Source organism: Streptosporangium vulgare (assembly GCF_042428775.1).
Taxonomy (GTDB): Bacteria; Actinomycetota; Actinomycetes; order Streptosporangiales; family Streptosporangiaceae; genus Streptosporangium; species Streptosporangium vulgare.
Genome location: NZ_JBHMBS010000001.1, coordinates 817,716 through 933,058, shown reverse-complemented (window position 1 = coordinate 933,058; position 115,343 = coordinate 817,716). Strand labels below are relative to the sequence as shown.

The following is a 115,343-nucleotide window of genomic DNA, read 5'->3' as shown; positions in this document are numbered from 1 at the left end:
TATTGAGATAGACCTCATGCGTCACCCCCACTACGAACGCATCAGGTTGGCGCCTTTCTCCTTGCAGAGTGTCGTGAAGATAATATCCGAGTCCATGGGGGACGCCGCGGCGGTCAAACTGGGGCCGGCGTTCCACAAGGTCAGCGGAGGTAACCCCCTGCTGGTCAAGGCATTGGTGGAGGATGCCGCGAACAGCGGCGGCGCCCTGGGGGAACTCGTCGTCTCCGACGTTTTCTCACGGTCCGTCCGCGCTCTTCTGCACCGCAGCGACCCCACCATGCTGATGGTCGCCCGCGGCCTCGCGATCCTCGGAGAATACGCTCTGCCGACTCTTCTGGCCGAGCTGCTCGACCTCACGACGACGATAGTGAACCAGGCGCTGAATTGCCTCGGGGTCATCGGCATCCTCGACTCCCTGCGTTTTCGACACGCCAGGGCCCGCGAGGCCGTGCTCGACGACCTGGACCCGCACAGGCGTGAGGAAATGCACCGGCGCGCCGCGCAGCTCCTGCACGCCGAGGGGGCCGCCGCCACGGTGGTCGCCGAGCACCTGATCGGCGCGTCCCACTTCTTCCAGGAGCCCTGGGCGCTGGGCGAGCTCCGCGAGGCCGCCGAGCAGGCGCTCACGAACGACCGGCACGAGTTCGCGGTGCGGTGCCTGAAGCTCGCCCTCGAACTGTGCGACGACGACCGGCAGCGCACGCTGACGACGACGATGCTCGCGCGCGCCGAGTGGCGCCTCAACCCCGCCTCCGCCAACCGGCACGTCAACCGGCTCATTGCGACCGCCCGCCAGAAGGGACTGGACTTCCAGGAGCTGGACGCGCTGCTGAGGTACCTGCTCTGGAACGGGCGGCACGACGAGGCGGTGGAGGTCCTCGAACAGATGGATGTGCTCGCCACCGAACCGGACGCCGACGAGGAGGCGGCGTGGCTCGACGTCCTCCAGCACCGCCTGTCCTGTTCCCACCCTCTGGTCCTCTCCCGCACCCGCGCCGTCACGGGCGCGGGCATGGGCGCCGTCACGAGCGTCGTCCCCCCGGCGAGGACGGCGTGGACGGCCACCGGGAGCGGCCCGCACGCGCAGGCCGCGTCGCTGCTGGCGTCGGTCCTGCGCGACGGCCCCGACGACAGGACGCTCGGGATCGCCGAACGTGTCCTGCACTCCACCTCCCTGGACGACGCGAACCTGGAGACCGTCGAGTCCGCGCTCTTCGCCCTGATCTACTCCGACCGCCCGGACCTGGCGGCGCCCTGGTGCGACGTCATGTACTCGGAGGCGGTGATGCACCGCGCGCCCACCTGGCGCGCGATGCTCGCCTCCCTGCGGGCGAGCATCGCCATCCGCCAGGGGGACCTGGTCCTCGCCGAGGAGTACGCGCGCCTGGCCCTGGACATCGTGCCGCCCCGGAGCCTGGGGGTCCTCGTCGGGCTGCCGCTCGCGGTGCTGATCCGCGCCAACACCGAGATGGGCAAGTACGACGTGGCCGCGCACCACCTCAGGCGGCCCGTACCCGACGCGATCTTCCAGACCCGGTTCGGGCTCTACTACCTGCAGGCCCGCGCCCACTACTATCTGGCGACCAACCACTCGCACGCCGCGCTCGACGACTTCTCCACCTGCGGGCGGCTGATGCGCGCGTGGGGGCTGGACACGCCCACCCTGGTGCCGTGGCGTCACGGCGCCGCGGCCGCCCTGCTCCAGACGGACCAGCGCGAACAGGCCAGGGCCCTCCTGCACGAACCCTACGACCTGCCCAGCGGCGACTCGCTCCGGGCGAGGGGCATCTCACAGCGCCTCCTCGCGGCGGCCAGCGACCTCAGGCAGCGTCCGTCCATGCTCCGGGAGGCGATCGACATGCTCCAGGCCGCGGGCGACCGCCTGGAGATGGCCTACGCCTTGGTCGACCTCACCCACACCCTCACCGAGCTCGGCGAGCCCAACAAGGCGCGGATGGTCGGCCACCGGGCCGTCAGCGTGGCCGGCGAGTGCCAGGCCGAGCCGCTGCGGCAGGCCGTGCGGCACAACACCGACGGTTACGACAGCGCCGGAGGGCTGGAGGGGATGAACGTGCTCAGCGACGCCGAGCAGCGTGTCGCCTCCCTCGCCGCGCTGGGCTACACCAACCGCGAGATATCCAGGAAGATCTACATCACCGTCAGCACGGTCGAGCAGCACCTGACCCGCATCTACCGCAAGCTCAACGTGAAGGGGCGCAGAGACCTGCCCGCGCAGTTCTCCTGACCCGCTCACGCCAGGGCGCGGTTCTCCCGGATCCCGGGGAACCGCGCTTTTCCGATTGATCCGCCGTCCCCTCGGCCCGTCCCCCGACGTTCCCCGATCGAACCTGCCCGCCGCCCGCGCGCCGGTGGGGGCAGCCGGGGGCGCGGGCGGCGGGCGGTTCACTCGGTATGGCTGTCCACCTGTACCGAGCGGAGAAAGATCGTGGCGAGGATCGCCGTCAGTGCCATGATGACGGCGCCCAGGATGGCGGCCACCTGCATGCCGCTGGTGAAGGCCGAGCGGGCGACGTCGAGCAGAGCCGCCGCGGCGTGTTCGGGCAGCCGCGCGGCCACCCCGAGCGCGCCGCCGAGGGTCTCGTGCGCCGCCAGGGCGTCCTCCCCGACCAGCCCCGCGGGATTCGCCTCGGCGAACTCCTCGCTGTAGACGGCGAGGCCGATGCTGCCCAGGATCGCGATGCCGAGCGCGCCCCCCAGCTCGGTGGAGGCCTCCATGACCGCCGACGCCGAGCCCGCGCGTTCCGGCGGGGCCACCGCGACGATCATGTCGGAGGCCAGCGCCTGCACCGCTCCGACCCCGGACCCCAGCAGGAGCAGGCCGGTGATGAGGAGCCACCGCTCGGAGTCGACCTCGATCCAGCTCATCACCAGGAAGCCCGCGGCGGCGAACATCATGCCGGCGCCGATGATGTATCCGGGGCGCACCCACCGCGCGACCACGGCGGCCATCATCGAGCCGACGAGGGCGGTGCCCGCGGCGGGCAGGGTGAGCAGTCCCGCGACGAACGGCCGCAGGCCGAGCACCATCTGCAGATACTGCGCGATGAAGTAGAACAGTCCCACGAGGGCGAAGATGGAGAGCGTGCTCGTGATCAGGGACATGCTGAAGCCCCTGCTGGAGAAGAGCCTCAGGTCGAGCATGGGGTCGGGCAGGGACCGCTGCCTGCGCAGGAACACCACACCGAACGCCAGCCCGACGATGACGCTGAGCAGCGCCTGGGGGCTGAAGTCGTCGGCGGCGAACTGTTTGATCCCGTAGACCGTCGGCAGCACGGCCGCGAGCGACAGCACCGCGCTGATCAGGTCGAACCGCCCTGGATTCGGATCGCGGTACTCGGGCAGCAGCATCGGCCCCAGGACCAGCAGCAGGGTCATGACCGGAACATTGATCATGAACACCGAGCCCCACCAGAAGCGCTCCAGCAGCCAGCCGCCCACGATCGGCCCCAGCACGCTGCCCCCGGCGAAGCTGGCGGCCCAGATGGCGACGGCCATCCGGCGCTGCTGCGGGTCGTGGAACATGTTGCGGATCAGCGCGAGGGTGGGCGGCATCAGGCTCGCCGCCGCCGCGCCCTGCAGGGCGCGGGCCACGATGAGCAACTCGGCGTTGGGAGCGTACGTCGCGACGACCGACGTGATGCCGAACGCGGTGGCGCCGAGCAGCAGGAGCTTGCGCCGGCCGATCCTGTCACCCAGGGTGCCCATCGGGATCAGCAGGCCCGCCAGCAGGAAGGCGTAGATGTCGACGATCCACAACAGCTGGGAGCCGGTCGGCGTGAGGTCGGCGCTGAGGAAGGGCAGCGCGAAGTACAGCACGGTGACGGTGATGGAGATGAGCAAGACGGGCAGGACCAGCACCGCCAGACCGAGCCACTCCCTCCGCCCGGCCGTGGCTACGCCCTGTGTCATGAGCACAACTCCTCAGGTACATCGTACGTTGTTGGGTGCATACATCGTACGCACAATTCTTGGGCCCATGCAACGATTCACAGGGAACTGTGATCATAAGCAATAATTGGCAGTTGAAAGACCGATTGGACGGGCAGAACAGCATCGGGGAAACACACTTCCACCGTTGAATATCGTCACACGGAGGCATTCATTACGTCACAAAAAACATGTGTTAAGATTTCGTCACACAACTGGTTAGGCCGGAATCGGACGAGGACCACATGTTGACGTGCGCACAGTGCGGCAAGCCTTTGAACGCCGCGCCACGGGGGCGGCGCCCGCGATACTGCTCCCGTGCCTGTCAAGCGCGGGCCTACCGGGTTCGCACCGCCGAGCGGGCCGCCCCGCCCGCTCCTTCCACCACCGCGACCGCTCCGTCCGGCAACGGCTCCGGGGGTCGCGCCGTCTCCGGCCAGGCCGGGAGCGCCGGGGGGCTCGCGGAGCATTACGTACCTCCGAGCGGTCTGAGCACGGAACGCATCGTGCGCACCGCCGTTCACATCGCCGACACCGAGGGGCTCGACGCGCTGTCGATGCGCCGCGTCGCGGCCGAGCTGGGCGCGGGCACGATGTCGCTGTACCGCTACGTGTCGGGCAAGGACGCGCTCGTCGAGCTGATGGTCGAGTCCGTCTTCGGCGAGAGCTCGTATCCCTCTCCCGTCCCCGGAGGCTGGCGCACCAGGCTGGAGGTCGCCGCCAGGCGGGAGTGGGGAATGTACTCCAAGCACCCCTGGGCGCTGCGGGTCATCGCCACGCCCCAGCCGCCGATCGGCCCCAACGTGCTGGCCGACGTCGAGTGGGCGATGCGCGCGATGGACGGCCTCGGCCTCGACCCGACGACCATGCACTGGGTGGCCATCATGGTGAGCGCCCAGGTGCAGGGCGCGGCCCTGCTGCTGGTGAACGAGGTGGAGGCCGAACGCCGCACCGGCGTCACGACGAGGCAGTGGCGCGCCTCCAAGACACCGATGCTGCTGGAGATCCTGGAGTCCGGGCAGTTCCCGATGCTGTCCAGGCTCTACGCGGAGCAGGGCGACGCGATCGACATCGACAAGTGGTTCGAGTTCAGCCTGCGACGGCTTCTCGACGGTCTCGCCGTCCTGATCGAGGATCGCGACAAGGGGTCGGCGTACGGCGTGCAGCAGGGGTCGATGCGCGACCTGGCGAGGTAGGGGCGGCCCGGCGGGGTTCCGGGGCGCGAGCCGCTCCGGACCGTCCGGGGGCGCCTTCGGCGGAAGGCGGCCCCACCGGGGGTCGGCACCGGGCCGGGTCGGCGTCTCGGCTACTCGGCGATTTTCGTGCGGGTCGTCCACCGGAAAACCAGCGCGTCGTCTTCGGAGATCGCGTCGCCGGAGGCCGGCGGCGTGAGGGGGCGCTCGAAGTGCTCGTAGCCGTTCTTCCTGGGGATCTTTATCTTCCCGTACGCGAACACCGCCGCGTCGACCCGGAGGGTCCTCGGGATGTCCACGGGGCCGCCTTCGAGGACGACCTCCACATACGCCGGGTCGAGCGGTGGCGGAACGGCTCCGGGAAGGGCGCGCTCCCGCACCGCGCCCTCCTGGCCGCCCTGGTCGATGGAACCGATGGAACCGATGGAAACGCTCATCTGGAATACCTCCGGTCGGTGTGTTCAGCCGATGTGGCCCGCCGGGGCCTGCGACCGGCCGGGGCCGCTCCCGTGCCGCCCGTCCGCGGGACCGCTCAGCGGAACTCCGCGGCGACGGCGCGCACGTAGCGGCCGTAGCTGGAGGTGGAGAGCAGTGCCCCCAGCCGGTCGCAGGCCTCGGCGTCGATGAAGCCCATGCGCAGCGCGATCTCCTCGACGCAGGCGATCCGCACCCCCTGCCGGTTCTCCAGCACCTGTACGTACTGGCTGGCCTGGAGGATCGAGTCGGGCGTACCGGCGTCCATCCACGCGAACCCCCGGCCCAGGTCGCGCAGGCGCGCCTTGCCCTGTTCGAGGTAGGTGAGGTTGACGTCGGTGATCTCCAGCTCGCCGCGGGCGGAGGGCCGGAGGTTCTTGGCGATGTCGATCACGTTGTTGTCGTAGAGGTACAGGCCGACGATCGCCCGGTTGGAGCGGGGGTTGGCCGGCTTCTCCTCGATCGAGACGAGCACGCCGTTCTCGTCGGTCTCCCCGACGCCGTAGCGCTCGGGGTCGCTGACCGGGTAGCCGAACAGCACGCAGCCGTCCACGTCGGCGACGCTCTCCTGGAGGAGGTCGTAGAAGGAGTTGCCGTGGAAGATGTTGTCGCCCAGTGCCAGGGCCACCGTGTCGCCGCCGATGTGGTCGGCGCCGATGATGAAGGCGTCGGCCAGCCCCTTCGGCTCGTCCTGCTGGGCGTAGGTGATGTCGAGGCCCAGGTGCGAGCCGTCCCGCAGCAGGCGGGCGATCTGCGGCAGGTCGGTCGGCGTGGAGATGATCAGAATCTCCCTGATACCCGCGAGCATGAGCGCCGACAGCGGATAGTAGATCATCGGCTTGTCGTTCACGGGCAGGAGCTGTTTGGAGACCGCGAGCGTCAGCGGATATAGCCTCGTACCGTGACCACCTGCGAGAATGATACCTTTCACGGAAAAGCCCTTCATGACGAAGCCGGCGTGTGAGGGTCAATCGGGCGGCAAGCCGGCAGGTAACGGAAAGACTCGCAGGGGGCATAAAGGCCATCAACCCCCTATCGCCGCCCCTGTCCCCCTACTTGTCGCCAAATATTTGACCGGCTCAATCAGGGTTTCTCGCATCGGATCCCGCCCCTACAGTCGGAGCCGCGGGCCGGAATTCCGCCATGACGAATCGCGGCCGAAAACCGGGCCACGGTGCGCGTACCGGAATACGGCGCGCGTGCGGAATTCCATGGCCCGCGCATTCACGGAAGGGCGCCGCCCCTGCGACGCCCCCGGCCACAGGGCCGGATCTCCCCCGCCCAGCGACCACAGCGAGGTGAATCTCAGATGAGGATTCTCGTCACGGGAGGTGCCGGTTTCATCGGCTCCCACTACGTACGCACCCTGCTCGGCCCTGACGGTCCCGGCGGCCTCGACACGGTCACCGTCCTGGACAAGCTCACCTACGCGGGCAACCCGGCCAACCTCGACGGGGTCCGCGACGACGCCCGCTTCGAGTTCGTCCACGGCGACATCCGCGACGCGGAACTCGTCGGCAAGCTCGTCGCCGAGCACGACCAGGTGGTGCACTTCGCCGCGGAGTCCCACGTCGACAGGTCGATCCTCGGTGCCGCCGAGTTCGTGCTGACCAACGTGGTGGGCACCCAGACGCTCCTGGACGCGGCGCTCCACAGCGGGCCGACGACCTTCGTGTACGTCTCCACCGACGAGGTCTACGGCTCGATCGCCGAGGGTTCCTGGCCGGAGACCGACCCGCTGAGCCCCAACTCCCCCTACGCCGCCTCCAAGGCCGCCGGCGACCTGCTGGCGCTCTCCTACCACCGCACCCACGGCCTGGACGTGCGGGTGACCCGCTGCTCCAACAACTACGGGACCCACCACTTCCCCGAGAAGGTCATCCCGCTGTTCATCACCAACCTGCTCGACGGGCTGAAGGTCCCCCTGTACGGCGACGGCCTCAACGTCCGCGACTGGCTGCACGTCGACGACCACGTCAGGGGCATCGAGCTGGTCCGCGCGGGGGGCCGCTCTGGCGAGGTCTACAACATCGGCGGCGGCACCGAGCTGAACAACCGGGAGCTCACCGGCCTCCTCCTGGAAGCCTTCGGCGCCGACGAGAGCAGCATCGCCTACGTGGAGGACCGCAAGGGTCACGACCGCCGCTACTCGGTCGACTGGACCAAGATCAAGGAAGAGCTGGGATACCACCCGCGCAAGGACTTCGCGACGGGCCTGGCCGAGACCGTGGCCTGGTACCGCGACAACCGCGCCTGGTGGGAACCCCTCAAGGCGGGCGCGCGCGTCGGCTGAACCCCGCCCTCGCGGTCCTCGCGATCCTCTGGGTCCTCGCGATCCTCTGGGTCCTCGCGATCCTCTGGGTCCTCGCGATCCTCTGGGTCCTCGCGCGAGATCCCCCGGCCCGGGGCGGGGGATCTCGCGGGACGGGCCGTGCCGGCGCTCAGGCGCGGAGCTTGGCGTAGAAGCCGAGGCACTCCTCGTACGTGGGGAGCATGCCCGCGCGCCGCGCCTGCGCGAGGGTCGGCGCCGCCGCGTCCTTCTCCGACAGCAGGGGTTCCACCCCGGCGGGCCACTCGATCCCCAGCTCGGGGTCGAGCGGGTTGATCCCGTGCTCGCGGCCGGGCGCGTACCCCTCGGAGCAGAGATAGACCACGGTCGCGTCGTCGGTGAGGGCCATGAAGGCGTGGCCGAGCCCCTCGGAGATGTAGACGGCGCGGTGCCGCTCGTCGTCCAGGAGGACCGACTCCCACTGCCCGAAGGTGGGCGATCCGATGCGGATGTCGACGATCACGTCGAAGACCGCTCCCCTGACGCACTTGAGATACTTCGCCTGGCTGGGCGGGACGTCGGCGAAGTGCACGCCCCGCAGCGTCCCCCTGCGGGAGACCGAGTGGTTCGCCTGCAGGAGGGCCAGGCCCTGGCCGGTGGTCTCGCGGAAGTCGTCGCCGTGGAACCACTCGTGGAAGCTGCCGCGGCTGTCGGGGAACACCTTCGGCTCGAACACCCACGCGCCGTCGATGCCAAGCGGGCGCATACTCATCGCTGTCTCCTTCCTGGGGGGTCACGCCCCCGTCCCGCCGACGGGCGGGTGGCGTGCGACGGTGAGGCCGTGGGCGCCGCGGGCCTCCTCCCAGCGGAGTCTTCATTTTCGCGCGCACCTTGGGAACCCCTCATCTGCGGACGCGAACAGGGGTGTCACGCGCCCGCGTGACACCCCCGCGCCGGTCGGGGCGGCGTTACCGCCGGTTCCACCCCGGCCCGCACGGCCCGGAAACCGGGACCCGTCCGCCCCGGAAAACCGGGACCTTCGTCCCGGCCGACGGGGCGGGGCGGGCTGCTAGGGTGCCGGTCCGCGATTCCGCCCGGCACGCCCGGGCAGCCGTGCGAGACCGAGGGCGCGTAACATCGGCGTTCTGCGACATTCATCGGATTCCTGCTCAGGACCCACCCGGACCCACCCGGACTCACACGGACACAGAGGATCATGAACGACTCCTTCATCCCCGCCGCCCGCGCGGCGGCAGGCAAGGCCGGGCCCGGCACCGCCTCGCGCGCATCGGTGGAGGCGTCATGACGGACCTCCTGCGCAACCCCGTGAAGAACTACGACTGGGGTTCGCGCACGGCCCTCGCCACGCTGGCCGGGCGCCCCTCCCCCGCGGAGCTGCCCGAGGCGGAGATGTGGTTCGGCACCCATCCGTCCGGCTCCTCGTCGGTGCTGCGCCAGGGGACGTGGCACTCCCTCGCGGAGACGGTGGCCGCCGACCCGGTGGGCGAGCTGGGGAAGGAGACCGTCGAGCGGTTCGGCTCGCGGCTGCCGTACCTGCTGAAGCTGATCGCCGTGGACCTGCCGCTCTCGCTCCAGGTCCACCCATCGCAGGAGCAGGCGCGGGAGGGGTTCGCCCGGGGCACCTACGTCGACCCGTTCCCCAAGCCCGAGCTGATCTGCGCGCTGACCCCGTTCACCGCGCTGGCCGGATTCCGTCCTCCCCGGGAGGCGGCGGCCCTCATCGGCGGGCTGGGCGTCGCGGAGCTGGAGCCCGTCGTCGCGCCGCTGGCCGCCGGGGACGCCTCCGCCGCGCTCCGCGCGCTGGTGGAGTGGCCGAAGGACGACAGGGCGGACCTCGTGGCCGCCATCACGCGGGCCGCCTCGGCCGCCGGTGGCCCCGACAACGAGCTGGTCGTACGCCTGGCGGGGATCCACCCGGAGGACCCCGCCTGCCTGGCCCCGCTGTTCCTGCGGCGCCACGAGCTGCGGCCCGGCGAGGCGCTCTTCCTGGGCGCCGGGGTCCTGCACTGCTACCTGAGCGGGTTCGGTGTGGAGATCATGGGCGGCTCCGACAACGTGCTGCGCGCCGGGCTGACCGGCAAGCCGATGGACGTGGAGGAGCTGCTGCGGGTCACCGACCCCTCGGTACCGGCTCTGCGGGTCGAGCCGGTCGGCAACCTCTACCGGACCCCGGTCCCCGAGTTCCGCCTCGGTACGGCCGTCCCCGGTTCCGGCCTCACCCTGGAGGGCGGGGTGCCGCGCATCCTGCTGTGCACCGAGGGCGAGATCGAGACCGGCGGGCACACCCTGCGTCCCGGCGAGTCCGCGTTCGTCCCCGCCTCCCACGGGCCCGTCGAGGTGCGCGGCTCCGGAACGGTCTTCTGGGCCGAGCCCGGGATCGGCTGACCTCCTCCCCGGCCGTCCCCGAGGCGCCGGGGCCGGAGGGCCGGACCGCGCGGGACGCGGCGCGGGGCCCTCGTGTTCATACCGGCCTGGTATGGCGGATACACCCCCGAGGCAGGCGGGGCGTCCCCACCAGCGAGGCTGGAGGTATTCGATGACACCGTCCGACGACCTCGCGGACCCGGACCTCCATCTGGAGCTGATCCTGGTCGAGGTACTGCACCACGAAGCCGAGCACCTCGCGACCGGCTGAGCGCCCCGGTCCCGGCTCCAACGGGGGGAGCCGGGAACGGGTGCGGGGATGGACGGGCGCCTCCCGCGCCTTCGGTGGTTCCGGTGGTTCCGGTGGTTCCGGCACCTTCGGTGATTACGGCACCTTCGGTGACTCCGGTGGCTCCGGGATCGATCGGCAGGCACTCCCCACGCCTCCCCCAAAACACCATCAGAGGGGTAATCACAATTCCGCGGGTCGCCGCAACCGATATGAGCAGGCGATATACCGCCCACCGAAACGCAACGCGTTGACGTGAACACGAGGTGTTATGAGGGAAGGCCTCATGAAACCCTCACCAGGTGGAGTTCACCGTGGAACCCGCGTTGCTCATCCTCGCCGCGTTCGTCATATGGGTCATCTCCGATTGGATCCGCAACTACCTATCGAAATGCCGCAAGTGCCGAGGATCCGGCACGCTGAAAGCCACCTTCTTCCCACGCCAGTACCGCCCCTGCCCGCGCTGCACCAAGGGCGAGGTCAGGCACGGATTCGCCCCCAAGAAGTGACCGGTGAAAAACCAGGAGGCAGGACGTGAGGAATCTCCCGGTGTTCCCGTCCACTTCCCACGGGAAGACGGCACGTTGCCCGGCATCTCACGCGTGTGCGGAAATTTCGCGAAAGGCACCCGTGCCGCCGGAACGCACGGCCCCTTTCCAGCACCGTCCGAACCGTTCCCAGGGGATTGACGTTTCAGTGTCGTGAGGCTTCTCCACGGTGTCCGCGTCGCCCTGGCCGTGACGGCGGCGTGCGCGGCGGTCGCCCTGATCTCACAGGCGGTGCGCGTGCCCTCGCCCGTGCCGGTGTCGTGCCCGGAGCGCTGGGGCGGCGACCGGCCCGGCGGCTGGGTGCCCGCCGCCGCCGACCTCGACGGGGTCGAGGAGTCGCTCGTCCCCGGAGAGCCGGTCACGGCGATGATCTGCGCCTACCCCGGCGACAGCACGCGCCCGGGAGGCGAGCGGCTCGCCGGGTCCCGGCTCCTGACCGGCGGTGCCGGGGCCATGGCCCGCGACCTGGGCTACCTCCCGGTGACCGCGTCCGAACCCGGCGGCCCGTGCACGCGGAAGGGCGGGGCGATGACGAACTATCTCATCCGGTTCGCCTATCCCCGGGGGAAGGCCCTGTGGGTGGGCAGCGCCGAGGAGGCCGGCTCCTGCGTGACGACGACGAACGGCACCGTCGGCAGCCGCTCGTACATCGGCCCGGACATCACCGCCGCCTACCGGACCGGGACATGGAATCCCGTACGCCCCGAAGACCCCTGCCTCGGGTTCCCCGGCCGCCGGGGCCAGCACGAGCGGATGGTGCCCGGCGAGCCCGTCTCGGTCCTGGTCTGCGGGCAGGCCTCCTACGACGGGCCGGCTCCGCGCCTGGAGCACGGAGGGGAGACGGCCGGGGCGCTGGCGGCGGCACTCAACTCCCTGGACACCCTGCCGAGCGAGAACACGTGCCGCGGGACCGAGGGCGTACGGGGCCGCACCCTCCGGCTCCTGTTCGGATACCCGGACGGGCCGCCCGCGGCCGTCCGGATCCTGACGGCCTGCGAACCCGGTGTCGACAACGGGCTGCTCCAGGCGAACCTCGACGAGAACACCCGCGACCAGGTGACACGGCTCGCACCACCGGCCTAGACACACGGCCGCCGACCGCCACGGGTCCTAAACGGGTCCTACGGCGAGGCCGGCCCCGGGCCGCGGGACCCCGGGCCGCGGGACCCCGGGCCGCGGGACCCCGGCCCGGCGCGTGGCCGGGACCGGGAATCAGCGGAGACCGGCCGGATCAGGCGGATCGGCCCGATCAGGCGAGCCCGCCGGGCAGGCCCGCCTGGATGGCGGCCAGCACCGCCTCGTGCACCTCCTCGCCGGTGTGACCGGCCAGCGGGGCGGGACTGCCGGTCAGGGTGTACCACTCCTCCGCGTCGAGATACCGCACCGCGACGTGTGCCTGGTCGTCGCGGACCTCGGTGCGTACGGCGAGATCGCCGGTGATGACCCCCACCTCGTCGGTCATCACCCCGCCCGGCCCGGCGAGCACCTGGTTGTCGTAGTGTTCGCGGCCGGTCACCTCGCTCACTTGTCGCCCTCATTGGACGGCCGGGGACGGCAGGTGTCGAGCATCTCGGCGAGGGCGGCCTTCTCCTCGGCGGTGACGGTGAGGCGGTAGTGGTACTTCACGTCCGCCCAGGCGCGGGCGTACATGCAGCGGGAGGCGGCGAGCGGCGGCTTCCACGCCTCGGGCCCCCGGTCGTCCCTGCTCCTGTTCGACGCGGCGGAGACGGCGAGCAGCTGTGGCCGTTCCAGGTCGTTGGCGAAATTCTCGCGTTCGGCGTCGGTCCAGGCGTCGGCGCCGGAGCGCCAGGCGTTGGCGGGCGGCACGATGTGGCTGATGTCGACGTCGTCGGCCGAGCTGAGGGTGCGCCCGTCGTACGGCGAGTACCAGGAGCCCGACACCGCCCGGCAGGCGGCGTCGCGCTGCACGTTCTGGCCGTCGCGCGCCAGCACGGTCTCGCGGGCGTCACAGGTCGGGGTGCGCAGGCTCCAGTACGGGAAGCGGTCCCGGCTGTAGCCGTCCATCGACCGTGGCTTCGCGACGGTCAGCAGGTTCAGTTCGGCGCGGGCGATCGGCGGGACTGACGGCTCGGGCAGCTTGACCGCGGCGGCCGCCGGCCCGGCGAGGGTGACGAGGAGGGCGGGTAGGGCTGTGAGAGCGGCGACCGTGTGGCGCCATTGTCTTGTCAGCATGTGCCACCACTACCAGCAGCGATCGCTTGGAGTGACGAGAAACGCCGTCACCGCCACGGAACGTAGCGGATATGGGGGAGAACATCCCGCACCCGCGCGAACGTCCGGACGACCGGCCCGTATCCGCCCGGCCGGGCGCCGCGGCGCCCGCGCTTCCCGAATCCCGGCGCTGACGGGCAAGCGCCTGACGCTTACCGACAATCGCGTGCGACCGGTTCGTGCGAACATTCTTCCCAGCACCCTCACGCGCGAATGAATCGCGCGGCAAAGGGGGGCAATACCTGGTACGTCGATTCACGAACCATCCTGACGATTCACAGGCCGACCTCGACGAGAAAAGACGGAAAAGCAGTGGAATCCGCCCGGGAGAGCGGCGCTTCCGCCGATCTCGTCGCGGCCCCGGCCCGGTGCCGCGAATCGCCTTCCGGCGAGCCGACCACGAGGGGAAACATTCGATGAGAACGGCGAAGCGCGGAATCACGAACATCACCCCGGCCGCCGGCGGGTTCTCCGACCGGCCAGGACGGGGACGGCCGTGGTGCCTCACAAAGCGTCCGTGAATCCCGATCAACCGCAGACAGCGAAGCGAAAGGTATGACCTGATGAATCGAACGGCGAAACTCTCCGGCGGGCTCGCGTCACTGGGCATGGCCGCCGGGCTGCTCTTCACTCCGGCCGCGGCGTCGGCGGACGCCGAGACGGCCCTGACGCCCCCCGTGGTCCTCAAGTTCGAGAACACCGCCTACTCCAGGGACACCCCAGGGACCGTGAGTTTCACTCCCCCCAAGCCGGCCGTCTCGGTGAGCGCGGGAAGCTGGTCGGGGTACGTCCAGTTCAGCGACGGTTCCGTCGTCACCTTCTGCCCCTCGGAGACCGTCAACCTGAATTCCAGGCCGGCCAAGAAACTGTTCGTGTCGGCCTCGACGGGGTCGTGCCCGTAACGGCCTCGTTCGGACCCACCGTGACGGCGGGCCACTGTCCGCGGCCCTGAGAGCGGGCACACCGCCCTGGGCCCGCATCGTGTTCGGCGGGCCGTCCGCCATCGCGTGAGAGGCCCGCCGGGGGAGCCGTTCCGGCAGCGCGACTCCCACCGGCACCGCTCACACGATTCCCACCGCACCGCTCACGTGACTCCCGCCAGAACAGCCTGGTGACACCCGTCGGGGCCGCCCAGCGGCGCGGCCCGTCGGGTGTCACCGGCGCGTCCGGGCGGCCTCGCGGTGACCCCCGGCCCCTGGGGCTCACCGCGACCGGGAGCCCAGGATCCCGGGAGCACGTGAGCGGCGGCGAGGAGACTTCCGGTAACCGGTAAGGGGCGGAGATTTATCGATCAAGCTCGGTGTGGGACCGGGTGATCGGCGGGAGCGGTGGCCTAGAAGAGCGTTGGGGCCGTGGCGGTCACGGCCCGCAGGGCCCAGGAGGAACCCGTGCGACGCTTCTTCACCAGGATCGGCTGTCTGGCTGCCGTGGCGATGCTCGCCACCATGGTGGCCGCCCCCGCCCAGGCCGCGCCCACAGCGCGCGCCTGCGCGACGCCCCCTTCCGTCCAGGCGGGCTCCGTCGAGACCGGCGCGTCCTCACCGGCCGACGCGACCGAGCCGGTCTACTTCACGATGACGACCGCCGGCTCCCGCGAGCCGTTCGTCATCAAGCTCACCGACCCCGCGAAGATCGAGCACGCCCGGCGGATCCTCAGCGGCGAGGAGACCTCGAGGACGCACGTGATGGGCCGGATCATCAAGAGGCCGGCCCCGTACAACCCCGCCTACAGCTTCCACTTCGACCCGAACACGATCGACTTCTTCGAGATGGCCATCGAGGTCTGCGACGCGACGCTCTCCTATGTCGAGGATCACCTCGACGAGGCGTGCGGCGCCTTCCTGCCCGGCTGCTTGTTCTGCCCCTGGAGTTCCAAGCTCGTCGCCGAGGTTCCGGCCTCCTGACCCTCGCCCATCGGGTTCACGGTCGGCCGTCGCCCCCTCAGGACCGGTGGCCGCCCGGGTGAGGCCGGTGATCGTCGGCGCGCTCTCGCCGTACGGCCGCGCCCGGCGATGCCTCACGGGCTCTCACCGCCACGGTTGCCACACCCCCGCGACGCCAGGTGCCACGGGGTGTGGCCGCCGGTTCTCACCGGTCGTCGCGCGTACGTCCCGTCGAGAAGCTCGGCAAGGGGAACGGCGAGGCACAGAGAAGGCCCGGAGAGGGCACGGCGAGGGGTCGTCACTTCTCCCGGTCGCGCGAGGTGACGGGGACCAGCACCTTCTTCGCCCTCGCCATCAGCGTGAGCGCCACCACCGCGAAGGCGAGCGCGAGCAGGGTGAAGACGGTGAGCGAGAGCTCGTCCGTCAAGCCCAGCAGCCGAGGCGACGCCGTGGAAACGGCGAAGAGCGCGAAGAACAGCATCGACCACGCGTACGGCCTCACCTGCAGGATCCGGCCCGGTCCGGAGACCACGCGCGGAGCTCGTCCCGTCACCAGCACGTGAACACCGTGCGCGGCCAGCACGCACCCGATCGCCAAAAGGGCCCAGCTGAACGCGACTGACAGCGTGTGCACGCTCATCGGGATCGCACCTCCCTCGCCGCCGGCGGTGAGCGGAAACGACATTTCCGATCTCCGGCCGCCTGCCCGGCGAGAGGTAGGGCAAACCATCCGCCCGTACGGCGGCGCGCGGCCCCGGCCTCGTGTCGGCGGTCAGGTTCGAAAAACGGCGTCAGGCGCCGATCGTCCATGCCGATCTTTCCGGGATCACCTCGGCGAGCCGGGCGGGAGGGTTACCGCCGGACGAGGGGTCAGCTCGGTTCCGGGCCGTGTGTGCCCCATCCGGAGACGACGAGGTCACCATCGAAGATCAGCACTTCGCTGGACGCCTGCCCCTTCTGGTTCCGGTAGTTGATGACGACGGAGTCGATACCGGCGTAGACCCCGAGGACCTGGAAACGCAGATCGGGGTTGAGCCGCAGGCCCTCGGTCCAGTACGCCCGCAGCGCCTCCTTGCCGCGCACCGTCCCGTCGGAACCCTCGAGCAGCCGGGCCGCGAGCGGAGAGCGGAACACCACGTCGTCGGCGTAGTGCCTCATGATGCGATCGACGTCCCGGGAGTTCCAGCCGGTCACCCACTCGTCGGCGAACGCCTGCGCGCGATCAAGATCCATGGCCTCATTCAAACACGGGGCACGCCTTCGCGGGGCTTCGGCATCGAACCCCGCCGCGGGCTCACGGGAGAGCCTCCGAGATCATCTCGGCGCATGTGCGCCGTCCCGCATCTCGCCTCCCCGCTGCGCTCGTCTCCCCGCTTCGAGCCGCGGCGACGGGAATTCCCCTGGGCGAAGGTCGAGACCCGGCAGGACATCCTGCCCGCGCGCGGCACCGTCGCCGGACCCGGAAAGCGACCGCGGGACCGCGACGAATCCGTTCTTCGCGGCCCGTTGTTCCTGACGCCCGCCCGCGCGGATTTCCGGCCGAAGTCAGCGCGACGGCCCTAATGCTCGACAGTAATCACGACATTTCCTATTTTCTGACCTGTTTCGACGTACCGGTACGCCTCGACGATCTCATCCAGCGGATATCGCCTGTCGATGACCGGCGTGAATTCCCCGGACTCGATGAGTCCCTTGAAATGCCGGGCCACCTCCGGGTCGCCCTGCTTCGGGATGGGAAACACGACCTTCCTGCCGCGGAACAGCGGGGTGACGAGGGCGAGGATCAGATTCTGCGACAGGGTGCCCAGGTCCGACGCGAGATAGACCCCGCGCGGTCTCAGCACCCGCCTGCACCGGCCGAACGAGCTCTTGCCGACCGCGTCGATGACGATGTCGTACTCCCGCCCGTCCTTCGTGAAGTCCTCGGCCGTGTAGTCGATGACCCGGTCGGCCCCCAGCCCCCTGACCAGATCGACGTTCCTCGTGTCGCAGACCGCGGTCACGCCGGCGCCGAGCCCTTTCAAAAGCTGGACCGCCGCCGAGCCGATGGCCCCGGTCGCGCCGTAGACGAGGACGTCCTGCCCGCTCCGGACCCTCGCCGCCCTGATGATCGTGAGGGCGTAGTGCGAACCCTCGGTGCTGGGAGCGGCCTCCTCGTAGGTCAGGCCCTCCGGGATGGTCGCGATCGCGCCGTCCTGGGGGATCGACATGTACTGGGCGTGGGCCCCGAACGCGCCCTCGTTGTATCCGAACACCCGGTCGCCGACCTTGAAGGAGGTGACGCCGCCACCCACCGCCTCGACCTCTCCCGCGAACTCGTTTCCGAGAATTCTCACCTTCGGCCTGACAAGCCCGGTGAAAAGTCTCCAGATGAAGGGCTTCGCCGCCCTCAACGCGCAGTCCGTGCGATTGACCGTCGTCGCGTGGACCTTGACGAGAAGCTCGCCGTCCTTGGGCGCCGGTTTCTCGGCCTCCGCGAGACGAACCACTTCCGGTGGTCCATATCTGGTACGTACCGCGGCCTTCATGACTGAATTATAGCGATCATCTGAAAATACGGCCGAAATCCCACACTTCGCCATCCCGCACTTCGCCATCCGGCCTCGCCGTCCAACCACCGGACGCGACCGCGGCGGCCCGGCGACACGGTGACACGGCGGTCCGGCGGTCCGGCGACCGAGCTCGACCGGCCGGACCTCCAGGTGATGAGCGAGTACGTCGCCGGTCCCTCGCGGCGGGAAACGGGGGCGCGACGGCGCGGCCCGCTACGGGACGGCGACCTCGACCGGCTCGCGGTCGGCGTCGCCCACCGGCGCCGACGTCGCCACCGGTGCCGGGACATGGGTCTCAGACCACGCGGAAGGCTCCGTGAGGAGTGGCCGTGAGCGGTGGCTGTGAGGGGTGACCGTGAGGGGTGGCGGGCGCGCGGAGGGGCGTACCCGGGGGCGGATCGCGGCCCGATGTCTCCCCTCATAGGACAACGTTGTCAAGTACCGACCGCGTAACCTTCCGGAAACAGACCGTTTCCCCGGGCCGCCCGGCGGGGTCGCGCGAACCAGGCGACGTCGCGGCCGACGTGCGCGGTCGCCGCCCGTCCGGCGCTCGGCGGCGGTCCTCTCGGCGCTGACCAGGGGGGCGCTTCGGACAACGTTGTCACCATGTGAGATGGCGTGTCGGTATGGTTCCTGGCATGACCAGCGACGGCGGCCGTACGAGGCGGCCCACCATGGTGGACGTGGCGACCCGGGCCGGCGTGAGCCTGAAGACCGTCTCGCGGGTCGTGAACAACGCGCCGCACGTCCAGCCCGAGCTGGTCGAGCGGGTGCTCGCCGCCGTGGCCGAGCTGGGCTTCCGCCGCAACCACCTGGCCAGCTCGCTTCGCTCGGGACAGGCGACCGCCACGATCGGGCTGCTGATCGAGGAGATCGCCAACCCGTTCTACGCGACGATCGCGGGCACCGCCGCCGAGGTCGCCCGGCAGCACGGCACGATGCTCATCATCGCCAGCTCCGAGGAGGACCCGGCGCGCGAGCGGCAACTGCTGCGGGACATGTGCGCCCGCCGCGTCGACGGGCTGCTCGTGGTGCCGGCCGGCGACGACCACTCGTTCATGCGCGCCGAGGTCGAGCTCGGCACCCCCGTGGTCTTCCTCGACCGGCCGGCCGGCGGGCTGCTCGCCGACACGGTGCTGCTCGACAACCGCGGGGGCGCGCGGGCCGGGGTGCGCAGGCTCGTCGAGGCGGGCCACCGCAGGATCGGCATCCTGCTCGACTCGATCGGCGTCTACACGATGCGCGAGCGGCTCGACGGCGCGCAGGACGCGCTCGCCCCGGCCGGGGCGCCCTACGACACCCGGCTGGTCCGCGAGGGCGTCCGCGATCCGGCGGCGGCCGCCCGGGTCGTCTCCGAGCTGCTCGACCGGCCCGATCCGCCGACCGCCTTCTTCAGCCTGAACAACCGGATCACCCTCGGGGCGGTCGAGGAGCTGCACCGGCGCGGCAGCGACGCCGCGCTGCTCGGGTTCGACGACTTCGACATGGCCAGCCTGGTGCCGTACCCGCTCACGGTGATCGCCTACGACACCCGCGAGCTGGCCAGGACCGCCGCCGAGCTGCTGTTCCGGCGGATCGAGGGCGACCGGTCGTGGCCGCGCACCGTGGTGCTTCCCACCAAGCTGGTCGATCGGGGCATCCCGCCGCGCTGAGCCGCCCGAGCCCCACCGAACCGCCTGAACCCCGCCGAACCGGGCTGGGCCACATCAAGCCAAGCCGCACCTCACCGCACCGGGCCACGCCGAACCGGCTTGGACCGCACCTGGTCACGACGAGCCAAATCGAACGGCACTGAGCCCTGCCGAACCTGCCTTGATCGCGCCGAGCCGGGCGACCGCGAGGAGCGGCCGGGCCGGCACAACCGTCGCCGGGACCCGGCACGCGTGCCCCGCCCCCGGAACAAGAACGGGGATCGGGACCGGGACTGGCCAAAGGATCTTGTGTCGTAAATCTCACCGGGCGTCACGATACGTTACAAAATGGCCACATTGGGAGGGGTCCAATTGACACGCCCGTAACGCGGGTGGAGTCTCTACCCGCTGCCTGTTGACAACGATGTCAGGGCCGATCGGAGGGAACCGGAATCGTTATGATCACTGACTCCCGTCCTCCCTCGGCCTCACGTCCGGCCGGAAACCACACCCGGGCGCGGACACGCCCACCCGCGAGTGCCACGACGACCGGGCGTCGTCACAGGCCAGCACGACGAGACGGCCGGGCCCGCCCTTCGACGGCGGCCGGGCGCGGCGCGTGACCGCGCACGACGAGGCGGCACACGTACGACCGAGGCGGCGGCACCCGTCAACCCCACAGGCGAATCGCGCGAAGAATGAATTAATTTAGATTTTGTGGAAAGTCCTTTCCTTCCACACGTGGTTCAGGCCACAACGAGGCGAACGAACTGATGACGAACCTCCCGGAGGCAACCATGTCGCTGGTGACCTGGCGCGGTCCCCTGCAGCCGGACGCGCGTGGCTCCCGCTGCCGGCCCAGAGACGGCGACGACGGCGGCAGCCGCGGCGACACCACCGTCCCGAGGCCGTATCCGGCACGGTCCCTGGACCGGGCGGGCCGCTCATGAGCGACGCGCCCGTCCTGCTGGAGATGCGTTCGATCACCAAGGAGTTCCCCGGGGTCAAGGCGCTCTCCGACGTCAACCTGGTGGTGCGGGCCGGCGAGATCCACGCGATCGCCGGGGAGAACGGCGCCGGCAAGTCCACCCTGATGAAGGTGCTCAGCGGGGTCCACCCGTACGGCACCTACTCCGGCGAGATCCTCTACCAGGGCACCGAGAGCCGGTTCTCCGACATCCGGGCCAGCGAGAACTCCGGCATCGTGATCATCCACCAGGAGCTCGCCCTGGTGCCCGGCATGTCCATCACCGAGAACATCTTCCTCGGCAACGAACCGCGCCGCGGCGGCGTGATCAACTGGAAGGTCGCCAACCGCCGGGCACTGGAGCTGATGGCCCAGGTCGGCCTGGAGGAGGACCCGGACACGCTGATCAAGGACATCGGCGTGGGCAAGCAGCAGCTCGTGGAGATCGCGAAGGCGTTCGCCAAGGACGTGAAGCTCCTCATCCTCGACGAGCCCACCGCCGCCCTGAACGAGGCCGACTCCCAGCACCTGCTGGATCTCCTGCGCGACTTCAAGCGGCGGGGCATCACCTCGATCATCATCTCCCACAAGCTCAACGAGATCGAGCAGGTCGCCGACACCATCACCATCCTGCGGGACGGCCGGACGATCGAGACCCTCGACATCAAGGCGGACGGCGTCGACGAGGACCGGATCGTCCGGGGCATGGTCGGCCGGGAGCTGCACAGCCGCTTCCCCGACCACACTCCCGAGATCGGGGAGGTCTTCTTCGAGGTGCGCGACTGGACGGTCCGGCACCCGATCTCCGCCGAACGCCTGGTGGTCAAGAACTCCAGCTTCACCGTGCGCCGCGGCGAGATCGTCGGCTTCGCCGGCCTGATGGGCGCCGGGCGCACCGAGCTGGCGATGAGCGTCTTCGGCCGGTCGTACGGCACCTACGTCTCCGGGAAGATCTTCAAGGACGGCCGGGAGATCGTGCTGAGGTCGGTGTCCGACGCCATCGCGCACGGCCTGGCGTACGTCAGCGAGGACCGCAAGTCGATCGGCCTGAACCTGCTCGACGACATCAAGACCTCGATGGTGTCCGCGAAGCTGTCCAAGGTCTCCACCCGCGGCGTGGTCGACCCGGTACGGGAGCATCGGGCGGCCGAGGGCTACCGGACGAGCCTGCGGGTCAAGGCCCCCACCGTCGACGAGGGGGTCACCAAGCTCTCCGGCGGCAACCAGCAGAAGGTGGTGCTGGCGAAGTGGATGTTCACCGACCCCGACCTGCTCATCCTCGACGAGCCGACCCGGGGCATCGACGTGGGCGCCAAGTACGAGATCTACGGCATCATCCAGCGGCTCGCCGACCAGGGCAAGGGCGTCATCGTCATCTCCTCGGAGCTGCCCGAGCTGATCGGCCTGTGTGACCGGATCTACACGGTGTTCGAGGGGGCCATCACCGGCGACATCGACCGGCGAGACGCCAACCCGGAACTCCTGATGAAGCAGATGACCTCAGCGAAGAAGGCACGCCGACCATGAGCCGTGTGAAAGAACTCCAGAAGTCCCTGTTCGGAGGGACGACCTCCAACGCCCGGCAGTTCGGGATGATCTTCACACTGGTGGCGATCGTCCTGCTGTTCCAGGTCCTGACCGACGGCCTGACCCTGAACTCCGGCAACCTCATCTCGCTGGTGAGCCAGTACTCCTACATCCTGATCCTGGCCATCGGGATGCTGATGGTCATCGTCGCCGGGCACATCGACCTCTCCGTCGGCTCGATCGCCGCGTTCGTCGGCATCGTGGTCGCGAAGGTGATGCAGGACTACTCGGTGCCGTGGTTCCTCGCCATCCTGATCGGCCTGGCGGTCGGCGTCCTCATCGGCACCTGGCAGGGCTTCTGGGTGGCGTACGTCGGGGTCCCGGCCTTCATCGTCACCCTGGCCAGCATGATGTTGTTCCGGGGCGGCAACCAGTACATCGGCAACGCCGACACCATCCCGGTGCCCGAGGGGTTCAGGGTCATCGGCGCCGGCTTCCTGCCGGAGGTCGGCCCGGACACCGGGTACAACAACCTCACGCTCCTGCTCGGCCTGGTGGTCTGCGTCGCGGTGGTGGTCCGGGAGTGGAAGGCCCGCAAGACCCGGCGGGAGATGGAGGCCGACGTCGCCCCGATGTGGATCTCGGCGATCCGGGTCGCCGTCCCGGTCGTCGTGGTGGTGTTCGCGACCCTGCAGTTCGCCGGCGGGCGGATCGGCACCAGCTTCCCGATCTCCGGGATCATCCTCGGCGTCCTGGTCGTGATCTACTCGTTCGTCACCCGCAACACGGCCGGCGGCCGGCACATCTACGCGGTCGGCGGCAACGCCAGGGCCGCCGAGCTGTCCGGCGTCAAGCTCAGGCGGGTCAACTTCCTGGTGATGATGAACATGTCGGTCCTGGCGGCCCTCGCCGGCATGATCTTCGTCGCCCGGTCGGCCGCCTCCGGGCCGCAGGACGGCATCGGCTGGGAGCTGGACGCCATCGCCGCCGTCTTCATCGGCGGCGCGGCGGTCTCCGGCGGCCTGGGCACGATCAGCGGGTCCATCGTCGGCGGCCTCGTCATGGCCGTGCTCAACAACGGCCTGCAGCTGATGGGCGTGGGCTCCGACCGGGTGCAGATCATCAAGGGCCTGGTCCTGCTGCTCGCCGTCGCGCTCGACGTCTACAACAAGAAGCAGGGGCGCTTCTCGGTCATCGGATCGCTGACGCGCCCGTTCCGCCGGGAGACACCGAGCGGCCCCGCGTCCGGCACGGAACCGGACCAGGAACGCGGCAAGAGTCCGGTGGCCGGTTAACCGGCCACCACCGGCGGGGCGGGAGACCTCCGCCCCGTCCCACTTTGAAGAAGGGCACCTCTGAAAATGCGCAATATCCTCCTCAAGGGCGTGGCGGCCGGGGCCATCGCGCTTCTGTCGCTCACCGCCTGCGCCTCCGAGCGTTCGCAGACCCCCGCGGGCGACACGGGCGCCTCCGCCGGCGCCACCGGGGCCGCGAAGGGCTTCCCCGCCGACTCGCTGATCGGCGTCGCGCTGCCGTCGAAGACCTCGGAGAACTGGGTCCTGGCCGGTGGCCTGTTCACCGACGGCCTGAAGGAGGCCGGCTTCAAGTCCGACGTGCAGTACGCCGGCTCCTCCACCACCGTCGCCGACCAGCAGGCGCAGATCTCGGCGATGGTCACCAAGGGCGCCAAGGTGATCGTCATCGGCGCGACCGACGCCGCGCAGCTGAGCACCCAGGTGGAGGCCGCCAAGGCGGCCGGCGCGACCGTCATCGCCTACGACCGGCTCATCAAGAACACCGACGCGGTCGACTACTACATCGCGTACGACAACTTCAAGGTCGGCCAGCTCCAGGGCCAGGCCCTGCTGGACGGCATGAAGGCGAAGAAGGCCGACGGCCCGTACACCATCGAGCTGTTCTCCGGCTCGTCGGACGACAACAACTCGGCGGTCTTCTTCGACGGCGCGATGGACGTGCTGAAGCCGAAGATCGACGACGGCAGCGTGGTGGTCGGCTCCGGCCAGACCGACGTCAAGCAGACCGCCACCGACGGATGGAAGGCCGAGAACGCCCAGCGTCGCATGGACTCGCTGCTGACCTCCACCTACAGCAGCAAGACCCTCGACGGGGTGCTCTCCCCCAACGACACGCTGGCCCGCGCCATCATCACCTCGGTCAAGGGTGCCGGCAAGGACCTGCCCGTGGTGACCGGACAGGACTCCGAGGTGGAGTCGGTCAAGTCGATCGTGGCCGGTGAGCAGTACTCGACGATCAACAAGGACACCCGCGAGCTGGTCAAGCAGACCATCCAGATGGCCAAGGACCTGCAGGCCGGCAAGGCGCCCCAGGTCAACGACACCAAGTCGTACGACAACGGGGTGAAGGTCGTCCCGTCGTACCTGCTGGAGCCGCTGATCGTGACCAAGGAGAACGTCGTCGAGGCGTACGCCAACGACCCCAAGCTGGCCCCGCTCACCAAGTAGCGACGCTCGGCCGAAGCCGGCTCGACCGGAGTCGGCCTCAGCCGGAGTCAGTTCAGCCCAAGTCGGCGCGGCCGAAGTCGGCTCGGCCGGTCGGCCTGGCTGAAAGTCGGTCACACCCGTGGGTCCCCGGAAGCTTCACGACCGGGGACCCACACTCGTCTCCGGCTTTCCCGGCTCCCGACGGCCGCTTCTGCCGCCGCGGCCCGGGGGACGGCGAACCGGTCGCCGGTCAGGCCGGGGCGTGGAGCAGGGCGTCGGCGTGGCGCAGCGCGGCCCGCGTGGTGTCCGGGCGGGCCGGCAGGAGCGGCAGCCGGACCTCGGCGGTGGGAATGACGCCGAGGGCGTGCAGGACCGCCTTGACCACGGTGGGGTTGGGCTCGGCGAACAGCGCTCCCGACAGGGCCGCGAGGCGGTGCCCGAGGGATCGTGCCCGGACCGCGTCGCCGGCGCGCCACGCCTCGACCAGCTCCGCGAACCGCGCGGTGGCCACGTGCGCCGAGGCCAGGATCGCGCCGTGCGCGCCGAGCGCGAGCAGCGGCGAGACGAACACGTCGTCGCCCCCCAGCACCGCGAAGCCGTCCGGGAGGTCGGCCATGAGCGCGACGGTGTCGTCGTCGATCCCGCCGACCGCGTACTTGACGCCCACCACACCGGGCAGCGCGGCCAGCCGTCGCACCGCGTCCGCCGACAGGGACTGCCCGGTCCGGTACGGGACGTGGTAGACCACGAGCGGTACGGGGCCTGTGGCGAGACGGCGGAAGTGGGCCAGCACCCCGGCCTCGCCCGGCCGTGTGAAGGGCGGTACCAGGCTCAGCGCCGCCGTCACCTCGGGCCGGTCCCGCAGCGCCTCCAGCTCCGGCGGGGTGGTGGCGCCCACCAGGAGTCTCGCGGCGCGTTCCCCGCAGACCCGGGCGGCGACGTCCACCACCGCCCGCCGCTCCGGGCCGCTGAGCGCGGCGGGCTCCGCGGTGGTGCCCAGCGCGACCAGGCCGGTCGCCCCGGCGTCCAGGATTCGGTGCGCGAGAGCTTCCAGCGCGTCGAGAGCCACGGCTCCGGCGTCGTCGAACGGGGTGATCAAGGGCACGTACAGGCCGGTGAGCGTCATGGGTCCAGGGTGCTCCGCCCCGATCGGCAAGGTCCAGTTCAGGTTTGTACGCGGACCCGTAAGCTGAACTTATGCTCGACGTCCGGCGGCTGCGCCTGCTGCGCGACCTGGCGCGGCTGGGCACGATCGCCGCCGTGGCCAGGTCGCACACGTACACACCCTCGGCCGTCTCCCAGCAGCTGGCCGTGCTGGAACGCGAGGCGGGCGTGCCGCTGCTGGAACGGACCGGGCGCCGGGTCGTCCTCACCCCTGCCGGTGTCGTCCTCGTGCGGCACGCCGAGACCGTGCTGGCCGCCCTCGAGGACGCCGGCGCCGCGCTGGCCACGGCCCGCGAGGAGCCGGTCGGCCCGCTGCGCATCGGCGCCTTCCCCACCGCCGTGCGCACCCTCCTGCCGGGCGCGCTGGTCGCGCTGGGTCTCGATCATCCCGGCCTCGAACTGATGGTGACCGAGCTCGACCCGGTCGCCATGCCCGAGGCGCTGCGCGAGCGGCGGCTGGACGTGGCCCTGGTGAACGACTACGACGTCATGCCGGTCGAGCCCGACCCCGCGCTCGACGCGGTGCCGTTGCTGGACGAGACGGTGTTCCTCGCCGTGCCCGCCACCGGCGCGGCCCCCGGCGCCGACCCGGTCGGCGACGCCCGGCACGCCGCCTGGATCGTGGGCAGCCCCGGCACCGCCTGTCACGCCGTCACGCTGCGGGTCTGCCGCACGGCCGGCTTCAGCCCGCTGGTACGGCACCACGCCGACGACTTCGCCGCGGTGCTCGCGCTGGTGGCGGCCGGCCAGGGCGTCTCGCTCGTGCCGCGGCTCGCCGCGGCACGGCCACCGGCCGGGGTGCGCCTCGTCCCGCTCGCCACCCGCCGGCGAACCCGCGTCACCTACCGGCGGGGCGCGGCCACCCATCCGGCCGTGGCCGCGTGCGTCACCGCCGTCCGCGCCTCCACCAGGGCCTACCTCGACCGGTGAGCGCCTCGCCCCTCAGCTGACCGTCACGCCCGGGGCCGGCCGGGCGCGTCCGGAGGGGCCGCGTGCCGCGCCGTCCATCCGGCGGTCGTCGACCTGGCGGGCCGGCCCCGCTCAGTCGCGCGGCCTGCGCCAGATGATGCTGTAGCGCAACAACAGGTGGCGGCGGTATCTGGAGCCGGGCAGGATCTCGGCGGCCAGCGCCCGCATCTGCGGGTAGGTCACCGGCGGCGGCCACACCGTGGGGGACGGATGCTCCCAGTGGCCCTTCACGGCACGGTGGAGGGTGCCGACCACGACACCGGCCAGGTCGCGCGGCAGGTCGCCGGGCATGACGCTGCGGGCGAGACCGACGACGGCCAGGACGCCGCCGGGGCGCAGCAGGTCGCGCATGCGGGCCAGTCCGGTGGCGGCGTCCACGTGGTGCAGGGTGGCCACGGACGCGACGACGTCGAACGAGGCGGGCTCGAAGGGGTGGGTGAGGAAGTCGCCGAGGACGTAGTCGACGTCGTCCGGGCGCTCGCGGGCCTGGTCGATGCTGGGCGCGTCGAGGTCGATGCCGGTGACGTGCGGTACGGCCCGCCGCAGTTCGCGGGCGAGCATGCCCTCGCCGCAGCCGACGTCAAGGGCACGCCGGGCGCCGTCGGGGATCACGCGGAGGATGCGGGGGTGGTAATGGATGTTGTGGTTCCATCGCCTGTCGTCCTTCACTGTCATGTGATCATCCTGCCGCCGCCCCTTGCCGGCAGGTTCGGGAAAGCGCCGAACGCCTCCGCCGCGCACCCGCACGCGGCCACAGCGACATCGGACCTCCCCGTGCCGGTCAGCCACGGGGAGGACGGCCGAACCGTGCGCTCAGGCCGGTGGCGAGCGCCCGGTTGCGCTGATCGACGATCATCACCCATATGCGCGGGCTCGCCGTCGCGATCGACCTCGACGGCCGGCGCGTCCTCACCGCCCCCGCCCCCGCCTTCGGGACGGCGGGACGGCGGGACGGATCCCGGACGGGGCACCTCATCGGCCCGGCGGGACGGCGACACGGATCCGGACGGGGCACCTCATCGGCCGGACGGGTGGGCCCCGTTCACGAACGGCGGGCACGCCGGCGCGCGAACGCGCGCAGCGTGAGCAGCGCGACGATGACCACGACCTGCCCGCCCACGATGAGCTTGTCGTAGTCGATCGCGGGTTGCCAGCTGACCTGGCCGTCCTTGACGACGAAGACCCCCACCGCGGTCGCGCTCACGCCGAACCCCCCACCGGAGCCCTCGCCCGGTTTCTCTCCGCCCTCCTGCTTGCCGCCACCGCCACCCCCGCCCGCGCCGACGCGGGCCACGGGGATGACGGTCACCCCGCCCTGCGTGATCGGCTCGCCGAAGACGCGCTTGACGGTGGCGGCGTCGCGAACCTTGTCGATCATTCCGATGACGTCCATGTCTTTCCCTTCAACGTGGTGACGGCCGCGGCCGTCGTCCATCCGGCCACGACGACCGGATCGGCTCATGGTCAGGCCGGACCACCGGGTCGGGCCTACCGGGTCGAGAAGTGTGCGTAGCGCGTGAGGGGGCCGAGCGGGAGCAGGTCGCCGACGGTGTCCGGCGGCCGCGGCATGGTATCGCCGATGACGAACACGTCGGAGACGAAGGACAGGGGTAGGAAGGTACCCGGCGCGATCACATCCCATGCGTTCCCGGCCCGACGCCGGTGACGCCGGTATCGGGTGCCCCGGTGGCCGCGTGGCCTTCCTCTCGCTTCTCCTCTCCGATCCGGCGGCCGGCCGGTCGCGCGGACCATGGTCAGCCGCGGCCCTGTCGGTAAACTTGGGATTCGTGTCGGTTCTTCGGCAGGATGGGCACCTATGGACGATCGCCTGACCGTCGTGATCGGGTATCCACAGTCAGAGCTGCTGGACATCGCCTCGGTGACCACGCCGCTCCACATGGCCAACCATCTGGGGGCGGCTCCCCCCTACCGGATACGCCTCGCCACCTCGGGCGGCGGCTCGCTGCCCTGCGACTCGGGCCTGACGCTGGAAGGCCAGGCGGCCCTCGAACGCATCACCGGGCCGCTCGACACCCTGGTCGTCTCCGGTGGGATCGGTCACGAGGCCGCCGCGGGCAACCCAGTGCTCCTGGCGCACATACGCCGGCTGGCCGCGGTCAGCAGGCGGGTGGCCTCGGTGTGCACGGGCGCGACCCTGCTGGCCGCCGCCGGGCTGCTGGACGGGCGGCGCGCCACCACGCACTGGAGGTACGCGGGAACGCTCGCCGCCCACCACCCCAACGTCATCGTCGACCCGTGCCCGCTCTACATCCGCGAGGGACGGGTGTCGACCGCGGCCGGCGTCACCAGTGCCCTGGATCTGACGCTCGCCTTCATCGAGGAGGACCACGGCCCTCGCCTGGCGCGTATCGTGGCGCGTTCCCTGGTGGCCTACCTGCAGCGGCCGGGCGACCAGGCGCAGATCAGCATGTTCGTGAGCGCGCCGCCGCCGGAGCACCCGCTGATCCGGCAGGTGGTCGACCACGTCGTCAGCAACCTCGACGGGGACCTGAGCCCCGCGACGCTGGCCGCCCTGCTGAACGTGAGCGAGCGCCACCTGACCCGGCTCAGCCTGGAGCACCTGGGCAAGACACCCGGTCGTTTCGTCAGGCACGCGCGCACACGGGCGGCCGAGCAGCTCCTCGTCTCGTCGTCGCTCTCCGTGGCGGACATCGCGGCCCGCTGCGGGTTCGGCTCCACCGAGAGCCTCCGGCAGTCGTTCGTCACCGAGTTCGGCGTCTCCCCCACCCGCTACCGCCAGGCCAGGACCCAGGCCCCCGGCTGAGGGATCCCGAGGCGCCCCCGGCCGGACGGGGACTCCGACGTCCCGCACGACATCACCCTCACCCCGCGGCCCGGTAAGGTCACCGCCCCGGCCGGAGTTCGGGGGGCGTCCGCGGACAGGCCACCGCTCAGACGGCGATGGGCGAGTACGCGCCGGCGTCGCCCTTGCGGACCACGCTGGTGTCGCCGTTGACGCCGATCGGGACGTCGCCGGCCAGCGTGATGCGGTGCAGAAGCCGGGGCAGGTCGTCGTAGTCCGCGACGGCGTAGTGCTGGGTGGCCCGGTTGTCCCAGATGGCGATGTCGCCGGCGCGCCAGTCCCAGCGCACCGTGTTCTCCAGGCGGGTGACGTGCCGCTGCAGCAGGGCGAACAGATCGTGGAAATCGGCGCTGCTCAGGCCCGTGAACGACGTGACGAAGTGGCCGAGCAGCAGGGACGGCTCGCCGGTCTCCGGGTGGACGCGGACGACGGGGTGCTCGGTCTCGAACACGCTGCTCCGGAACTGCTCGCGATACTCCCGCTCCCTCACGTCGATCCCGCCGATCTGCGGGCGCTGCGCGGCGTAGTCGTACAGGTTCGAGTGCACCGCGCGCAGCCGGCCCACCAGCGCCCGCAGGCCGGGGTGCAGGCGCCGGTACGCCTCCACCGTGTTGGCCCACACCGTGGTCCCGCCGTAGGGCGGCAGCGTGACGGCGCGCAGCACGCTGAACGCCGGGATCCGGTCGACGAAGGTCACGTCCGTGTGCCAGCTGTTGGCCTTGCCCTGCTCGGAGTCGATCGGGAGCACGACCTCACCGTCTCCGGCCACCGTCGGGTGCGGCCTGGTGGGGGTGCCGAGCAGCCTGGCGAACGCGTGCTGGTCGGCGTCGGTGGCGTGCCGCTGGTCGCGCAGGAAGACCACGCGGTGGCGCAGCAGCGCGGCACGCAGTTCGGCGACCGCCGCCGTGTCGACGTCACCGCCCACCCGGATGCCGCCGACGACCGCGCCGATCACGCCGCCGACCCGCGTGACGTCGATGTGCCGGTAGGAGTCGTCGGCGACGACAGGCGTCCCGTGGTCATGGAGCTGGGTCATTCCCTGACACCTTTCGATGGGTGATGCGCCGGTGGGCCGTACCACAGCGTGTGCCGGGAGAGGGGCAATGTCAACTATCCCTGTAGGTTTACTAGGGAATTTTCCCGCATTCGCGCCGGTCGCCGCCCGGCTCGCCGCGTGCCCCTCCCGGGAAAGCGGCGCCCCGCCCTGGGGAGGCCACGTCCTGCCGCCCGGGAAGCCGCGTCCCACCGCCGGGAAGCCGCCCCCGGCCACCGGCAAGCCGCCCCCGCCGCCGGGAAAACCGTTCGCCTCCCCCGCCCGCGCTGCGTCAACATGGCCATGACCGTGGATGTCAAGAAGGGGGACGACCGTGCCGGGATCACCTGACTCCCCCGAGGACAGACCGTCCGCCCGGAGGTCGGCCGTCCTGCTCGCGCTGCGCTACTACAACGGGGAGCTGCTGAACCAGTGGCGGGTCGCCGTGCCCGCGCTCGCCCTGCCCGCGCTGGGGAACACCTGCCTGTTCTACCTGGCGCCGCTCGCGGTGGGCGCGCTCGTGGGGCGCCTGGCCGACGGCGGCGACGCCACCGTCCCCGTGCTCGTGCCGTACGTGCTCGCCTTCGGCGGGCTGCTGCTCACGGGCGAGATCCTGTGGCGGGTGGGCCTGCACTTCCTGAACCGTACGGACGCCCGGGGCATCGAGCGGCTCGGCGTGACGGGCATGGACAGGTTGCTGGCCAAGGACGCCGCGTTCTTCCACGACAACTTCGCCGGCTCGCTGACCAAGCGGGTGCTGAGCTTCGCCGGCGGGTTCGAGAGCTTCGTGGACACGCTCACGTTCTCGATCATCGCCAAGGTGGTGCCGCTGACGTTCGCCTCGGTGGTGCTGTGGCGGTACCACCCGTTGCTCGTCCTCGTGCTCGTGGGCCTCATCGCCGTCACCGCCCTCCTCGTCGCCCCGCTCATCCGCCGTCGCCAGAAGCTGGTGGACCAGCGCGAGGCCGCCAAGGTGCGGGTGTCCGGCCACGTCGCCGACGTGCTGGCCAACATGGAGACGGTCCGCGCGTTCGCCGCCGAGGACCGCGAGGCCGCCCAGCACCGGGCCCGGGTCGCCGAGCAGCGCAGGCTGACGATCCGCTCCTGGGACTACGGCAACCTCCGCGTGGACACCGTCATCGCACCGCTGACGGTCCTCACCAGCACCGTCGGCCTGCTGCTCGCCGTCGCCCTCCGCGGCGGGCTGGGCGTGGAGGCGATCGTGGTGACGTTCAGCTACTACACGACCTCGATCGGCATCATGTTCGAGTTCAACCAGATCTACCGGCGCCTGGAGAGCGTGCTCACCGAGTCCGCCCAGTTCACCGAGCTCCTCCTCACGCCGCCCGGGGTGGTCGACCCGGACGACCCGCAACCGCTGCGCCCCGCCGACGCGGGCATCCGCTTCGAGCGGGTGACGTTCGCGCACGCCGGCCATCCGCCCCTGTTCCACGGCCTGGACCTGCACATCCCCGCCGGCACCAAGATGGGCCTGGTCGGCCGGTCGGGCGGCGGCAAGAGCACCCTCACCCGGCTGCTGCTCCGCCTCATGGACATCGACGGCGGCCGGATCCTGATCGGCGGCCAGGACATCGCCCGGCTCCGCCAGGCCGACCTGCGCGGCCTGATCGCCTACGTCCCCCAGGAGCCCGCCCTGTTCCACCGGTCGTTGCGCGACAACATCGCCTTCGCCCGGCCGGGCGCCACCGACGCCGAGATCCACCGGGTCGCGCGGGCGGCGCACGTCACGGAGTTCGCCGAGGCCCTGCCGGACGGCTTCGACACGCTGGTCGGGGAGCGCGGCGTCAAGCTCTCCGGCGGCCAGCGGCAGCGCGTCGCCCTCGCCCGCGCCATGCTGCGCGACGCGCCGATCCTGCTGCTGGACGAGGCCACGAGCGCCCTCGACTCCGAAAGCGAGACCCTCGTCCAGGAAGCCCTCTGGGGTCTGATGCGTGACCGCACCGCCCTGGTGGTCGCGCACCGGCTGAGCACCGTCGTCCGCATGGACAACCTGGTGGTGCTCGACCAGGGCCGCGTCGTGGAGCAGGGCGACCACCACACGCTCCTCCAGGCCCAGGGGCCGTACGCCCGCCTGTGGCACCACCAGTCCGGCGGCTTCCTGCTCGAAGAGGACACCCCGGACGCCGTTCACCACTGACACGCGGGTGCCCCCGTCCGCCCCGCCCCCTCCAGGGAAGGGACTCGCGCCGGGTGGCCTCGTCCCCGGCGGCGAGCCGATCCGCGAGAGGAGAGGGCCGAAGGCCCGGCCCGCCGCCGGGGACGCCCGGACCGTCCCGCCGCTCCCGTCACCGGGAGACCGCGGCATCCGCCGATCCACAACTTTCGCTGTTTGAGTGAAAGTTTCACCGGCGGGGCGCCGTACTCCCAGATCGTCAGGACGGGCCGATCGCGGTGTTTGAGGTTGCCCGGCCCGCGTGCCTACGGTGCTGGCATCCGCATGTGATCCGGTCGAGGAGTCCCGAGGAGTCCATCATGCGCGCCCGCGCCGTCCCGGCCCTGATTCTGGCTCTGCTCGCGTTGCTCGTCACCGCTCCCGAGGCCCGCGCCCAGGTGGTGGGCGGCTTCGACTTCTCCCGGGCGCAGGTCTCCGTCACGGGACTTCAGGTCCCCTGGGGCCTGGCGTTCCTGCCGGACGGCAGCGCGCTGGTGTCCGAACGCAACACCGGGCGCATCCTTCAGGTGCGGCCGGGCCAGACGCCCACGGCGGTCGCCACCGTCAGCGGGGTGAGCGCCTCGGGTGAGAGCGGCCTGCTCGGCATCGCCGTGTCGCCCACCTACGCCCAGGACGGCTGGGTGTACGCGTACTTCACCAGCACCGCCGGGGACAACCGCCTGGTCAGGCTGCAACTGACCGCGCCCCAGACACAGCCGGTCATCTTCTCCGGGGTGCCGAGCAACACCTTCCACGACGGCGGCCGCATCGCCTTCGGCCCGGACGGCATGCTCTACGTGGCGACCGGCGACGCCGGCAACACCGCGAACGCGCAGAACGTCGGCAGCCCCGCCGGGAAGATCCTGCGGATGACGCCCACCGGCGGTGTGCCCGCGGACAATCCGATCGCGGGCTCCCGCGTCTGGACCTACGGCCACCGCAACGTCCAGGGCCTGACCTGGGACTCCCAGGGCAGGATGTACGCCGCCGAACTCGGGCAGAACACCCGGGACGAGATCAACCAGATCGTCGCGGGCTCCAACTACGGCTGGCCGACGTGCGAGGGCACCTGCACCAACCCCTCCTTCCGCAACCCGATCGTCACGTGGACGACCGCCGAGGCGTCGCCGAGCGGGCTGGCCTGGGCCAACAACACGCTCTTCGTCGCCGCGCTGCGCGGCCAGCGGCTCTGGACGGTGCCGCTGACCGGCGCCGGTACGCCCGGCACCCCGCTGGCCGAGTTCCAGTCCACCTACGGGCGGCTCCGCACGGTCGCCGTCGGGCCGGACGGCTGGCTCTGGGTGACGACCAGCAACCGGGACGGCCGCGGCACCCCGGTGGCGCAGGACGACCGCGTCGTCCGCGTCCCTCCGGCCACCACCGGGGGCGACAGCACCCCGCCGTCCGCGCCGGCCGGCCTCGCCGCGTCGGGAACGACCTCCACCGGCACCACCCTGACCTGGACCGCCTCCACCGACGACGTGGGCGTGACCGGCTATGACGTCCTGCGCGCGCCGGGCGCCTCCGGCGGCACCTTCACTCAGGCGGGGACCTCGGCCACCACCTCGTTCGCCGAGACCGGGCTCACCGCGAACACCACGTACCGCTACCAGGTCCGGGCCCGCGACGCGGCGGGCAACCTCTCGCCGGTGTCGAACACGGCGACGGTCACCACCCCGCCGGGCGGCGGGGACACCGGCGGATGCTCGGTGACGGCGACCGTCCAGACGCAGTGGGGGAACGGGTACGTGATCCAGCCGGTCACGGTCACCAACACCGGCACGTCCACGATCAACGGCTGGACGGTGACCTTCACGCTGCCGAGCGGACACGCCGTCACCGGCTCGTGGAACGCCACGCCGGCCGTCAGCGGGCAGACCGTCACGGCACGGAGCTCCGGGCACAACGGCACGCTCGGCCCCGGCCAGAGCACCACCTTCGGCTTCCAGGCGAGCCGCCCGAACGGCAACACCCAGACGCCGTCCGGCTACCGGTGCACGAGCCCCTGAGTCCCGCGCCGCCCGCCTCCCGCGGCGCGCTCGCGGCGCGGCAGCAGTAACGGGGTGGCCAGGAGGAGGACCCCGGCGGTCGCGATCGCGGCGCGGGGGCTGGTGACCGCGGCCAGCAGGCCCCACAGCGCGGTCAGGGCCGCGATGGCGAGGCTGCCGCTGACCGACCACGCGGACAGGGTGCGGGCGACCCCGCCGGGGTCGGTGTGGTCGAGCCGGTAGGTGGCCAGCACCGGGTTGAACAGGCCGCAGCAGGTCACCAGGCCGAACTGGACGACGATGACGAGCACGATCCCGGGGACGCCGGGCTGGACGAACGCCAGCCCGACGGGCCAGCACGCGCGCAGCGCCCCGGCGGTGAGCATCACCCCGTGCTGCCCGAACCGCGCCACGAGCCCGCGTGCCAGCCGCGCCCCGACGAGGCCGCCGACACAGGGAAGCGCGAACACGAGGCCGTACTGCCAGGGCGCGAACCCGAGACGGCCGAGCAGGAGGACGGCGAGCAGCGGCTCGGTCGCCATGATCAGGCCGTTGACCAGGATCGTGTTGAGGAACAGCCGACGCAGCGTCCGATGGGCCAGGATACGGCGCCACCCTTCGAACAGGTCACCGGCACGCGCGGGGCGCCCGGCGCGCGGCCGGAACACGCCGGCACCGACGGTCCGCCCGGCACGCGGCCGGGGCGGCGCACCGGAATCCCGCCGAGGCGCGTCGGCACCCTGTCGAGGCGCGTCGGCATCCCGCCGGGGCGCGTCGGCACGCGCGGGGCGCGGCTCGCCCGCGCCGATCGCGCGGACGCACAGTGCCGACAGCAGGTAGCTGACCGCGTCGGCCGTCACCGTCGCCACCGGCCCGAACATCCCGATCGCGGCCCCGCCGAGCGGTGGTCCGACCACGGTCGCCGACCAGGTCGTGGACTCGAACCGGCTGTTCGCGACGAGCAGGTCCTCCGGCGGCAGGAGCGACTTCAGGTACGCGCCGCCGGCCGCGCCGAAGGCGATCTTGGCCGCGGTGACGACGACGGAGACGACGAGGAGTTGTGCGAAGCCGAGCCGGCCGAGCGCGAACGCGACGGGGATGCTCAGCAACGCCACGAACCGGGTCAGGTCCATCGCCATCATCACCGGCCGCTTGCGGCGGAACTCCATCCACGGCCCGAGCGGGACCGCGAGCACGGCCCCCACCGCCGGCCCCACGGCGGACAACGCCGACACCTGGGCCGGTCCGGAGTGCAGCACGAGGACCGCGATCAGGGGAAACGCCCCGAACCCGAAGCTCGTGCCGTACGAGCTGACCACGTACGCCGCCCACAACCACCCGAACCGCCGCCCCAGCGTCCGCCCGCCCGCCATGCCCGCCCCACCCCCCGCCGACCCGTACAACCAGATGTTGACCACTGGCATCCAAGCGGCGAGCAGGCAGCGAGATCAAACAACCGGCCCGCCGACGGGACACAACCGGATGTTGTGCGGCTACCCTTGCCCGCGTGGATCTCGACGCCGTACGCACCTTCGTGGCCGCCGCGGACGCGGGGCGGTTCCAGGACGCCGCCGACGAGCTGGCGATCACCCAGCAGGCCGTCTCCAAGCGCATCGCCACGCTGGAGAGGAACCTCGGTGTGCGGCTGTTCACGCGAACCGCGCGCGCGACGCGGCTCACCATCGACGGGCAGGCGTTCCTGCCCCACGCCCGCGACCTCCTGCGGGCCGAGGAGCGGGCGGCCGCCTCCGTTCGCCCCGGCCGCCGCGCGCTGCGCGTCGACGTGATCGGCCGGCGGCTCGCCCCGGCCGCCCTGCTGGGCGAGTTCCACCGCGCGCGCCCCGAGGTGGAACTCGACGTCGTGACCCTCTTCGACGCGGACGCGGCCATCGCCGCCGTCCGGTCCGGCACGATCGACGCGTCCTTCCGCGCCGTCACCATGCCCGGCCGGCGGCTTCCCGACGACATCGGGGCCGCCCGGGTCCTCGACGAACCCATCCAGCTTCTCACCGGACCGGCCCACAGGCTCGCCGGCGCCCGCGCGGTCACGCCCGCCGAGCTCGCCGGGCACCGGATCTGGATGCCCGGCATCGTTCCCGGAACCGAGTGGGCCGCCTTCTACGACGACCTCGCCGCCGCGTTCGGGCTCACCATCGAGATCACCGGCCCCGACTTCGGCACCGAGCCCCTGCTGGACACCATCGCCGACTCCCGGTCACTGGCGACCTTCGTCGGCGCGGGAACCCGCCTCGCCTGGCCCGCCGACCACGGCCTGCGGCGCGTCGCCGTACGTGACCCGGCACCGGTTTACCCGCACTCGCTCACCTGGCACCGCGACAACCCGCACCCCGCGCTCGCCGCGCTCCGCGACCACCTCGGCTCCAGGCCGCTCGACCACTCCGGCGGCGAGGTCTGGACACCGGCATGGGCTCAGCGGTAGACGGAGCCGGCGCAAGGCCGGCCGCGTCGTCCGGCGGCCCAGGCTCGTGGCACCTCCTGGAACCCGCCGCCCGGGTCGGGAGCGGGCCCGCCCCTCCGTGATGATCGGGCCGGTTGCGTGGTGATCGGGCGGCCGCCTTACCATCGACACGCCCCCTGACGGACCGCCGGGGTGCTCGAACAAGGGAGTACCGCCATGGACGCGGACGTCATCATCGTGGGCGCGGGCCTGTCCGGGCTGGTCGCGGCCCAGCAGCTGACCGGCCAGGGCCGGAAGGTGGCGCTGGTGGACCAGGAGAACGCCGCCAACCTGGGAGGACAGGCGTACTGGTCGTTCGGCGGGCTGTTCCTCGTGAACTCTCCCGAGCAGCGCCGCCTCAGGGTGAGGGACTCCTTCGAGCTGGCGTGGAGCGACTGGCAGGCGAGCGCGCGGTTCGACCGCCTGGAGGACGAGGACGTCTGGGCGGCGCGCTGGGCCCGCGCGTACGTCGACTTCGCCGCGGGTGAGAAGCGGTCCTGGATAGACGCGCACGGCATCAAGCTGACGCCGGTCGTGGGCTGGGCGGAGCGCGGTGGCCTGCGCGCCGACGGTCACGGCAACTCCGTGCCCCGGTTCCACGTGGCCTGGGGGACGGGAACGGGCGTGGTGGGCCCGTTCGTGCGCGACGCCGAGCAGGCGGCCGAAGCGGGACTGCTCACGTTCCACCACCGCCACCGGGTCGACGAACTCGTCGTCCAGGACGGCGCCGTCACCGGGGTGCGCGGGAGTGTCCTGAGGGACGACCCCTCACCGCGGGGGGTGGCCTCCAGCCGCGAGGTGACCGGCTCCTTCGAGCTCACGGCGCAGGCGGTCATCGTCACCAGCGGCGGGATCGGCGCCGACCACGACCTGGTGCGCCGCCACTGGCCCCGGCGGCTGGGCACCGCCCCGAAGCACATGATCACGGGTGTGCCGGCCCACGTGGACGGGCGGATGCTGGCCATCAGCGCCACGGCGGGGGCCCGGATCGTGAACCAGGACCGGATGTGGCACTACACCGAGGGCGTGCGCAACTGGGACCCCGTCTGGCCCGGTCACGCGATCCGGATCCTGCCCGGACCGTCGTCGATGTGGTTCGACGCGCTCGGCCGCCGCCTGCCGGCCCCGTACCTGCCCGGCTACGACACCCTCGGCACCCTCCAGTACCTGCGCACCACCCCCGACATCGCCGGATACGACCACTCGTGGTTCGTCCTCACGCAGAGGATCCTGGAGAAGGAGTTCGCGCTGTCGGGCTCGGAGCAGAACCCCGACATCACCAGCGGGGACCGCAGGGCGGTGCTGCGCAACCGGATCTTCGGCAAGGGCGCGCCCGCTCCGGTGGACGCCTTCAAACGGCGCGGCGCGGACTTCGTCGTCGCCGCCACGCTGGAGGAGCTGGTGGCGAAGATGAACGGCCTGACCGACGAGCCGCTGCTCGACGCCGGCGAGTTGCGCCGCCAGATCGTGGCCCGGGACCTGCAGATCGGCAACCCCTACGGCAAGGACGCCCAGGTGCAGGGCATCCACAACTCACGGCGCTTCCTCGGGGACCGCCTCAGCCGCACCGCCGTCCCGCACCGCATCCTGGACCCGCAGGCCGGCCCGCTGATCGGGGTGAAGCTCCACGTCCTGACGCGCAAGAGCCTCGGCGGCATCCAGACCGACCTCGACTCCCGCGTCCTCGGCGCGGACGGCACCCCGATCAGCGGCCTGTACGCGGCCGGAGAGGCGGCCGGGTTCGGCGGCGGCGGCGTCCACGGCTACAACGCCCTGGAGGGCACCTTCCTCGGCGGCTGCCTGTTCTCCGGCCTGCAGGCCGGCCGCGCCGCCGCGCGGGCGGTCGCCTAGGACGACCGGGCCGTCGTCCAGGACGACCAGGTCGTCGCCCGTCCGGCACCCTGAGCGACCGGCCCGGACGCGCGGAACACACGACGCCCCGGCGAGATCCGGCGGCCGGATCTCGCCGGGGCGTCGTCCTGCCCGGTGAGGCATCCCGCAGGCCGCGCCCGCGAGAGCACGCCCGCGGGGACGCACCTGCGGGGCGGGGACCACGCCCGCGGGGACGCGCCGGTGCCGGCGCGTCCCCGCGTATGCGCTCACCGGGAGGATCGGTCGCCGTAGAGGACGCCGCGGCCGTAGCCGCTGAAGTACACCCGGCCGTATACGGCCGGGTCGCCGGTGAGCGTTTCGGGAGTGCCGCCGAACTGGTGCCGGTCGTCGTTGATGCGTACCCAGCTCGCGCCGGCGTTGTCGGAGCGGAAGATACCGCGCTGCCCGCCGATCAGCGCGCCGGTGTACAGCGCCGGGTAGGCCCGGCCGGGTGCCGCCTTGCCGAAGCCGATGTTGTCGGCCTGCTCCACGCCGGACACCCTGGTGAACGTCGCCCCGGAGTCGGTCGAGTGCCACAGCCCGTAGGTGGTCCAGGTGGCGCCGCCGGCCACCCAGACGTCGCCCTCGCGCCCGGGTACCGCCTTGACGCGCAGGTTCCAGTTGGAGGCCGGCAGGCCGGTGGCGGCGGTGGCGGTGAAGCTGGCCCCGCCGTCGGTGCTGACGTGGAAGGTGCCGTTGGAGAAGGCGTAGAACTTCAGGGGATTGACCCGGTCCGACGTGATGATCGCGTTGGCGGGGACTCCGGTGGAGGGGGTCCAGGACGTGCCGTAGCCGACCGAGTGGACCACCGGCTGGCCCGAGTCGCCCGGCGCCCAGACGAACCGGCCGCCGTCGGCCGCGGCGGCGATGCTGCCGCCGGAGTTCACGCCGCCGGGCTCGGTGCCCTGGAACCAGGTGGCGCCGCCGTCGGTGGAGAACGCCGCGTGGCTGTCGCCGGGCCGGTCGGCGTCGTTGAAGTCACCGGCCCGCACGATGACCTTCGGGTTGCGCTCGGCGAAGTCGATGCTCCTGGTGGTGGTGAAGACGGGCGAGGTGAAGATCGTCTTCGGTGCCGCGTCCAGGTCGTCGTGGCGGAAGCCGCTCACGTCGCCCATGGCGCTGAGCAACGGGCCGCCCGGAGGCTTGACCAGGCCCTGGACCGCGCCCTCCTCCAGGCCCTCGACCTCGGGGGTGATGGCGACGGTGCCGCCGGTGTCCCAGTCGGTGAGGTTCTTCGTGCCGGCGATGCCCGGTCCGCCGTTGAACAGCATGTGGCCGGAGTCGAACGGGTCGATCTCCATCGACGAGATCGCCTGGCCGATCTTGGGCACCAGGATCGGCGGGTTGGACTGCTCGCCCATGGTGGCCCACGGTGTGTCGGCGATGTCGAAGTCGTACCGCAGCCTGCGGTTGGGCCAGGCGTCCCAGTCCCAGATGCGGCTCCAGGTGGCCCCGGAGTCGGTGCTGCGCCAGATGATGCCGTCCGGCCACCAGGACACCTGGGTACCGACCATGATCGTGCCGGGGTTCCGGCGGTCGACGGTCAGGCCGGAGTAGCCGAAGTAGTCGTCGTCGCTGGTGGAGGGGACGGGGCTGATCCGCGTCCACGCGCCGGTGACGGCGTGGTACTTCCACACGTCGCCCTTGCCGCCGCTGAACGGGCCGGTGGTGTCGCTGGTGGCGATGTAGAGCAGGTGGTTGACCGGGTCCACCACCCCCTTGTGCGGCAGGTACCCGGTCGGCGCGCCGGCCAGCGGAGCCCAGGTCGCGCCGCCGTCGGTGCTGCGGTACACCGGATTGTCCTTGTCCGCGACGCCCACGTAGATGGTCTTGGTCCTGGTGCCCGCGTGGCCGGTGCTCTTGTCGAACGCCACCCAGACGAGGCCCGCGTCCTCCGCGCCGCCGGGCGTCTGCGGGTCGTCGCCGGAGTTGGGGAAGGCGGTCACCCGCGCCCATCCCGCCCCGCCGTCGGTGCTGCGCCACAGGCCGTTCCCGCTGGGCGCGGCCAGGTACAGGACGTTGTCGTTGTTCGGGTCCACCGCCAGTCGCTCGCCCATGGTGCGGCCCGACATGTTGCCGCCCAGGTGGAACGGCAGGACCGTGGTCTTCCAGGTGTCACCCTTGTCGTACGAGCGCAGGATGGCGCCGTTGTTGGGGTCCACGCCGTTGGTGTACATGCCGACGGCGGCCCATACCTTGTTCGCGCTGGTAGGGCTCGCGGCGACGCTCGCCACGCCCATGTACCCCCAGTTGTCCCAGCCCACCCAGTCCAGCAGGGGGGTCCATGTCTCGGTGGTGCCGTTCCAGCGGTACATGCCGCCGACGTCGGTGCGTGTGTAGGCCAGACCCTTCTGCGCCTGGCTGAAGACGATGCCGGTCACGAAGCCGGTGCCGCCGATCTTCACGTTCTTGAACCTGTAGCGATCCGACGGGGGCGCGGACGACGGGGAGGACTGAGACGACAGGGATGACGGGGACGACAGGGACGACAGGGACGACAGGGACGGCGAGGACGCGTCCGCGGCGACCGGCGACGCGGGCGACGTGACCGCCAAGGAGACACACAGCATCGCCGTCACCAGGCAGGCGACGGTCCTGACGACCCCCCGCCGGCCCGATCCACTGCTTGTCATTCCGCTCCTTCGGGTTGATCGGGAAATCGTGGGGCCGCGCGGATCGCCGGGGACGCGCCCCTCGGCCCGGCGGCCGGACGAGGCCGGACGAGGCCGGCCGTCAGCGAGCCGGAGGCGCGGACGATCCGCGTGGATCGTCCGCGGCGCGTCCCGGAAACGAATCCTGTTAGCGCTCACTTCTTCGACGCATGACGGTCATCCGCCGAGTTTCTCTCTGGCGCGACGATGACGCTGTGGAGCAAATCCGATACATCCGAACTCGTCAAGGACACTTAAGTCGTATCCATCTGACCCGTGCGGACCCACCACTGTCTTACTGCTGCGGCGTCTTCTCGTCCGGAAGACGCCGTGCTGAAAATTTCATCTCCAGGTACCGGTGCCGTCGCGCGTCGTGCCCCGGCGGTGAAGGCCGATGCCCCTCGGTACGGCACCCGCCTCCGGCGGACCGTGGATCCGTGACACCGGCCATGGCCGTGCGCCTGCGGAGTCCCGGCGGCTCAGTCACACGACTGCGCGGCGGCCCGATGACACGACGGCGCGGTCGCGCGAGGGCTCGGCGGCTCGGCGGTGAAACAAAGACGTAACACGAAATGGCTCACGGTCGATCGCGCCGGTCTTCCCGAGATTGCTCCATAAACCACTTCTCCGCCCGTTCGAACCATTTCGCCGGACATCAGTGAGGGTCCGCGCTTCAGTGGACAGCAATCTCTCACCATCGGGGAACGGCTGTTTCTGCGATCTCGCTGACGGTGACGCCTCCCTGGTCGGAAAGGTGGAAATACCCGTCACCGCCGCGCGGAGGGCCGATTGATATTCGACCTCCACGCTTTCCCGCCATTCGCCGACAATGCCATCGCATGGACGAGGTCACCGGCCGCGCCTATGGTGATGATCGTCACCGAATACGGCCTGCCCCGGCGGGCGAGAATGGGAGTGCAGATGGCGACCGACGGACCGCTCCGCCTCGATCTGGACGCGCTCGACGTGATGACGGTCGAGCTCCCCGGCGAGGATCTCGTGAAGGCCCTGGGCATGGGGCTCGGCAACACCGAAGTGGGAGCCTCGGGTCTCAAGACCACGAGCTGGCTCATCTGAACCTCCCCGGCATGGTCTCGACGCGTCGTGGCCCGCCGGGACGCGCCGAGACCGACGCGGCTCGCCGCACGGTGGACGCGACCGTGGTCGCCAGGGTCGCCGCGCTGCCGGTGGCGGCGCTCGCGGAGCTGAGATGTGCGGCCACGTGGCGGACCGTCCAGGAGATCCTGGCGGCCCGCGGCCGGCTCGCCGTCGAGGGCCGGCGGCTCGCGGACGAGCTGGAGCCGGTGATCGGAGCGGCCGGGCCGGGCCCGGCGCGCCCCGCGCTGGTGGCGTTGCGGCGGGCGCTCTACAACGCGCGGCGACCGGCGGGCCGCGCCTGGCCGGTGGAGCTCGGTCCCGGCCTCGGTCCCGGCCTCGCTCCGCGCGTCACGGCCTGGCTCGCGGACCTCGATCGGCATGACGCGCTCGTCCGGCAGCTGCCGGACCTGCTCGACCAGGAGTCCCGGGGCACCCACGAGGCGCTGCGCCGATGGGTCGCCACCGACGCCTTCGGCTACGGCGTGCTCCAGGCGGGACCGGCGATGTCCGCCGCGCTGCGCCGGTGGCTGGCCGCACCGCCCGGCAGCCTCCCGCCGCGCCAGGTCGCGCTCCGGCTCACCAGGTACCTGGCCCGCGTCGTGGCGAAGACCAGCCCGCACGCGACCTTCATGATGACGGCTCTCGGGCGGTGGGACGACGACGGCGAGCCGGTCCGCTGGGACGGGCCGTGGGCGTGGCGCAGCGCGGTCGAGCCGAACGTGCCCCTGCTGCTCCGGCTGCTCACCGACCTGGCCCGCGACGACGACGAGCTCGCGGCCCTCTTCGAGGTCGTGCCCAACCCGAGCCTCCACGAGGACGACGGCCGCCTGTGGTACGTGACCGGCGCGGAGGACGCCTACCACGGCGTCGCCGCGTCCGAACCGCTGCGGCGGCTGCTGCGCCCGCCGTACGACGACCTGCGTACCCGGGCCGGCGGGGCGCTCGGCCGGCTGGTCGGCCTGGGAGTGCTGGAACTCCGTCCCCCGGTCGCCGACCAGGCCGCCGCGCACCTCGCCGACCTGACCGATCGGCTCCGCACGCATCCGGCGGGCAAGGCGCTGGCCGCCGCGTGGGAGGCGCTCGCCCGTTACCCGCGGGCGGTCCACGTGTCCGAACGTGAGGCGCTGCAACGGAAGGTGCGGTCCGCGTTCACCGAGCTGGCCGGAGAGGGCGCCGACCGCCTGCCGGACCGCAACCTCTTCTACGAGAACGCCGTGCTCACCACCCCCGGCCCGCGGCTGGGCCTGGCCGCCTGGCGTCCCGCCCTGGACGACCTGCACACGATCGCCGACTTCGCGGCGGTCTTCGACGGTGACGGCCTCGCCCGGCTGCTCGCCGCCGACCTGTTCGCGGAGTGCTTCGGCGCCGGCGCGCAGGTGCCGCTCGGCCGGTTCCACCGCACGCTCGCCGAGCGGACCCACCGGGCCGCGCCCGGCACCCCGGCCGGTGAGCTGCACGCGCTCATGTACCCCTGGCAGAAGCGGCACCCGCCCGGACGGACACCCGCCGTGCCCCGGCTCGACGAGCTCCGAGACGCCCGGGAGGCGGCGCTGGCCGCGGTGCGCGGGCTGCTGCCCGAGGCCCCGGCCCCGGAGGCGCTGACCATCGACCCGGCGGTGCTGGCCGGTCTCGCCGCCGACCGTCCCGCGTTCGTCCGCCCGGTGGGGTCGCTGTCCTGCTTCGTGCAGACGATCGGCCCGCCGGACGGCACGCCGGTGCGGCTGGTGCTCAACGGTCTCGGCCCGGGGTACGGCGCGATGCGCAGCCGCGTGCACCGCCTGCTGCGGGTCGCCGGAGTCCCCGCCGGTGACAACCGCCCGCTCGGGACGGAACACGGCGTGCCGGTGGAGATCACCGGGCTGTTCGGCAACAACGTCAACCTGCGTTCGCCGGTGGCGGCCCGGGAGATCGGCTACCCGGGCGTGGTCCCGGCCGACCCCGCCGCGTTCGGCCTGCGGGACCTCGCCGTCCGGCACGAGCCCGGCACCGGCCTCGTCCTGGTGCACGCCGGGCGCGGCACCCGGCTCCGGCCGGTGTACACCGGGATGGTCGCGCCCCTGCTGCTGCCGCGCACGGCACGCCTCCTGCTCCAGCTCTTCGGCGACATGCCCGGCGCGGTGACGGACCTGGCGTCGGTCTTCTCCCGGCCACCGGAGTCGGTGCCGGACCGCGTCGAGCGTACGGCCCGGGTGTCGGTCGGGCGGGTCACCGTGGCCCGTGCCGCCTGGCACGTCCCGGTGCGCGAGATCCCGCGCCGGGGCAGGGGCGACTCCGCGGCGTCGCACCTGCTCGCGCTCGCGGCCTGGTTCGCCGAGCACGCCCTTCCTGAACGGTGTTTCGTCTCCTCATCCGATCCCGGGGCGCCGATCCGCGAGAGGCCGCGCATGATGCGGTTCACCAAACCGACCTATCTCGATCTGGCCGACCCCGCACTGGTCACCCTGTTCGACCGGGGGCTGGACGGCGGCGGATCGGTGATCGTCTTTCACGAGCCGCTCCCGGACTTCGAGGCGGCGGTCGATCTCGGAGGAGAGGCGGCGGTCGCCCCCGGAGGAGAGAACGGCGCCCCCGGCCACCGAGAGGGAGGCGACCCCGGCCACCACCGCCATGTGACCGAGTACGTGGTCGAGGTGGGCCGTGCCTGACCGCTGGATCTCGCTGCACGCCTTCCACCGGGCCGGCACCGACCTGTTGCTCGGCACCGCCGTGGACGGCCTGGTGCGGGAGCTGGACGGACGGCTCGACCGGTTCTTCTTCCTGCGCTACTGGGAGGGCGGCCCGCATCTGCGGCTCCGCCTGCTGCCGCGCGTCCCCGGCGACGCGCCGATGATCGAGAGACGTGCCACGGCCGTCCTGGAAGAACACCTCGCGGCGCATCCGACGACGGTCCCGTGGGACCGCGCGCGCTACGCGCTGCTCGCCCGGGAGCTCGCCCGGCAGGAGGGCCTGGCCGCGTACGACCACCGGCTGCGGCCCGACGACCGCGTGGAGGCCATCGCCTACCGGCCCGAGTACGCGACGTTCGGCGGGCCGGAGGCGGTCACCGCCGTCGAGCGGCACTTCACCGACTCCAGCCGGATCGCGCTCGCGATCCTGCGCGGCGAACCCGACCACCGGCGGCGGCTGGGCCACGCCCTCGCCGCGATGATGCTCACCCTGATGGCCTGGGAACCCGACCCCCGCCACCCGGGCCTTTCGCCGGCCGGGGAACGTGACCGCTGGGACCCGGCACCGGCCCGCTCCCGGCAGATGGAGAGCTTCGCGAGACAGCGCGAGGCCCTCGCCGCACAGGCCGAACGGTGCCGGCGCGTCGCCGCCCGCGCCACCCCGTCCGGCAGCCACTCCCCCACCACCTCGTCCGACAGCCACTCCCCCACCGGCCGCTCCGCCGGTGGGACGCCCCCGGGCGGTCCGCCCGGCGCGGGCGACGCTCACGACTCGCTCGGCACGTGGTGGCGCTCCATCGACACCCTGCGCCGGCGCCTTGTCGCGTTGCAGCGGGCCGGACACTTCTCTCCGGCGCGCGGGCAGGAGACGTCTCGCCCCCTCGGCGGCCCCGGCACCCCGGCCGGCCCTCGCGGCCCCGGCTCCCCGGGCGCCGCCGAGGACGGCACCCCGGCGGACGGCACCCCGGCGGACGTGGAACGCCACGACGTCCTGGTCGTGCTGAACCGGTGCGTCCACCTGTTCTGCAACCGGCTCGGCCTGTCGATCGCCGAAGAAGCGCATCTGCGCTACCTGACCGCCGTCACCCTGGACGGGCCGGCGCGGAGAGAGGAAACCTCGTGAGCGACCTCCCCTGGCGCAGCATCCAGATCCGCTACTACGACCGGGACAAGGACGGGCTGATCCTGGACTGCGTCCGCCCGCTGCTGGAGCGCCTGGACGGCCTCGTCCAGCAGCCGTACCTTGTCCGCCACTGGCGCCAGGGACCGCACCTGCGGCTCAACTTCCGCGCCGCGCCACAGGACTGGGAACGCGAGATCCTTCCCGTCGCGACCGAGACGATCACCGCTTACCTGCGCGAGCACCCCTCCACCACCCGCCTCGACGAGCACGAGCACCTCGCCGCGCACCGCCTGCTGAGCGTGCGGGAGCAAGAGACCGGGCCGCTGCGGCCCTGGTACCCGGACAACTCCCTGCAGACCGAGCCCTACGACGACCGGCTGCGCGTCTTCGGCGACCGGCCGCTGGCCGACCTGGTCGACGCGGCCGCCGCGGACAGCACCCGGCTCGCCCTCGGCACGCTGGACCGGGTCCGCCGGGGCGAGCTCGCGCTGTTCGCGGTCGTCATCGACCTCATGGTCGCCGTGGCGCACGTGAGCGTCCCGCCGATCGGCCGCGGCTACATGTCCTACCGCTCGCACGTCGCGGCGGCCACCGCGTCCTGCGAGAACCGGGACGCGGTCACGGCCGCGTTCGAGGCCAGGTACCGCCAGAACGCCCGGGAGCTGCGCGCGACGGTGGTCGGCCTGGTGGCGTCGATCGACGCCGGCGACCCGGCGCCGCACGTGCGCGACTGGATCGCCTTCACCCGCCGCCAGAAGGAGATCGCCCTGCCGCTGCTGGCCCGCAAGGAGATCGACCTGGACGCCTCCGACCAGCCGGTGGAGCGCCGCCACCCGGTCGACTACTTCGACGTGCTCACCTCCACCGACCGGCACCGCACCGAGATCCTCGAATCCGACTGGTTCCTCGCCCACCGCCTCGTGGTCAACATGCTCTACGCGCACCTGGCCCGGCTCGGCATCACCCCGATCCAGCGGCACCTGTTCTGCCACCTGATCGCCTCCGCGGTGGAGGAGGAGTACGGCGTCTCCCCGCTGGAGAAGGCCCGCGACTACCTGCTCAGCGGCTGAGCCACCGGCCGTCGAGCGGGCGGGCCGGGCCGACGGGGCGGGGCAGGGCGGAGAGCGACAGGGGCGGAGAGCGACAAGGGCGGGGAGCGACGGGGGCGACGCCCTCGGCGGATGCCCGGACCTGCGGGGGCCACTGACCGCCGACCGCCGAGAGGGCGCCGGGCGTCCGCCGATGACCGGCGAAGGGGGCCCCGCGGGAGCACGCGATCGTGGCCAGCCGGCCCGGCCCCGCTCGCCCGTGAACACCGCGGCGGGTTTCCCGATTGTTTCGGGGATCTTACAGAAGGACTCTTGTCTGAAATGTCTAGCCAATTTACAGTCTCACACGAAGGTTCGTAAAAAATCTTGCGAAACCCACTGTCATCCCTCTGACGACGACCTCGACAGACGCCGCCCGGCCTCCCGCCCCCCGAAGAGGTTCTCCGTATCGTGATCCAGATCCCAGGCGTGTACCCCGCCCGCATTTGTTAGCGCTAACACATCGCGCCGCCGCACCTCGTCGCAGTTTCGGTCCCGCCGCCACCCGGCGGAACCGACCGGAAAGCGGCGGGCTCACCCACCATCGCCGCGCCGCCCAGCGGGTCACCGTCGAGCACCTCGCGCGGCAGCGCGATCGGCGGTGGTACGCCTGACGGTGTTAGCGCTAACAATCGACCCCATCCCGATCGCCGGGGCGCGCTCCCGGCGGGCATGTCAATGATCACTTCTGGGCGCTCGTGGCGCCTTCGCGTCTGGAGTTCGCGATGTCCGTGTCCCCCCGCTCCCGCACCGCTCACTCACGACTCCCGTCCAGTCGTTCACGACTCCCGTCCAGGCCGACCGTCGCCGTATCCCGCCTCCCGACCGCCGTTCTCCGCTCTCTCGGAGCCGCGGCCTCCAGCATCCCCTCTCTTGGAGCCGCGATTGGAGCCGCGGTCTCCGGTGCCGCCGGCCGGCTGCGGAGGTTCGCGATCGGGCTCGTCGCCGCGCTCGCCTGTGTCGGCCTGATATCCACGGGCGGCGCGAACGCCGCCGACTCCTGGTCGCCCGCGCCGTCCCACACCTCCACCGACAGGGGCGACGGCACCTACTCCGTGCCGCTTCTGCGCTCCGACGTGCCCGACATCAGCGTGGAACGCGTCCCGGCCGCCGAGAACGACGAGGGCCGCGATCTCTACTACATGATCAGCACGACGATGCACCTCAGCCCGGGTGCGCCGATCATGAAGTCCTACGACCTGGTGAACTGGGAGATCGTCAACTACGTGTTCGACCGGGCGAGCATCGGGGACTCCTTCTCGCTGCGCAACGGCCAGAACTCCTACGGCCAGGGCCAGTGGGCGTCCTCCCTGCGCTACCACGACGGCACGTTCTACGTCGCCTTCAACACCAACAACCTCGGGGGCGCGTACCTCTACCGGACCGACGACATCGACGACGGGAAGTGGGAGCGCACGGCCCTCGGCCGGGGCCTGCACGACCCGTCGCTCTTCTTCGACGTCGACGGCACGGCCTACATCTTCTACGGCTCGGGCGGGACGAGCGCCGTACGTCTCAACTCCGACCTGACGGCCATCGCGCAGGACTACCCGAACATCTTCACGGCCGGCGACTTCGCCGGCAGGCCGTTCATCGGCGGCCTGTTCGAGGGCGCCCAGTTCTACCACATCGACGGCTACTACTACGCGGTCATCATCACCTGGCCGTCCGGGCAGGGCCGCCAGGTCGTCATGTTCCGCTCCAGGGAACTGCTCGGGCGCTACAGCTCCGCCGACGGCGCCAACACCTACGAGGCGCGCGGCGTGCTCAACTCCAACGGCTTCGCCCAGGGCAGCCTCGTGCCCATCTCCCGCGAGGGCGGCCGGACCGACTGGTACGGCATGTTCTTCCGCGACACCTTCCCCGTCGGGCGCATCCCCGCGCTGATCCCCGCCACCTGGCAGGACGGCTGGCCGACCTTCGGCGACAACGGGGTCGTGCCGGTCGAGGGCGTGTTCGACAAGCCGATCAGGCTCGGCCCGGCCCGGGAGGCCCTGGAGCGGCAGAAGAGCGTCGTCGCCTCGGACGACTTCGCCAACGACGCGCCCCACAGGGCGTACATGGACGAGGAGTGGACGATTCCGGAGCCGCCCGGCGTCGACGAGTCGCTCATCGGGGTGGAACTCCTGCGCAACCCCGGGTTCGAGGCCGAGACGACCTCGCCGTGGGCGGCGCAGTTCGGCGCGGCCCTCGGCCGGGACACGGACGATCCGGCCTCGGGGTCGGCGGCGCTGAAGGTCGGCGGCCGCACGCTCAACGGCTCGGGCCCCAACCAGTTCCTCAGCGGCAGGGTGCAGCACGGCGTGACCTACACCGTGTCCGCCAAGATCAAGTACACGTCCGGCCCGAGCAGCGTGCGGTTCAACCTCACGGCGGACTGGGGCACCGGCGTCCAGGTCATGGCGTTCGGGAACGTGCCGAGTGGCCAGTGGACGACGGTGTCGGGCCGGTTCACCGTGCCGGCGACGGCGAATCTCGACGACTTCAAGTTCGCGGTGGAGACGCCGTGGGCGAACCCGCAGCCGCCGTCCTCAAGCGTGGAGTACCTGATCGACGACGTCTCGGTCGTCGGGCTCCCGCTGACGACGGAGTATCCGGCCGAAGGGGAGATCGCCCCCAACGGGTCGCGGCTGGACCTGGCGTGGGAGTGGAACCACGCCCCCGACAACCGCTACTGGTCGCTCACCGACCGGGACGGATGGCTGCGGCTGACGACGGGCAAGCCGGTGACCGGCCAGTACGTCTACACCAAGCTCTCCAACCGGGCCGAGCTGGCGTGGCTGGAGGAGGCGCGCAACACCCTTTCCCAGCGCACGTTCGGGCCGCGCCAGTCGGCGGAGACCCGGATGGACGTCTCCGGCATGAAGGACGGCGACGTCGCCGGGCTGGCCGCCTACAACCGCGGATTCTCCTACGTGGCGGTCAGGCGCGCCGGGGGCGTGAACACGCTGGGCGTCGTGAACCGGGCACAGCCGTTCGCGGTCGACCTCGACCAGGCGGCCCTGGAGACCTTCGTGCCGGGCACGACGGTGCCGCTGGGAGAGGCCACCAAGGTGTCGGTGAAGGCCGACCTCGACTTCGCCTCGCCCTCCGGGCAACTGTGGACGACGTTCTACTACAGCCTCGACGGGCTGCGGTGGACCCGGCTGGGCGGGCGCGTCGGCCCGCAGACGCTGGACGGCAGCCTCGCGCACTTCATGGGGCACCGGGTCGCCCTGTTCAACTACGCGACGCGGGAGAAGGGCGGGCACGTCGACTTCGACCACTACCTGCTCAGTGACACGCTGACCGCGCAGAACCTGCCGCTCGACACCACCGACCTGGACGAGGCCATCGCCCACGCCGAGACACTCGACGCGCGCTCCTACCCGCAGGACGCCTGGGCCGCGGCGCGGAAGGCGCTCGCCGCGGCGAAGACGGCCCGGGCCGGCGAGTTCGGCACCCAGAACCAGATCGACGCGCCGGAGCGGGCGCTCAGCTACCAGCTCGCCCGGCTCGGCGTGCTCAAAGCAGAGGACGTGACCTCTCCGGTGGTCGAGGTCTCCGGCCTGGAGGACGGCCGCGACTACGGCGACAGCCAGGACCTCACCATCACCTGGAACGCCACCGACACCGAATCCGGAGTGAAGTCGACCACCGCCACCCTGGACACCCACCCCCTCACCTCCGGCACCACACGAGCCCTGTACGAACTCCCCCTGGGCGAGCACACCCTGACCGTCACCTCCGTCGACAACGCCGGAAACCAGACAGAAAAAACCGTCCGCTTCACCGTCACCACCTCGGTCGAGGACATCTCCACCCTCATCGACCGCTTCGAGACCGAAGACAAGACCAATGCCGGCAGCGCCGACCGCCTGCACAAGGAACTCGACCGCGTCACCACCGCCATCACCAAGGAAAAAGACCCCAAGAAGATCATCAAAGTGATCGAGAAATTCAAGAGCGGCGTCAAAGACCACCGCGTCGAAGCCGACGACATCGTCCGCACCACCCTGCTACGCGACGCCGACGCCCTGATCGTCCACTGGGGCGGCACCCCCCGGACCTGACCGCCGGTTCGGGCCAGAGATCTCAGACACCAAGGAGAACATCTCGTGAAACTACGCTCGCGAGGGGCGGTCCGGCGACGCTTCGCCGCGATCGCGACCACCGCCGCGATGCTGGGCGCGTTGTCGGCCGTCGCGGCGGCGCCCGTCCAGGCCGCGGGCCCGGACATCATCGTGAACGGCGGCTTCGAGAACGGCCTCACCGGCTGGTTCGCGAACAACGGGAACGCGAACGACACCGCCACGCTGGCCCCCACGACGGACGCCCACTCCGGCTCGGGCGCCGTCGTGGTCAGCCGGAGGGCGACGACCGGATCCGGCCCGATGCAGGACCTCTCCGGCAAGGTGCAGGCGGGAAAGACCTACTCGGTCACGGCGCGGGTGAAGTACGAGAACCCCAGCAGCCCGGCGACCAAGCAGTTCTTCGTCACGATGCACTACGGCGGGTCGACGTACACCAACCTCGGCACGGTCACGGCCCCGCGTGGACAGTGGGGTCTCATCCAGGGCACGTTCACGATCCCCGCCGCGCAGAGCGTGGCGACCGCGAGGATCTTCGTCGAGACGCCCTGGACCTCGACGCCCTCATCGGCCCCCGACACGCATCTCATGGACTTCAAGGTCGATGACGTGACGCTCCAGGAGTTCGTGCCGTCGACCACCATCGAGGTGCTCGGCAAGAACCCCGGCGAGGGCAACCCGCTCATCTCGCACAAGTTCGGGGCCGACGGCAACGCCTTCGTCCACGACGGCCGGGTGTATCTCTACCTGACGAACGACACGCAGGTGTACAACCCCGGCCCGAACGGGATCTCCCCCACCAACACCTACGGCGGCATCAACACCATCACCGTCATCTCGTCGAACGACCTGGTCAACTGGGTCGACCACGGTGAGATCCCCGTCGCCGGCCCGAGCGGGACCGCCCGTTACGCGAGCCAGTCGTGGGCTCCGGCGATGGAGAGCAAGATCATAAATGGCAAGGAGCAATTCTTCCTCTACTTCGCCAACAACGGCGCCGCCACGGGCGTCATCGTCGGCGACTCGCCGCTCGGCCCGTGGCGTGACGAGCGGGGAAGCCTGCTGATCACGAGCGCCACCCCGGGCGCGTCCAACGGGGTGAACTGGCTCTTCGACCCGGGTGTCTTCATCGACGACGACGGCCAGGGGTACCTGTACTTCGGCGGTGGCGGCGACGACGGGTCACGCAGCTACGAGAACACCAACCATCCCAAGTCCACGCGAGTGATCAAACTCGGCGACGACATGACGAGCACCACCGGCTCGGCGGAGACCATCGACGCGCCGCTCATGTTCGAGGCGGGCCACGTCTTCAAGCGTGACGGCAAGTACTACTACTCGTACTCGTCGAACTTCGGCTTCGGCGGCCCGATCGACCCGGCCGGTCCCCCGACCGGAGCGATCGCCTATCTCGTCGCCGACAACCCGATGGGGCCCTGGACCCCCGACAAGTACGCCGGCGTGATCTTCCGCAACCCCGGCAACTTCTTCGGCGCCGGCGGCAACAACCACCAGTCGGTGTTCCAGCTCGACGGGGAGTACTACTTCACCTACCACGCCCAGACGCTCAACCGCCGCATCACCGGCGGCGCGACCCAGGGTTTCCGCAGCCCGCACATCGCCAAGCTCGAATTCGACCAGGACGGCACGATCAAGGAGGTGCTCGGCACCTACGACGGCGTCGAGAACATCCGCGACCTCGCCCCGTACCGGGTGATCGAGGCCGAGACGATCGCCTGGCAGCAGGGCATCGCCACCAAGAAGATCGACGGCGCTTCGGAGGAGTTCGGCGCGCGGGCGCCGAACCTCGCCCTGCACGACATCGACAACGGCGACTGGACCTCCCTCGCGTCGGTCGACTTCGGGGAGAAGGGCGCCACCGCCCTCACCGCGAAGGTGCGGCCCCTCACCGGAGGCGGAAAGATCCAGGTGCGTCTCGACGACCGCACCGCGCCCGTGGTGGCGACCGTCCCCGTCGACGCCCCGCTCAACGCGTGGACGGAGCTGACCGCCGAACTCGACGGCCTCACCGGCGTGCACGACGTGTACTTCACCTACACCGGACCCGCGGGCGCCGACCTCTTCGAGATCGACTCCTGGGCCTTCGAGGGCCAGACCGACGTGACCTCTCCGGTGGTCGAGGTCTCCGGTGTGGAGGACGGCGCCGATTACGGCGACAGCAAGGACCTGACCATCGGCTGGAGCGCCACCGACACCGAGTCCGGCGTGAAGACGACCACCGCCACCCTGGACGGACACCCCCTCACCTCCGGCACCACACGAGCCCTGTACGAACTCCCCCTGGGCGAGCACACCCTGACCGTCACCTCCGTCGACAACGCCGGAAACCAGACAGAAAAAACCGTCCGCTTCACCGTCACCACCTCGGTCGAGGACATCTCCACCCTCATCGACCGCTTCGAGACCGAAGACAAGACCAATGCCGGCAGCGCCGACCGCCTGCACAAGGAACTCGACCGCGTCACCACCGCCATCACCAAGGAAAAAGACCCCAAGAAGATCATCAAAGTGATCGAGAAATTCAAGAGCGGCGTCAAAGACCACCGCGTCGAAGCCGAAGACATCGTCCGCACCACCCTGCTACGCGACGCCGACGCCCTGATCGTCCACTGGGGCGGCACCCCCCGGACCTGACCACCACGCCTGCGGGTGCCGGGCGGCACGGAGAGCCCGGCACCCGGAGTACATCCGCACCGATCCCGACGTCGTCCGCGTCGTGCGCCACTTCTTCGAGCGTGACCTGCCCGTGGGCACGATCTGCCACGGCCCGCGGGTGCCGGCCACGTTCGGCCTGCTGCGCGGCCGTACCACGGCGGCGTTCCCGCCGTTGCGGACCGACACGGAGATGGCGGGTGCGACCTTCGTGGACGCCCCCGACGTGGTGGACGGCGCGATGGTCTCCTGTCGCGGCGGCCGGACCTGCCCGAATGGCCGCGTGCCTTCATGCGCGTGCCGGAGGGCGCGAACGTGCCGTCGTGAGGTGGTCCGGTCGCGCCGACACCCACATGTCCACTCCGTCGATCTCGTCTTTCCGCTTCGAGGGCTTGCGGCGGGCCGGACGGCTTGCGCGCGGGCCGGACGCTTGACGCGCGGGCCGCGTCAGCGGAGGGGGTCGAGGTCGGCCAGGGCGGCGGGTTGCTTGCCGGTGGTGATCTGCTCGGCCAGCAGCCTGCCGGTGATCGGGCCGTGGGCCAGGCCCCACATGCCGTGGCCACCCGCCACGTAGACGGTGGGGGCCGCCGTCGCGCCGACGAGCGGCCGCCCGTCCGGAGTGACGGGGCGGGGCCCCACCCACACGTCGGTGCGCTCCTCCCAGCGCACACCCCGCAGGAGCGGCCGGGCGGAGGCGATGATGGCCTCCAGCCGGGCGGGCACCTGCGGGGCGTCCGGGTCACGGAACTCCATGGTGCCCGCCACCCGCAGCCCGTCGCGGTACGGCGTGCACGCCACCCGCTCCTCGGGCAGGTAGATGGGGCCGGGGACAGGATGGTCGACCGGCACGGTGAAGGAGTAGCCGCGGCCGGCCTGCACCGGGACACGCACCCCCCACTGCCGGGCCAGGCGGGGCAGCCAGGCGCCGGTGGCCAGCACCACCGCGTCGGCGGACAGCACGGTGCCCTTGGCCGAGCGGACGATCACCTTCCTGTCGTCGGTGCGCACCTCGTCGACCTCGACGGCGTACAGGGTCGCGCCGCGTCGCATGACGGCCTTTCCCAGGGCGTGCACGAAGGCGCCCGGGTCGACGTAGCGCTGGCCGTCGATCCGCACCCCCGCCGTCAGCGCCTCACCGGCGAGCGGGACCTGCTCGGCCAGCCGGCCGCCGTCCAGCACGGTGTGCTCGACCCGCTGCCCGGCCGCCTGTAGCCTGCGCAGCTCGCGCAGCAGGCTCTCGGCCTGACGCGGCGTACGGAACGCCGCGGTGATCGGCGCCGCGATGACGGGGGCGGACACGCCGTTGGCGGCGAGCACCTCGTATGCCTCGACGCATTCGTCGTTGAGCGGCAGGTTGGCGCGCACGGCGCGGGTCCACGACCGCCAGTGGCTGTTGGCGGCGAAGCGGGCCAGGAAACCCCACAGTCCGGGATCGAGGCTCGCGGGCACGTGCAGCGGCGCGGCCGGGTTGAGCAGCGAGCGCAGGCCGTAGCGCAGGACGGCGGGCTCGTTGAGCGGGATGGCCAGACCGGGCGCGATCCAGCCGGCGTTGCCCCAGGACGCGCCGGCCGCCACGCCGCCACGATCGATCACGTCGACCTGGACGCCGCGCTCCTGCAGGAACCACGCGGTCGACAGGCCCACGATGCCCGCGCCCACCACGATCACCGATCGTGGCCAGTTGCCGACCATGCCAACCTCCAACGAGTACGGATGTCGATGTCCTGGCCAGCATGGCCCGGGCGGCGACCAGCGGCGTTGTGCGCGGACGACAATCGCGGCGCCACCGTTGTCGATCCGGCACAACGCCGGCACCGGCAACGGTGACGGGTCTCGAACAGGTCATCGGCGGGGTTCGTCGTCCAGGGCGGCCAGCATGATGGTCATGGCCAGGCGCCGGCGGGTGTCGTGAAGATCCAGCGGACCGAGCTCACCCATTTTGCGCAGCCGGTTACGGACGGTGTTGGGATGCACCGCGAGTCGCTCGGCGGCCAGGGTGAGGTCGCCCTGGCTCTCCAGCCAGGCCCGCAGCGTGGCGACGAAGCACGTGCCGTGACGGGTGTCGTGCCGCAGCAGCGTGCTCACCGGCCCGCGGGCCGGAGCCCGGCCGGTTCGCGCGGCCGCGCGCAGCCGCCGCAGCAGGATGTCGTCCCAGGACTCGTCGTAGGCGGGCGGGACGGCGCCGGGCTCGGCGCTCTCGTGCAGCGCCAGGCACTCGTCGGCTTCCTGGCGGCCGGCGGCCAGGTCCGTCGCCTCGGCGGGTGCGCCGATCCCGGCCGTGATACGCACCCGGGCGGGCAGTTCGGAGCGCAGGGCCGCGATCCACTGCCTGGCCGCCTCGGCCCGCTCGTCCGGCAGGATGGTGTAGAGGGTGTCGCCGAGCAGCGCGCTGCGCCCGGGCCGGGACCAGCCGAAGCCGGTGGTGGCCTGTTCGAGGGCGAGCAGCAGCGCGGCATGGTGATCGTCGGGGGTGTACGCGCGGACCGCGATGACGCGTATCGCCCGCGGGGCCAGGCCCAGCCGGCTGATCACCGTCGCGGCGTCGGCGCTGCCCTCCAGCAGCCGGATGACCAGGTCGGACTCCACCTGACGCTCCAGGTCGGCGCTGGCCCGGGAGCGCAGCAGATGCAGGGCGACGGTGCGCGCGCCGTCGGCCAGCGCGCGGCGGTGGGCGCCCGTCAGCGGGTCGGCGCAGCTGACCCACACCGAACCGAGCAGCTCGCGCCCGGCCCGCACCGCCACCGCCATCCGCCCGGTCAGCCCGTGCCCGGCATCGGCGGGGACGAACACCGGCTCGTCCGTCGCCGCCAGGCGGGCGAACACCTCCTGTTGCCGGAACAGCTCGCGCAGCCGTTCCGGGACCCGCCGTCCGAGGATGGTCTCCAGCCGGGCCGGATCCCCCGCCTCCTGGGAGCGGGAGTAGGCCAGTACCCGCGAGTGCCGGTCCTCGATGGTCACCGCGCCGCCGATGACGTCGGCCAGGTTGTCGGCCAGGGCGAACAGGTCGGTAGGTCCGCGTCCCGAGGCGGTCTCGCGGCTCTCCAGCACCAGCCCGTACACCACTCCGGCCAGCTGACTCCAGGAGACGGCGGGGTCGGCCAGCAACACGGCCACCCCGTACCGGTCGGCGATCGCGGCGGCCTCCCGCTCGACGTCCGCGCCGCTCCCGTTCTCGCTCCCCCTCCCGGTCCCGCTCCCGGTCCCGCTCCCGGTCTCGCTCCCGGTCTCGCTCTCGCCGCCGGGGCCGGGGCCAGGGCCGATTCGGGCGGGGCGTACCAGGACGGCCGCGGCCTTGGCCGCGGCCGCCCACTGGACCGCCTCGGCGAGTGAGGAGGTTCCGACGGCGAGGAGCACGTCGCCCGCGACGTGGTGATCGGTGTCGTCCGGTATCGCCACGCCGCGCAGCCAGGTCGAGCGCGACTCGGGATGGCCGCACAGCCGCACGCCGTAGCCGCCGAGCACGTTCACCAGACGGTCCAATGTGATCATGGTCAGCTCCGGTGGTCGAAAGGGGGCGGACTGCTCCGCCCCCTTTCATGGTGTCAGGCGGCCTCGTGCCGCCTTTGGCAGTCGATGCAGGTCCGTGCCAGCGGCCGGATCTTGAGCCGTTCGAACGGGATGGGCCCCTGGCAGTGGGCGCAGCGGCCGTAGGTGTCGCCCGCCAGCCTGTCGCAGGCCTGGGACAGCTCGGCGACGGCGCGCTCGGCAGCGGTGATCGAGACGACCAGTTCCTGCCAGGTGCCGTCGGCGCCGCTGCTGTCCTGTTCCTGGGCCCGCAGGTCGTCCAGTTGCCTGCTGCGCTGCTCCAGCTGCTCACGCAGGTCCTGGCGCAGCGACTGGAGCTGCACATTACTGAGATGTGATGACGCGTGACTTTCGGTCATGATCATATGGTCCTTTCCGTGATGGATCAGGAAGGCGTTGGGGAAGCCTCGCGCGAGGTCTCTTTCGCGTCGCGGCGTGTCGGCTTTCGCGTCGCGGCACGTCAGCGGGCACGGGGCGCGTCAGCGGGCAGTGGAGGTGAGGCCGGCCGCCAGGGCCGGCCGCAGGCACAGCCGCATCAGGCCACGGACGGTGGCGTGCTGCGGCTGGGGCGCCGCGCTGACCGGGAGCCGCAGGGTGGCGCGCAGCCGTCGCAGCAGCAACTCCTGGTGCGCGCCGCCTCCGGTGACCACCACGCCCCGGGCGCGCGTGGCCGGGCACGAGACATCGGGCAGGCGGCGCAACAAGCCCGCTGTCATGTCGACGACGTTCTCCAGCGCGTACGCGACCAGCCCCACACTGGTGGTGGCGCTGAACTGGAGGGCGACCGCGTCGGTGACGGCTCCCCGCTTGATGGCCACGGCCTCGGCGATTCCCGCCCCGACGTCCAGCAGCAGGCAGGGCCTGGGGTCGATGACGTCCAGGCCGACGCCGACGGCGGCGGCCAGCGGCTCCTCCACCAGCCGCACCTCGCATCCGACGATCTCGGCGACCGCGGCGCGGACCGCCCGGCGATCACTCGGCGAGGCCGCGACCGGCACCCCGGCCAGCACCTGTTCCAGCGGCCGAGGGTCGTAGTGGAGGGTGTCCCGCACCGCCATGCGCACCAGTCGCAGGCAGGCATCCGGGTCGGCCACCATGCCGTGCCGAATGGGCCGTACCACGTCCCTCTCACCGGAGGTGGACGACCGCCTCACGATGCTCGAGGGCCGGTCGGCGATCGTGGGCCCGCATACGGTCAGCGACCGGGTACGGGCGGTGCCCAGGTCGAGCGCCATCAAGCGCCGGGCCGGACTCATTTCGTGCTCCCCCCTGCCGTACGGGGCCGCGCGGCGGGAGCGGCGGACCGGTAGACGGCGGACCGGCCCGGAGACTCAGGCAGCGGATGGGCGTGGACTGATGCGACAACGGTCATGACGATGATCGGCTCCTAGCTGATGCCCACGGGAAAGGCGGCGAGGCGAAAGCGGCTCGAACAAAGGAGCGGCTTCGGACGAAGACGGCATGCCGCTTCTCCTGCCGGGGGGACGGTCACAGGACGTCTTCAGGGCGCAACGGCACGCCCGCGCCGGCGCCAGGGGAAGACCTGGACGCGGGCGTAGGGGTGCGTTGAGTGCGCGTTGCCAGACGTTGAGTGTGCGTTGCCGGACGTTGGATGCGCGTTGCCGGACTCCGCGGCGCGCGTGGCCGCGGAGCCCGACGGGAAGACGTCGGCTAGGTCAGCGGTGGGCTGCGCGATCCCGTGGTGCGGTGAGCCAGTTGCTGAGGCTCGCGCAGCTTATCCGCGTCCGAGCCCGGCGACGGCAGCAGCACCAGATGCGCGGATTCGCCGTGGCGTTCGCCGCGCGTGGGCGGCCACAGGGACAGCACGTGGTGCGCGCGGGCGCTGCCCGCCTGCGGCGGCAGGCCGGACAGGTCGGCGTCCCATCCGCCGAGTTCCCACGCCGGGACGGAGGCCGAACTCCGCGCGACCGTCGGGCCGTCGCAGCTCACCTTGCACGAAGCACCGGCCAGCACCAGGGACAACAGAACCAGGCCCATCACGCCGGCGAACGCGATGGACCCTTGTGGAGCTTTCCACGGTCCCGTCATGGGGCCGACCATAGCCCACCCCACCGGAAAAGGCATTTCACGGCATCACCGGCGCTGGGCACGCCCGTGACGGCCCGGGAACGAGGATCACCGATACCCAACGTAACCATCCCGTATCCGGCCAGGAGGAGAGGCTGCCAGCAGGCTGCCCGCTGTTTTGCTCCCACCGCCGACCTTTCAGCCGGATCTCGCGCCTGGCGACGTCCCCTCCGATTGGGCTTGATCCGGTTTGACGAACATCCGAGATCAGGGATTCGTCCCCGGATCAAGCCCGCACAGGGTGCTCGGCGAGCTGCGCTTCTCCCCCGGACGGCCGCGCCGATCGTCATCGACGAGCACCGGCTCGCCGAGCTCCTCGGCCGCCGAGTGACCCGGATCGAAGACGGGTCCGCGGTCAGGAAGATCCCCCACTCGCGGCTCACCCCTCACACCTGTTGGAGCTCAGGGGATGTATACCTCGTAGTAGAAACCCGCCGCATAGGGGCCACCCCCGCGGAACCAGTGACAGTAGAGGAGCGCGGTGTATTGACCGTTCTGCGCAGCGTCCTGGTAGGCCAGGTCGCAAGCGGCCAGGGTCTGGTAGGGGCCCTGCAGGTACCAGTCCCGTGTCGGCCAGCCCCCGGCGGCCACGGCCGCGCCGGTCTGGGCGGCGGCGAAGGCGGGCGCGGTACCGGCCAGGACACCGGCGCCCAGCGCCACGGCGAGTACAGCGGAATGTAAGCGGCGGACTCTCATCGTGGGTGACTCCTCACATTCGGGAAGGAGAACACCTTCAGATGAGCACCGGCCACCGGGCTTGAGGAGATACTGGCTCTCCATATTGCGGGCTCTATGGTGCGTCTTCTCGCGAGCGCTCCCACAGGTCTCAATGGCCGGGCCTCGCCGGCCTTGCCGCCTTCACGAAGAAGACGCCCTCCGCGGCGGCGATGTGTGCGGCGAGTCCGGAGGTCACCCCGGCCCTGGCCGACCGGATGCCGACTCCCGGACCGGTCTGCTCCTGGATCGCGGCACGGGCAGATTCGGGCAGGTCAGCCCACTGCCTTCTTCGGACCGTCATGACAGCCCGCACGGCATCGGTCGCGCTTGCCGGCACCGCCGTTGCCGCAGACGGCCGAGGAAGGCCACATGACCGGGTCGACCCGGCAGCCGACCGCCGCCATCGTAGTTGCGAGGCTGCTCTCCGTCCCGGATCCGCCGGGCTCGTCGCCGGAGGCGTTGCTCGTCTTACTCGCCGATCTTCTTCGCGTACAAGGTGATCAACGTGTCGACCGTCACCTTCCGCCCAGCGGCCGGAGTCTGCCTGGTCACCACCCAGTTGCGGTCATACACCTGGAAGCGGTTCCGCCCCGTCGCGTCCTTGTCGTTCAGGATGTAGAACCCGGCGGCCTGCATGGTGTCCTGTCCTTCCTGCAGGTTCATCCCGACGACGTCCGGCAGGACCTTCCTCTCCGCCGCCTCTTCCTTCTCCTCGGCCGGGGTGGGCATGGGCTCCTTGTCCTGCCTGCCCGGCTCGGAGGTCTTTTCCGCAGGCGGCGACGCGGTGATGGTCACGACAGGCGTTGCGGTGTCCGCGCCCGCTCCGCACCCGGCGAGGGTGGCGACGAACACCGCGACGACGATCGAGCTGGTGATTCTCATGCGGGCGCTCCTGTGTTGTGTGAACGGCTAGGTGGGGACGGCTCAGATGGCAGGCCGGTTGGCCGATGAACGTCGTTCTGTTGGGACTCCTGGCATTCCGCAAGAGCAGGAGGCCGGTTTCTCCACTGGAGGTGGAGGCACCGGCATGTTCATGACGCCACGCAGGGACCGATTTCTCCTTGGTGGAACGCGAAGTGTCCTAGGTCGGACAAGTGAACGGTCGTCAGCCTCGACGGGCCGGCGTGTTCCGCCGTGAGGCGGATAGTGGAAACGTCTCTGCGCAACTGGTTGCGTGATCATCGGCGACGTGCTCGCGACGATCGGCGGCCTGATACGCCCCGGCTCTCGTGGAATCGTCTTGTATGGGTTCGCGCCGCCCCAGCCGCTTACGTCCGGCGTAGGCTCCCTGGCGCTTCCAGGACTGACGCCCTTCTCCCGAACGCGTCCCAAACATCGGACAACTAGCGGCACGCTCCTGTTCACGGCTGTGTGCCGCCTACGGATATTGACGATCCGCCCTCGCCGGCTCATCCGTGGGCCGTGACCTGCGATCTCGACTTCCCACGGCTCGGCCCGCACCATCCGTCAGCACCGAAAGGGAGACAGAGCCGAAAACCCTTACGGTCCCCCCTGGACGCGATCATCAGAACCCGGCTGAAACGCACGCGGTACCGACCCGGCCTCATCACCGGCTTCTTCGACGAGACCGGCCCGCCCTTCGACCTGACCTGACCTCGGAAATTCAACCTCAGTGGCCACACATGACCTCTACTCGCTCGCCGGCATCAGTCCGCGGCGGTGCTCCTCACGAATTTTAGGGGTGTTCACGACCTTTAGGGGTGTTCGCTACGGGGCGTCCGCCATAGGGTCCGGTCAGAATCGGGTGAATGCAACGGGGATGAATTTGACATTCACGGAAGAGCGCGGGAGTGGGTCTTTTCATGCCGCAGAGATGGGGTGGTGATGGGGCCGTCCGCCACGGAACAGTGCGAGAAGATACAGGCCGACGCCTTGGAACGGGTCCTCTTGGAGGTCCCCTATAACAGTGCCGTCCAATTCCACGAGCACTTCGGCGGCAAAGCGTATCCGAGGCGTCTCGGTCTGTCCTGTGCGTTCCAGTCCTTCGAGGTGGGGCGGCTCGTCGCCGAGCAAACCGGGGTCCCGGCCGAATACCTCATGGACGGCCGTCATGTCGCGGCCGTCTATTTCGACGAAACGCGGGTCACCGTACTCGACCCCTATCTTCTGCACCGGGTGCCACTCCACCTCGACCTGGCCGACGGGGCCGACGGGGCCGACGGTGTGGTCCGTACCGTTGCCGACGCCTTCCCGCTGCGCGTGCGCGCCGACGGCTCGCCCGCTCCGTCCCGGGTCCGGGCCACCTGGCGTCCCGAACGCGACGAACTCGTGCTGGAATACGTCAGGTTCAGCCCTCGGCGCGGGCACAACGTCGTGTCCCGGGCTTTCACCCTCCGCCGGGACACCGCGCTGACCGAGGTGCCACCGCCGGCGGCGGTCGTCCGGCCGCTGCTGACGCATCCGGAGCAGAACAACGTCTCCATCCGCGTGGTCCACCCCGGCGATCTCCACCTGCGTGAGGTGGTGTTCCCCCTCACCGGCCGGGCTGACGGAGTGAAACCCGCTGCGGACGGGCTCCTCACCAAAGACAACCAAGGCGCTGTGAGCCTTCCCGGCAGCCACCGGTTCGACGCAGACCTCGCCCTGGTCGCGGAGGCGGTGGGCGAGGAACCCTCCCGCGTGATCGCGATCCTGCTCGAAGCGGCGGCGATCCACGACCGGGTGGCGCCCGCCGGCAACCCGGCCATGCCCGAGTACGCAGCGGTGGACGAGTGAGCCCGCCCGCCTTCTTCCTGGCCGGTGTGATGCAGGGATCGCGGCGCGGCGCCGACCTTGCCGACCAGTGTTACCGCGACCGGCTGAGCGAGCTGATCTCGCGCCGGTACCCCGACGCTGTGATCAATGAGCCGGGCAGGCTGATGAGCCGCTGGATCGGCGATCGCGAGGCGGCCGTCCGTGCCTCCCACTCGGCGTTGGCCGACCAGCCGGTCATACGACGCGAGGAACTGGACGAGGCGCTCACCGAGCTGGTCGGCGTCTTCCACCGGCTCACCGACCTCGCGGCGGCCAGCGACGTGTGCGTGGCCTGGCTCCCGGATCATCAGGCGAGCATGGGCACCGCCGCGGAGATGTACAGCGCCTACCGCGCGGGGCGGACCGTCGTGGCGATCACGCCGATGCGCCAGAACCTCGCTGTACTGGCCTGCTCCAGCGTCGTCCTCCCCGACGAGGACGCGTTCGAAGACTGGCTGGCCGAGTACGGCGAGCGCGGGTGATGAGGAGGAGCCGCCCGGTGAGCACCTTCGACCCTGCCCCGACACGGGATACGACGATCGTCGGCGCGCTGCGCGCCGCCGCCACCGGACCCGGCCGGGACCGAACCTTGATGACCATGCTGAACAGCCGCGGCGATGTCGTCGAACGGCTGACCGCCGCCCAGCTGGACCGGCGGGTCAGGGGCGTCGCGGCCCGGCTGCGCGCGGCGGGGGTGCAGGGCGACCGCGTGCTGCTCCCCGCGGCACCCGGCTCCGCCTTCCACATCGGCTTCCTGGCATGCCTGTACGCGGGATCGATCGCGGTACCGGTACCGGAGCCGCGGGCCGGCTCCGGCGGTGACCGGCTGAGGTCGATCAGCCGTGACTGCGGGACGCGCGTCATGGTTCGCCCCGAGGCGGAGCCGGACGGCCTGGCAGGCATGCTCGTGATTCCGGTGACCGCCGACGAGGAGGAGGTCCTGGCGGAACCCGACCCGCTCGCCTTCGACCCGGGCGGCATCGCCATGCTCCAGTACACCTCCGGCTCCACCGGCGATCCGCGCGGCGTGGTCATCAGTCACGGAAACCTGGTCGCCAACCAGGTCTCCCTGGCCAAGCGGCTTGACGTGACCGAACGCACCACCGTGGTGAGCTGGCTGCCGCTCTTCCATGACATGGGCTTGTGCACCGGCCTGGTACTGCCCCTGGTCTCGGGGGCCGGCCTCGTCCGCATGGAGCCCGTGACGTTCGTGCGCGATCCGCTGACGTGGCTGCGGGCGATCTCCGCACGTGAGGATGTCTTCAGCGCCGCCCCCGACTTCGCCTACAACATGTGCGTCAACGGCATCGACGAGGCCACCCGCGCGTCGCTGGACCTGTCGTCATGGCGGCTGGCGGCCAACGGGTCGGAACCGGTGCAGGCCCGCACCCTGGACCGGTTCACCGAGGCGTTCGCCCCGTCCGGCTTCCGCCCGGAGGCTTTCCGCCCCGGGTACGGCATGGCGGAGACCACTCTGGTGGTCACGATCGCGCCGTCGCTGACCCCGGTGGTCTCCCTGCGCGTGGACCGGAGACTGCTCGCCGAGGGCAAGGTGGAGGAGACCGACGACCTCGACGAGGGCCTTCCGCTCGTGAGCAACGGCCCGCCGACCGACGATGCCGAGGTACGGATCGTCGACCCGCGAACAAGGCTGGAGCTGGGCGAACGAACGGTCGGAGAGATCTGGGTGCGCTCACCGAGCAACGGGCACGGCTACTGGCAGCGCCCCGACGCGTCCGAGGAGACCTTCGGAGCCCGCCTGGCCGGGGCTGACGACGAGAAGGGGACCCATGTGCGCAGCGGCGACCTCGGATTCCTCTCCGACGGCGAGCTGTTCGTCACGGGCCGGATCAAGGACATCCTGATCATCGGCGGCATCAACTACTACCCCCAGGACGCCGAGGCGGTGGCGACCGCCGCACACCCGGCGTTCGCCCACCAGCCCGCCGCCGCCTGGCCGCCGGCCGAGGACGAGCCCGGGGTGACGGTGGTGCTGGGGACCACCGGGCAGGACCCCGAGGTACTGCGTACCGCGGTGCGCGCGGCGGGGATCGCGGTCGCCCGTGTTCTGCCCGCCCCCGTCTCGATCCTGGCCGTACCGAAGGGCGAGATCCCGCGGACCACCAGTGGCAAGGTCCGGCGCAGGGAATGCGCCGCACGAGCCAGGTCCGGGACCCTCAACGTGCTGGAGAGGTGGTCGAGCAGGTGACCGGAGCGCGTGAGGAGCAGGACGTCAGTATCGAGGCGGCGGTCGAGGTGATCCGCCGCCACCTGGCCGAGCTGCTGGCGATGGAGCCAGGCGAGATCGACCCTGAGCTGCCGCTGAGCGCCTACGGGCTCGACTCCCAGAGCGGGGTCTCCCTCGTGGTCGTGCTGGAGGAATGGTCCGGCACCTCGATCGACGCCGGAATCGTGATGAACCGGCCGTCGGTGGCCGACCTGGCCGCCGCGGCGGTGCCGCCGCGCAAGCGCCGACGATGACGGCGCCAAGCCCTGCGAGTGGCGCGCCGGATCCCGGAGTGGAGAAGAGGCACCCCGTCGGGAACGGGACGTGCATCCGCTGGATCCGCTGGCCCCGGCTTCACGTCGTGATCGAAGGCGTCCGGTACGAGGTCCGCACCGGCCGTGGCCGACAGTCCGGTCGGCGCGCTGTCCCGCGCCTGGTGCGCCGGCTCTGGGGGCCGAACACATGCCCCCCTTCCGGCGCGTCACGGTGCAGAACCGTGCTGTAGGACGTGCGGGGTTCGCTGACTGTGTGAGATATCCCTCCCCCGTCGTCGTGGCACCGGTGGTCTGGGGAGGTGACCATGTGGTGATGACCTCCTCGCCCCGCCCGCCGCACGTCGGTGCCCGACCGGACCCGATAGGCGGGACTACCGCCCTCGGTGGGGAACCCGCTCCCGCCCGCGGGTACCTGCTGGACAACGCGCGCGCCGAGGCGGGCGAGCGATTCGTTTGGCTGGCCGAGCTGTTCGACGCCGTGACGTGGGGGCACTTCGATCGACTGGGGGTCAGGGTTGGCTCGCGCTGCTGGGAGGTGGGGGCCGGTGGCCGCAGTATCCCGGAGGCGCTCGCGGCGGCCGTCGGTCCGACCGGGCACGTGCTGGCCACGGACATCGACCCGTCGTGGCTGAAGGCAGGCGGCGGGTACGAGGTGCGCCGGCACGACGTCGCCGCTGATCCGCCCCCGGAGCCGGGGACGTTCGATCTGGTGCACGCCCGGCTCGTACTGGTCCATGTACCCGACCGGGCTCGGGCGTTGGCCACGATGGCGGCGGCGCTGCGGCCCGGCGGCTGGCTGTTGGTCGAGGACGCCGACACCGCTCTGCAACCACTGGCGTGCCTGGACGACAGCGGCCCGGAGCAGCGGCGGGCCAACCGGCTGCGCGACGCGGTCCGGGAGCTGCTGACGCGACGCGGCGCGGACCTGCGCTACGGCCGGACACTGCCGCGGGCACTGCGTGAGGCCGGTTTGGTAGATGTCGCCGCGGCGGGCTCTTTCCCGGTCGGCGGGCTGGCCTGCGACCGGCTGGAGGCGGCGACCATCCGGCACGTGCGCGGCGAGCTGCTCGCGGCCGGCCTGGCCGACGACGCCGAGATCGACGCGCACTTGGCCGCCATCCACGCGGGCAAACTCGACCTGGCACTCGCGCCGCTGATCTCGGCCTGGGGACGCCGTCCGGCCGAGCACCCGCACCAAGACCCGGAAGTCGCGGAGATCCCTCGCGCTCCCTCGTCGCTGCGTCGAAGCCCTCCGGGAGCACCGGGCGCAGCAGGCTAGGGAGCGGGAGACGGCGGGGGCGAAGTGGACGGAGAACGATCTCGTGTTCGCCTCCCTGGTCGGTACTCCCCTGGACTCCCACAACGTACGGCGGGCATTCCGGAAGATCGCGAAAGACGCCGGGCTGCCCGCCAAGGGCTGGACCCCCCGGGAGATGCGGCACAGCTTCGTCTCGCTGCTGTCCGACTCCGGCGTACCCCTGGAGGACATCGCGCGACTCGTCGGCCACAGTGAGACCGCCGTGACGGAGGCGGTCTACCTGAATCGGATCTTCACGTGACGGGCGCCATGGTCACTCAGTTAGTCACCCAGAACGAGGAAAGGGCGCCTCCCTTTCGGGTGACACCCTTGCCGACCAGCTAAAACCTGGTCGGGACGACAGGATTTGAACCTGCGACCCCTTGACCCCCAGTCAAGTGCGCTACCAAGCTGCGCTACGTCCCGGTTGTTCGTCGCCCTCGCGGGCTGAACGGTCTTAACCTTAGCGCAGATCGAGGGGGCTTCGCACACGGCGACGCCCGCGAGAGCAGGCGATCGTGTGAAGGGCGAGGGCACGTGGGGCGTAAGGCGTTGATCGACCAGGAGGAGCTGCGGCGACTGGCCGGGCAGGGGTTGTCGAACGCGGAGCTGGCCGCGCGGTTCGGGGTGAGTGAGTCCGGGATCTTGCAGGCGAAGCGGGCGGCCGGGCTCTCGAAGCCGATGCTCGATCACTCGCGGGCCATCCCGTGGAAGCTGGACCGCGCGCACAACCAGTCCGGGCCCGCGACGAACCTGCGGAATCTCTCGTCCGTGGCGCAGGGGCGGGCGATCCCCGCCGAGAAGCTGAACACGGCGCTGCGCTGGGCCGGGCGGCTGGTCGCCTCCGGCATGGACATCTCGTACGAGCCCGGCAGGGGATTCCTGGAGGTTCCCGCCTCTCCCGGGGACTGGCTGGCCGAGAGGATGCTGAACGAGGCCCGGAAGGCCGTCGACTCCGCCGAGGTCTCCGACGCCGTCGAGGATCACGGGGAGGAATGAGCGCGGACAGATGGGCTCGGAGGAGTGAGCGCCGGGGAAACGAGCGCGAGCGCGGGAGCCGTGATCGAAAGCTCGGTAAAGGGATACTCAATACCCGAAAAATCCCGGCAAAACGTTAAATCCAGATCGAATAGTGGCACGCCAGAGATGTCGGCCACCGGTTTCGAGCCTTGACCCCAGGGCAGCGCACGGGTACAAGCGCCTACACAACCGGAGGCAGACATGTCCACCGTGATCTGGGTGGCCGTCGTCGTGGTCGCGGTGGTGGCGATCGTCGCAGTCGGCTATTTCGTGCAGCAGCAGCAGCGCCGACACCGGCTTCGCGACCGCTTCGGCCCCGAATACGAACGTACCGTGCAGGAGCGTGAGAACAGGCGCGATGCCGAGCAGGAGCTCATCGCCCGCGAGCAGCGTTTCAGCTCCCTCGACATCCGCGCCCTGGACGCCGGGACGCGCGAGATCTACACGAAGAAGTGGATGGAGGTCCAGGAGCGTTTCGTGGACGCTCCCGGTTTCGCGGTGACGGAGGCCGACCACCTGGTCACCTCGGTGATGGCGGAGCGGGGCTACCCGACCGAGGACTTCGAGCAGCGGCTCTCCGACCTGTCGGTCGCCCACGGCCGCACTCTCGACCACTACCGGGAGGCTCACGAGATCAGCACCCGGGCCGCCCACAAGGAGGCCTCCACCGAGGAGCTCCGGCAGGCCATGGTTCACTACCGCGCCCTGTTCGAGGAACTGCTGGAAGCCCCCGGCAGCTCCGCCAACGACAGCCGGGCCTCCCGGCGGGCCGAGACCGCCGACGGGGACTCCGGGCGGACGGGTGCCACGGTTCCCGCCGACCGGGACGTCCCGCGGGCGGATTCCACCGAGCCCGAGACCGCCGACGACGCCGAGCGAGCCTCCCGACGCGACACCCAAGGACGGTGACCGATATGAACGACCGATTCGCCCCGGACAGGGACCGACTGGTCCACAAGGCGGACGAGGACGACACCCGGACGGTCCGCAAGTTCGACGAGGACGACCTGAACGCGCCTCGGCACGGTCAGGACGTGGCCCCGGAGTTCCAGGACCCGCGCCCCGGTGACACCGACCGCACGGGCACCTCGCCCCTCGACCCGGACACCGGTACCCGCGACCCGCTGATCGGCGACCGCGACGACGTCCTCGTCGTCGAACCGAACGACGACCGGCACGCCACCACCGCCGGTACGGACGCGCCGATCGACGACGACCGGAACGACAGGAACGACAGGAACGACAGCCCGTTCACCCACGCCCAGCCCTCCGCCGCGACCCCGGTCACCCCGGCCACGCCGGTGACCGGCACCGCGGCGCACGACGCCCCGGCGACCCCCGGTTTCCCCGAGAACACCGCGGACCGGCCGGACGACGTACTCGACGAGGGCACGGGCTTCACTCCCACGGAGCCGGAGCAGACGCCCGCCGCCGCGCCCGCCACCGCCGGAGCCCTGTTCGACCAGGACGCCGACGACGTACGGCGGCGCTGGCAGGAGGTCCAGGCGAGCTTCGTGGACGACCCGCGTGACGCGGTGGAACGGGCCGACTCCCTGCTCGACGAGGTCACGAGCTCCCTGCGGAACGCGCTGGAGACCCGGGCCACCGAGCTCCAGGGACGCTGGAAGAACACCGAGAAGAACGATACCGAAGACCTCCGGACCGCCCTGCGCGACTACCGGGCGACTCTGGAACAGCTCCTGAACATCTCCGCTGGAACGAGGTAACCATGCTCGCAATCGCCGCCGCCGTCGTCTTCGGCCTCGGATTCCTGCTCGACCTGATCAACACCAGGCTCGGCCCGCTCACCGGGACCGGCTTCCTGCTCCTCGGACTCCTGCTCCTCGCGCTGCACCAGGCCGGGATCGGCTCGGCCGGCCCGCGGACCACCACCGGCGGGGGCGGCTGGCGCCGTAGGCGCTAGATCTTCCGGAGGCGGTCCCCCCATCACCGGGGGAGCCCGCCCTCGGGGGCCTGTCGAAACGGGAAGGGGCCCGTCCACGTGGACGGGCCCCTTCCCGTTCGCCCGCCCAGAGCCCCCCGGAAGACCACCCGGAGCCCTCCGGAAGGTCGGCGCCCGGAACCCGCCCGCAGCCCCCGTCCCCGTCCCCGTCCCCGGCACGAAGCGTCCACACCCGCCGGGTCCGCCCATCCCGGAGGTACGCACACCGCAAGCCACCCCGGGGGTACGCGCGCCGCAAGGCTTTGCCCTCCAGGGATGTCCTCGAAGCCCTCCCCGCGGACACACGTGCGGTCCCGGCCTTCACGCGGCACGGTCCGCCACGCACAGTCCGCCACGCGGAGGCCGGGACCGTACCGAACCCGCCGGGCAGGCCGGATCAGGAGCCGGGCGGACCGAACCGGAGCCGAAAAAAGTGGGCCGGGCCAGGGAAACCGGCCGGGGCAGGGAAGCCGGGCCGGAGGCAGGAAGCCGGACGGAGCGATCGAAGGGCACGCGGAGCCTCGACGGTGCCGTTGTGCCGTCCGGCGGCTCCGGCGGGGAGCTCCCCGGACATGAGAAAACCGGCGTCGAAGGCGGTGGTGCGCGCCTCGCGCCGGCGAAGGTGAAAGAAGGGGGAAAGGCCGGTGGGCGGCGCCACGTGGCCACGTGGCGCCGCCCACGATCCCTGTACGGGGCCTCCGGGCGTGTGCCGGAGGGAAGCCGGGTTCAGACCTTGAACGGGTTCAGACCTTGAACGACATGGTGATGAACGTTCCCGAGGCCCCGGTCTCGAACTTGATGTCGGAGCTGACCATCCGGGCCACCCACAGGCCCATGCCGCTGGTCGCGTGCGGTCCGGGGGGTGTCTCCCCCGGGTTGGGGCCCGGGTCCCACCGGCCCTCGTCGTGGATCTCCACGACGAGGGTCCGGCCGACCGTCCACATCCGCAGCACGGCCTTGGCGGTGGTGTGACCGTGGGTGACCGCGTTGGTGGCCACCTCGTTCAGCGCCACCAGGAAGTCGGCGAGGCCCTCCTGGGACATACCGCTCCGCACCGCCTGGGCGGAGGCGAAGTCGCGCACGTCGGGGAGGTCGGGGAGGCAGAAGGCGAGTTCGGCGACAGCGGCTCCGGCCGGGATCATCGGGGAACGGCCGCCACTCGCCGTGAAGCGGGCGGGACGAACACCGTCCTCGTTCACCCGAGATCCGCCTCCCCTGTCCCAGTCCGCCGTTGTCCTCAGCATCCGGGATCCATTCAAACGCACCTTACGCCACGTCCGTTGTCGCCGACTTGGGTGCCCTGTAACGAGCGGTGTATTCAGCATTCGGCGACAAGTTCCTCACGGAGCTGGTCAAGCACCTTCCGCAGGATACGGGAGACGTGCATCTGGGAGATCCCGAATTCGGCCGCTATCTCGGCCTGGGTCATGTTGCCGAAGAAACGCAGCAGGAGGATGTTCTTCTCCCGGTCCGGCAGCTTGTCGATCAGCGGCTTGACCGCCTCGCGGTCCACGAGCGTGCCCAGCGCGTCGTCCTCGTCGGGGATCACGTCGCCCAGCGCGGCCGCGTCGTCGTCGGCGCCGAGCGGGGCGTCCAGCGAGAGCGCGCTGTAGGCGGCGGAGGCGTCGAGGGTGAGCAGGACGTCCTCTTCCGAGATCTTCATCTTCACGGCCAGCTCGGCGACCGTGGGGGCGCGGCCGAGGTCCTGGCTGAGGTCGGAGACCAGGCGGTTCAGCTCGGCCCTGCGCTCCTGGTAGACGCGGGGGACGCGGATGGCCCAGGTGCGGTCGCGGAAGTGGCGCTTGACCTCGCCGGTCATGGTGACCACGGCGTAGCCGCGGAAGGGGTGCCCGAGGGTCGGGTCGAAGCCGTTGATGGCCTTCATCAGCCCCACGTACGCGGCCTGCAGGAGGTCCTCCAGCGGCTCGCCGCGGTAGCGGTAGCGGCGGGCGATCTCCATGGCGAGGTGGCGGTGCATCTCGACGATGCGCTCACGCAGACGCTCGGCGCGGTATTCGGAGATCTCAGGCAGGGACATCTCGGCGAGGAGGTCCTCAGCGGTCATGTCGGTGAGTTCGAGTGCCTGAACAGACATTGCTGCTCCCTGGTATTACTGTCGGGCGAGCCGACCACGGAAGCAACATCCGGGCAGACGGCATCGCCTCGACCAAGTTTTCGAGGCGAGGCCCTCTGCTGGACCTCTGGTTCCATTATTGCCCCGAATCCTGGAGTATTACTCGCCCCCAGGTAACAGTAAGGTTGCTAATCGAATGGCACGAGGAGGCCCTGAGTGACGGTGTCGGAGAACGGCGAGAGATCGGCAGCCCTGACTCTCACGTCGGCGCTCGTCAGTGGGATCAACGTGATCCGGGTGACGGGTCTGCTGGACGCGACGACAAGAGATCAGTTCGCCGACTACCTGGCGGCGGAGACCGGCGAGCACGGTCTCGACATGGCGCTGGACCTGAGCGGGGTGACCTTCATGGACTCACGCGCGCTCGGGCTCATCGTCCACCACTGGCAGGTCAGCACCACCGCGGGCGCCAAGTTCGCCCTCATCGGAGTGGAGTACGCCAAGACCAAGGTGATGTGGATCACCGGTCTGGCCCAGCGCCTGCCCCTGTACGACACGATCGACGACGCGATCGCCGCCTTCGGCTAGCGTCCGACAGCGGCAGATCGCCCCGGCCGGCCGGGAACCGTCCGAGGACCACCCGGCCGGCCGGGGCGATCATCAGGGGCGTGGGCCGCCGGCGGGGGGCTCAGCCCTCCTGCTTCGCCTCGCGGTTGCGCTGGTGCTCCTCGACCAGCAGTTTGGCCAGGTCCGCGACCTTCACCTGGTGGTGCTGCGAGATGCGGCGCAGCTCGTCGAAGGCGGCCTCGGCCGAGCAGCCGCTGGACTTCATGATGATGCCCTTGGCCTGGTCGATGATCGCCCGGCCGGCGAGGGCCTCCTGCATCTGGGCCGCGTCGGTGCGGACCTCGTCGTAGTCCCACATGTTGGCGAGGGCCACCCCCACCTGCTCGGCGAGCATCTCCGCCAGCGGCGGGACGTTCCTGGCCGCGAAGACGCCCGGACGCACCCCGTACATGCCGAGGACCAGGACGGCGCGCTCGACGACGATGGGCATCGCCAGGACCGAGCGGACCCCGCAGCGGACGGCCATGGCGGTGTACGACGGCCAGCGGGGCTCGCGCAGGACGTCCTGGACGATCACGTGGCGCCCGGTGGAGCGGGCCTCGGACGAGGGGCCCTCGCCGAGTTCCTCCTCGCTGTCGAGGAGCACGATGAGCTCGCTGTGGGAAGCTGAGACGACCATCCGTTCCTGGCGCCAGAGCTCGGCGGAGCCGCCCGCGCAACCGGGCACACCACCCGCGAGGGTGGCGGTGAGGCCGCGCAGCACGCTCTCGCTCGACGTTTCCTCGCTGACCCGGCCGAGGACCGCGAGGTCCCGGGCGAGGACGGGGGTGACCATGTCCATCTCGCGACTCCCCTTACCTGTGTCGCTAACTTAACCACTATCCGACCGCGCATCGATTCGGCCTGCCGGGTGGCGTACCGTCTACGACGGGACCAGCCCATTCCGGCCCCTGACGAGGACGAGCATTGACCGACGCCATTGGCCTTCAGACCCTGGAACAGGCGCTGAACGCGCTTACCGCCAGGATCTCCTCCCTGCGCGAGGCGAAGTCCGCCTACCCAGCCGACCCCCGGTCCACACTCGACGCGGCGCTCGCGGAGCTCGACACCGCCCGCGAGCTGCTGGACGCCTCGGTGCGCGAGCTGCGCAAGGCGCCCAAGCGGTCGGGCGAGCGGGAGAGCGGGTCGCAGCGGGAGCTCAAGCTGCTGCGGCAGGTGTTCCGCACCTTCCCCATCCCGGTGGTGGTGCTGGACGCCTCGGGGGTGGTGCGGCGGATCAGCGCCGAGACCTCCCGGATGCTCGGCAGTCCCGCGGGATACCTGATCGGCCGCTCGTTCCCGCTGTTCGTCGACGTCTCCCGGCGGGCGGCGTTCCGCTCGCACCTGACGGCGGTCCAGCAGGGCGGCCAGACCGCGACCCTCCAGACGCGGCTGGCCCACCAGGGCCGCGCGCACACGGTGCAGCTGGCCGTCACCCGGCTCACGATGCCGGGCGAGCCGCAGGAGATGGTCGCGGTCATGATCCTGCCGCTGGAGGCGCAGGTGGCGGGGCCGCCCCACGGCCCGGCCGACCGCTCGGACGCCACCCTGGTCATGGCCGCGGCACGCCGCCAGGAGCTGCTGTCCAGGATGACCCGCCTGCTGCTCGACGAGGAGAGCCTGCGCCAGCCGGTGACCGTCACCAGGGCCTCCCGGCTGCTGGCCGCCGAGTGGGCCGACTGGGTGATCGCCGACGTGGTCCGCGACGGCATGCCCAGGCGGGCCTGCGTTCTCGGCCCGAGCGACAAGCCGGTGACCCAGCTGGTCCGCCTCGCCGAGGGGATGAACCCGCTGACCGCGCCGGCCCTCGCGCACGTGCTGACCGGCGGTTCGGGCGTGGTGCACGAAATGCTGGAGGACGACGGGCTGCTCGGCGACGTCCCCGCCGGCCCGCCGCTGCTGCGGGTGATGGGGGCCGCCTCGGTGCTGATCGTGCCGATCGGCGGCGAGAACGGCGTGCTGGGCTCGCTGACCCTGGTGCGGCTGCGCGACCGTGAGCCGTTCTCGCTGGCCGATCTCGGGCTGATGGAGGAGATCGGCGTCCATCTGGGGCTCGCGCTGCGCGCGCGGCGCAGCTTCCAGACCCGCTCGCGGGCGGCCGACGCGCTGCGTACCAGCGTGGTGCCCCGGAGCCTGCCGGACATCCCGGGATTCGAGGCCGCGGCGATCTACAACGCGGGCTCCAGCCCGGTCGGCGCCGAGTTCTACGACGTCTTCCGCGCCGGTGAGGGGTGGGGGTTCGCCCTCGGGGGCGCCGCGGGCAAGGGCGAGGAGGCCGCGTCGGTCAGCGCCATGGTACGCAACGGCCTGCGCGTGCTCAGCGTCTGGGAGACCGACCCCGGCGAGGTGATGCGCAAGCTGAACCAGGCCCTGACCGCCCAGCACAACGGCATGTTCGTGATGGCGGTGACCGGGTTCATCAAGGCGCGCAAGATCAGGCTGGCCAGCGCGGGGCACCACCCCGCCGCGCTGCTGCGGCCCGACGGCGGGGTGCGGTTCACCGCGGGCGGCGGCGTCCCGCTGGGCATCGCGCCCGAGGCGGAGATGTTCACCGAGGAGCTCACGCTGACCTCCGGCCAGACCCTGGTCTTCTACTCCGACGGCCTGGTGGCCTCGCAGAACGAGCTGGGCGAGTCCTACGGCGAGACCAGGCTGGCGGACGTGCTGGCGCGCTGCGTGGCGCAGTCCCCCGCCGAGATCGTCAAGACCGTGGAGGAGGACCGGCACGCCTTCTCCGGCGGGAGAGTTTGGGATGAGATCGTGATACTCGCCCTCCGTGTCGTATAACTTGGCTAACTCGGGGTGACCCACCGGTCTCACCGAGCGACGAGGGGCTGCACCCGGCGGCACCCGTGTTCGACGGAGCGGGGCGGAGAATGAGATCGTTTCGGGGTCGGCCCCCTTCGGGCCGGATCGAGCCGGCCGAGCCTCCCCGCCCCTCCTTCGCAGGTCCGGCCGGGTCCGGCGGATGCCAGGCGGCACGGACGGCCAGGCCCGGCGAGAGCCCGGCGGCGCGGATGGCCTGGTCCGGCGGGGGCCAGGCGGCACGGACGGTCAGGCCCGGCGGGGGGCCGGTGGCGCGGACGACCGCCTCGCGTGCCCGCGGCCCGATCGGGACGACCGGCCGGCGCCCACGCGGGGGTGTCGTCCTCATATGACCTCCATTCATCAGGCCGCGGTGTACGGCTCCGACAGGCGCTTCCTGGCGATGGCGCTGCCGTTCGTCCTGGACGGGCTGGCCAAGGGCGATCCGGTGATGGTCGCGACCACCTCGGCCAACCTGGAGCTTCTCGGAAGCGCCCTGGGCAGGGACGGCCGCCTGGTCGACTACGCGGAGACCGCCTTCCTCGGCCGCCGTACGGTGGAACGCGCCACCGCCTTCCACCGCTACTGGCAGCGGCGCGGGCCCGAGGCCCCGCGCGGCGGGCACGTGCGGATCCTCGCCGAGCCGGTGTGGGCCGGACGCGCGCCCGCCGACGTGCGGGCCTGGCAGCGCATGGAGTCGGGCCTGAACCTGCTGCTGCGCCCCACCAACGTGTGGATGATCTGCCCGTACGACGAGAGGACGGCGGACCCGGGCGTGGTGGCGACCGCGCGGCGCACCCACCCGACCCTCTCCGAGGACGGCGTCTCGATGACGCCCTGTCCCGAGTACACCGACCCGGCGGGCTTCATCGGCGAGTGCGACTCCTTCCCGCCCCTCGAACCGCCGGACGACTCGGCCGCCGCGCGCGTGGAGACGCTCCACGCGCTGCGGGTGTTCGTCACCGGCCACGCGTCCTTCATGGGACTGAGCCACGACCGCGCGAAACTGCTCTCGGTCGCCGCCTACGAGGTGGCCACCCTGCTGGGGCCGCCCGTGACGGTACGGATGTGGGAGCGGCTGGGCGCGATCACCTGTCACGTCGACCGCCGGGGCGGGCGGGTCGCCGATCCGGTCGCCGGGTTCCTCCCGCCGGGTTCCGTGGCCTGTCCCGGCGACGGCCTGTGGATCGCCCGGCAGCTGTGCGACCGCCTCGACATCCACAACGACCAGGGCGGATGCGTGATCCAGTTGCACGTCCCGAGTGCCAGGGCCGAGGAGTCATGGCAGAGCAGGTCTTATTGAGAAGCCCCGCTCCACACCAAGGGTTTGGCTTTGGCGGAGATCGGGGTATGGTTGACCTCATACAGACGTGTGCCTAAGACGCAGGCACCCCTGAAGGAATCACAGGCTTCTCATGCCTAATCTCCTCCCAGAGGTGTGCCGTGAACATTGCATTCGTCTCCTCCGAGGCTCTCTCCTCCACCCAGGACGAGTCCGACCTCGCCGCCCAGCGCGCTCACCTGATGGCAGTGGCCCGTGAGCTCGGCCGCGAGCACAAGGTCACCATTTACACCCGGAGGAACTCCGACTCCGAGAAGGCCAAGGTCCGCGTGTCGCAGGGCGTCACGCTGGAGAACCTGACCGCGGGGCCCGCGCAGAACCTCCCCGAGGACAGTGTCCTGCCCTACCTGTCCGACCTCGGCGACCAGCTGATGCACCGCTGGGGACAGGATCGCCCGGACGTCATCCACGCGCACTCCTGGACCGGCGGGCTGGCCGCCATCGCCGGAGCGAACGGCCTCAACGTGCCGTTCACCCAGACCTTCAGCAACGAGAACTCCCGCGACGCCAAGAAGGTCAGGCTGCAGCGGGCCATCGGGCGCCGGGCCAGCGCGGTGATCGCCGGGTGCGGCGACGAGGAGAGCTCGCTGATCCGGCTGGGCGTTCCGCGGCGCAACATCTCGGTCATCCCGTGCGGCGTCGACGTCGAGCGGTTCCGCCGCCAGGGTCCGGCCGCCGCCCGCGGCACCCGGCCCCGCCTGCTGCACGTCGGCCCGCTCACGGCCGACAAGGGCGTGCACACCGCGATCCGCGCGCTGGAGGGCATCCCCGAGGCCGAGCTGGTCATCGCCGGCGGTCCCGCGTCCGTGGACCTGGAGCACGACGCCGACGCGCACCGCATGATGCTGCTGGCCAAGGAGATCGGTGTCGACGACCGGATCACCGTTCTCGGCCACGTCCCGCACGCCTCGGTCGCCAAGCTGATGCGCAGCGCCGACGTGGTCGTCTCGCTGCCCAGGGAGGCCCCGGCGGGCGTCGTGGCGCTGGAGGCCATGGCCTGCGGCGTTCCCGTCATCGCCTCCGCGGTGGGAGCCCACCTCGACTCCGTGGTGGACGGGGTGACCGGCCTGCTGGTGCCCGCCGACCGCCCGGCGCAGACCTCCCGCCTCACCCGCGAGCTGCTCGCCGACCCGACCCGCCGCACCGCGCTCGGCTTCGCCGGTGCCGACCGCGCCCGGTCCCGCTACTCGTGGGAGCGGATCAGCCAGGAGCTCGTCCACGTCTACGAGAACGCGCTGTCGGGCTCCGCCCGCTGACCGCGCTCGCCGCCGCGGCCGGGCATCGCGGGCCGCGCGGGACACACTCCGAGACCGGGGGTCCGAAAGAGGACCTCCGGTCTTCTCGTGTGCGGGGTGCGTCTTCTCGTGTGCGGGGTGCGTCTTCTCGTGTGCGGGGTGCGTCTTCTCGTGTGCGGGGTGCGCGGCGACCGGCCGGGGGCGACGCCTGGGCCGGCTCCCGTGACGTCTAGGCGCGGGTCGCGCGGCGGTGCAGGACGACGCCGAGGCCGCTGGCGGCCAGCAGGACGACCCCGGCCAGGACCAGGATCACCGCGCCGCCCACGGCCCCGTCCGTCCAGTCCCAGACGGCCTCGGGGACGGCGAGCGTGAGCCCGGCCACGCCGCTGACGATCAGCACCCAGGTGCGCCACCGGCCGTACAGCGCCAGGAACGCCATCGCGATCAGCGCGGTGAGCCAGTATCCCCAGGCGTTTCCGTCCCACAGGACGGGCCACTGACCGCCGAAGATCGCGATGGCGGCGCCCATGCCGATCCCCAGGTCGCGCGGGACGAGCGGCCCGGCCAGGGCGGCCACCAGGATGAGGACTCCCAGCGCGACGTAGGCCAGACCCCAGGCCGGGCCCTCGTCCGCGGCGGCGTCCATCAGGCCGGTCAGCGCGAGCAGGGCGAAGCCGCCGCAGGCCAGCAGGCCGATCGCGGTGCGTAGCGGCGCGTAGGCCGCCGCCGCGACCACCAGCCCGGCCACGCCGGCGACGAGCACCTCCTGGCGGTCGGCCGCCACCCCGGCGCACAGGGCCGCCGTGCCCGAACCCAGCGCGGCGAGCGTCGCGGCGACCCTGCCCTGCACGGCGGCCGTCCTGCCGGTCGCCGACCGGGCCGCCACGCCGAGCCCCGCGGCCACCCCGAGCAGCAGGAGCGTGACCACGGCGAGGACCGTGATCCGCGCCGGCTGGGTCATCCGGTCCCAGCCCAGGGCGACGAAGGCCGCGGCGCCGGCCAGCACGAGCCCCCCGCCGACGTACGCGAGGATCTCGCTCCACCTGACCCGGTCCGCGGCTCCCGGCTCGCGCAGCGCCTCGCCGACGGCGAGGGCGACCGGCTCCACCTGCTCGGCGCGCAGCTCACCGGACTCGACCAGCCGGGCCAGTGCCCGCCGTACGGCGTCGACGTCGTCCATGTGCGGAATCGTGGCACAGCCGGGCCGGGACGGCACCCCCCGAATCCCTGGGACGTATGCGAAAACGGGATACCTCTGTTACTGGAGTGCGATCGTTGCTTTGATGTCCCCATGTCGATTCGTGGCACGTTCCTGGGCGTCCTGGCCGCCTCCCTCGCGTTCTCCTCGCTGACCGCGCCGGGCGCGTCCGCGGGAACGAGCCCGTCCGCCGCGCCCGGCTGGGGCGCCCCGGTCCTGGTGGAGGACTTCGACGGCACCCGCGTCGACGGCCGCACGTGGGTCGTCTACCACTCCCCCGGCGCCGAGACCAACCCGCGCACCGGGCGGGCCACGAGCGTGGGCGGGGGTGTGCTGCGGCTCAAGGGCGGTTTCTACGGCGGCAGGGACCTGTCGGGGGGCGTCGCGACCCGGAGCGCGCAGCGGTACGGGCGCTGGGAGGTGCGGCTGCGGGCCGAGCGCGGCGCGGGCTACACCCCCGTCGCCCTGCTCTGGCCGTCCGACCAGGGGGGCGGCGAGTACGCCGAGGTCGACTTCGCCGAGATCATCGACCCGGGCCGCAGCTCGGGCGGGATCTTCGTGCACCGCGGCGACCGGCCCCAGGCCCAGCGGCGGATGCGGGCCGACTTCACCCGGTGGCACACGGTCGCGGTCGACTGGCTGCCCGGACGGCTCACGTTCTGGCTGGACGGCAGGAAGGTGTGGGACTACCGGGGACCCAACGTGCCCAGGAGCCGCTCCATGCACCTGACGCTCCAGAACGACGTGACGTGCAACGAGTGGTCGCCGTGCCGCAACCGCTCCACTCCCCCGACGGTGAGCATGTACGTGGACTGGGTGAAGGTCTACCGGGCTCCCGTGTGACCGCGACCCGTCCGACCGGAACCCAGGCGGTCAGAGCAGGTGGGCGGCCTTGAGCCCGAGGTGGACGAGCAGCCGGTCCTCGCCGTCTGCCAGGTTCCTGCCGGTGAGCCGCTCCGCCTTGGCCAGCCGGTAGTAGAGCGTCTGGCGGTGCACGCCGAGCGCGCCCGCGGTCTCCTGCACGTGACCGGCGCGGTCGAGGTAGCCCTCCACGGTCCTGGCCAGTTCCGGGTCCTCGGCCAGCCCGGCGACCTCCTCCGCCAGCTCCCGCAGCCCCGCCGGGGACATCCGGGCGAGCAGCCGGTAGACGCCCAGTCCCGGCCAGGTGGCGACGGGGGCGAGCGCGGGCACCCGGCCGGCGACGCCGAGCGCGTGCACGGCCTCCCGCCAGCTCCGCCAGGCCTGCGCGGGCTCGTCCCTGGGGGCGCCGACGCCCACCACCGTCGCGTACATGCCCTGGATCCGGTCGGCCAGTTCCTCCGCCTGGCCCGCCGGGACCAGGAGGGCGACCAGCGGCTCGCCCCGCACCGGGAACGCGGGGTCGGCGAGCACGGCGCGCGGGAGCGTCCAGAGGGCGGCGACCCGGTCCGGGGAGGTGCGGGCGGCGATCGCCGTCACCGGGCCGCGCACGTCGTCCAGCCGCGACAGTGCCCGGGAGCGCTCCTCGGCGTCGGGGGAGAACAGCTCCCGCAGGTTCGCGCCCAGGTCCTGGCGGCTGCGGGCCTCCTGGGCGAGGGCGGTGGCGGCCCGGGAGACCAGGTCGCCGACCGAGGCGAGGGCGTCGTCGCCGAGCGTGCCGTCGTCGAGGAGCCACAGGTAGCCGTAGGTCACCTCGTGGTGCCGCAGCGGCACGCACACCCGCGCGAGCACGCCCAGGTCGGCGTCGGCGGGGATGCGGACCGGCCCACGGGCCCCGGCGATGCCGTACCCCTCGAAGTAGGCCCGCACCTGGTCCGTCGCGCGGCGCCGCAGGATGGACTCCTGGCGCACCACGTCGATGTCGCCGCTCTGCGCGGCGTAGGCCAGGAGCTGGAAGGCCCGGTCCTCCAGGGTGGCCGAGGCGCCCAGCCTGGCGGCGATCTCGTCCACCGTCTCCTGTAACACCTCACCATTGTCGTACATATGTATGAACGTCCCGCCCGCCGATCGTGGCAGATGCACATGATGGCCGCTGGATCGGAGGTTTTAGGCTGGAGACATGCTCGGTTCTCTCCTTCTCGGCGCATCCCGGTTGCCGCTGGTGCGGCGCGCGGTCTCCGGCGTGCCGCTGACGCGCAAGGTCGTCGATCGCTTCGTCGCGGGCGAGACGCCCGGGGAGGCGGTCGAGGCGATCCGCGGGCTCGCCGCCGCCGGTCTCGCCGTCACCGTCGACCACCTGGGCGAGGAGACGCGAGACTCCGCCGCCGCCACCCAGACGGCCGGGGCGTACGTCACGCTGCTCGGCGCGCTGGACGGGCTGGGGCTCGGGGACCGGGCCGAGGTGTCGGTGAAGCTCTCCGCGGTCGGCCAGGCGCTCGGCGCCGACGGCGACAAGATCGCTCTGGAGAACGCGCTGCAGATCTGCGAGGCGGCCGCCGCCTCCGGGGCGAGCGTGACCCTCGACATGGAGGACCACACCACGGTCGACTCGACGCTCGCGATCCTGCGGGCGCTGCGGGCGGACTTCCCCTCCACCGGGGTCGCCGTGCAGTCCTACCTCTTCCGCAGCGAGGCCGACTGCCGCGACCTGGCGTACGAGGGGTCGCGGGTGCGCCTGGTCAAGGGCGCCTACGCCGAGCCCGCCTCGGTGGCGCACCAGAACAAGAACGAGGTCGACAAGGCCTACGTGCGCTGCCTGCGCATCCTCATGTCGGGCGCGGGCTACCCGATGGTGGCCACGCACGACGACCGGCTGATCGCGATCACCGAGACGCTCGCCGACCGGTTCGCCAGGTCCCGGGGCGAGTACGAGTACCAGATGCTCTACGGGATCAGGGCCGACAAGCAGCAGGCCCTGGCGGGGGCGGGTCACACCGTGCGCGTCTACATCCCGTACGGGGACGACTGGTACGGCTACTTCATGCGCCGGCTGGCCGAGCGCCCGGCGAACATCGCCTTCTTTCTTCGTGCCCTTGGAGGCAAGTGATGGATGCCATCTCCACCGTTCCCGCCCCGTCCAACGAGCCGGTGCTCGGCTACGCGCCCGGCAGCGCCGAGCGCGCGGCGCTGGAGAACCGCGTCAAGGAGCTGGCCGGGGCCCAGCTCGACCTGACGATGACGATCGGCGGCGAGCAGAGGATGGGCGGCGGCGCCCCGATCGACGTGGTCCAGCCGCACAACCACGCCTCGGTGCTGGGCCGCATGGCGGACGCGGACGCCGGCGACGTGCGCTCGGCGATCGACGCGGCGCTGGAGGCGGCGCCCGCGTGGCGCGCGACGCCGTTCGACGAGCGGGCCGCGATCTTCCTGCGGGCCGCCGACCTGCTCGCCGGCCCCTACCGGCAGACGCTGAACGGCGCGACGATCCTGGGCCAGTCCAAGTCCGCGCAGCAGGCGGAGATCGACGCCGCCTGCGAGCTGATCGACTTCCTGCGCTTCAACGTGGACTTCGCGCGCCGGCTGCTCGGTGACCAGCCGGTCTCCTCCCCCGGCGTGTGGAACCGGATGGAGTACCGGCCGCTGGAGGGCTTCGTCCTGGCGATCACGCCGTTCAACTTCACCGCCATCGCCGCGAACCTGCCGTCGGCGCCGGCCCTGATGGGCAACGTCGTCGTCTGGAAGCCCTCCCCCACCCAGCAGTTCTCCGCGCACTTCACCATGCGCCTGCTGGAGGAGGCGGGGCTGCCGCCGGGCGTCATCAACATGGTGACCGGCAACGGCGCGGCCGTCTCCGAGGTCGCGACGACCCACCCGGAGCTGGCGGCCATCCACTTCACCGGCTCCACGCCGACCTTCCAGCACCTGTGGTCCACGGTCGGCGCCAACATCGCCTCGTACCGGTCCTACCCGCGTCTGGTCGGCGAGACCGGCGGCAAGGACTTCGTGCTCGCCCACCCCTCGGCCGACCCGGCCGTGCTCACCACCGCGCTGGTCCGCGGCGCGTTCGAGTACCAGGGGCAGAAGTGCTCGGCCGCCTCCCGCGCGTACGTGCCGCGCTCGGTCTGGTCGGTGATCCGCGACGAGCTCGTGGGCACCGCGGAGTCGCTCACCGTCGGGGACGTGGCCGCTGACCTGTCGACCTTCATGGGCGCGGTCATCGACGAGCGGGCGTTCGCCAAGCACAAGGCCGCGATCGACCGGGCCCGCTCGCTCGACTCGATCGACGTGCTGACCGGTTCGTACGACGACTCGACCGGTTACTTCGTGCGGCCGACCATCCTGGAGTCGGCCGACCCCACCGACGAGATCTTCGTCAAGGAGTACTTCGGGCCGATCCTCGGCGTGCACGTCTACGACGACGCCGACTTCGACACGGTCCTGGACCAGATGGAGGGCGTCTCGCCGTACGCGCTGACCGGCTCGTTCATCGCCAGGGACCGTTACGCGATCACCTCGGCGTCGGAGCGGCTGCGCTTCGCGGCGGGCAACTTCTACGTCAACGACAAGCCGACCGGCGCGGTCGTCGGCCAGCAGCCCTTCGGCGGCGGCCGCTCCTCGGGGACCAACGACAAGGCCGGGTCGATCCTCAACCTGACCCGCTGGGTGAGCGCCAGGACCATCAAGGAGACCTTCGTGCCTCCGGCCGACCACCGCTACCCGCACATGGGCTGACGATCTCAAGCCGTCCGGGTGTCCTCCGCGCGGGCGGACGACACCCGGACGGCTTGACCGCGGCGGCGGTGAGGCCGGGCCGGTCATCTCCGGCCGGTCATCTCCGGCCGGTCATCTCCGGCCGGTCATCTCCGGCCGGTCATCTGCGGCCGGTCTCCTCGACGGACTTGAGCACGGCGTCGGCGATCGAACGCGGGTCGACGCCGAAGTGCTCGCGTACGGACTCCCGGGTGCCGGAGAGGCCGAACCCGTCGGTGCCGAGGGAGGTCCACGGCCGGTCGATCCACGGGCTGATCTGATCCGGCACGGCGCGCATCCAGTCGCTGACCGCGATCACCGGGCCCTCGGTCCCGGCCAGGGCCTGCCGGAGGTAGGGCACTTCGGCGGAGGTCATCGCGTCGCGGCGCAGTTCGCTCCACGAGGTGACCGACCAGACGTCGACTCCCACGCCGTGCTCCTCCTGGAGCAGCCGCTGCGCGGCCAGTGCCCAGTGGATCGCGGTGCCGCTGGCGAGCAGATGGGCCTGGCCGCCGCCGGAGGAGTAGCGGTAGATGCCCTTGAGGATGCCCTCGCGCACGCCCTCGGGCATCGCGGGCTGGGGAAGCGGCTCGTTGTAGAGGGTGAGGTAGTAGAAGACGTCCTCGCCGTCGGGCCCGTACATGCGCCGGAGCCCTTCGCGCACGATCTCCGCGACCTCGTAGCCGAAGGCGGGGTCGTAGGCCAGGCACGCGGGGTTGGTGGAGGCGAGCAGCTGGGAGTGCCCGTCGGCGTGCTGCAACCCCTCGCCGGTCATCGTGGTCCGTCCTGCGGTGGCGCCGATCAGGAATCCGCGGCCGAGCTGGTCGGCCAGCGCCCACATCTGGTCGCCGGTCCGCTGCCAGCCGAACATCGAGTAGAAGATGTAGAACGGGATCATGGCCTCGCCGTGGGTGGCGTAGCTGGAGGCGGCGGCCGTGAACGACGCCATCGATCCCGCCTCGGTGATGCCCTCGATCAGGAGCTGGCCGTCGACCGCCTCCTGGTAGGACAGCAGCAGGTCCCGGTCGACCGACTCGTAACGCTGGCCCAGCGGAGAGTAGATCTTGGCGGTGGGGAACAGCGACTCCATGCCGAAGGTCCTGGCCTCGTCGGGCACGATGGGCACCCAGCGGCGCCCGGTCTCCGGCTCCTTCATGAGGTCCTTGACCAGGCGGACGAAAGCCATCGTGGTGGCCACCGGCTGCTTGGACCCCTTCTCCAGGGACTGGAACGGCCGCTCGGCCGGGGCCGGCAGCGGCTGGTGGGAGACGGTCCGGCTGGGGATGGGCCCGCCCAGGGCACGGCGGCGCTCGGCCACGTAGCGGGCCTCGGGCGAGTCGGGCCCGGGGTGCAGGTACGGCGGCAGGTCCGCGTCGAGTGCCTCGTCCGGCACCGGCAGCCCGAGCCGGTCGCGCAGCGCCCGGAACTCGTCCTGGGTGAGTTTCTTCATCTGGTGGTTGGCGTTGCGCGCCTCCACGCCGGCCCCCAGCGTCCACCCCTTGACGGTCTGCACGAGGATCACCGTCGGCGCGTCGCGGTGGTCGAGGGCCCGGCGGTAGGCGGCGTGCACCTTGCGCGGCTCGTGGCCGGCCCGTGAGCCGCCGACGACGCGCCGCAGGTCCTCGTCGGAGTACGGCACGTCCAGCCCGTGGAACAGATGTTGCCTGATGTAGGCCCCGGTCGAGGTGGCGAAGGTCTGGAACTGCCCGTCCGGCATCTCGCCCAGCCGCGACACCAGTTCGTCCGAACCGAGCAGCCCGTCCCATTCGGCGCCCCACAGCGCCTTGACGACGTGCCAGCCCGCGCCCCTGAAGACGCCTTCGAGCTCCTGCACGATGCGGGTGTTGCCGCGTACCGGCCCGTCGAGCCGCTGCAGGTTGCAGTTGATCACGAAGGTCAGGTTGTCCAGCCCTTCTCGGGCGGCCAGGGTGATGGCCGCCGTGGACTCCGGCTCGTCCATCTCGCCGTCGCCGAGGAAGGCCCACACGTGGCTGGGTGAGGTGTCCTTGATGCCGCGGTTGTGCAGGTAGCGGTTGAACCTGGCCTGGTAGATCGCGTTGAGCGGCCCGAGGCCCATGGACACCGTGGGGAACTGCCAGAACCCGCGCATGCTCCGCGGGTGCGGGTACGACGGCAGCCCGCCTTCGGGCTCGCGCCGGAACAGGTCGAGCTGGCCCTCGGTCAGCCGTCCCTCCAGGAACGCGCGGGCGTAGACGCCGGGGGACGCGTGGCCCTGGAAGTAGACCTGGTCATGACCGCCGTGGAAGAAATGGTTGAACCCGACCTCGTACAGCCAGGCGGCCGAGGCATAGGTGGCCAGATGGCCGCCGAGCCCGAGCCGGCTGCCCCTGGTGATCATCGCCGCCGCGTTCCACCGGTCGTAGGCCGCGATCCGCTCCTCCAGCTCGAGGTCACCGGGGTAGCCGGGCTCCTCCGACGTCGGCACGGTGTTGATGTACCGGCTGCTCGTGGCCAGCCGCTTCAGCAGGTATTCGGCCCGTTCAGGGCCTGCCGCCCGGCGGACCGCCTCCAGCGACTCCAGCCATTCCGCGGTCTCCTGCGGGTCAATGTCCTTCTCCATGCCACCATTAAACACCCTATGATCGATCATCGGGTGTTTCCGTCTGCCATCATGGGATTCGTGAAACCTGTCGTGCGACTCCCGCTTCGTGATCAGATCCGGCAGACCGTGCTCGACGGCCTGATCAGCGGCCGGTGGGGGCCCGGTGACCGCGTGGTGGAACGACGCATGGCGGCGGAGCTGGGCGTCAGCCAGGCCCCGGTGCGCGAGGCGCTGCGCGAGCTGGAGGCGCTCCGGCTCGTCGAGTCGTCGCCGCACAAGGGCGCGCGGATCCGCCGGCTCACCGCGGCCGACCTGCGCGAGATCTACGAGGTGCGGGCGGGCCTGGAGGAGACGGCCGTGCGGCTGCGTCACCCGCCCGTCGAGGCGCTGCGGGTCCATCTCGCCGGCCTGCGGCAGGCCGCGGCCACCGCCTCCGTGGCCGACCAGGTACGCCACGGGGTCGCGTTCCACCGCGAGATCGTCGAGGCCTCGGGCAACGACGTGCTCCTGGCGGTGTGGGAGTCACTCGGCATCGAGGTGTGGACGCACCTGTCGATACGGCTGTTCCGGATGCGGCCTTGCGAGAACGCCGCCGACCACGAGCCGCTCGTGGCGGCGTTCGAACGCGGGGACCCGGACGTGGGGGTCCTGCTTCGCGACCACATCCTCGGCTACGCCCCGCTTGACTGATCACATCCCGTCTCCGCTCCCCGATCTCGACGCCGCCGTCCGGTACACGTGTCGACGGCACGCTTGACCGGGCACCACGGTGACGCGGCGGCGTGACGGGCGGCTGGAAACGGAAGGCCGTGAGAAACGAGTGACGCCTGGGTTTCGCGCGAAACCCAGGCGTCACTCGTTTTCGGTTTTTCGGTTTTTCCGGTGTTGCCGGTGTTCTCGGCTACGGCCGGGGGTCACCCTCGCCCGCGAGGTGCCGCCGCTCGCGTCCGGCCGGTCCCGGCCCCGCCCGGCCCGTCGGGTCCGGTCCGTACGCCGGGCCGCAGGCGCCGGGGCCGGGACCAGGGCCGGGCGATACCCGCCCGCCGGGCGGGACTACACCGGGCAGGAGAGCGTGCTGGTGGCGCAGCAGCCGATGCTGATGAAGTGCTCCGTCCGCGGCTCGCGGCCACCGACCAGCTCGTCCAGGCTGATCTCCCCGGCGGGGTGGGCCAGGTCGGCGGTGCGGGCCTGCGGGTTCTTCCACTGACGGATCAGCTCGTTGTCGGACATCACATGTCTCCTTGGTCGAGATTGGTCGAGATTGGTCGAGATTCGTGGTGCGTGGGAGGCGGGGCCGGTCCGGCACGGGGACCGGACCGGCCGCCCTCGACGACCCTTGGTGGCCGTGTCCGGTGATCCGTCGCGGACCACGGGACACGGCCCCGGCCCGGACGCGCCGGGCTTCCTAGCAGAGGTCCACGGTGCAGCACTTGTTCGAGATCACCGGAGGCCAGGTCTCCTGCCGCATGCCGCCGACGACGCTCGCGAGGTGCTCGTCGAGGTCGATCTCGCCGGCGGGGTGCACGATCCCCTCGGCCCGTATCCGGGGGTTCTTCCACTGACGGATCAGCTCGTTGCCGGACATCTCACGCTCCTTGGCGCACGCGGCCGAGGGTCAGCAGTAGGGCCCGGTGGGGCAGCAGCCCCAGGAGGTGAGCCCCTCGGTGGCGGGCTCGCGGCCACCGACCAGCTCGTCCAGGCTGATCTCCCCGGCGGGGTGGGCCAGGCCGGCGGTGCGGACCTGCGGGTTCTTCCACTGACGGATCAGCTCGTTGTCGGACATCACATGACTCCTTGGTGTGGTCAGCCGGGGATCAGCAGAAGATGCCGGTGGGGCAGCAGCCCACGGAGAAGATGAACTCGGTCACCGGGGGACGGCCGCCGACCACGCGGGCGTCGTCCAGGGTGATGTCCCCGGCCGGGTGGGCCAGGCCGGCGGTACGGGCCTGCGGGTTCTTCCACTGACGGATCAGCTCGTTGTCAGACATTTCACAACTCCTTGGTGAGATTCGGTACTTCGGGAGGCTCCGGCCGGATCGGCGCGGAGGTGGGCCGGTGGCCCGTCGTGGTGGAGCGGATCAGGCTCCGCCGCACCACATGCCGGTGGGGCAGCAGCCGTAGGAGATGGCGTACTCGGTCCGCGGCTCGCGGCCGCCGACCACGCGGGCGTCGTCCAGGGTGATGTCCCCGGCCGGGTGGGCCAGGTCGGCCACGCGGGCCTGCGGGTTCTTCCACTGGCGGATCAGCTCGTTGTCGGACATGACGTGCTCTCCTTCTGGATCGGGGTTTCGTGGGTCGGAATCGGTCCTTGGGTCCCGGCGCGCCTCACGCGTTCAGTGCCCCGGCGCGCTGCCGGGGCGCCGCGTCGTGCGCGAACAGCTCTCGGTAGGTCCCCTCTCGTGCGACGAGGTCCTCGTGCGTGCCCCGCTCGACGATGCGGCCGCGGTCGAGCACGAGGATGCGGTGGGCGTCGCGGATCGCGCTCAGCCGGTGTGAGATGACGATCCGCGTGACCTCGAGCCCGGACAGCGCCGCGTCGACGCGGCGTTCGGTCTCGGGGTCGAGGTGGCTGGTGGCCTCGTCCAGGATGAGCAGGCGGGGCCGGTGGACGAGGGCGCGGGCCAGGGCGACCCGCTGGCGCTGCCCGGCCGAGAGCGCGGCGCCGGCCTCGCCGACGAGGGTGCCGTAGCCCATGGGCATGGCCTTCACGTCGTCGTGCAGTCCTGCGATGCGGGCGGCGCGCACCACCTCCTCCTCGGTGGCGTCCTCGCGGCCGAGGGTGAGGTTGTCCATGATCGTGCCGTTGAACAGGTTGAGGTCCTGCAGGACGGCCCCGCAGCGGGAGCGCAGGTCGTGGACGTCGAGGTCGTCCAGTTCGTGTCCGTCGTGGCGCACCGTGCCGGCGGTGGGGCGCAGCAGGCCGAGGACCAGCAGGGCGATGGTGCTCTTGCCGGAGCCGGTGCGGCCGACGATGCCGAGCTTGGTGCCGGGCGGGACGGTGAAGGTGAGGTCCTCGAGCACCGGCGGGGCGTCGGCCTGGTAGTGGAAGACCAGTTCCTCGACCTCGATGCCGCTGGCGGTGTGCGCGGGCAGGCGCACGGGGCCGGTGGGTTCCTCGTCCGCGTCGACGATGTCGTAGACCCGCTCGATCTGGCTCCGCAGCATCGGGTAGCTCTGGCCCGCGCTCGCCAGTCCCTGGAGGGGGGCGAGCACGGCGAGGGCGACGGTGCTGGCGGCGAGCGCGGTGCCGATCGTCATGCCGCCGTTCAGGACGAGAGCGAGCCCGGTCAGCAGCAGGAGCAGCGGGGCGGCGACGGTGAGGGCCTGGTGGAAGGACTCCAGTCCGGCGGTGATCCGGCCGCGGACCACCAGGGCACCGCGGTAGGTGTCGAACAGTCGCGCCCAGTGCTGCTCGGCCCGTCCCTCGACGCCGTTGGCCTTGACCGGGACCACGGCCTCCAGGGTCTCGGTGAGGTAGCTCTGCTCCTCGGCCTTGGCCGACAGCTCCCGCTGGTAGACGGCCGCGACCCGGGAGGAGACCCGTACCACCAGCAGCACGTGGGCGGTGCCCAGGGCGAGGACGACGGGCACGTAGCCGGGGGCGAGAATGGCGAGGCCGATCAGGTAGCCCACCAGGAGCGCGGCGTCCAGCACGAGGATCAGCAGCCGCTGCGTGACGGTCTCGCGGGTGGTGGAGACGCTGCCGAGCCGGGCGAGCAGGTCTCCCCTGCGGCGCTGGATGAAGAACGACAGCGGCAGCCGCAGCATGTGGCGGATGAGCTGCCGTCCCAGCGTCGCCTCGGCGCGGACGCGCAGGGTGAGCACCGCCATCTCTCGCAGCAGGGTCGTCAGCCCGGCCAGGACGGTGGTGCCGAGTACCACCGCGGCGAAGAGCGGCAGGATGTCCGTCCGCCGGTCGGGGGCGAAGGTGTCGACGACCTGCTGGGTGGCGAGCGGCAGCACCAGGGCGAGCAGTTTCAGCACGGTCGCGCAGGCCAGCACGGCGGCGAGCAGGCTCCGGCTGCCGGGCATCGCCACGAAGTCGCGCAGGTAGCGGAGCATCAGCCACTCCCGCATGGGAGTGCGCCGCCGGACGAACCCGGGACCGGGCGACACGTGGATCAGCACGCCGCCGAAGCGCCGGTCGAAGTCCTTCAGGCTCTGCCACTGGCGGCCGCCGGCCGGGTCGGCCAGGCGGACGCGCCGCGCGTTGACCTTCTCCACGACGACGAAGTGGTGGTCGGCCAGGTAGGCGATGGCCGGCTGGTCGACGGGGCCGAGGCGCTCCGTCCGCTCGCTCCGCGCGTGCAGGCCCATGCGGGGGGCGGCGGCGATCAGGTGGGCGGCGGACACGCCGTCGCGTCCGATGCCGAGCGTCTCCCGGCATTCGGCGACCCGGGTGTCCCTGCCGTGGAAGCTGGCGATCATGGCCAGGCAGGCCGCGGCGCACTCGGTGGAGGTGAGCTGGTGTCGCAGCGGGACCCTGCCCATCAGCGCTCCCCCCCGGCGGGCGCGTCGAGCAGCAGCACGGACGGGACGTGTTCGGGTCTGGCGAGCCGGAGCAGGCCGTACCCGATTCCGGCCAGCCCGTTCATCAGGCCGGGGGTGGGGGCGGCGCCGGGCGCGCCGCAGCGGGGGCCGCGGCGGGCCAGGTCGTCGAGGAGGTGGGCGGTACGGGCCGTCAGCAGTGCCGCCGCCTCCGGCCGGTGGCGCATTTGGAGGAGCAGTTCGAGGTTGCCCAGCTCGCCGTGGCAGAGGCTGTGGTTGGCCATCGGCCCGCGCGCCGACTCGGCGGCGAGCGCGCGGTCGAGATCCCGGTCGAGATCCCGGTCGAGGTGCTCGGACGCCGGGCCGCCGACGCGCGACAGGCCGATGCCGGGTGCTCCGTGGCACCAGGCGTGGAGCATGTCGTCGCCGCCCTGTCCCTGCCGGTAGTCGGGCCAGCCCCGCAGGTCCGGCCGGTAGTGCTCGCTCTCGTAGGCGAAGGCGGCCAGGGCGGTGTCACGGGCGCGCGGGTCGCCGCCCGCCTCGGCGTAGCGGCGCAGCGCCCAGCCGATGCCGCCGGCGCCGTGGGAGAAGCCGGTCAGCGGCCGGTCGTCGCTCATGGGCGTGTGCCAGGCCACTCCGGCCCCGGTGGGGACCGCGGTGGCCAGCAGGCGCTCGGCGCACGCCTCCGCGGCACGCCAGGCCGCGGGCGACCCGGTGGCCTGGTGGATCGCGAGCATCGTGGCCAGGGTGCCGGCGCCGCCGACGATGACGTCCAGCGCCTCGTCCTGCCCGGCCGCCTTCGCGCACGACTCGACCAGGTCCTCGACCGGCCGCGCCAGCACCGGGTCGTCCAGCAGGACGGCCAGGTGGGTGAGGGCGTACGCGACTCCGCCGAGGCCGGTGAAGGCGCCCATGACGCCCTCCTCCGGCGGGTCGTCGGCCAGCCTCGCGAGCGGGACGACCGCGCGCCGCGCCAGGTCGGCGTACCGCTCCTCGCCGGTGACGGCGGCGCACCGCGCCAGGAACAGCGCCACGCCGGGGTAGCCGCCGTACAGGTCCCAGCTCAGCGGCTGCGACCTCCAGTACTTCTCCTCGATCAACTCCAGGCCGAGCCAGTTGACGCGCCCGCCGGGTCCGGAGGAACAGGTGAGACGGTCGATGAGGTCGGCGACGTCCCGGGCGGCGGCGATCAGCCGTTCCTCGTCCGGCGAGACGGTCACGGAGGCGGAGGTGGGGACTGGGGCTGTGGCTGGGGCGGTCAGCCGGGCCTCGTCCGGCGAGACGGTCACGGAGGCGGGGGCGGGGGCCGCGGCGGGGGGCGTCGTGCCGGCGGCGAGGGCGGCGAGCCCGGAGCGGTCCCGGGTGACCATGGACGCCCGGATGATCCATTCCTGGCGGGCGCGGTCGTCCCGGCCCATGCAGAGGACCTTGCGGACGGCGCGGCTCAGGCTGGGCTCGGGCAGGACGTCCGGGATCCGGACGCCGCCCGAGCTCCACAGGTCGCGGCTGCCGGGCCGGGTGGTGAAGATCGGGATGTCGCCCGCCCAGAGGTCCTCGGCCTCGTGGGCGATCAGCCGCTCACGGGTGCGATCGCCGTGGGTGATCGCCCACAGGTGGTCCAGCACGCGGTCGCGGTCGAGGCCGTGACGGAGCACGTCGGGGTGGGTGGACTCCATCATCAGCTTGCCGTACGTGCGGGTCGCCCGCGGGACGACGCGGACCTCGTCGCCGGAGAACGTGGTCAGCAGCCGGACCAGGGCGGGGGCGTCGGCCACGATGGCCTCGTAGCCGCGGCCGAACCCGGCCAGCAGGTCGTCGAGGTGGTCGGCGGGGTCGGCCTCGTCCTCGCCCAGGCGCGGGCGGTTGCGCACGCCGGGAAAGGGCAGGTTCTCGCGGACCAGCCGCATCTCGTCGGTGCCCTGTCCGGTCCAGGTCGGCGTCTTCATCGGCAGCACGGCGTCCTTGTCACCGCCCATGCCGGACAGGTCGATCACGCCGCTCTCGCCGACCATGAGCTCGGGCAGCAGGCCGCTGCGGCTCACCGACGACTCCAGGGCGAGCGCCGCCGGATCCTCCATGAGGCGTTCGATCCCCGCGCCGGGCACCAGCGGGTGCAGCAGGGCCTCCAGGTCGACCAGCACGGGCTGGTCGCCGCAGGCGATCAGGTTCTCGCAGTGGAAGTCGGCGCCGTCGAGGGCGTGCAGCAGCGCGAGCAGCGCGCCGAGCCGGTGGTAGTAGCGGGCGACCTCCTCCCGGTCCTGGCACGGCAGGTGGGGTGCGAACTCCACCCAGCCGTAAGAACCGCGGTCCAGCACGGCCAGGCGGATGAGGTCCAGGCCCGCGACGCGCTCGTCGAGCCAGGCCAGGGCGTCGTTGAAGTGCCGGTGAACGGCCTGCGGGCGCGGCTTGTAGACCACCCGCGCGCCGCTTTCGAAGGTCAGGACGCTCACCGCGCGGCCGCCCTGGTGGGTGTCGCCGCCGCCCTCGACCGCCGTGAGCGGCCCGGGGTCGGTGCCGCCCAGCAGCGTCCGCACGATGTCGGGGCGGTCCTCGATGTAGCGGGTGAGCGTCTCGATCTCGCAGGCCGCGAACCGGTCGGCCGTCCGGGCCAGCAGCCGGGCCAGCACCGGGTACTCCTCGCACAGCGCGGTGAGCGCCTCGGGGCGCCCGAACCGCCGGACGAAGTCCGCGAACCGCTCCTCGGGCGTCTCCCCCTCGAGCCGCCGCGAGACGCGCATGACGTTGAGCTCCAGCACCAGCGTCCGCGACGCCGGCGCCGCGAGCCGCTGCCGGAGCTCCGTGCCCCAGGCCGCGAGCAGGGCGTCCGCCTGAACGGTCGGGCCGCACGCGTCCAGCGCGTCGCCCAGGCGCCGCAGCGCGCCCTCGGCGAACGGCGCCACGATCGCCGCGAACCCCTCGCCTGCGGACATCCCGTCCGCGGGGACGACGGTCTCGGCGGACGCCCCGCGCGCCGCGTGCGCCGTGGCGATCGATTCCGCGGCCTGTACGGCCCAGTCCGGCCGGGCGGTACGGCCGGCCAGCGCGGTGGGCTCCTCGTCCAGCAGCGAGGCCAGCTCGTCGACGGTGAGCCCGGCCGCGGCCAGCCGCCGGTCGAACTGCCCGCTCTCCAGCAGCCCGTGAGCGTTCTGCCACTCCCGCAGCCGCCAGCGCGCGGTCTCGCCGGCCGACTCGGGCGACCGGCCCGCGGGGATGTCTCCGCCGGTCCGGTCCAGCCGCTCGGCCAGCGTCAGTCCGCCCGCCCACCACGCGGCGCCGAGTTCGGGCGCCGCCCCCGGGGTGTTTTCGTCTCCGCTCATGGTTGGCACTCTGCCGACGCGCGGCATCGGCCACATGCGGGCACCGCCCCCATATTCGCGCGGACCCGCCGGGCGTCATGGGGGCATCGGCCTTGTCAGGTGGGACCGTGGCCCATCAGCTCGGCCGCTTGCTCGTACACCGGGGGTCGCAAAGGCATGGGCCCTGTCAAGCGGCACTGCGGCGCATCGGCTCGGCCGCGAGCCCGTACCCCGGGGCGTCATAAGGCATCGGCCCTGTCAGGTGGGGCGCATCAGCTCGGCCGCGTGCTCGTACATGGCGGCGCGGTCGGGCAGGCCCGTTTTCTGCAGCAGGCTCGCGACGTGCTTCTCCACGGTGCGGGGCGAGATGAACAGCCGCTTGCCGATGTCGACGTTGCCGCGACGCTCGGCGAGCAGGGCGAGCACCTGGTACTCCCGTACGCTGACGCCCTGGGCGCGCAGCCCGCTCGGCACCTGTTCCCGTCCGGTACGGCGCTGCGCCACGGCCGCGCCGGCCCCGCGCAGCAGCGCCCGGCAGGCCCCGGTGACCGCGGGGACGCCCTCCTGGTGGAAGTACTCCTCGGCGGTGCGCAGCCAGACGAGCGGCTCGCCCCAGCCGTCCACCAGGGCGGCCTCGGCGACCAGCCGCAGCCCCAGGTGGTGGGCGAGGGGGAAGGGCCGGACGGCCTCGGCGGCCCTGCCGAACGCGGCGAGCGCGCCCTCGGGGTCGCCCTCGCGGCCCAGCAGCACGGCCCTGGCCAGGTGGAGGAAGGTGCGGTTCCAGGCCAGTTCGGCGGCCGAGGCGGTCTCCGCGGCGTCGCACTCGGCGGCGCCCGCCCGGCCGGCGAGCACGTCCATGAGCACGCCGAGGCCGTACCTGCCGGTGAGGTAGTAGATGGTGGGGTTGTCGTCCTCCCACTCCCGCGCCCTGGTCAGCATCTCGCCGCAGAGGTCGCGGTCCTCCTCCAACAGCGCGCACATCGCCTGGCACAGGCCGTGGACCACCGGCATGTGCAGGCTGCTCTCGCCGCCCCACGCGCGAAACCGCTCCAGCGCGCTCTCCATGTCGGCGCGTTTGGCCTGGTGGGCCGCGAGCGTGGCCTGGGCGAGCAGGAGGTACTGGGTATAGGCGGTGTGACCGAGCCGGATGGTGGACTCGACGCACGGGACGGCGAGCTCGTGGGCGTCGCCGTACTCGCCGCGCAGCACCCTCGTCATCACCAGGGACGCCCGGGCGGTGTGGACCAGGCTGATCGCGCCCGCCCGGGCCGCCGCCCTGTCGGCCTCCTCCAGCGGCTCCCGCCCGCCGGTGCGCAGGGCGTGGTTGGCGGCCAGGCGCAGTGTCGCCCGCAGCTTCCACAGCTTCAGGCCGTGGGCGTCGGCGATGGACGCCACCCGCGTCAGGCACCGGTCGGGCTCGTCGAACCCGCGGGTCCGGGAGAACATCGCCATCCGCTCCCACGCCTGGCAGGCCACCTCGGGGAGCGGGACGCGTTCGGCCACCTCCACGGCCCGACGTACGAGGGCCTCGGCGGCGGCCATCCGCTGGGGGCTCTGCTGGAGTACCCCGTGGTCGGGGACGATGAGCTGGGCCTCGATCACGTCGATGGCCGCCGTACGGGCCTCGTCCGGGTCGACCTGGAGGAGCCTGCGGAGCGCCGCGACGTGTGCCAGGCCGTCGGCGGTCTCGCCGATCTCGGCGGCGACCCAGGCCAGCTTGGTGCGCAGGTCCATCTCGTGCGCGATGGTCATCGCCGGGTCGCCGCCGATCGGGAGGTCCTTGGCCAGGGCGAAGGCGCGGTCGGCCTGCCCGCTCTCGGTCAGCGCGTGCAACAACCCCTGCAGGACGCGCGTCCGCAGGCCGGCGGGGGCGGGGTCGAGCATGGCGTAGGCGCGTTCGAGCAGCGTGACGGCCAGGTCGGCGGCGCCGTCGTCCAGCAGGCGGAGGCCGGCGTCGGCGAGCAGGCCGGCCGCGCCGAGGGTGTCCCCGGCGGTCAGGCGCAGGGTGGCCGCGATCTGGCACCACTCGCCGGGCAGCCCGGGGTGCAGGCGCTCCAGCGCGTCGGCGGCGCGGCGCGCGATCGACGCCCGCTCGGCGGGGATCAGCGAGGAGCGCAGGGCCTCGGCCATCAGCGCGTGCCGGAAGGCGTACCAGTCGCCGGCGGAGTCGTCCGGCGTGATGAGCCGCGCCCCCGTCCCGGCGCGCAGGAACTCCATGACCTCGCGCTCGGCCAGGCCGGTGGCCTCCTGGATCATCGGGATCGGGAAGCGGGAGCCGAAGACCGCCGCCGCGTGCAGCAGCTCCTGGGCGGAGAGGCTCAGCTGGGCGGCGCGCAGCGTGATGCTGCGCACCAGCGTGGTCGGCACGTCGATCGCGGGATCGCCGTTCAGCCGCCACCGCCGCCCGTCGCGTTCCAGGGCGCCGACGTCCGCCATGGCGGCGAGCAGTTCCTCGACGACGAACGGGACGCCCGCCGTGTCACGTTCCAGGCGGGTGAGAAGCGGCCGGGGCAGCTCGTCGGGCGCGACCTCCAGGCAGGCGGCGGTCAGCCGGGCGAGCTGCTCCGGCGGCAGGGGCGCGAGCTCGACGAGGTCCGCGGTCCGCCGCTGGGCGCAGGCCTCGGCGACGGAGCGGGCCGGCCCGGCGTGGCTGCGCATGTTGGCCAGCAGAAGGGCGGGCACCCCGGCGAGGTTGTCGGCCAGGTACTCGACGACGGCGAGCGTGTCGGCGTCCGCGTCGTGCAGGTCCTCCAGGACGAGCAGGCAGCCACCGTCCCGCCCGATGACGGCCAGCAGCCGCAGGACCGCCTCGGCCAGCACCATGACCGACTCCAGATGGTCGGCGACCCCCGCCCGGCGCCACTCCGGGACCAGCGTGGTGAGCGCCGGCAGATAGGGCACCAGGGCCGGGTCGTCCGGCGGCTCCTTGGTCCTGGTGTAGGAGAGCAGCGCCTCGCACAGCGGTTTGAACGGGATGTCCGCGCTGACACCTCCGCCCCGTCCCCGTAACGCGATCATTCCTGTGTCGAACGCCTGATACGCGCACTCCGTGGAAAGACGGGACTTGCCTATTCCGGGATCGCCGAGCAGGAAGACCGCACCACCCCGGCCGTCTCGCGCGGCGGACAGGCGCCGGTCGAGCTGCTCGATTTCCCTTTCGCGTCCGACCAGAATGGGGGAGATAAATGACATGACGACAGGTTAACTGCCGCCATGTCACGAAAAATGCTATTTAGGGAGCACTCATGGAGACGGGATTGACGGGATCGTCCCCGCCCGCGGCCAGCACCACGTGCGCCGCGGTGTCCGGCGAGCCGAACGCGATCGTCGCCCCCGTCGTCAGGCCGGCCAGCACCAGCGCGCGGGTCACCGGGGACACCCCGGCCAGCCTGATCATGATCGATCCGGCCGGACCGCCCAGCCGGTCCTGCCACGACGCGGCCGGCTCCCCGGTGGTCGAACGGTTCTCAGAGTCCACGGCTCTCTCCTTCATCAGCGGGCCGCAACAGCAGCACCGACGGTGTCATCTCGGGAAGGGCCAGCCTGAGCAGACCGTGGCCGATACCGGCCAGGCCGTCCAGCAGGCCCGGGGTCGACGCGTGGCGGGGAGTACCGCACCGCGCCCCGTAGGTGTCCAGCGAGGCCAGCAGCCTGCCGGTGTGGCGGTGCAGTGACCGCTGTGCCGCGGGGTCGCCCCGCCGGGCGAGGGCGCTCAGCGTCTCCAGACGCCCCGTCTCGCCGTGGCACAGGCCGTGTCCCCCCAGCGGGACGTCGGAGACCGGGGACGCCGCCGGATCGCGCGGGAGACCGGCGTCATCGCGCGGGACGGCGACGTCACCACCCGAGACGGCGGCGTCATCGCCCGGGAGGGCGGCGTCGGACAGGGCCAGGCGCACCCCCGCCCGGCCGTGGCACCAGGTGTCCCCCTCCACCGCCCGCGCGGCGGCGCGGGTGAGCAGGCGGGCGCCCTCCACGCTCCGCCCCTGCCGCAGGAGCGCCCACCCCACGCCCGCGGCGCCGAAGGCGAACCCCGGCGCCGGCTCCGCCGCCGAGGGCGCCGCGGCCACCAGGCGTTCCGCGCACGCCGCCGCCACGCGGCCGGCCGCGGCCGATCCCGTATCGTGCCGGACGGCGAGCATCGCGGCCAGGCACCCGGCCAGGCCGTCGTGGACGTCCAGCGGCGCCTCGTCGGTGACCGCCGCGCCGGCCGCCTCCACCGCGGGCTCCACCCAGCTCGCCACCTCGGCGTCGCCGAGCAGGACACCGAGCCGCGACAGGCCGTACGCGATGCCGCCGAGGCCGCCGAACCCGCCGCAGCCCACGGCTCGCAGCAGGGCCTCGTGCGCGGCGATCCGCTCCAGCAGCCCCGGCAGGGGCCGTATCGCCATCCGGGCGAAGTCCAGGTAGCGGGAGATCCCGGTGGCGTGACTCGCCTGCGCCAGGAACAGCGCGACGCCGAGGTACCCGCTGGACAGTCCCGCGCCCAACGGCATGATCGTCCACCGGCCGTCCTCCACCGGCTCCAGGCCCAGCCAGTTGACGGTACGGCCGTCGCGGTGCGCGGTCGCGCACAGGCGGTCCGCGATGCCCCGCGCGGCGGCCACGAGCGCCGCCGGACGGGGCAACGTGGCCGGCAGCGGCGCCTCGGACGGCTCGCCGGGCGCGTGCCGCCCACCCCGGTGGCGGGTGGCCATCGACGCCTGGATGATCCATTCCTGGTTCTCCCGGTCGGCGGCACCCAGCCTGGCCAGCTTCGCGGCCACGAGGTCCAGCCCGCTCTCCTGCGGACGCCACGGCAGCGCCCTGCCCCCGCCGTCGCGGATCTCCCGCTCGCCGGGGAACGCGCCGAAGTACGGGATGTCCCCCGCCCACAGGTCGGCCCGCTCGGACGGCACCGCGGCCGACCGCGCGGGGTCGCCGGCCGACACGGCGTCCAGCAGGTCGAACACCTCGTCGCGGTCGGCGGTGGACCGCATCACGTCCGGGTGCGTCGACTCGGTCAGCAGCTCGCCGTAGAAGCGGGTGGGCCTGAGCAGCACACGGACCTCGACCTGGCCGAACCGCGCCAGCGGCCCGCGCAGCAGCTCGTCGCGCCCCGCCGCGACGGCGTCGTAGGCGCGCCGGAAACCGGCCAGCAGGCTCGGCACGTGGTCGGCCGGGTCGGCGTCCACCCCGTTCAGCGTGGGGCGGTTGGCCGCTCCGGCGAAACGGGTGACACCGCGCACCAGCCGCATCGTGTCCGTCCCGGCGTCCTCCCACTGGGCGGACAGGAACGGGTACACCCCGTCCTTGTCCCCGCCCAGGCCGGAGACGTCCATCGCGCCCCGCTCGCCGACCATCATCTTCGGCAGCAGCGCGGTGCGCTGCACGGAGTCGCGCAGGGCGTGCAGCGCCGGGTCGGCGGACGCCTCCGCGGGCAGCGCCGCGTGGAACAGCGTCTCGACGTCGACCAGCACCGGCCGGCCCGCGGAGGCGACGAGGTTCTCGTAGTGCACGTCGACGGCGTTCAGCGCGTACAGCAGGGCGAGCAGCGCACCGGCGCGCGTGTAGAACCGCTCCACCTCGGCCTCGTCCGCGCACGGCTCGGCGGGCACGAACTCGGTCCAGCCGTAGCCCTCCCGCCGCACCGCGCGCGGGACGTGCAGGCCGAGGCCGGGGAGCCGTTCGTCGAGCCAGTCGAGCACCTCGGCGAAGTGCGGGTACGCCTCGACCGGCCGCGGCCGGTAGACGACCCTCGCGCCACCGGCCAGGGTCACCACGGTCACGGCGCGCCCCCCGAGATGGCTGTCGCCGGCGGCGGAGAACTCCACCAGGCTCCCGGGATCGCCTCCCAGCAGTTCCCGCAGGTGCTCGCGATCCGCCGCGAAGCGCGCCAGGAGTTCCAGCCCCGCCTCCACCGCCTGGTCGGCGGCCTGGCGCAGCAGGCGGGCGAGGACGGGGTACTCCTCCAGCAGCCCGGCGAGTCCCTTCTCGCCGCCCACCCGGCCCACGAAGTCGGCGAACCGCTCGGCCGGCGTGGCTCCGGACAGCTCTCCCCTCACCCGCCGCGCGTTCAGCTCGAACACCAGGACCCTGGAGGCGATGCGCGTGAGCCGGGCCGCCAGGTCCGTCGCGAACCGCTCCCGGACCGAGGGGGGCGCGCCCCCGCCCTCCAGCCGTGCCGCGCCGGTGACCAGCCGCTCCACCGCCTGCCGGACGAGTGGACGCACCGCGTCCGACAGGGTCACGTCCGACAGGGTCGCGTCTCGCCCCGCCGGGACGCCTGACGTGTCCACGACGGCCTCCGTCGTGCCCGCTCCGGCGGCGGGACCCTCCGCGCCGGGAGCGGCGGGACGCTCGGCCCGCGGAACGGCTTGAACGGCCGGACCAGCGGGACCAGCGGGAACGGCGGCCCGGTCAGAGGGACGCGCCGCCCGAGCTCGGGACGGCACGGCGACGAACGGGCTCGCAGGGTTCACAGCCGTCAAGTATGACGATCACCACGAACCTCGACATGGGGGCGATGCCCCCATATTTCCGCGAACCCCCATCCGTGGCGCACGTCCCACGGCGACACCCCCGGCCCGGCCCTCCCCCGCGACATCCCGTTTGCGGCACTTCCATAGCCGACTATAAGATAGCCGACTATGGAAACTGCTGACGTACTCGCGATCCGCGGGAGCACCGGGGAGGGATCGCACGACCGGTCGCTCCCCCGCACCGCGCGACAGCTCGTGGCCGTCCTGTCGCGCAAGGAGGGGCGACACGACACCACCCGGCCGTGGCGGCGCGTCCTCGCCCGCGCCGCGGATGGCCGACCGGCGGTGCCGGCGTGACCGCCGGGCGGCAGATCGCGGCCGAACAGGGGCCGATCGGCTACGCCCTCGCCGAGGTCACCAGGGCGCACCGCGCCGAGATGCAGCGCCGGATGGCCGAGCTCGGCCTGCACCTGGGCCAGGAGCTCCTCATCGTCGACCTCCACCACAATCCCGGGACCACCCAGGCGGACCTCGTCCAGCGCATGGGCATCGAGCAACCCACCGTCGCCAAGGCGATCACCCGCATGGAGCGGGCCGGGTTCGTCGAGCGTGCCGCGGACCCGGGCGACCGCCGGGTGACCCGGTTGCGGCTCACCGGACGCGGCGAGGCCGTGGTCGGCGCCGTCGTGGCCGCGTGGGCGCAGGTGGAGAGCCGGGCGAGCGCGGGGCTCGGCGACGCCGACGCCGCGCGTCTCATCCGGCTGCTGCACACCGTCCGCGACAACCTCACCTGACCATCACCCACGGGAGAGCTCATGGAACTCGGACTCGCAGGAAAAGTCGTTCTGGTGACCGGCGCGAGCACGGCCATCGGCAGGGCCACCGCGATCGCCTTCGCCGAGGAGAAGGCGCACGTCGCCGTCGGCTACCACACCAACCACCGGGCCGCGGAGGAGACCGTCGCCATGGCCGAACAGCGCGGCGCCCGGGCGATCGCCTGGCGGCTCGACCTCGGCCGCCCCGACTCGCTGGAGGCGGCGGTCGCGCACGCCCGCGACCGGCTCGGACCGGTCGACGTCCTGGTCAACAACGCCGTCCGCTGGCCGGACTGGCCCGAGCCGGGCGAGCTGTTCGAGACGGCACCGCCCGAGCGGTTCACCACGTCGGTGACCGCGAACCTGGTCGGCCCCTACCTGCTCGCCCGCGCCGTGCTGGCCGACATGCGGGCGAGCGGATGGGGCCGCGTCGTCAACGTCTCCACGGGGCTGGTCGTGGACGGCTTCCCCGGCAACGTCTCCTACGTGGCCGCCAAGGCGGGTCTGCACGGCCTGACCCGCGTGATGTCCAGGGAGCTCGCCTCCGCCGGCATCCTCACCAACGTCGTCATGCCGGGCTTCACCCCCGCGGGCAAACCCATGCCGCGGGACCTCCTCGACAAGGCGGGCGAGGCCGCCGCGACCAAGCGCGTCAGCCACCCCGACGACGCCGCGCGCATGATCGTCTACCTGTGCTCGGCCGCCAACACCAACACCACCGGCGAGGCCATCAGGACCGACGGCCACTTCCTCACCCCGGGCTGACCCTCCGCCCCCCCGGCGACCGGCGCGACGCTCCTGGGACTTCTGGACGTTCACCAGGCACTCCAGACCTCGCGCCACGGGACGGACACCCGGGTCCCCGCGACGGATCCCGGGCGTCGTCTCGGAGTCGGCCCTACACCGTCGTGCTCTCGTTCGTCTCTCGTTCCACTCCGCGCCGGTACGGAGAGTAAGGCGAGAGGGCGGCGAGAGATGCCGCTCATAGCGTCGATCTCAGGCTTTGACAGGACTCCATCGAACGGGGAGGAGACGCGATGCTGGCAGCCCGGGATGTGCGGGTGACGATCGTCGGCGCCGGACCGGTCGCTTGTCTGGTGGCGATCGAACTGCGGAAACGATCATTCGAGGTGAGTCTCTACGAGCGCGGCTCGGATGTGCGCCTGGCCACCGGAGCCCGGGGGCACTCCTTCAACCTGACCCTGACCAGACGTGGGCTCACCTCGCTGGACGGCCACATCGTGGACATGCTCTACCGCAACGGGGTCGTGCTGCCGCAGCGGGTCATCCACCACGTGGACGGGACGACGTCCTGCCAGCCCTACGGCACCGACCCCGACCTGCACCACCTGCTGTCGATCCCGCGGAGCCTGCTGCACGAGATGCTGCTCGACGAGGCCGAGAAGGCCGGGGCCCGGCTGAACTTCGGGTTCGAGTGCATCGGCGTCGAGCCCGCGTCGGGGTCGGCGACGTTCGTGGACGGCGGGGCGGGGATCGTGCGGACGAGCGCGGACCTGCTGATCGGCTGTGACGGCGCGAACAGCATCGTCCGTCACGAGATGTTCCGGCGCGGGGCGCAGATGCGGATCTCCCAGGACTACGTCGCCGACGGCTTCGTGGAGATCCGCATACCCGCTCTCACCGGTGGCGGCCACGCGCTGCTGGACGCGGCGCGTGACCCCGAGCGTCCGCGCAACCCCCGGCACGGGCTGCACATCTGGCCTCGCGGCGAGTTCATGTTGCTGGCCCAGCCGAACGTGGACGGCTCCTACACCGCGGGCCTGTGGATGCCGATGGCCGGCGGGGACGACGGCGAGGGCGGCGAGGGCGGCGAGGGCGGCGAGCGGCTCGGGTGGGACCGGGTGCGCACCCCGCGGGACGTGCGCGCGTTGTTCGAGGAGCACTTCCCCGACGTGGTGGACCTGGCCTCCTCGTACGCCGAGGACGTGCTGCAGTGGTCGCCCGCGCCGCTGAAGACCGTGCGGTGCGATCCCTACCACCACGGCCGGACCGTGCTCATCGGCGACTCGGCGCACACCCTGGTGCCGTTCTTCGGCCAGGGCATCAACTGCAGCTTCGAGGACGTACGGACCTTCTTCGCCCTCTTCGACGGCAACCTCGCCGAGAGCGGGCAGGGCGCCGCGGCCGCGCTCGCCGCCACGCTGCCCGCCTACACCGAGTGGCGCAGGCCCGCGGGCGACACCATCGCCGACCTGTCGCTCGCGATGGCCTCGGAACTCAAGGACCGCAGCGGGGACGTCGCGTTCCAGACCCGTAAGAGACTGGAGAAGGAGCTGCACCTGCGGCATCCCAGCCTGTACGTGCCGCTCTACCACGCCGTGGCGTTCACCGACACCCCCTACCAGGACGCGGTGGCCCGCCACGAGCGGCACCGGGCGGTGCTCGACGAGCTGTGCTCGCGCCACGATCCCGCCGACGAGGTGGAGCTGATCATCTCGGCGTACGCGGAGACGATCGGCCGCACCGACCCCGGCCCCGGCTCCGCCCCGGGCCCCGGCCCTGATTCCGGTGCCGGCCGGTCGAACGGGCGACGGGCGGTGGAGATCGGCCATCTCGTCCCCGCTCCGCGGACGGAACCGCGACCGGTAGCGGAACACAGCGCGCAAAACGGCGCGGAACACGGCGCGGCGGGGACGGATCTGCACCTGGGCCCGGCGCAGCAGAAGGAGCTGCTCGACGTCGTGACGTCCCGTCTCATGGACTTCCACGAGGACCTGAGCAAGGGCAACCACCCCGCCTGGTACCGGGTCGCCGCCGCGGAGCCGCCACGGGCCGAGCAGCGGGCACCGCGCACCGGCACGGCCGTCGCCACCCTGCTCGACGAGATCTTCGACTCCGCGCTCCCCGACGGGATGATGCACCCCCACCCCGGGTTCATGGCCCACGTGCCCTCGGGCGGGCTGTTCCAGGGGGCCGTCGGCGAGTTCGTGGCCCGCAGCCTCAACCGGTTCGCGGGCGCCTGGGCGGCCGCACCGGGTTTCGCCCGGCTGGAGGCCAACGTCATCGACTGGTTCTGCTCGCTGATGGGGTACGGCGAGGGCTCGTTCGGCTACCTGACCACGGGCGGGTCGATCGCGAACTTCATGGCGCTGCGGTGCGCGCTGGAACGCCTCCCCGAGCACCAGCACCACCGGGCGGCCGTGTACGTCTCCCAGCAGGGGCACTTCTCGGTGGCCAAGGCCGAGCGGCTGGCGGGCATCGGCGCCGGAGGACACCGGGCCGTGCCCACCGACGGCGCGTACCGCATGGACCTCGCCGCGCTGCGCGAGATGATCGAGCGGGACCTGCGCTACGGCACGCCGCCCGCCTGCGTCGTGGCCACCGCGGGCACCACGAACACCGGCGCGGTGGACGACCTGCGCGCCGTCGCCGCGCTGTGCCGCGAGTACGGCGTCTGGTGCCACGTCGACGCCTGCTTCGGCGGTTTCTTCCGCCTGACCCGGCGCGGGCGGGTGCTGCTGGACGGCATCGAGGAGGCCGACTCGATCGCGGTCGACGCCCACAAGTCGCTGTTCCTGCCGCACGGCAGCTCCGCGTTGCTGGTGAGGGACAAGAGCACGCTCAAGCAGGCGTTCGCCATCCCCGACGCGGCCTACATCCCGGAGCTGTCGCAGGACGACGAGCGCCCCGACTTCATGGACTACGGCCCCGAGCTGACCCGCGAGTTCCGCGGCCTGACCGCGTGGCTGCCGATCAAGATGCACGGCATCAACGCCTTCGAGCGGTGCCTCGACGACAAGCTCGACCTCGCCGAGGACCTGGCCAGGCGGCTGGCCGAGGTGGACGGGATCGACATCGTCTCGCGGGGAGAGCCGCACCTGCCCACCGTGGCGCTGAAGGTGCGCCCGAACAACGCGGCCGACAAGGCAGGCACGGCAGACAAGGCGGGTACGGCCGAGGCCGACCGGCTCACGCAGCGGGCCTGCGAGCTGATCTGCTCCCGGGGCAACATCTACGTGGCCACCTCGGAGCTGCCGCACGAAGGACACGTGATCCGCGCGTGCATCATGCACCACCAGACCGACGCGGGGGTCATCGACCAGTTCGTCGAGGACGTCCGCTGGGCCCTGCGCAGGCTCGGAGAGGAGTGAGAGGACGATGTTGACCACCACCCCGGTACGGCGGCTTCCCCCCGGCCCGGACGGGCCGGTCGCCGAGCAGCTCGCCGCGTTCGAACGAGACCCCTTCGGGTGCGTCGAACGGACGGCCCGGCGTTACGGCGACATGTTCACCCTGCGCCTGGGCGCGCTGGGCAACGAGGACCTCACCGCGGTCGAGCACAACGGCCACTGGGTGTTCCTGACCCGGCCGGACCAGCTCAAGGTGATGTACGGCTCGGACGACCGGACGAGTGGCGCCCTGGCGAACAAGGTGTTCTTCGGCACCGAGGAGGAGTCCGTCGGCTACATCGACGGCACCATGCACCGCAGGCGCCGCGCCCAGCTGCACCCCGCCTTCAGCGGCAGCCGCGACTACGCCGCGATCACCGCGAACGCGGTCGACGCGCACGTGGCGCGCTGGCCGCGAGGGGTGCCGTTCGACCTGTTCACCGCGTTGCAGGCGCTGACGAGCGACATCATCGTCGAGGTGGTCTGCGGGGGGATGGACGCCGAGGACAAGGCCGCCCTCGCGGCGCTGCTGCTCCCCATGGAGAACGCCGGATGCGGGCGCGAGGAGATCCTGGAGGCCGACCGGGCCGTCCGCGCCTTCGTCGACGAGCGCCTGCCCGGGCATCTGGACCGCTGCGCGGAGGCGGGCGTGGACGACGTCTTCGCCGCCCTGCTGCGCCACGCCGCCGAGGGCGACGGATCCCTGACCGACGAGGTGGTACGGGACGAGGTGTTCAGCCTGCTCTACACCGGTTTCTCCACCACGGCCAACACCCTGTCCTGGACGTTCCTGCACGTGCTCGACGACGACCGGGTGCGGGCGGAGCTCGGCCGCGAGCTCGGCGACCGCTTCCGCTCCCGCCCGGTGCGCGCCCAGGACTTCCGCGGGCTCGACTACCTCGACGCCACGCTCATGGAGGCGTTGCGGCTGCACCCGGTCTCGGCGCTCAACGGGGTGCGCATGGTCGTCTCGCCGATGCGGATCGACGACTACGAACTGCCGCCCGGGACGTTCCTGGTCCACTGCGCGTACCTGCTGCAGCGCGACCCGGACCTCTACCCGGACCCGTCGCTGTTCCGGCCCGAGCGGTTCGTGGACGCCTCCGTCGACCCCTACGTGTGGGGCGCGTTCGGCGGAGGTTCCCGCACCTGCGTGGGGCGCGGGTACGCCCGCGCGGAGATGCGCATGATCCTGGCGATGGTGCTGTCCTCGGTCCGCATGCGCGCGGCCGGGCCGATCCCCGCCGCCCGGCAGCAGGGGATCTTCATGGCGCCCGAGCGGACCCGATGCGTTGTCGAGGAGTAGGCCCTGATGACCTTTTCACCCGCGCGTGCCGCCTTCGACCTGGACACCGTACCCGGTTGCGCCGAGGCCGCGGCCCTGGCGCGCGACCACGCCGTCGTCCCGGTGTACCGGGAGTTCCTGGCCGACGCGCTGACCCCCATCATCGTGTTCGACCGGCTCTGCGGCCCTGACGACACCGGATTCCTGCTGGAGAGCGTGCCCGTCAGCGGCGACATCGGCAGATACTCCTACATCGGGCACCGGCCCCGGCTGCTGGACCCGCCGGTGGGCGACCCGCTGGCCGCGCTGCACGAGATCGCCATGACGCGGGCCGCCCCGGTGCCCGGGGTGCCGCCGTTCCACGGCGGCGTCGTCGGCTATCTCGGCTACGAGGCCGCGAGCCGTTTCGAGCGCCTGCCGCTTCCCGACGGGCCCGCGCCGGGAGTGCCGGAGTCGGCGTTCATGACCGCGGAGGACCTGGTGGTGTTCGACCACGCCACCCGCAAGCTGCTGGTGCTCACGCTGTTCCGGCCCGACCGGGAGTCCTACGGGGACGCCGTGGAGAGGCTCGACCGCATGGGCCTGTGCCTGCGGTCCGCGCCCTCGGCCCCCGGGCTCGTCGGCCGGGCCGCGCGGTCGCGCCCGCGTGCCGCGCCGGACAGCGAGGGGTGGCGCTCCAACGTCACCCAGGAGGAGTTCGAACGGCGGGTCGTCCGGGCGCGCGAGTACATCGCCGCGGGCGACGCGTTCCAGATCGTGCTCTCGCAGCGCTTCTCCCGGCCGCTGCGCGTCACCCCGCTGGACCTGTACCGGCACCTGCGCGCGGTGAACCCGTCGCCGTACATGTACCACCTGAGCCTCGGCGGGGGACGTCACGTCGTGGGCGCCTCCCCTGAGCTGCTGGTGCGCACCGACGGCCGCACCGCCCGCACCAAGCCGCTGGCCGGCTCCCGGCCCCGCGGCGCGACCCCGCACGACGACCTGGCGATGGAGCAGGACCTGCGCGGCGACGCCAAGGAGTGCGCCGAGCACGTCATGCTGGTGGACCTGGGCAGGCACGACATCGGCCGGGTGTGCGCCCCCGGCACCGTGCGCGTGGAGCGCCTGATGGAGGTCGAGCGCTTCTCGCACGTGATGCACCTGTCCTCGACGGTGGCCGGAGAGCTGCTGCCGGAGGCGACCTGCCTGGACGCGCTGCGCTGGGCCTTCCCGGCCGGGACGCTGAGCGGCGCGCCGAAGATCCGCGCCATGGAGATCATCGCCGAGCTGGAGGCGGAGCGCCGCGGCGTGTACGGCGGCGCGATCGGTTTCGTCGGCGTCGGCGACAAGGCCGACCTCGCCATCGGCCTGCGGACCATGGTGATCGCCGACGAGACGGTGTACGTCCAGGCGGGCGCCGGGATCGTGGCCGAGTCGGACCCGACAGCGGAGTACCTGGAGACCCTGCACAAGGCCAACGCGCTGTTCAGCGCGGTACGCGAGGCGGAGGCCACGACATGAACGCGACCCCCAAGGTGGCGGTGATCGACAACTACGACTCCTTCACCTACAACCTGGTCCACTACCTCGCCGAGCTCGGCGCCGCGGTGTCGGTGTTCCGCAACGACGAGACGACGATCGGCGGGCTGGCCCGCCACGACATGCTGGTGATCTCCCCCGGCCCCTGCACCCCCGCCGAGGCCGGCCTGTCGGCACCGGCCGCGCGGGCGCTCACCGGCCGGATGCCGGTGCTGGGCGTGTGCCTGGGCCACCAGGGCATCGCCGCGGCGTACGGCGCCGAGGTGGTGCGGACGGCGCCGGTGCACGGCAGGGCCTCGACGATCAGGCACGACGGCACGGGCGTCCTGGCCGGGCTGCCCAACCCGTTCACCGCCACGCGGTACCACTCGCTGGTGGTGGACCACGCGAGCCTGCCCGACGAGCTCGTACCCACCGCGTGGACCGACGACGGCGTGCTGATGGGGCTGCGCCACCGGTCGCACCCGACCTTCGGCGTCCAGTTCCACCCGGAGTCCGTGCTCACCCCCATGGGAAAGCGGCTCATGGCGAACTTCCTGAGGAGCGGATGACCGGCCCGCCGGGGAGGGGGGCACGCGGCGGGAGCACCCCGGCCTCTCCGGCCTCCCCGGCCTCGGGGCTTTCCTGACCTTCGTGCCTCCCGCGGCCGAGAACGGCGACCGCGACGCGTCACCCCGGAGCGGGCGCGATCGCGCAGATCTGGTGAAGGAGTTGTCAGCGGCATGCAGATGATTGATGTTCCGACCGATGGTGCCCCCGCCCCGCGGCCGGCCCGTACCGGCGTACACCCGCCGCCGGCCGGCTGGCGTCCGGACTCCTGGCGCGGGCTGCCCATCTCCCAGCAACCCGACTGGGCCGACCCCGCGGGGCTGGGTCGCGTCCTCGGCGAGATCTCCCAGCTTCCGCCGCTGGTACTGCCCGGCGAGATCGAGGACCTGCGCGCCGAACTGGCCCGCGTCGCGGACGGCCGCGCCTTCTTCCTGCAGGCGGGCGACTGCGCGGAGCGGTTCGGCTCCTGCATCGAGAACGGGGTGCGCGGCAAGCTCCGGCTGATCCTGCAGCTGGCGATCCTGCTGTCCTACGGCTCCGGCCTGCCGGTGGTCAAGGTCGGCCGGATCGCCGGGCAGTTCGGCAAGCCGCGCAGCAGCCCGACCGAGATCGTCGACGGCGTCGAGCTGCCCGTGTACCGGGGCGACATCGTCAACGACACGGCGCCCACCCGGGCCGCCCGCACCCCCGACGTCGAACGGCTGCGCAGCGCCTACCACCACGCGTCGGCGACGCTGAACGTGCTGCGCGCCCTCCTGCAGGAGGGCTTCGCCGACCTTGAGCAGGTGCACGCCTGGAACCAGGAGTTCGTACGGCGCAACCCCGCGGCCCGGCAGCACGAGGACGTCGCGGCCGACATCGCGTGGGCGCTGCGTTTCATGGCCGCGTGCGGTGCGGAGCGGACGGACCGGAGCACCCCGCAGGACCACCTCTACACCTCGCACGAGGCGCTGCTGCCCGGCTGGGAGGAGGCGCTGACCCGGCCCGACGAGGAGACCGGGGCCTGGTACGGCACCAGCGCCCACATGCTGTGGGTGGGCGACAGGACCCGGAGACGGGACGGCGCGCACATCGAGTACCTGTCCGGGATCGCGAACCCGATCGGGGTGAAGATCGGACCGGACGTCACGCCCGCCGAGCTGCGGCTGCTGTGTGAGCGGCTGGACCCCGGCCACACGCCCGGCAGGCTGGTGCTGATCAGCAGGCTGGGCGCCGACCGGGTGCTCGACCTGCTCCCGCCGCTGGTCCACGAGATCCGCGCCACCGGGCGGCCGGTGGTGTGGGCCTGCGACCCCATGCACGCCAACACCTTCCGCTCGCGGAGCGGTTACAAGACGAGGCGGCTGTCGGACATCACCCGCGAGGTCGCGGGGTTCTTCGCCGTGCACCGGGCCGCGGGCACCTTCCCCGGCGGCATCCACCTCGAACTGAGCGGCGACGACGTCACCGAGTGCCTCGGCGGGGTGGAGGAGGTGCTGGACGTCGACCTCGGGCACCGGTACGAGACCGCGTGCGATCCGCGGCTGAACGCCGGCCAGTCCATCGAGCTGGCCTTCGCGGTGGCGCGGCTGCTGCGGCGGCACTGCGCGGCGTGACCATGGCCCGTCCCGGTCCCGGCTCCTCCGGAGCCGGGACGGATCAGTGGACGCGGGGCAGGGAACTCAGGGGGTCAGGGAGCTCGGCATCGGCCACGGGACGCCACGGAGAACCATGGGACGTCACAGAGAACAGGACGGATCACAGGATGCGGGACGGCCGCGACAGGAGCCGGGGCGGCCGCGTCAGGCCGCGCGTCCCCGGGGCGGCACCGCCTCCGCGCCGGGCGGCGGCCCCGGCGGGGTGCCGTCCCCGAACGGCCTGCCGCCGAGCGCCTCGCGGCCGTGCGGGGTGAGCCATCCGGACAGGTCCGGGCCGCCGGGCACGATGTGGTGGGGGTTGCCCTCGTCCAGGACGAGGTGGTAGTGGCGCTTGATGTGGTCGAAGTCGACCGTGTCCCCGAAGCCGGGAGTCTGGAACAGGTCACGCGCGTACGCCCACAGCGCCGGCATCTCCGTCAGCTTCGACCGGTTGCACCGGAAGTGCCCGTGGTAGACCGCGTCGAAGCGCACCAGCGAGGTGAACAGCCGGATGTCGGCCTCGGTGATCGTGTCGCCGACCAGGTAACGACGGGTCCGCAGCCGCTCCTCCAGCGCGTCCAGGCGGGCGAACAGCGCGTCGTAGGCCCGCGAGTACGCCTCCTGGGTGGTGGCCATGCCCGCCTCGTACACGCCGGCGTTGACGTCGCGGAACACCACCTCGTTCAGCTCGTCTATCTCCGCGCGCAGCGGCTCGGGATACAGGTCCGGGGCGCCGGGGCGGGCGAGTGCCGTCCACTGGGTCGCCAGGTCCAGGGTCATCACGCCGAAGTCGTTGGTCACCAGGCGCCGGGTGGCCACGTCGACCATCGCGGGAACGCTGAACCCGCCGTCGTAGTCCGCGTCGGCGGCCAGATACGCCTCGCTGAGGTAGCGGTAGCCGAGGACGGGGTCCCTGCCGCCGGGGCCGAGGCCGAAGTTCCAGCCCCGGTCGTCCTGGATGGGATCGACGACGGCCAGTGAGATCGCGTCCTCCAGGCCGAGCAGCCTGCGGCTCACCACGGCCCTGCTGGCGAACGGGCACGCGCGGCTCGCGACCAGCCGGTAGCGGCCCGCCTCCACGGGCCAGGCCGAGTCCGGATCCGCGGTGATCCGGTCGTCGAAGCGGCTGGGAGACATCACGGATTCGGACTCTGCACTCAATTCGGCTCCATGGAATCGTGGTCGGTCTCTCCGACGGTGACCTTCCCCGTACGCGCCGGGGCATTACGACTTCGAGGACTCGCGACGCCGGGAATTCACGGCCTCGGGGATTCACGGGCGGGGATTCACGGCCTCGGGAGATCACGGCTCGGGGAGTCCGCGGAGACCGCGGAGACCGGAGCCGGGGCCGCCGGGGTGCGGCGCGACCGCGCCCTGGCGGCGAGCGCCACGGCGGTCGCGACGTTGACCGCGGCCATCGCCAGGCAGAGCAGCGGAAGCCCGCCCAGGGAGAGCAGCGGCCCGGCCAGGCCGAGGCTTCCGGCCGCCGCGGCGGCGCCCATGGCGAGCTCGCCGAGCCCTTCGGCGCGGTTGCGCAGCGGTTCCGGCGTCACCTCCACCAGCCACATGCTGCCGCTGACCAGGTGCAGGTTCCAGGACACCCCGACCAGCGCCAGCAGCGCCAGGTCGGAGCCGACGCCGCCGCCGAGCACGCCGAAGGCGAGCGAGCCGGTCATGCACAGCGCCGCGGCCGGCGCCACGGTGCGGGGGCCGAACCGCCTGCACAGCGCCGCCGAGACCGGCGCGAAGGCGAACATCGCGCCGATGTGCAGGGCGGCGAACATCCCGACCGCCTGCAGGTCCCACCCGCTGTGCTGCAGGTGGTTCGGCACGGAGCCCATGATCGCCACCATGGACAGGTTGCCGGTGCCCAGCACCAGCAGCGGCAGCAGCCGTCCCGTCCCGCGCCCGGAGGCCGGGGTGCCCGTCGCGGGCGCCTCCGGCCCGCCGCCACCGCGCAGCCTGAGCAGGATCAGTGACGCCAGCGGGAACACCACCACCGCGAGCAGGTGCAGACCCGTCTGCGGGGGCAGGCCCGCCGCCTCCGCCACCACGCCGGTCGGTCCGAGCAGCACGGGACCGAGGACCGCGCCGACGGTGACGGCCGCGACCGCCAGCCCCATCGCCTGCGGGGCACGGCGCTCGTCGACGAGGTCGGTGGCCAGATAGCGGCCGAGCATCACGCCGGTGGTGCCCGCGCCCAGGAGCACGGTGCCGAGCAGCAGGCTCGCCAGCCCCCAGTTCACGGAGAACACGACGACGGCCGCGCCCGCGGTCGCGCAGAGGTTGCAGGCGGCCGGTCCCCACACGCGCCCGAGCCGCCGCATGATCGTGCCCGCGGCGGGGCCGGCCAGCGCCGACCCGGTGACCAGGGCGCCCATCGCCGTCGGGCCGTAGGCCGCGGATCCGGTGATCAGCTCGGCGAGCAGGGGGCCCGCGGTGGCGCCCGCGGCCAGCCCGAGCGATCCGACGATCTGGCTCAGGCACAGCAGCAGGACCGTTCCAGGAAGACGGGTCCGTTCGGAGGTGTTCATCGCGCCGCCCACCACCTGACGCGGTCGTTGACCATGCGGTCCGTGGCCGTCATGTGCCGGCGGTGGGGTTCGCTCAGGTGCGCGATGCGGCGGACGACGGACCGTGGCGTCTGCGCCAGGTTGGCCTCCAGCAAGGTGCGCGCGAACCGGTCGAACGCGTCGGCCATGTCGTGCTCCCGGGTCCCCAGGCAGAGGTCGGCGAGACGGTCGAGCTGCCGTACGGCCGCCGCGGGCAGCCGGAACCGGCAGGCCACCACGTCGACGTCCGGCGAGAGCGACCGTTCGGCGCCGGAGGCCTCGAAGGCGTTGAACAGCGGGCTGACCCCGGTGAGGCCCGCCCGGCCCGTCAGGTCCGGGCAGTGCTGGGGCGGTCTGCCCGTCACGTCGTCAGCGATGCGCATCGCCGTCACCCCTTCCTCTCTCATCACCCCGACCGCCAGGTCCAGGGGGGTCGCCGGCAGGGCCAGGTCCCGGACGGCGTGCACGGCCGCCGCGCCGGCGCGGGCGCCGGTCGCCGCGACCAGCAGCAGTTGCGCGGCCTCCCGCGCGGACTGCAGGTGGAATCGCCGGGTCGGCGCCGGCAGCCACAGCACCGTCCCCTCGCGGCACGCGCGGCGGAAGCGGCGCAGCAGCGGCGAGTCGTCGGTGACGTGGGCGAGGCGCGCGATGACGGCGTTCACCCGCCCCCGGGCCGCGGCGTCGGCGACGATCAGTTCGATGGCCCGCTTGCTGGCCGACCGGACGTCGTGGGCGTACAGGAGCAGTGACTCCTCGGCGGAGGCGACGACCAGGACGCCGACCCGCGCCTCGGCGCAGGCGTCCACGACGTGGCGCGTGCCCAGCACGTCGGCGCAGACCGAGTCGTGGGTGTCGCGTTCGGCCGTTCCCGTGACGGGGCGCGTGGCCAGGTGGAAGACGACGTCGGGGCGGACACCGGCGATCAGCCGGGAGACCCGCTCCCGGTCGCGGATGTCGAGGACGCGGTGCTCGGCGCCGTCCACGGGGGCGTCCGGCGAGAGTCCGGCCGTCAGCAGCCTGCCCGGCCCCATGCCCGCCAGCCCGGCGACCAGCATGCCGCCGATGCGCCCCTCGGCCCCGATGACCAGCACGGTGCTGCCGCCGACCAGGTCGCGTACCCGCCGGTGCGGCACGCCGACGTCCCGCCCGGCCGCCGCGAGGACGTGCCGGTAGCGCGCGCCCCCCGCCGGGTACGTCGCGGTCAGCTCGGCGGTCAGCTCCCACAGCCTGCGCAGGGTGGCGTGGTCCAGCGCGCGGCGCCACGGGGGGGCGATGGCGCGGATCTCGTCGAGGATTCCCTCGATACGCCGTGCGGCACTCATCTCGATGACTCCTGTACGGCAGGACCGGCTCGGGACTCAGAACTCGGAACCCAGGACTCGGAACCCAGGACCCGGAGCTCGGGGCTCAGATCTCGGAGCTCGGGGCTCGGGGCTCGGGGCTCGCGGGTCCGGGCGGGGGCCGTGTGGGCGCCCCGTCCGGATCCCCGGCTCAGCTCGCGGCGGGGGCCCGCTTGATCCCGCTGATCACCCCGTGCGGGGTCCAGGTCTCCCCGGGAAGCCTGCGCACCTCGTCGAACCCCGTCTCGCGCATCCACCGCTCGTAGTGGCTCCAGCTGTAGATCATGCTGCGCGGCGCGGTGAGCGTGGCGAAGTAGGCGTTGTCCAGCGCCGAGTAGAGCGGGCCGTCGCCGGTGTCGCCGGACATCACGTTGAACACCATGACCCTGCCGCCCTCGGGCAGCGCCGCGTGCGCCTTGCGCAGCAGGTCGCGGTTCTGCTCCGGGGACCAGATGACCAGCTGGTTGGCGAACAGCACCGCGTCGTGGCCCTCGGGGTACGGGTCGTTGAAGATGTCGCCCACCCGCACGTCGATGCGATCGCTCAGGCCGTTGTCGGCGATCTTGCGCCGGGCGATGTCCACCGCGCCCGGCAGGTCGAGCACGGTGAACTCGACCCCGGGATTGGCGCGGGCCAGCTCGATCGCGTTGACCCCGTCGCCGCCGCCCACGTCGAGCACCCGGCGCACCCCGGTGAGGTCCGCCCTGGCGACCAGGACCGGGTTGGACAGCAGCGACCAGGACCGCATGCAGCGGTAGAACAGCCGCTCCAGCTCCGGCGTCTCGGGCAGCCGGTGGTACAGGTCCTCGC

91 protein-coding genes, 1 tRNA gene and 2 pseudogenes (2 of these 94 cut by a window edge) are annotated in these 115,343 nt (G+C 71.9%); 51 read left to right on the top strand and 43 right to left on the bottom strand.

All coding sequences use genetic code 11. The features are described 5' to 3' along the window. Positions 1–2,245: the 3' portion of a helix-turn-helix transcriptional regulator gene (locus ACFFRH_RS03890; RefSeq protein WP_386154176.1), read on the top strand. 536 nt of this gene lie to the left of the window's left edge; the window shows 2,245 of its 2,781 coding nt (coding positions 537–2,781); the start codon falls outside the window, past its left edge; its stop codon occupies positions 2,243–2,245. Between the two features lie 158 nt (positions 2,246–2,403). Here ACFFRH_RS03890 and ACFFRH_RS03885 read toward each other — a convergent pair whose 3' ends face one another. Further along, a complete protein-coding gene (locus tag ACFFRH_RS03885) occupies positions 2,404–3,930 on the bottom strand; it encodes an MFS transporter (protein WP_386154173.1) in 1,527 nt (508 codons plus the stop codon). A 524-nt stretch (positions 3,931–4,454) separates the two neighbouring features. On the opposite strand from ACFFRH_RS03885, the gene ACFFRH_RS03880 reads away from it, so the two are divergent. After that, a complete protein-coding gene (locus ACFFRH_RS03880; RefSeq protein ID WP_386154170.1) occupies positions 4,455–5,144 on the top strand; it encodes a TetR/AcrR family transcriptional regulator in 690 nt (229 codons plus the stop codon). A 110-nt stretch (positions 5,145–5,254) separates the two neighbouring features. Here ACFFRH_RS03880 and ACFFRH_RS03875 read toward each other — a convergent pair whose 3' ends face one another. Next, on the bottom strand, positions 5,255–5,578 hold the full coding sequence (locus ACFFRH_RS03875) for a DUF5988 family protein (protein WP_386154167.1): 324 nt from the start codon (positions 5,576–5,578) through the stop codon (positions 5,255–5,257). A 95-nt stretch (positions 5,579–5,673) separates the two neighbouring features. Then, a complete protein-coding gene (gene rfbA / locus ACFFRH_RS03870; RefSeq protein WP_386154164.1) occupies positions 5,674–6,546 on the bottom strand; it encodes a glucose-1-phosphate thymidylyltransferase RfbA in 873 nt (290 codons plus the stop codon). 378 nt (positions 6,547–6,924) lie between these two features. On the opposite strand from rfbA, the gene rfbB reads away from it, so the two are divergent. Next, positions 6,925–7,908 carry a dTDP-glucose 4,6-dehydratase gene (gene rfbB, locus ACFFRH_RS03865; protein WP_386154162.1) on the top strand — a complete coding sequence of 328 codons (984 nt, stop codon included), beginning with the start codon at positions 6,925–6,927 and terminating at the stop codon, positions 7,906–7,908. Between the two features lie 148 nt (positions 7,909–8,056). Here the strand turns inward: rfbB and rfbC are convergent, their stop codons facing one another. Next, complete coding sequence (gene rfbC / locus ACFFRH_RS03860; protein WP_386154159.1) at positions 8,057–8,656, bottom strand: dTDP-4-dehydrorhamnose 3,5-epimerase; 600 nt, start codon at positions 8,654–8,656, stop codon at positions 8,057–8,059. Between the two features lie 530 nt (positions 8,657–9,186). On the opposite strand from rfbC, the gene manA reads away from it, so the two are divergent. From manA to ACFFRH_RS03845, 3 genes are all read left to right on the top strand, one after another. After that, a complete protein-coding gene (gene manA, locus ACFFRH_RS03855; protein ID WP_386154156.1) occupies positions 9,187–10,290 on the top strand; it encodes a mannose-6-phosphate isomerase, class I in 1,104 nt (367 codons plus the stop codon). 570 nt (positions 10,291–10,860) lie between these two features. Beyond that, positions 10,861–11,067 (top strand): hypothetical protein, encoded by a 207-nt coding sequence (locus ACFFRH_RS03850; RefSeq protein ID WP_386154153.1) that lies wholly within the window; start codon positions 10,861–10,863, stop codon positions 11,065–11,067. A 192-nt stretch (positions 11,068–11,259) separates the two neighbouring features. Then, positions 11,260–12,189 carry a hypothetical protein gene (locus ACFFRH_RS03845; RefSeq protein WP_386154150.1) on the top strand — a complete coding sequence of 310 codons (930 nt, stop codon included), beginning with the start codon at positions 11,260–11,262 and terminating at the stop codon, positions 12,187–12,189. 166 nt (positions 12,190–12,355) lie between these two features. Here ACFFRH_RS03845 and ACFFRH_RS03840 read toward each other — a convergent pair whose 3' ends face one another. Further along, the gene (locus ACFFRH_RS03840) at positions 12,356–12,631 is read right to left on the bottom strand and encodes a type 2 periplasmic-binding domain-containing protein (RefSeq protein ID WP_386154147.1); all 276 of its coding nucleotides are present in this window, start codon (positions 12,629–12,631) and stop codon (positions 12,356–12,358) included. Beyond that, positions 12,628–13,299: a GmrSD restriction endonuclease domain-containing protein gene (locus tag ACFFRH_RS03835; protein ID WP_386154144.1), complete on the bottom strand. Its 672-nt coding sequence runs from the start codon at positions 13,297–13,299 to the stop codon at positions 12,628–12,630. The genes ACFFRH_RS03840 and ACFFRH_RS03835 overlap by 4 nt, the downstream gene beginning before the upstream one ends. A gap of 602 nt (positions 13,300–13,901) precedes the next feature. Here ACFFRH_RS03835 and ACFFRH_RS03830 point away from each other — a divergent pair. Further along, positions 13,902–14,240: a hypothetical protein gene (locus tag ACFFRH_RS03830; protein WP_386154140.1), complete on the top strand. Its 339-nt coding sequence runs from the start codon at positions 13,902–13,904 to the stop codon at positions 14,238–14,240. Positions 14,241–14,726: 486 nt separating this feature from the next. Then, positions 14,727–15,242: a BP74-related protein gene (locus ACFFRH_RS03825; protein ID WP_386154138.1), complete on the top strand. Its 516-nt coding sequence runs from the start codon at positions 14,727–14,729 to the stop codon at positions 15,240–15,242. A 277-nt stretch (positions 15,243–15,519) separates the two neighbouring features. Here ACFFRH_RS03825 and ACFFRH_RS03820 read toward each other — a convergent pair whose 3' ends face one another. The 3 genes from ACFFRH_RS03820 to ACFFRH_RS03810 form a co-directional block, all read right to left on the bottom strand. Next, positions 15,520–15,861 (bottom strand): hypothetical protein, encoded by a 342-nt coding sequence (locus ACFFRH_RS03820; protein ID WP_386154135.1) that lies wholly within the window; start codon positions 15,859–15,861, stop codon positions 15,520–15,522. A gap of 230 nt (positions 15,862–16,091) precedes the next feature. Beyond that, entirely contained in the window at positions 16,092–16,454 is a 363-nt protein-coding gene (locus tag ACFFRH_RS03815; protein ID WP_386154132.1) for a nuclear transport factor 2 family protein, read from the bottom strand. Between the two features lie 326 nt (positions 16,455–16,780). Further along, positions 16,781–17,818 carry an NAD(P)-dependent alcohol dehydrogenase gene (locus tag ACFFRH_RS03810; RefSeq protein WP_386154129.1) on the bottom strand — a complete coding sequence of 346 codons (1,038 nt, stop codon included), beginning with the start codon at positions 17,816–17,818 and terminating at the stop codon, positions 16,781–16,783. 593 nt (positions 17,819–18,411) lie between these two features. Between ACFFRH_RS03810 and ACFFRH_RS03805 the strand changes: the two genes are divergently transcribed. From ACFFRH_RS03805 to ACFFRH_RS03790, 4 genes are all read left to right on the top strand, one after another. Then, positions 18,412–19,425, top strand: a complete 1,014-nt coding sequence (locus tag ACFFRH_RS03805; RefSeq protein WP_386154126.1) for a LacI family DNA-binding transcriptional regulator — start codon at positions 18,412–18,414, stop codon at positions 19,423–19,425. Positions 19,426–20,350: 925 nt separating this feature from the next. Next, positions 20,351–21,898: a multiple monosaccharide ABC transporter ATP-binding protein gene (gene mmsA, locus ACFFRH_RS03800; protein ID WP_386154123.1), complete on the top strand. Its 1,548-nt coding sequence runs from the start codon at positions 20,351–20,353 to the stop codon at positions 21,896–21,898. Then, the gene (gene mmsB, locus ACFFRH_RS03795; protein ID WP_386154120.1) at positions 21,895–23,193 is read left to right on the top strand and encodes a multiple monosaccharide ABC transporter permease; all 1,299 of its coding nucleotides are present in this window, start codon (positions 21,895–21,897) and stop codon (positions 23,191–23,193) included. The genes mmsA and mmsB overlap by 4 nt, the downstream gene beginning before the upstream one ends. Positions 23,194–23,259: 66 nt before the next feature. Further along, a complete protein-coding gene (locus ACFFRH_RS03790; protein WP_386154117.1) occupies positions 23,260–24,381 on the top strand; it encodes a substrate-binding domain-containing protein in 1,122 nt (373 codons plus the stop codon). 229 nt (positions 24,382–24,610) lie between these two features. Here ACFFRH_RS03790 and ACFFRH_RS03785 read toward each other — a convergent pair whose 3' ends face one another. Further along, entirely contained in the window at positions 24,611–25,486 is an 876-nt protein-coding gene (locus ACFFRH_RS03785; protein ID WP_386154115.1) for a dihydrodipicolinate synthase family protein, read from the bottom strand. A gap of 71 nt (positions 25,487–25,557) precedes the next feature. Between ACFFRH_RS03785 and ACFFRH_RS03780 the strand changes: the two genes are divergently transcribed. After that, entirely contained in the window at positions 25,558–26,454 is an 897-nt protein-coding gene (locus ACFFRH_RS03780; protein ID WP_386154112.1) for a LysR family transcriptional regulator, read from the top strand. Positions 26,455–26,565: 111 nt separating this feature from the next. Here ACFFRH_RS03780 and ACFFRH_RS03775 read toward each other — a convergent pair whose 3' ends face one another. Further along, entirely contained in the window at positions 26,566–27,168 is a 603-nt protein-coding gene (locus ACFFRH_RS03775; protein WP_386154110.1) for a class I SAM-dependent methyltransferase, read from the bottom strand. 367 nt (positions 27,169–27,535) lie between these two features. Next, a complete protein-coding gene (locus ACFFRH_RS03770) occupies positions 27,536–27,886 on the bottom strand; it encodes a spore germination protein GerW family protein (protein ID WP_386154107.1) in 351 nt (116 codons plus the stop codon). 423 nt (positions 27,887–28,309) lie between these two features. On the opposite strand from ACFFRH_RS03770, the gene ACFFRH_RS03765 reads away from it, so the two are divergent. Next, positions 28,310–29,278 carry a GlxA family transcriptional regulator gene (locus tag ACFFRH_RS03765; protein ID WP_386154104.1) on the top strand — a complete coding sequence of 323 codons (969 nt, stop codon included), beginning with the start codon at positions 28,310–28,312 and terminating at the stop codon, positions 29,276–29,278. A gap of 127 nt (positions 29,279–29,405) precedes the next feature. On the opposite strand, the gene ACFFRH_RS03760 is transcribed toward ACFFRH_RS03765, so the two are convergent. After that, positions 29,406–30,353, bottom strand: coding sequence for a TauD/TfdA dioxygenase family protein (locus tag ACFFRH_RS03760; RefSeq protein ID WP_386154101.1), 948 nt, complete (start codon positions 30,351–30,353; stop codon positions 29,406–29,408). A gap of 331 nt (positions 30,354–30,684) precedes the next feature. Here ACFFRH_RS03760 and ACFFRH_RS03755 point away from each other — a divergent pair, with 331 nt between their 5' ends. Both ACFFRH_RS03755 and ACFFRH_RS03750 read left to right on the top strand, forming a co-directional pair. After that, positions 30,685–32,508 carry an ABC transporter ATP-binding protein gene (locus ACFFRH_RS03755; protein WP_386154098.1) on the top strand — a complete coding sequence of 608 codons (1,824 nt, stop codon included), beginning with the start codon at positions 30,685–30,687 and terminating at the stop codon, positions 32,506–32,508. A gap of 335 nt (positions 32,509–32,843) precedes the next feature. Then, positions 32,844–34,532 (top strand): PQQ-dependent sugar dehydrogenase, encoded by a 1,689-nt coding sequence (locus tag ACFFRH_RS03750; protein WP_386154095.1) that lies wholly within the window; start codon positions 32,844–32,846, stop codon positions 34,530–34,532. On the opposite strand, the gene ACFFRH_RS03745 is transcribed toward ACFFRH_RS03750, so the two are convergent. Continuing rightward, complete coding sequence (locus tag ACFFRH_RS03745; protein ID WP_386154092.1) at positions 34,511–35,935, bottom strand: MFS transporter; 1,425 nt, start codon at positions 35,933–35,935, stop codon at positions 34,511–34,513. The two genes, ACFFRH_RS03750 and ACFFRH_RS03745, sit on opposite strands and share 22 nt — an antisense overlap. A gap of 83 nt (positions 35,936–36,018) precedes the next feature. Here ACFFRH_RS03745 and ACFFRH_RS03740 point away from each other — a divergent pair, with 83 nt between their 5' ends. Further along, the gene (locus ACFFRH_RS03740) at positions 36,019–36,951 is read left to right on the top strand and encodes a LysR family transcriptional regulator (protein WP_386154089.1); all 933 of its coding nucleotides are present in this window, start codon (positions 36,019–36,021) and stop codon (positions 36,949–36,951) included. A 195-nt stretch (positions 36,952–37,146) separates the two neighbouring features. Next, entirely contained in the window at positions 37,147–38,820 is a 1,674-nt protein-coding gene (locus ACFFRH_RS03735; protein WP_386154086.1) for an FAD-binding dehydrogenase, read from the top strand. A 248-nt stretch (positions 38,821–39,068) separates the two neighbouring features. Here ACFFRH_RS03735 and ACFFRH_RS03730 read toward each other — a convergent pair whose 3' ends face one another. Continuing rightward, the gene (locus ACFFRH_RS03730) at positions 39,069–41,474 is read right to left on the bottom strand and encodes a WD40/YVTN/BNR-like repeat-containing protein (protein ID WP_386154084.1); all 2,406 of its coding nucleotides are present in this window, start codon (positions 41,472–41,474) and stop codon (positions 39,069–39,071) included. Between the two features lie 888 nt (positions 41,475–42,362). On the opposite strand from ACFFRH_RS03730, the gene ACFFRH_RS03725 reads away from it, so the two are divergent. From ACFFRH_RS03725 to ACFFRH_RS03695, 7 genes and pseudogenes are all read left to right on the top strand, one after another. Continuing rightward, a complete protein-coding gene (locus ACFFRH_RS03725; protein ID WP_386154082.1) occupies positions 42,363–42,569 on the top strand; it encodes a hypothetical protein in 207 nt (68 codons plus the stop codon). An 11-nt stretch (positions 42,570–42,580) separates the two neighbouring features. Beyond that, positions 42,581–45,235: a lantibiotic dehydratase family protein gene (locus ACFFRH_RS03720; protein ID WP_386154079.1), complete on the top strand. Its 2,655-nt coding sequence runs from the start codon at positions 42,581–42,583 to the stop codon at positions 45,233–45,235. Continuing rightward, entirely contained in the window at positions 45,228–46,379 is a 1,152-nt protein-coding gene (locus tag ACFFRH_RS03715) for a lantibiotic dehydratase C-terminal domain-containing protein (RefSeq protein ID WP_386154076.1), read from the top strand. Before ACFFRH_RS03720 ends, ACFFRH_RS03715 begins: the two co-directional genes overlap by 8 nt. Continuing rightward, positions 46,376–47,449, top strand: coding sequence for a thiopeptide maturation pyridine synthase (locus ACFFRH_RS03710; RefSeq protein WP_386154073.1), 1,074 nt, complete (start codon positions 46,376–46,378; stop codon positions 47,447–47,449). The genes ACFFRH_RS03715 and ACFFRH_RS03710 overlap by 4 nt, the downstream gene beginning before the upstream one ends. A 743-nt stretch (positions 47,450–48,192) precedes the next feature. Next, positions 48,193–51,519, top strand: a complete 3,327-nt coding sequence (locus ACFFRH_RS03705; protein WP_386154070.1) for a family 43 glycosylhydrolase — start codon at positions 48,193–48,195, stop codon at positions 51,517–51,519. A 45-nt stretch (positions 51,520–51,564) separates the two neighbouring features. After that, positions 51,565–54,192, top strand: a complete 2,628-nt coding sequence (locus tag ACFFRH_RS03700) for a family 43 glycosylhydrolase (RefSeq protein WP_344746521.1) — start codon at positions 51,565–51,567, stop codon at positions 54,190–54,192. 52 nt (positions 54,193–54,244) lie between these two features. Next, positions 54,245–54,466, top strand: a pseudogene (locus ACFFRH_RS03695) (DJ-1/PfpI family protein); the annotation flags it as partial. A 191-nt stretch (positions 54,467–54,657) separates the two neighbouring features. Here the strand turns inward: ACFFRH_RS03695 and ACFFRH_RS03690 are convergent. From ACFFRH_RS03690 to ACFFRH_RS03660, 7 genes are all read right to left on the bottom strand, one after another. After that, on the bottom strand, positions 54,658–55,902 hold the full coding sequence (locus ACFFRH_RS03690; protein WP_386154067.1) for an NAD(P)/FAD-dependent oxidoreductase: 1,245 nt from the start codon (positions 55,900–55,902) through the stop codon (positions 54,658–54,660). A gap of 150 nt (positions 55,903–56,052) precedes the next feature. Next, positions 56,053–57,699, bottom strand: coding sequence for a PucR family transcriptional regulator (locus ACFFRH_RS03685; protein WP_344746520.1), 1,647 nt, complete (start codon positions 57,697–57,699; stop codon positions 56,053–56,055). Positions 57,700–57,752: 53 nt separating this feature from the next. Continuing rightward, positions 57,753–58,094: a TraR/DksA family transcriptional regulator gene (locus ACFFRH_RS03680; RefSeq protein WP_344746519.1), complete on the bottom strand. Its 342-nt coding sequence runs from the start codon at positions 58,092–58,094 to the stop codon at positions 57,753–57,755. Between the two features lie 120 nt (positions 58,095–58,214). Beyond that, positions 58,215–58,991 carry a rod shape-determining protein gene (locus ACFFRH_RS03675; protein WP_344746518.1) on the bottom strand — a complete coding sequence of 259 codons (777 nt, stop codon included), beginning with the start codon at positions 58,989–58,991 and terminating at the stop codon, positions 58,215–58,217. Positions 58,992–59,406: 415 nt separating this feature from the next. After that, positions 59,407–59,784 carry a hypothetical protein gene (locus tag ACFFRH_RS03670; RefSeq protein ID WP_386154062.1) on the bottom strand — a complete coding sequence of 126 codons (378 nt, stop codon included), beginning with the start codon at positions 59,782–59,784 and terminating at the stop codon, positions 59,407–59,409. Between the two features lie 441 nt (positions 59,785–60,225). After that, positions 60,226–60,483: a hypothetical protein gene (locus ACFFRH_RS03665; protein WP_344746516.1), complete on the bottom strand. Its 258-nt coding sequence runs from the start codon at positions 60,481–60,483 to the stop codon at positions 60,226–60,228. A gap of 525 nt (positions 60,484–61,008) precedes the next feature. Then, positions 61,009–61,422 (bottom strand): PASTA domain-containing protein, encoded by a 414-nt coding sequence (locus tag ACFFRH_RS03660; protein WP_344746514.1) that lies wholly within the window; start codon positions 61,420–61,422, stop codon positions 61,009–61,011. A gap of 963 nt (positions 61,423–62,385) precedes the next feature. On the opposite strand from ACFFRH_RS03660, the gene ACFFRH_RS03655 reads away from it, so the two are divergent. From ACFFRH_RS03655 to ACFFRH_RS03630, 6 genes and pseudogenes are all read left to right on the top strand, one after another. Then, complete coding sequence (locus ACFFRH_RS03655) at positions 62,386–63,276, top strand: hypothetical protein (RefSeq protein WP_386154058.1); 891 nt, start codon at positions 62,386–62,388, stop codon at positions 63,274–63,276. Next, positions 63,273–63,776 (top strand): hypothetical protein, encoded by a 504-nt coding sequence (locus ACFFRH_RS03650; protein WP_344746512.1) that lies wholly within the window; start codon positions 63,273–63,275, stop codon positions 63,774–63,776. Before ACFFRH_RS03655 ends, ACFFRH_RS03650 begins: the two co-directional genes overlap by 4 nt. Before the next feature lie 17 nt (positions 63,777–63,793). After that, complete coding sequence (locus ACFFRH_RS03645; protein WP_344746511.1) at positions 63,794–65,503, top strand: fatty acyl-AMP ligase; 1,710 nt, start codon at positions 63,794–63,796, stop codon at positions 65,501–65,503. Then, positions 65,500–65,775, top strand: a complete 276-nt coding sequence (locus ACFFRH_RS03640) for an acyl carrier protein (RefSeq protein ID WP_344746510.1) — start codon at positions 65,500–65,502, stop codon at positions 65,773–65,775. The genes ACFFRH_RS03645 and ACFFRH_RS03640 overlap by 4 nt, the downstream gene beginning before the upstream one ends. A gap of 208 nt (positions 65,776–65,983) precedes the next feature. Next, positions 65,984–67,075, top strand: a complete 1,092-nt coding sequence (locus tag ACFFRH_RS03635) for a methyltransferase domain-containing protein (RefSeq protein ID WP_344746509.1) — start codon at positions 65,984–65,986, stop codon at positions 67,073–67,075. Continuing rightward, a pseudogene (locus ACFFRH_RS03630) lies at positions 67,047–67,355 on the top strand (tyrosine-type recombinase/integrase); the annotation flags it as partial. The gene ACFFRH_RS03635 and the pseudogene ACFFRH_RS03630, both read left to right, overlap by 29 nt. Before the next feature lie 87 nt (positions 67,356–67,442). Here the strand turns inward: ACFFRH_RS03630 and ACFFRH_RS03625 are convergent. Beyond that, positions 67,443–67,519, bottom strand: a tRNA-Pro gene (locus ACFFRH_RS03625). 111 nt (positions 67,520–67,630) lie between these two features. Here ACFFRH_RS03625 and ACFFRH_RS03620 point away from each other — a divergent pair. The 4 genes from ACFFRH_RS03620 (at position 67,631) to ACFFRH_RS03605 (ending at position 70,037) form a co-directional block, all read left to right on the top strand. After that, entirely contained in the window at positions 67,631–68,092 is a 462-nt protein-coding gene (locus tag ACFFRH_RS03620) for a hypothetical protein (protein ID WP_344746507.1), read from the top strand. 222 nt (positions 68,093–68,314) lie between these two features. Further along, on the top strand, positions 68,315–69,022 hold the full coding sequence (locus ACFFRH_RS03615; RefSeq protein ID WP_344746506.1) for a hypothetical protein: 708 nt from the start codon (positions 68,315–68,317) through the stop codon (positions 69,020–69,022). A gap of 5 nt (positions 69,023–69,027) precedes the next feature. Further along, positions 69,028–69,840 carry a hypothetical protein gene (locus ACFFRH_RS03610; protein ID WP_344746505.1) on the top strand — a complete coding sequence of 271 codons (813 nt, stop codon included), beginning with the start codon at positions 69,028–69,030 and terminating at the stop codon, positions 69,838–69,840. A gap of 2 nt (positions 69,841–69,842) precedes the next feature. Further along, complete coding sequence (locus ACFFRH_RS03605; RefSeq protein ID WP_344746504.1) at positions 69,843–70,037, top strand: hypothetical protein; 195 nt, start codon at positions 69,843–69,845, stop codon at positions 70,035–70,037. Between the two features lie 761 nt (positions 70,038–70,798). Here ACFFRH_RS03605 and ACFFRH_RS03600 read toward each other — a convergent pair. Beyond that, on the bottom strand, positions 70,799–71,299 hold the full coding sequence (locus tag ACFFRH_RS03600) for an ATP-binding protein (RefSeq protein ID WP_344746503.1): 501 nt from the start codon (positions 71,297–71,299) through the stop codon (positions 70,799–70,801). 74 nt (positions 71,300–71,373) lie between these two features. Further along, entirely contained in the window at positions 71,374–72,150 is a 777-nt protein-coding gene (locus tag ACFFRH_RS03595) for a SigB/SigF/SigG family RNA polymerase sigma factor (protein WP_344746502.1), read from the bottom strand. 195 nt (positions 72,151–72,345) lie between these two features. On the opposite strand from ACFFRH_RS03595, the gene ACFFRH_RS03590 reads away from it, so the two are divergent. Then, a complete protein-coding gene (locus tag ACFFRH_RS03590) occupies positions 72,346–72,717 on the top strand; it encodes an STAS domain-containing protein (RefSeq protein ID WP_329093567.1) in 372 nt (123 codons plus the stop codon). Between the two features lie 100 nt (positions 72,718–72,817). Here ACFFRH_RS03590 and ACFFRH_RS03585 read toward each other — a convergent pair whose 3' ends face one another. Then, positions 72,818–73,537: an ANTAR domain-containing protein gene (locus ACFFRH_RS03585; RefSeq protein WP_344746501.1), complete on the bottom strand. Its 720-nt coding sequence runs from the start codon at positions 73,535–73,537 to the stop codon at positions 72,818–72,820. A 125-nt stretch (positions 73,538–73,662) separates the two neighbouring features. Between ACFFRH_RS03585 and ACFFRH_RS03580 the strand changes: the two genes are divergently transcribed. From ACFFRH_RS03580 to ACFFRH_RS03570, 3 genes are all read left to right on the top strand, one after another. Then, positions 73,663–75,522 (top strand): SpoIIE family protein phosphatase, encoded by a 1,860-nt coding sequence (locus ACFFRH_RS03580; RefSeq protein WP_386154049.1) that lies wholly within the window; start codon positions 73,663–73,665, stop codon positions 75,520–75,522. A gap of 367 nt (positions 75,523–75,889) precedes the next feature. After that, positions 75,890–76,843, top strand: a complete 954-nt coding sequence (locus ACFFRH_RS03575; protein WP_344746499.1) for an anti-sigma factor RsbA family regulatory protein — start codon at positions 75,890–75,892, stop codon at positions 76,841–76,843. Between the two features lie 140 nt (positions 76,844–76,983). Continuing rightward, positions 76,984–78,138, top strand: a complete 1,155-nt coding sequence (locus tag ACFFRH_RS03570) for a glycosyltransferase (protein ID WP_344746498.1) — start codon at positions 76,984–76,986, stop codon at positions 78,136–78,138. A 208-nt stretch (positions 78,139–78,346) separates the two neighbouring features. On the opposite strand, the gene ACFFRH_RS03565 is transcribed toward ACFFRH_RS03570, so the two are convergent. Further along, the gene (locus tag ACFFRH_RS03565; protein WP_386154045.1) at positions 78,347–79,297 is read right to left on the bottom strand and encodes a hypothetical protein; all 951 of its coding nucleotides are present in this window, start codon (positions 79,295–79,297) and stop codon (positions 78,347–78,349) included. 111 nt (positions 79,298–79,408) lie between these two features. On the opposite strand from ACFFRH_RS03565, the gene ACFFRH_RS03560 reads away from it, so the two are divergent. Next, positions 79,409–80,158 (top strand): glycoside hydrolase family 16 protein, encoded by a 750-nt coding sequence (locus tag ACFFRH_RS03560; RefSeq protein ID WP_386154043.1) that lies wholly within the window; start codon positions 79,409–79,411, stop codon positions 80,156–80,158. 30 nt (positions 80,159–80,188) lie between these two features. On the opposite strand, the gene ACFFRH_RS03555 is transcribed toward ACFFRH_RS03560, so the two are convergent. Beyond that, positions 80,189–81,277: a PucR family transcriptional regulator gene (locus ACFFRH_RS03555; protein WP_344746492.1), complete on the bottom strand. Its 1,089-nt coding sequence runs from the start codon at positions 81,275–81,277 to the stop codon at positions 80,189–80,191. A 76-nt stretch (positions 81,278–81,353) separates the two neighbouring features. Here ACFFRH_RS03555 and ACFFRH_RS03550 point away from each other — a divergent pair, with 76 nt between their 5' ends. Together ACFFRH_RS03550 and pruA are read left to right on the top strand one after the other, a co-directional pair. After that, on the top strand, positions 81,354–82,280 hold the full coding sequence (locus ACFFRH_RS03550; RefSeq protein ID WP_344746491.1) for a proline dehydrogenase family protein: 927 nt from the start codon (positions 81,354–81,356) through the stop codon (positions 82,278–82,280). Next, positions 82,280–83,905: an L-glutamate gamma-semialdehyde dehydrogenase gene (pruA, locus tag ACFFRH_RS03545; RefSeq protein ID WP_386154040.1), complete on the top strand. Its 1,626-nt coding sequence runs from the start codon at positions 82,280–82,282 to the stop codon at positions 83,903–83,905. Before ACFFRH_RS03550 ends, pruA begins: the two co-directional genes overlap by 1 nt. A gap of 139 nt (positions 83,906–84,044) precedes the next feature. Here the strand turns inward: pruA and aceE are convergent, their stop codons facing one another. Beyond that, positions 84,045–86,504: a pyruvate dehydrogenase (acetyl-transferring), homodimeric type gene (gene aceE / locus ACFFRH_RS03540; RefSeq protein WP_344746490.1), complete on the bottom strand. Its 2,460-nt coding sequence runs from the start codon at positions 86,502–86,504 to the stop codon at positions 84,045–84,047. Positions 86,505–86,564: 60 nt separating this feature from the next. Here aceE and ACFFRH_RS03535 point away from each other — a divergent pair, with 60 nt between their 5' ends. Beyond that, positions 86,565–87,176 (top strand): GntR family transcriptional regulator, encoded by a 612-nt coding sequence (locus tag ACFFRH_RS03535; protein ID WP_386154036.1) that lies wholly within the window; start codon positions 86,565–86,567, stop codon positions 87,174–87,176. A 363-nt stretch (positions 87,177–87,539) separates the two neighbouring features. Here the strand turns inward: ACFFRH_RS03535 and ACFFRH_RS03530 are convergent, their stop codons facing one another. The 10 genes from ACFFRH_RS03530 to ACFFRH_RS03485 form a co-directional block, all read right to left on the bottom strand. Then, positions 87,540–87,716, bottom strand: coding sequence for a hypothetical protein (locus tag ACFFRH_RS03530; RefSeq protein WP_344746489.1), 177 nt, complete (start codon positions 87,714–87,716; stop codon positions 87,540–87,542). Positions 87,717–87,891: 175 nt separating this feature from the next. Further along, positions 87,892–88,071, bottom strand: a complete 180-nt coding sequence (locus tag ACFFRH_RS03525) for a hypothetical protein (RefSeq protein ID WP_344746488.1) — start codon at positions 88,069–88,071, stop codon at positions 87,892–87,894. A gap of 30 nt (positions 88,072–88,101) precedes the next feature. Beyond that, complete coding sequence (locus ACFFRH_RS03520) at positions 88,102–88,269, bottom strand: hypothetical protein (RefSeq protein WP_344746487.1); 168 nt, start codon at positions 88,267–88,269, stop codon at positions 88,102–88,104. 31 nt (positions 88,270–88,300) lie between these two features. Then, positions 88,301–88,474 (bottom strand): hypothetical protein, encoded by a 174-nt coding sequence (locus ACFFRH_RS03515; RefSeq protein ID WP_344746485.1) that lies wholly within the window; start codon positions 88,472–88,474, stop codon positions 88,301–88,303. A gap of 90 nt (positions 88,475–88,564) precedes the next feature. Further along, complete coding sequence (locus ACFFRH_RS03510) at positions 88,565–88,747, bottom strand: hypothetical protein (protein ID WP_344746484.1); 183 nt, start codon at positions 88,745–88,747, stop codon at positions 88,565–88,567. A 64-nt stretch (positions 88,748–88,811) separates the two neighbouring features. Next, positions 88,812–90,977: a peptidase domain-containing ABC transporter gene (locus ACFFRH_RS03505; RefSeq protein WP_344746483.1), complete on the bottom strand. Its 2,166-nt coding sequence runs from the start codon at positions 90,975–90,977 to the stop codon at positions 88,812–88,814. Next, positions 90,977–94,291: a type 2 lanthipeptide synthetase LanM family protein gene (locus tag ACFFRH_RS03500; protein ID WP_344746482.1), complete on the bottom strand. Its 3,315-nt coding sequence runs from the start codon at positions 94,289–94,291 to the stop codon at positions 90,977–90,979. Before ACFFRH_RS03500 ends, ACFFRH_RS03505 begins: the two co-directional genes overlap by 1 nt. A gap of 237 nt (positions 94,292–94,528) precedes the next feature. Continuing rightward, a complete protein-coding gene (locus ACFFRH_RS03495; RefSeq protein ID WP_344746481.1) occupies positions 94,529–97,462 on the bottom strand; it encodes a helix-turn-helix transcriptional regulator in 2,934 nt (977 codons plus the stop codon). Positions 97,463–97,502: 40 nt separating this feature from the next. Then, complete coding sequence (locus ACFFRH_RS03490; RefSeq protein WP_344746480.1) at positions 97,503–97,748, bottom strand: hypothetical protein; 246 nt, start codon at positions 97,746–97,748, stop codon at positions 97,503–97,505. After that, on the bottom strand, positions 97,738–100,545 hold the full coding sequence (locus ACFFRH_RS03485; RefSeq protein ID WP_344746479.1) for a type 2 lanthipeptide synthetase LanM family protein: 2,808 nt from the start codon (positions 100,543–100,545) through the stop codon (positions 97,738–97,740). Before ACFFRH_RS03485 ends, ACFFRH_RS03490 begins: the two co-directional genes overlap by 11 nt. A 351-nt stretch (positions 100,546–100,896) precedes the next feature. Here ACFFRH_RS03485 and ACFFRH_RS03480 point away from each other — a divergent pair, with 351 nt between their 5' ends. The 8 genes from ACFFRH_RS03480 (at position 100,897) to ACFFRH_RS03445 (ending at position 110,620) form a co-directional block, all read left to right on the top strand. After that, the gene (locus ACFFRH_RS03480; protein WP_386154028.1) at positions 100,897–101,085 is read left to right on the top strand and encodes a hypothetical protein; all 189 of its coding nucleotides are present in this window, start codon (positions 100,897–100,899) and stop codon (positions 101,083–101,085) included. Next, positions 101,082–101,522, top strand: a complete 441-nt coding sequence (locus ACFFRH_RS03475; RefSeq protein WP_344746478.1) for a MarR family winged helix-turn-helix transcriptional regulator — start codon at positions 101,082–101,084, stop codon at positions 101,520–101,522. The genes ACFFRH_RS03480 and ACFFRH_RS03475 overlap by 4 nt, the downstream gene beginning before the upstream one ends. A 21-nt stretch (positions 101,523–101,543) precedes the next feature. Continuing rightward, a complete protein-coding gene (locus ACFFRH_RS03470) occupies positions 101,544–102,308 on the top strand; it encodes an SDR family NAD(P)-dependent oxidoreductase (protein WP_344746477.1) in 765 nt (254 codons plus the stop codon). A gap of 272 nt (positions 102,309–102,580) precedes the next feature. Beyond that, a complete protein-coding gene (locus ACFFRH_RS03465; protein ID WP_344746476.1) occupies positions 102,581–105,655 on the top strand; it encodes an aminotransferase class V-fold PLP-dependent enzyme in 3,075 nt (1,024 codons plus the stop codon). Between the two features lie 7 nt (positions 105,656–105,662). Then, entirely contained in the window at positions 105,663–106,979 is a 1,317-nt protein-coding gene (locus tag ACFFRH_RS03460) for a cytochrome P450 (protein ID WP_344746475.1), read from the top strand. A 6-nt stretch (positions 106,980–106,985) separates the two neighbouring features. Next, positions 106,986–108,458, top strand: coding sequence for an anthranilate synthase component I family protein (locus ACFFRH_RS03455; RefSeq protein WP_386154021.1), 1,473 nt, complete (start codon positions 106,986–106,988; stop codon positions 108,456–108,458). Beyond that, positions 108,455–109,027: an anthranilate synthase component II gene (locus ACFFRH_RS03450; protein ID WP_386154018.1), complete on the top strand. Its 573-nt coding sequence runs from the start codon at positions 108,455–108,457 to the stop codon at positions 109,025–109,027. The genes ACFFRH_RS03455 and ACFFRH_RS03450 overlap by 4 nt, the downstream gene beginning before the upstream one ends. A 171-nt stretch (positions 109,028–109,198) precedes the next feature. Further along, on the top strand, positions 109,199–110,620 hold the full coding sequence (locus ACFFRH_RS03445; RefSeq protein ID WP_386154015.1) for a class II 3-deoxy-7-phosphoheptulonate synthase: 1,422 nt from the start codon (positions 109,199–109,201) through the stop codon (positions 110,618–110,620). A 186-nt stretch (positions 110,621–110,806) separates the two neighbouring features. On the opposite strand, the gene ACFFRH_RS03440 is transcribed toward ACFFRH_RS03445, so the two are convergent. The 4 genes from ACFFRH_RS03440 to ACFFRH_RS03425 form a co-directional block, all read right to left on the bottom strand. After that, positions 110,807–111,778, bottom strand: coding sequence for a glutathione S-transferase family protein (locus ACFFRH_RS03440; protein WP_344746523.1), 972 nt, complete (start codon positions 111,776–111,778; stop codon positions 110,807–110,809). A gap of 149 nt (positions 111,779–111,927) precedes the next feature. Then, positions 111,928–113,175 (bottom strand): MFS transporter, encoded by a 1,248-nt coding sequence (locus ACFFRH_RS03435; protein WP_386154012.1) that lies wholly within the window; start codon positions 113,173–113,175, stop codon positions 111,928–111,930. Further along, positions 113,172–114,515, bottom strand: a complete 1,344-nt coding sequence (locus ACFFRH_RS03430; protein ID WP_386154009.1) for an NAD-dependent epimerase/dehydratase family protein — start codon at positions 114,513–114,515, stop codon at positions 113,172–113,174. Before ACFFRH_RS03430 ends, ACFFRH_RS03435 begins: the two co-directional genes overlap by 4 nt. Positions 114,516–114,684: 169 nt before the next feature. Next, a protein-coding gene (locus ACFFRH_RS03425) for a methyltransferase (RefSeq protein ID WP_344747185.1) crosses the window boundary here: on the bottom strand, positions 114,685–115,343 show its 3' portion. It continues 418 nt past the right edge of the window; only the last 659 of its 1,077 coding nucleotides appear in the window; its start codon lies beyond the right edge, outside the window; the stop codon is at positions 114,685–114,687.

Coding starts and splice junctions, on each gene's coding strand:
- ACFFRH_RS03600 (WP_344746503.1), bottom strand. CDS start 71,299: ATGCTGAGGACAACGGCGGACTGGGACAGGGGAGGCGGATCTCGGGTG.
- ACFFRH_RS03670 (WP_386154062.1), bottom strand. CDS start 59,784: ATGACGGGACCGTGGAAAGCTCCACAAGGGTCCATCGCGTTCGCCGGC.
- ACFFRH_RS03455 (WP_386154021.1), top strand. CDS start 106,986: ATGACCTTTTCACCCGCGCGTGCCGCCTTCGACCTGGACACCGTACCC.
- ACFFRH_RS03615 (WP_344746506.1), top strand. CDS start 68,315: ATGTCCACCGTGATCTGGGTGGCCGTCGTCGTGGTCGCGGTGGTGGCG.
- ACFFRH_RS03750 (WP_386154095.1), top strand. CDS start 32,844: ATGCGCGCCCGCGCCGTCCCGGCCCTGATTCTGGCTCTGCTCGCGTTG.
- ACFFRH_RS03815 (WP_386154132.1), bottom strand. CDS start 16,454: ATGGATCTTGATCGCGCGCAGGCGTTCGCCGACGAGTGGGTGACCGGC.
- ACFFRH_RS03790 (WP_386154117.1), top strand. CDS start 23,260: ATGCGCAATATCCTCCTCAAGGGCGTGGCGGCCGGGGCCATCGCGCTT.
- ACFFRH_RS03530 (WP_344746489.1), bottom strand. CDS start 87,716: ATGTCCGACAACGAGCTGATCCGTCAGTGGAAGAACCCGCAGGCCCGC.
- ACFFRH_RS03555 (WP_344746492.1), bottom strand. CDS start 81,277: ATGTACGACAATGGTGAGGTGTTACAGGAGACGGTGGACGAGATCGCC.
- ACFFRH_RS03575 (WP_344746499.1), top strand. CDS start 75,890: ATGACCTCCATTCATCAGGCCGCGGTGTACGGCTCCGACAGGCGCTTC.
- pruA (WP_386154040.1), top strand. CDS start 82,280: ATGGATGCCATCTCCACCGTTCCCGCCCCGTCCAACGAGCCGGTGCTC.
- ACFFRH_RS03805 (WP_386154126.1), top strand. CDS start 18,412: ATGACCAGCGACGGCGGCCGTACGAGGCGGCCCACCATGGTGGACGTG.
- ACFFRH_RS03520 (WP_344746487.1), bottom strand. CDS start 88,269: ATGTCCGACAACGAGCTGATCCGTCAGTGGAAGAACCCGCAGGTCCGC.
- ACFFRH_RS03745 (WP_386154092.1), bottom strand. CDS start 35,935: ATGCCAGTGGTCAACATCTGGTTGTACGGGTCGGCGGGGGGTGGGGCG.
- ACFFRH_RS03660 (WP_344746514.1), bottom strand. CDS start 61,422: ATGAGAATCACCAGCTCGATCGTCGTCGCGGTGTTCGTCGCCACCCTC.
- ACFFRH_RS03685 (WP_344746520.1), bottom strand. CDS start 57,699: ATGATCACATTGGACCGTCTGGTGAACGTGCTCGGCGGCTACGGCGTG.
- ACFFRH_RS03680 (WP_344746519.1), bottom strand. CDS start 58,094: ATGACCGAAAGTCACGCGTCATCACATCTCAGTAATGTGCAGCTCCAG.
- ACFFRH_RS03830 (WP_386154140.1), top strand. CDS start 13,902: ATGAATCGAACGGCGAAACTCTCCGGCGGGCTCGCGTCACTGGGCATG.
- ACFFRH_RS03835 (WP_386154144.1), bottom strand. CDS start 13,299: ATGCTGACAAGACAATGGCGCCACACGGTCGCCGCTCTCACAGCCCTA.
- ACFFRH_RS03565 (WP_386154045.1), bottom strand. CDS start 79,297: ATGGACGACGTCGACGCCGTACGGCGGGCACTGGCCCGGCTGGTCGAG.
- ACFFRH_RS03810 (WP_386154129.1), bottom strand. CDS start 17,818: ATGGCGAAGTGCGGGATGGCGAAGTGTGGGATTTCGGCCGTATTTTCA.
- mmsB (WP_386154120.1), top strand. CDS start 21,895: ATGAGCCGTGTGAAAGAACTCCAGAAGTCCCTGTTCGGAGGGACGACC.
- ACFFRH_RS03550 (WP_344746491.1), top strand. CDS start 81,354: ATGCTCGGTTCTCTCCTTCTCGGCGCATCCCGGTTGCCGCTGGTGCGG.
- rfbC (WP_386154159.1), bottom strand. CDS start 8,656: ATGAGTATGCGCCCGCTTGGCATCGACGGCGCGTGGGTGTTCGAGCCG.
- ACFFRH_RS03510 (WP_344746484.1), bottom strand. CDS start 88,747: ATGTCCGACAACGAGCTGATCCGCCAGTGGAAGAACCCGCAGGCCCGC.
- ACFFRH_RS03500 (WP_344746482.1), bottom strand. CDS start 94,291: ATGAGCGGAGACGAAAACACCCCGGGGGCGGCGCCCGAACTCGGCGCC.
- ACFFRH_RS03435 (WP_386154012.1), bottom strand. CDS start 113,175: ATGAACACCTCCGAACGGACCCGTCTTCCTGGAACGGTCCTGCTGCTG.
- ACFFRH_RS03705 (WP_386154070.1), top strand. CDS start 48,193: ATGTCCGTGTCCCCCCGCTCCCGCACCGCTCACTCACGACTCCCGTCC.
- ACFFRH_RS03585 (WP_344746501.1), bottom strand. CDS start 73,537: ATGGACATGGTCACCCCCGTCCTCGCCCGGGACCTCGCGGTCCTCGGC.
- aceE (WP_344746490.1), bottom strand. CDS start 86,504: ATGGAGAAGGACATTGACCCGCAGGAGACCGCGGAATGGCTGGAGTCG.
- ACFFRH_RS03560 (WP_386154043.1), top strand. CDS start 79,409: ATGTCGATTCGTGGCACGTTCCTGGGCGTCCTGGCCGCCTCCCTCGCG.
- ACFFRH_RS03780 (WP_386154112.1), top strand. CDS start 25,558: ATGCTCGACGTCCGGCGGCTGCGCCTGCTGCGCGACCTGGCGCGGCTG.
- mmsA (WP_386154123.1), top strand. CDS start 20,351: ATGAGCGACGCGCCCGTCCTGCTGGAGATGCGTTCGATCACCAAGGAG.
- ACFFRH_RS03495 (WP_344746481.1), bottom strand. CDS start 97,462: ATGTCATTTATCTCCCCCATTCTGGTCGGACGCGAAAGGGAAATCGAG.
- ACFFRH_RS03445 (WP_386154015.1), top strand. CDS start 109,199: ATGCAGATGATTGATGTTCCGACCGATGGTGCCCCCGCCCCGCGGCCG.
- ACFFRH_RS03505 (WP_344746483.1), bottom strand. CDS start 90,977: ATGGGCAGGGTCCCGCTGCGACACCAGCTCACCTCCACCGAGTGCGCC.
- ACFFRH_RS03610 (WP_344746505.1), top strand. CDS start 69,028: ATGAACGACCGATTCGCCCCGGACAGGGACCGACTGGTCCACAAGGCG.
- ACFFRH_RS03785 (WP_386154115.1), bottom strand. CDS start 25,486: ATGACGCTCACCGGCCTGTACGTGCCCTTGATCACCCCGTTCGACGAC.
- ACFFRH_RS03635 (WP_344746509.1), top strand. CDS start 65,984: ATGCCCCCCTTCCGGCGCGTCACGGTGCAGAACCGTGCTGTAGGACGT.
- manA (WP_386154156.1), top strand. CDS start 9,187: ATGACGGACCTCCTGCGCAACCCCGTGAAGAACTACGACTGGGGTTCG.
- ACFFRH_RS03470 (WP_344746477.1), top strand. CDS start 101,544: ATGGAACTCGGACTCGCAGGAAAAGTCGTTCTGGTGACCGGCGCGAGC.
- ACFFRH_RS03690 (WP_386154067.1), bottom strand. CDS start 55,902: ATGGTCGGCAACTGGCCACGATCGGTGATCGTGGTGGGCGCGGGCATC.
- ACFFRH_RS03730 (WP_386154084.1), bottom strand. CDS start 41,474: ATGACAAGCAGTGGATCGGGCCGGCGGGGGGTCGTCAGGACCGTCGCC.
- ACFFRH_RS03450 (WP_386154018.1), top strand. CDS start 108,455: ATGAACGCGACCCCCAAGGTGGCGGTGATCGACAACTACGACTCCTTC.
- ACFFRH_RS03765 (WP_386154104.1), top strand. CDS start 28,310: ATGGACGATCGCCTGACCGTCGTGATCGGGTATCCACAGTCAGAGCTG.
- ACFFRH_RS03770 (WP_386154107.1), bottom strand. CDS start 27,886: ATGGACGTCATCGGAATGATCGACAAGGTTCGCGACGCCGCCACCGTC.
- ACFFRH_RS03605 (WP_344746504.1), top strand. CDS start 69,843: ATGCTCGCAATCGCCGCCGCCGTCGTCTTCGGCCTCGGATTCCTGCTC.
- ACFFRH_RS03515 (WP_344746485.1), bottom strand. CDS start 88,474: ATGTCTGACAACGAGCTGATCCGTCAGTGGAAGAACCCGCAGGCCCGT.
- ACFFRH_RS03440 (WP_344746523.1), bottom strand. CDS start 111,778: ATGTCTCCCAGCCGCTTCGACGACCGGATCACCGCGGATCCGGACTCG.
- ACFFRH_RS03480 (WP_386154028.1), top strand. CDS start 100,897: ATGGAAACTGCTGACGTACTCGCGATCCGCGGGAGCACCGGGGAGGGA.
- ACFFRH_RS03460 (WP_344746475.1), top strand. CDS start 105,663: ATGTTGACCACCACCCCGGTACGGCGGCTTCCCCCCGGCCCGGACGGG.
- rfbB (WP_386154162.1), top strand. CDS start 6,925: ATGAGGATTCTCGTCACGGGAGGTGCCGGTTTCATCGGCTCCCACTAC.
- ACFFRH_RS03465 (WP_344746476.1), top strand. CDS start 102,581: ATGCTGGCAGCCCGGGATGTGCGGGTGACGATCGTCGGCGCCGGACCG.
- ACFFRH_RS03725 (WP_386154082.1), top strand. CDS start 42,363: ATGATCGTCACCGAATACGGCCTGCCCCGGCGGGCGAGAATGGGAGTG.
- ACFFRH_RS03735 (WP_386154086.1), top strand. CDS start 37,147: ATGGACGCGGACGTCATCATCGTGGGCGCGGGCCTGTCCGGGCTGGTC.
- ACFFRH_RS03655 (WP_386154058.1), top strand. CDS start 62,386: ATGGGGCCGTCCGCCACGGAACAGTGCGAGAAGATACAGGCCGACGCC.
- ACFFRH_RS03885 (WP_386154173.1), bottom strand. CDS start 3,930: ATGACACAGGGCGTAGCCACGGCCGGGCGGAGGGAGTGGCTCGGTCTG.
- ACFFRH_RS03525 (WP_344746488.1), bottom strand. CDS start 88,071: ATGTCCGGCAACGAGCTGATCCGTCAGTGGAAGAACCCCCGGATACGG.
- ACFFRH_RS03595 (WP_344746502.1), bottom strand. CDS start 72,150: ATGTCTGTTCAGGCACTCGAACTCACCGACATGACCGCTGAGGACCTC.
- ACFFRH_RS03760 (WP_386154101.1), bottom strand. CDS start 30,353: ATGACCCAGCTCCATGACCACGGGACGCCTGTCGTCGCCGACGACTCC.
- ACFFRH_RS03675 (WP_344746518.1), bottom strand. CDS start 58,991: ATGAGTCCGGCCCGGCGCTTGATGGCGCTCGACCTGGGCACCGCCCGT.
- ACFFRH_RS03775 (WP_386154110.1), bottom strand. CDS start 27,168: ATGACAGTGAAGGACGACAGGCGATGGAACCACAACATCCATTACCAC.
- ACFFRH_RS03720 (WP_386154079.1), top strand. CDS start 42,581: ATGGTCTCGACGCGTCGTGGCCCGCCGGGACGCGCCGAGACCGACGCG.
- ACFFRH_RS03430 (WP_386154009.1), bottom strand. CDS start 114,515: ATGAGTGCCGCACGGCGTATCGAGGGAATCCTCGACGAGATCCGCGCC.
- ACFFRH_RS03875 (WP_386154167.1), bottom strand. CDS start 5,578: ATGAGCGTTTCCATCGGTTCCATCGGTTCCATCGACCAGGGCGGCCAG.
- ACFFRH_RS03820 (WP_386154135.1), bottom strand. CDS start 15,861: ATGAGCGTGCACACGCTGTCAGTCGCGTTCAGCTGGGCCCTTTTGGCG.